This window comes from Pseudonocardia spirodelae (assembly GCF_037727765.1).
Taxonomy (GTDB): domain Bacteria; phylum Actinomycetota; class Actinomycetes; order Mycobacteriales; family Pseudonocardiaceae; genus Pseudonocardia; species Pseudonocardia spirodelae.
Map to the genome: position 1 here is coordinate 1 of NZ_JBBJUP010000002.1, position 115,343 is coordinate 115,343.

A 115,343-nucleotide genomic window follows, 5' to 3' on the forward strand; every position below is an offset into this window, starting at 1 on the left:
GCCGGAGCGGGCCGGCCGGGCCCGCCGGCGTCGCGCGACCGGGTGGCGCGTCGCGCGCCCCCACCTCGCCCCACCGCCTCCGACCTGCGGAAACTCCGGATGAACAGCGGAAGGTGGGCCCGTCTCGGGTTGACGGTGGGTGAGTGTGGGGTAGTGTGGTGATCGCTGGGGCGAACAGGGGTCCCAGGTGGAGGTGGGGTCGGTGTTCCTCGGCACCTACACCCCGAAGCTGGACGACAAGGGGCGGCTCACGCTGCCCGCGAAATTCCGCGACGAGTTGCGAGGCGGCTGCATGATCACGAAAGGGCAGGACCACTGCCTCTACGTGTTCACCCGTGACGCCTTCACCGAGATGGCGCGCAAGATCGCCGCGGCCCCGCTGACGAACGAGTCGGCGCGGGTGTTCCAGCGGAACCTCTTCTCGGGCACCGACGAGCAGAACCCCGACGGCCAGGGCCGGATCGCGATCACGTCCGAGCTGCGCCGGTACGCCGGACTGTCCAAGGACTGCGTGGTGATCGGCGCGTTCACGCGTGCCGAGATCTGGGACGCGCAGGCCTGGCAGGAGTACCAGGAGCGGCACGAGGACGAGTTCGCCAAGGCCCAGGAGGAGGTTCTGCCCGGGCTGTTCTGACCCCCGCTGGCGGGCGGGGCGACGGAGAGCGGCAGTACCCAGCGAGACAGCACGACCGACAACGGACGACACCACCGTCGCCGTCCCGACCCGGGTGCCGTGATCGAGGCGGCCCTGGCACACCTTCCCCGGTGCCAGGTCCCTCTCGGCACGGCCCCCGGGTGGGGGCGGCGCCGGCGCCCACCCCGACTGGGGAGTTCGGGTGGCGGGGTGACGACCGTGCGTCTTCGGGCGTGGGGCGTACCGGTTGTGGGAGCCGGCGCGCGACCCCCGTCCACGGACACCGACCGTCCGGTCCCGGCCCCCGCGGCCGGGACCGGGACGGACACGACACGGACCACACGGGGACGGACGGCGCACCGGGGGGTGGGACGTGGGCGGCACCGACAGCACTTCCGGCGACATCCCGGGAACCCCGGACGACGAGCGCGCGCCCGGTGACCGGCACACCCCGGTCATGCTCGACCGGGTCGCCGAGCTGCTCGACCCCGCGCTGCGCGACCGCGACGCGGTCTACGTCGACGCCACCCTCGGCATGGGCGGCCACGCGGCCGCCCTGCTCGCCGCGCACCCCCGGCTGACGGTCGTCGGCATGGACCGCGACCCGCAGGCCCTCGAGCTCGCGGGCCGCAGGCTCACCGCGTACGCCGACCGGCTGCACCGGGTCCACACCGTCTACGACGACGTCGCCGGCGCGCTGGAGCAGGCGGGCGTGCCCGCCGCCGACGGCATCCTGTTCGACCTCGGCGTCTCCTCGCTGCAGCTCGACGAGGACGCCCGCGGCTTCTCCTACTCCCGCGACGCCGACCTCGACATGCGGATGGACCCGACCACCGGGCCGACCGCCGCCGACGTCCTGAACAGCTACACCGCCCCCGAGCTGCGCCGGATCCTGCGCGAGTACGGCGAGGAGCGCTTCGCGGGCCCGATCGCCAACGCGATCGTCCGGACCCGTGACAAGCGCCCCTTCACCCGCAGCGGCGAGCTCGTCGAGCTGCTGTACGGGGTCGTGCCGGCGGCCTCGCGGCGCACCGGCGGACACCCGGCGAAGCGGACGTTCCAGGCGCTGCGCATCGAGGTCAACCGGGAGCTCGACGTCCTGCGCGACGCGCTGCCCGCCGCCCTGGACGCGCTCGCCCCCGGCGGGCGGATCGTCGTCCTGTCCTACCACTCGCTGGAGGACCGGATCACCAAACGCGTGCTGACCGACCGGGTGCGCTCGCGCACCCCGGTGGACCTGCCGGTCGAGCTGCCCGGGCACGGCCCGGAGTTCCGGCTGCTGGTCCGCGGCGCCGAGCAGGCCTCCGAGGAGGAGATCGCCCGCAACCCCCGCGCCGCCCCCGTGCGGCTGCGGGCGGCACAGCGGGTGGAGGAGGTCCCGTGAGCGGGACGGGCACGCAGGCAGTACCGGCACGGCGGAGAGGCAGGAACACCCGATGAGCACACCCGTCATCGAGCGCCCGGGCAGCACCCCGGGGACCCGTCCGACCCGTCGCACCGCGGCCCCGCCGCGGATCCCGGCCCAGCGCGGGCCCGGCGACGCCCGCCGCGTCGCCGACGCGCGGCGCCGGACCGCGGCCCGCGACAACACCGGCCGCGCGAAGTTCGTCCTGGTCGTCATGGTGCTGCTGGTGTCCGGCCTGGTCGCGACGCTGTGGCTGTCCACGGCCGCCGCCGCGGACTCCTACGCGCTGCAGGCGGCCCGGCAGCGGACCGCCGCGCTGACCGAGCAGTCCGAGGCCCTGCGCAAGGAGGTCTCGGTGCTGCAGAGCCCCGGCTCGCTCGCCGACCGCGCCGCGGCCCAGGGCATGGTGACCGTGACCGACCCGGCCCGCCTGGTCGTCGCCCCGGACGGGAGCGTCGCGGTCGTGGGCGAGCCGAGCGCCGCCGTCGCCGCGGCGCCGCCGGCCCCGGCCGCACCGCCCGCGGGTACCCCGGCCGCAGCGGGCGCCCCCGCCGCGCCGACGGCGGGCGACACCGCCGACCCGCGCGCGGAGGGCGGTGACGCGGCCGCGGCCGCCCCGGCCGCCGGCGCGGCGGAGGGGACGGAGCAGGAGGTCCCGGCCGGCACCGGGGCGGCGGGCGGCAACTGATGGTCTACGCACCGCCGCGCCCCCGGCCCCGCGGGCAGGGCCCGCGCGGCGGGCGGCGCCGGTCCCCGGCCGACGACCCGCGATTCCGGCTCCGGCTGGCGTGGGTCGCGCTGGCGGCGTTGCTGCTGGTGTCGGGGGCCAAGCTCGTCGTCGTGCAGACGGTGCAGGCGGGGTCGCTGACCGCCGACGCGGAGAAGCAGCGCGCCAGCCGGATCGTCATCCCGGCCGAGCGCGGGTCGATCACCGACCGCGACGGCACCGTGCTGGCGTTCTCCACCGAGTCCAAGGCGCTGGTCACCAACCCGCGGCTGATCAACAAGATCAAGGGCGACGCCGCCGCGGACTACAAGAACCGGATGGCCGACGCCGTCGCGGCGACGACCGGCGGTGACGCCGCCGAGCTGCGCCGCGCGCTGGCGAGCGACCGGGGCTACGTCGTGATGGCCACGGCCGTGGACCCCGGCCCGGCGCGCGCGCTGCGCGAGCAGTTCCCCGAGATCGCCGAGGAGGGCCGCGAGGCGCGCCAGTACCCCAACGGCACCCTCGCCTCCAACATCATCGGCGCCGCCACCTGGAGCGCCGACGCGCAGAAGCTGATCGGCCGGATCGGGCTGGAGTCCTCCGACGACGCCCTGCTCGCGGGCCGCGACGGCTTCCAGATCGCCGACACCGCCGAGGGCAGCGGCACCGTGATCCCCGGCAGCGTGCGGTCCGAGCAGGCCGCGGTCTCCGGCTCCGACGTGCAGCTCACCATCGACTCCGACCTGCAGTTCCAGGTGCAGCGGATGCTCGCCGACTTCGCGGGCCGCTCCGGGGCCCGCAGCGGCTCGGCCGTGGTCCTCGACCGCGCGAGCGGGGAGGTGCTCGCGCTCGCGGACAACACCTCCTTCGACCCGGCGCAGCTGCTGTCCGCGGACCCGAACTCGCTGGGCAACAAGGGCGTGACCACGCCGTTCGAGCCGGGCTCGGTGAACAAGGTCGTCACGATGGCCGCGGCGCTGGAGGCCGGGGTCGCCAAGCCCGACGACGTCCTGTCGGTGCCCGGCAGCATCGAGGTCGCCGACCGCACGATCAAGGACGCCTGGAGCCACGGCGTCGACCGCTACACCCTCACCGGGGTGCTCGCGAAGTCCTCCAACGTCGGCACCCTGATGACCGCGCAGAAGGTCGGCGAGGACCGCTTCTCCGACATGCTGGCGAAGCTGGGCATCGGGCAGAAGACCGGCATCGGGCTGCCCGGCGAGAGCGCCGGGCGGGTACCCCCGCGGGCCACCTGGTCGGGCTCGACCTTCGGCAACCTGCCGATCGGGCAGGGCCTGTCGATGACCGTGCTGCAGATGGCGGGCATGTACCAGGCCATCGCCAACGACGGCGTCCGGATCCCGCCGCGGATCGTGACCGCCACGACCGGCCCGGACGGCGTCCGGGTGCCCGCCGAGGCCGCCGAGCCGGTGCGGGCGATGTCCGAGCAGACCGCGCGGACGCTGCGCACGATGCTCACCGCCGTCACCCAGAGCGCGCGCGGCCAGGCCGGCACCGGCCCCGCGGCGGCCGTGCCCGGCTACGAGGTCGCGGGCAAGACCGGCACCGCGCAGCAGGTCGACCCGAACACCGGGGCGTACTCCCGCTCGCAGTACTGGATCACCTTCGCCGGGATGCTCCCGGCCCAGGACCCGCGGTTCGTGGTGGGGATCATGCTCGACGCCCCGCGCGGGGGCACCAGCGCGGCCCCGCTGTTCCACGACATCGCGTCCTACCTGGCCCAGCGCGACGCCGTGCCGGTGCAGACCGCGCCCGCGCCGGTCCAGACGCTGCAGATCAAGTGACGCCGGCCGCCCCCTGACGACGCGCGCCGCACGACCGCCGGGACCGGTCGCCGGGCCGTACGGCCGGGGACCCTCCGCCCGCGCCGGGCGGTCCGGCCCGCGGCTCACCCGTCCGGGTGGCCCGGACGCCGGTCACCGGCCCGTCCGCCGAGCCGCCCACCGGCCCGGAACCTGCGCCGGATGGCCGTATCCGGCTCGTCGGACGGCCGTACGGTGACCGCGGTCCCGCCGTCCGCCGCGACGGTCTCCGCGAGCGGTCGCGGGCACGGAGCCGGGAGGAGGGGCGGCCCGCCCCGGTCGGTAACCTCCCGCCCTGTGCCCGACCTCCACACCGCCGCCAGCGCCCGCCCCCGGAGCACCGGCGGATCCGTGCGCGGTGCCGCGGTGACCGGCGGCCCGGGCCCCGCCGACGGCGAGCCCCTGCCGGACCGGCCGTCCACGGTGCGCCCGGTCGACGTCGCCGTGCTCGGGCGCCTCGCCGGGGCCGAGCTGAACCCGCGGACCGCGGGCAGCGGTCCCGGGCCGCTGCTCGACGCCGCGGGCGGGCCGCACACCGTCACCGGCGCCACCCTGCGGGCCGCCTCGGTGCGTCCCGGCGACCTGTTCGCCGCGCTGCCCGGCGCCCGCGTGCACGGCGCGGACTTCGCCGCCCAGGCGATCTCCGCCGGTGCCGCCGCCATCCTCACCGACCCCGCGGGCGCCGACCGGCCCGAGATCCGCCGCTCCCGGCTGCCGGTGCTGGTGCACCCGCAGCCCCGCGAGGTCCTCGGCCCCGTCTCCGCCGCCGTCTACGGCGAGCCGACCGCCCGGCTGCGCGTGCTGGGCGTCACCGGCACCTCCGGCAAGACGACCGTCGGGCACCTGCTGGAGGCCGGGCTGACCGCCGCCGGGCGCGCGACGGGGCTGCTCGGCACCGTCCGCACCCGGGTGCAGGTGCCCGGCCGGGCGCCGCAGGCGCTGCCCAGCGCGTTCACCACCCCCGAGGCGCCGGACCTGCAGGCGCTGTTCGCGGTGATGGTCGAGGCCGGTGTGACCGACGTGGCGATGGAGGTCTCCAGCCACGCGCTCGCGCTCGGCCGGGTCGGCGGGTCGCGCTTCGCGGTCGGGGCGTTCACCAACCTGTCCCAGGACCACCTGGACTTCCACCCGACCATGACCGACTACTTCGAGGCCAAGGCCCGGCTGTTCGGCGGCGGCGGCGCCGGTGTGGAGGCCGCGCGGCACGGTGTCGTCTGCGTCGACGACGAGTGGGGCCGCCAGCTGGCCGCCCGCCGCCCGGACGCGGTCACCGTCTCCACCCGGCCCGGCGGCCCGCACGCCACCTGGACCGTGCGCGAGCTGCAGGCCCACCCCGACGGCACCCAGACCTTCACCGCGGTCGGCCCCGGCGGGCTCGCCGTGCCGGTCACGCTCAGCCTGCCGGGGCACTACAACGTGGCGAACGCGCTGGTCGCGCTGGCCGTCCTCGACGCCGACGGGATCGCCCCGGCCGACGCGGCGGCCGGGTTCGCCCGGGCCTCGGTACCCGGGCGGATGCAGCGCGTCGACGCCGGTCAGCCGTGGCTGGGCGTGGTGGACTACGCCCACAAGCCGGCCGCCGTCGCCGCCCTGCTCGACGCGCTGCGCCACCAGGTCCGCCCGCACGCGCGGGTCATCACCGTGCTGGGCTGCGGCGGCGACCGCGACACCGGTAAGCGCCCGCTGATGGGCGCCGCCGCCGCGATCCGCTCCGACGTGCTCGTGGTGACCGACGACAACCCGCGCAGCGAGGAGCCCGCCGCGATCCGCCGCGCGATGCTCGACGGCGCGCTCGGCGAGCCGGCCCGGGGTGACGTCATCGAGATCGGCGACCGGCGCAGCGCGATCGTCTACGCGGTCCGCTCCGCGCGCCCCGGCGACGCCGTGGTGGTCGCGGGCAAGGGCCACGAGACCGGCCAGGAGATCAACGGCGTCAAGTACCCGTTCGACGACACCGACGAGCTGGTGTCGGCGATCCGGGCGGCGACGTGACCGGACGCGACGTGCGGGACCGCCTGCGGCGGGACCCGGACGGGACACGGGCAGGAGGACGGATCGGACCGGTGGAGGCGAGCGGGCGATGATCGAGATGACCCCGGCGGAGATCGCCGCGGTGACCGGCGGCCGGCTGCACCGCATCGCGGACGACGCGGGCGGCGACCCGGTCACCGCGGTCGAGTTCGACTCGCGGCGGGTCGGCCCGGGCGGGCTGTTCCTGGCCCTGCCCGGCGCGCGTGCCGACGGCCACGACTTCGCCGCAGGCGCGGTCGCCCGCGGCGCGACCGCCGTGCTGGCGGGCCGCGAGGTGGACGCCCCGGCGGTCGTCGTCCCGCCGGTCGAGGTCCGCGACGCCCACACCTACCTCGGCGCGGTCGACCCGGACGGGACCGGCGCCGCCGTCCTGGCCGGGCTGGGCCGCCTCGCCCGGCACGTGCTGGGCGCGCTGCCCGGGCTGGCCGTCGTCGGCGTGACGGGCTCGGCGGGCAAGACCTCGACCAAGGACCTGCTGGCGGCGGTGCTCGCCCCGCTGGGGCCGACCGTCGCGCCGCCGGAGTCGTTCAACAACGAGCTCGGCACGCCCTACACCGCGCTGCGGGCCGACGCCTCGACCCGGCACCTGGTGCTGGAGTTCTCCGCCCGCGGCACCGGCCACATCGCCGCGCTGTGCGCGGTGGCGCCGCCGCGGATCGGGGTCGTGCTCAACGTCGGCTCCGCGCACCTGGGCGAGTTCGGGTCGCGCGCGGCGATCGCGCAGGCCAAGGGCGAGCTCGTCGAGGCGCTGCCGCCGGGTGACCTGCCCGGCGGGCGGGGCGGCGTCGCCGTCCTCAACGCCGACGACGAGCTGGTCGCCGCCATGCGCGGGCGCACCTCGGCCCGGGTGGTGACCTTCGGCCGCGGCGAGGGCGCCGACGTGCGCGCCGCCGACGTCGTCCTCGACGCGGGCCGCGCCCGGTTCACCCTGCTCACCCCGGCCGGGTCGGCCCCGGTCGCGCTGCGGCTGGTGGGGGAGCACCAGGTGTCCAACGCCCTGGCCGCCGCCGCCGTCGCGCTCGAGCTGGGGGCGACGCCGGACGGGATCGCCGAGGCGCTGTCCGCGGCCACGCCGGCGTCGCGCTGGCGGATGGAGGTCACCGACCGCGCCGACGGGCTGACCGTGGTCAACGACGCCTACAACGCCAACCCCGAGTCCGTGCGCGCGGCGCTGTCCGCGCTGTCCGCGCTCGCCGGCCCGGAGCGCCGCACCTGGGCGGTGCTGGGGCCGATGGCCGAGATCGGCGACGGGGCGCCGGCCGAGCACGCCGCCGTCGCGGAGCGGGCCCGGGCCGACGGGGCCCGGGTGCTCGCCGTCGGGGCCCCCGACTACGGGGCCGTCGCCGAGCACGTCGGCGACGTCGACGCCGCCCTGCAGCGGCTGCGCGCCGAGGCCCGCCCCGGCGACGTCGTGCTGGTCAAGGCCTCCCGCAGCGCGGGCCTGGAGCGGGTCGCGGCCGGCCTGCTCACCACGGAAGGACCGGTGAGCCGGTGAGGGGCCTGTTCCTGGCCGCAGGGCTCGCCCTCGCGGTGTCGATCCTGCTCACGCCCTACCTGATCCGCTTCTTCGCCCGGCAGGGCTTCGGGCAGGAGATCCGCGAGGAGGGCCCGCAGAGCCACCAGTCCAAGCGGGGCACGCCGACGATGGGCGGCGTCGCGATCCTGCTCGCCATCTGGGTCGGCTACCTGGGCTCGCACGCCTTCACCCGGGAGCCGATCACGGCGTCGGCGCTGCTGGTGCTGTTCCTGACCACCGCGCTGGGCGTCGTCGGGTTCCTCGACGACTTCCTCAAGATCCGCCGCCAGCGCAACCTGGGCCTGAACAAGACCTCCAAGATCGTCGGCCAGGTGCTGACCGCGACGGTCTTCGGCGTGCTCGCCGTGCGCTTCGCCAACGACCGCGCCCTGACCCCGGCCTCGGAGAGCCTGTCGTTCGTCCGCGACATCACCGTGCTCAGCTTCGGTGTCGTCGGGTTCGTGCTGCTGTGCAACCTGATCGTCGCGGCCTGGTCGAACGCGGTGAACCTCACCGACGGCCTCGACGGCCTCGCCGCCGGCACCGCCGCGATGGTGCTCGGCACCTACGTGATCATCGCGTTCTGGCAGTTCCGCAACAACTGCGCGATCGCCGCGACGGCCGGCTGCTACGAGGTCCGCGACCCGCTCGACGTCGGCCTGGTCGCCGCGGCCGCGATGGGCGGCTGCATCGGCTTCCTCTGGTGGAACGCCGCGCCCGCCCGCATCTTCATGGGCGACACCGGGTCGCTGGCCCTCGGCGGCCTGCTCGCGGGCCTGTCGATGGTGACCCGCACCGAGCTGCTGCTCGTGGTCATCGGCGGCGTGTTCGTCGTCGAGGCGCTGTCGGTGTCGCTGCAGATCCTGGTGTTCCGCACGTCGCGACGGCGGCTGTTCCGGATGGCGCCGTTCCACCACCACTTCGAGCTCGCCGGCTGGGCCGAGACCACGGTCATCATCCGGTTCTGGCTGCTCGCCGCGATCTGCGCGGCGATGGGCCTGGGCATCTTCTACAGCGAGTGGCTCTCGATGTCGGGCTCGGGATGACCGCCGGCGCCGATCGCTCGGACCTCACCGCCGCACCGGTCCTGGTGGCCGGGGCGGGGGTGTCCGGGCTCGCGTCCGCCGTCGCGCTGCGCGACGCCGGGGCGCGGGTCCTGCTCTCCGACGACCGTGACGAGGCGCTGGCCGCGCTGCCCGACGGCGTCGAGCCGTGGCGCGGCGGCGGCATCCCGGAGGGGGTGCGCACCGTCGTCACCTCGCCGGGGCGGCGCCCCGACCACCCGCTGGTCGCCGAGGCCGCGTCGTACGGCGTCGAGGTGATCGGCGAGCCCGAGCTGGCCTGGCGGCTCGGGGCGCTGCGCGACGACCCGCCGGCCTGGCTGGTCGTGACCGGCACCAACGGCAAGACCACCACCACCGAGATGCTCGCGGCGGTGCTCGCGCACGCCGGGCTGCGCTCCGCGGCCTGCGGCAACATCGGGTATCCCGTGGTCAGCGCCGTCACCGAGGGGCACGAGGTGCTCGCGGTGGAGCTGTCGAGCTTCCAGCTGCACTGGTCGCCGTCGGTGCGCCCGGCGGCCGGTGTGGTGCTCAACGTCGCCGAGGACCACCTCGACTGGCACGGCGGGCCCGACGCCTACGCCGCGGCGAAGGCGCGCGCCCTGACCGGCGACGTGGCCGTCGGCGGGGTCGACGACCCGGTCGCGGCGCGGCTGCTGGCCACCGCACCGGCACCGCGCCGGGTCGGGGTGACCCTCGGCGAGCCGGGGCCGGACCAGCTCGGGGTCGCCGCGGGGGTGCTGACCGACCGCGCGTTCGGCGGGGGCGACCTGATCGCCGCCGACGCCGTCGTCCCGCCCGGGCCGCCCGGGATCACCGACGCGCTGGCCGCCGCCGCCCTCGCCCGCGCCCACGGCGTCGACCCGCGTCACATCGGGGCGGCGCTGGCCGCGTTCACCCCCGGACCGCACCGCAGCGCACCCGTCGGTGAGCACGACGGCGTCACCTACCTCGACGACTCCAAGGCCACCAACCCGCACGCGGCCGCCGCCGCACTGGCCGCGATCGCGGCCCGCCGGCCCGGCGCGCGCGTCGTGTGGGTCGTCGGCGGCCTGCTCAAGGGTGTCGACCCGGCCGAGCTGGGCCGGCTCGCGGAGTCCGTCGGCGGCCTGCTCGCCGGGATCGTCGTGATCGGGACGGACCGGGCACCGATCGTCGACGCCGTCACGCGACACGCCCGCGACCTCCCGGTCGTCGAGGTCGCGCCGGGACACGATGGCCCGATGGCGCCCCCTGAGCAGGCCGATCCCATGCCCGCGGCGGTCCGCCGCGCAGCCGCGCTGGCCCGGCCCGGCGACGTCGTGCTGCTGGCCCCGGCCGCCGCGTCGATGGACCAGTTCCGCGACTACGCCCACCGCGGCGACGCGTTCGCCGGCGCCGTCGCCGCGCTGTCCCGCCCGTCCGGGGTGCCGCGGTGAGCCCGGCCGCGCCGGAGCGCACGCTGGGCCAGGCCGCGGTGACCGGTGCGCGCGGCGGCGTCCGCCGGCTGCGGCGCTGGCTGCGCCGCCCGCTCACCTCGCTGCACCTGATCCTCGGCGTGTTCGGGCTGCTGACGCTGTTCGGGCTGGTGATGGTGCTGTCGGCGTCGTCGGTGTCCGACGGCTCGTCGTACTCGGTCTTCACCCGCCAGCTCATGTTCTGCGCGGTCGGGCTCGTGCTGTTCTACGTGGGGCTGCGCGTCCCGCCGCGACGGCTGCGGGCGGCGGCACCGGTGCTGCTCATCATCGGGATGGTCGCTCTGGTCGCGGTGCTGATCCCCGGGATCGGCGCCGTGCGCGGCGGCGCCCGGTCCTGGTTCGCGCTCGGACCGGTGTCGCTGCAGCCGTCGGAGGCGGTGAAGATCGCCCTGACGCTGTGGGGCGCGCACGTGCTCGTCGCCCGGCGGGCGGTGATGCACCGTTGGAAGCACGCGCTGAACCCGGTCGTCCCGGTGACGCTGGTGGTGTTCACGCTGCTCGTGCTGCAGCCCGACCTCGGCATGACGATCTCGGTCGGGATCGTGATGCTGGCGCTGCTCTACTTCGGCGGGGCGCCGGTGAAGCTGCTCGTGCTGATCGCGGGCGGCGGGCTGGCCGGTGCGGTGCTGCTCGGCCTGACCGCGGGCTACCGGGCGAGCCGGATCACCGCGTTCCTGTCGCCGTCGGCCGCGGACCCGCTCGGCCCGGCCTACCAGGCCACGCAGGCCCTCTACGCGCTCGCCGACGGCGGGCTGTTCGGCGTCGGCCTCGGCCAGGGCCGCGCCAAGTGGGACTACCTGCCCAACGCCCACAACGACTTCATCTTCGCGATCATCGGCGAGGAGCTCGGCCTGGTCGGCGCGGGCGCCGTGCTCGCCCTGTTCGCGACCCTGGCCTATACCGGGATGCGCATCGCCGCCCGCAACACCGACCCGTGGCTGCGGATCGTCGTCGCGACGTCGACGGCGGGCCTGGTGGTGCAGGCGTCGATCAACATCGGATACGTCGTGGGACTGCTGCCGGTGACCGGGCTGCAGCTCCCGCTGATCTCCTCCGGCGGTACCTCGCTGGTGGTGACCATGTTCCTGTTCGGGCTGCTCACGAACGCGGCCCGGCACGAGCCGGAGGCGGTCGCCGCACTCCGGAAGGACGGGCAGGGGCGGCTGGCGAAGCTGCTGCGCCTGCCGCTGCCGCAGCCCTACCGCGCGCCCGGACCGGCGTCGCGGTGGGCGGCGCGCTGAGGCGTTCCCACGGCGTGGGAACGGAGACGACGACGGCAAGGGGCACGAGAGCGTGACGGGTACGGATCAGACCGGCGGGACCGACGGCACCGGCTCGGGCCGGGAGCCCGGCCGGCGTCCGACCATGGGCGGACGTTCCCCCGAGCCGCGTGACGTCCGGCCGGACGGCGTGGTGTTCGGCGGCCCGGACGGCGCGGCCGGCACGGGCGGACGGCCGTCCTGGCCGGGCGGTCCCGTGCCGCAGGAGGGTCCCGCCGCCGCGGGCGACGCCGGGCCGGGCGGCCCCGCGGGTACGGGTGCGGAGCCGGGTGGCGCGCAGGCGTCGCCGTCGGGGGCGGACCTCTTCGGGGGTCCCGCCGTCCCGCGGGGCCCGCAGCGCCTGCCCGGCACCGGGTGGGACCCGCACGCCCGGCGCAGCGGCACCGGGCCCGTCGCACGGCCCGCGGGGACCAACGGCGTCGCCCACGGCGAACGCTCCGCCCCCGGCCCGAACGGGCACACCAACGGCACCCCGCGCTCCGCCGACCCCGGCCCGGCCACCGACGGCGGGACCCGCAACGGTGCCCCGTCCGGCTCACCGTCCGGCACCGCGCCCGGCGGGCTGCCGCGGCGCCGCCCGGGCGGACCGGTGCCGCCCGGTGCGATGCCGTCGCGCCCGGCCTCGGCCGACGACCTGTTCACCCCCTCCGGCCCGGCGCCCCGCAACGGCACCCCGGCCCCGGAGGGTCCCGCGCGCGCCGCGGGCACCGGTCCCGCCGCGCCGACGCCGCCGCACGGGGCGCCGGGTGCCGGCGTGAACGGCGCGCCGTCGCCGGGTGCCGCGGGCGGTGCGCCGCAGCCCGCGACCCCGGGCGCGGCCACCCCGCCCGCCGCGGGCGTCGCGCCCGCCGGCCCCGGCGCGGTCGCGCCCGCCGGTCCCGGGACCGGCGCCGACGCCCCCACGGTGGCGCGACCCGCCGCCGGCCCCGCCGCCCCGTCGGCGAGCCCGGCCGCGGACGCGGGCGCCGCCGGTACCGGCACCGCCGATACGACCCCGGCCGACCCCGGTCGCGCCACGGACCCCGCCGACACGCCGTCCACGGGTGCGCCCGCCACCGGCGTCCCCGCGGCCACCGGCCCGGCCGGCGACGCCGCCGTGGCCGGTGACGGCGCCGCCGGTGACGCGCCCGGTGCGGGCTCCGGTCCCGCCGCGCCCGGTGCCGCGGCCGACGGCCCCGTCGCGGGCCGGACCGGCGTGCGGCCCGGGCAGGAGGACTCCGCCGCCCGCGCCGCGGGTGCGACGCCCGCCGGTGCCCCGGCCCCGCGTGCGGACGCGGTCCCCGGTGCGACCGGACCGCAGGCCCCGCCCGCCTCCCGCGACCCGCGTCCCGCGGGCCCGGGGGAGCGCGAGCACGCGGGCGTCTCCGCGACCGGCCCGCAGGCAGGCCCGGGCGCCGGCGCGAGCGGTCCCCGCGGCCCCGTGCCGCCCGGACGGTTCGCCGCAGGTCCGCACGGACCCGGACGCCCGGGCCCCGGCGGTGCACCGGGCCCGTGGGGTCCGCCGATGCCCGGCCGGCCCGGTCCCGGCGGCCCGCCCCCCGGCCCGCAGCAGTACGGCCGTCCGGGCCCCGGTGGGATGCCGCAGCCCGGGACGCCGGGTCCGAACGGCGCGCCGGGCCCGAACGGCACCGGCGGCGTCCGGCCGAACGGCGCCCCGGCGCCCACCGGCACGGGGCCGCATCCCGCCGCGGGGACCGGGGCGTTCCGCCCGGTCGGTCCCGGCGGTCCCGCGGCGCCGCCGCAGCCCGGTGGCCCGGGCGCCCCGCCGCAGCCGGGCGGCCCCGGCGCGACCGGCCCGTTCGCCGGCCGTCCGGGCCCCGGCCGGCAGGGTCCCGGTCAGCAGGGTCCCGGTCAGCAGGGTCCCGGTCAGCAGGGTCCCGGTCAGCACGGTCCCGGTCAGCAGGGTCCTGGCCCGCAGGGCTTCGGCGCGCCCGGCGCGCCCGGGGTTCCGGGTGCACCCGGTCCCCAGGGCCCCGGCTCCTACGCCGCCCCCGGCACCCCGGGAGCGCCGGGCCCCGCAGGCCCCGGAGCCGGGGACCCCGGTGCACCCGGCGCGGGCACGCCCGGACCCGGTGGACCCGGTGGCGCCCCGGGTGCCCCCGGTGGCCCGGTCCCGGGTGAGGCCACCCGCGCCTTCGGGCCCGCGACCACCCGTCCCGCGGGGGAGCAGGCCCCGGCGCCGGTACCGGGCGGGCTGTCGGTCGTCGTCGCCGGTGGCGGCTCGGCCGGGCACATCGAGCCGGCCCTCGCCGTCGCCGACGCCATCCGGCGCCTCGTCCCCGGGGCGCGGGTGACCGCGCTCGGCACCGAGAAGGGCCTCGACACCCAGCTCATCCCGGCCCGCGGCTACCCGCTGGAGCTGATCCCGCCGGTGCCGCTGCCCCGCAGGCCCACCGCCGACCTGCTGAAGCTGCCCGGCTCCGTCCGCGGCGCCGTGAAGCGGGTCCGCGAGGTGCTGGAGGCGGCCGAGGCCGACGTCGTCGTCGGGTTCGGCGGGTTCGTCTCGCTGCCCGCCTACCTCGGCGCCCGCAACCGGGTGCCGATCGTCGTCCACGAGGCCAACGCCCGGGCCGGGCTCGCGAACAAGGTCGGCGCGCGGTTCGCCGCGGCCGTCTGCACCGCCGTGCCCGGCACCGGCCTGGCGAACGAGGAGGTGGTCGGGATGCCGCTGCGCCGCTCGATCACCACGCTGGACCGGATGTCGCTGCGCCCGGAGGCCCGGACGTACTTCAACCTGCCGCCGCACGGCCCGGTGCTGCTCGTCTTCGGCGGGTCGCAGGGCGCGCGCACGCTCAACGACGCCGTCGCTGCCTCGTTGCCCGCCTTCACCGAGCGCGGCATCTCGGTGCTGCACGCGTACGGGAAGAACGGCACGCCCGCCGACCCGCGGCCCGGCTACGTCCCGGTGCCCTACATCGAGCGGATGGACCTCGCCTACGCGGCCGCGGACGTCGTCCTCGGCCGGTCGGGGATGACCACGGTCGCCGAGCTCACCGCCGTCGGGCTGCCCGCGGTGTACGTGCCGCTGCCGCACGGCAACGGCGAGCAGGCGCTCAACGCCCGCCCGGTCGTCCAGGCCGGCGGGGGCAAGCTCGTCCAGGACGAGGAGATGGACGGCGACCGCGCCGTCGACGAGCTGATGCCGATGCTCACCGACCCCGACCTGGCCCTGGCCATGGGCCGCCGGGCCCGTGCCGCCGGCCACGGCGAGGCCGACGAGAAGATCGCCCGCATCGTGCTGGAGGTGGCGGGCCGGTGAGCGGACTCTCCGACCACGTGCACCTGATCGGGATCGGCGGGGCCGGGATGAGCGGGATCGCCCGGATCCTGCTCGCCCGCGGCGCGACCGTGTCCGGGTCCGACGCACGCGAGTCCCGCACGGTGACCGCGCTGCGCGCACTCGGCGCCCGCGTCGAGACCGGGCACGACGCCGCGCACCTGCGCCACGACGGCGAGTCCGCGCCGACCGTCGTCGTCTCGACGGCGATCCGCGAGACCAACCCGGAGCTCGCCGCGGCCCGCGAGCGCGGCTACGACGTCGTGCACCGGGCCGTCGCCCTCGCCGCGCTGACCGAGGGGCGGCGCCTCGTCGCCGTCGCCGGCACCCACGGCAAGACCTCGACGACGTCGATGGTCACCGTCGCGCTGCAGCACGCCGGGGCCGACCCGTCCTTCGCCATCGGTGGGGACCTGTCGGTGTCGGGCAGCGGCGCGCACCACGGGTCCGGCGACGTGTTCGTCGTCGAGGCCGACGAGAGCGACGGCTCGTTCACCGCGTTCGCCCCGTCGGTCGCGATCGTCACCAACGTCGAGCCCGACCACCTCGACCACCACGGCGACGAGGCGACCTACCGGGCGGTGTTCGAACGCTTCCTGGACCGGCTGGTCCCGGGCGCGACCGTCGTGGCCTGCGCCGACGACCCCGGCTCCGAGCAGGTGGCGGTGCACGCCGAGGCGGCCGGGGTGACCGTGCTGCGCTACGGGCGCACCGCCGCCGGCCCGCGGGACGCGACGCTGCTGGAGTTCGTCCCCGACGGCACCGGCTGCCGCGCGCGGTTCCGCACCGGCGGCACCGAGCACGAGCTCGTCCTCGGCGTGCCGGGGGAGCACATGGCGCTCAACGCGCTCGGTGCCTTCCTGGCCGGTGTCGTCGTCGGGGCCGACCCGGCGGTGCTGCTGGAGGGTCTCGCCGGGTTCGGCGGGGTGCAGCGGCGGTTCGAGTTCAAGGGCCGCGCCCGCGGGGTGTCGGTCTACGACGACTACGCCCACCACCCCACCGAGGTCGCCGCCACGCTGCGCGCCGCCCGCGAGGCCGCACCGGTCGCGCACGGGCGCCGCGGCCGCGTCCTGGTCGCGTTCCAGCCGCACCTGTACTCCCGCACGCGGCTGTTCGCCGCCGAGTTCGGCGCGTCGCTGTCGCTGGCGGACGAGGTCATGGTCCTCGACGTCTACGGTGCCCGGGAGGATCCCGAACCCGGCGTCGGCCCGGCCCTGATCACCGACGCGGTGACGCTGCCGGCCGAGCGGGTGCACCGCGCCCCCTCGTGGGAGCGGACGCCCGCGGCGATCGCCGCGCTCGCGGCCGACGGCGACGTCGTCATCACCATGGGCGCCGGCGACGTCACCGCGCTGGGACCGGAGATCCTGCGGGAGCTCGCCGGCGAGGGGTGAGCGGGTGACACGGCGGGGGCGGCATGAGCAGCGACGAGCAGGACACCGGCCGGGCCCGTGACGGCGCCCGGTCCACGACCCGCCGCGACGCCGACCAGGAGCGGCGCGCGGCCGAGCGGGCGCGCCGCATCCGGGAGCGCCGCGCCGCCCAGCGGGCCGGACGGCCGGCGGCCGGGGACACCGGCGACGGCGGGACCGGCCCGGCGGACCCGGACCGCGACCCGGACCGCGACCCGGACGGCGACCCGGCCGGCCACACGGACGGCCCCGCCGGCGGGGACACCGGTACCGCGGACGGCGGCGGGGCCGGCGAGCGCCGCACCGGGGAGCGGGGGAGCCGCGGCGGCGCGGCCGCCGCCGTCCGGGAGCGCACCGCCGCGCAGCGGAGCCGCACCCACGACCCGCGCTACCGGCGGCGACGCGCCGTGGCGCTGCTGGCCACCCTCGCCGTCGTCGCGCTCGGGGTCTCGGCCGCGGGCTGGTGGGCGCTGGCCCGCTACGGCCCCACCGTCACCGCCGTGCAGGTCGAGGGGACCCGCCAGATCCCGGTCCGCGACGTCGAGGACGCCGCGGGCGACCAGTCCGGGCTGTCGCTGGCCGCGGTGGACACCGACGGTGTCGCCGCCCGCGTGTCGGCGATCCCCGGGGTCGCCGCGGTCGACGTCGGGCGGTCCTGGCCGAGCACGCTGACGGTCTCGGTGACCGAGCGGGTCCCGGCCGCGCTGCTCGACACCCCGGACGGGCCCCAGCTCGTCGACGTCACCGGGTTCGCCTACCGCGACGCCCCGCCCGACCTGCGCCTGCCCCGCCTGCAGCTGCCCCGCGTCGCCCCCGACGACCCCGCGACGCTGGCCGCCGTCGGTGTCCTGTCCGCGCTGCCGGTCCCGGTCCGCGACCAGGTGCAGACCCTGTCGCTCGGCGACGGCGGCACCACGTTCGAGCTCGCGCTCACCGAGAACCGCCGGGTGCTGTGGGGCCCGTGGTCCGACACCGCCGACACGGCCGCCCGGGCCCGCGTGCTCGGCCCGCTGCTGCAGCGCGAGGGGGCCGTGTACGACGTCTCCAGCCCCTCGCTCGTCACCGTCCGCCACCGCTGAGCCGGACGGGCGCGGGATGCTGCGCGGTGTGACGGCGCGGCGACCGTGCGCGTTTCCCACTGCAGTGGGGCCGAACCACCCGGGCGGGGTGTCGTCATCGCGCGGCGCGCCTGCTGGACCCGGGGCACGAAGTCCACTTAGCGTGCGCACCCGAAGGCCCGGGGCACCCGGAGCTTGACCCACCCGAACCCCGGACCCCGAGCGACTGGAAGGTGCCGCGCATGACGCCCCCGCACAACTACCTGGCAGTGATCAAGGTGGTCGGCATCGGTGGCGGCGGCGTCAACGCCGTCAACCGGATGATCGAGGTCGGCCTCAAGGGCGTCGAGTTCATCGCGGTGAACACCGACGCCCAGGCCCTCCTCATGTCCGACGCCGACGTCAAGCTCGACATCGGCCGCGAGCTCACCCGCGGTCTGGGTGCCGGCGCCAACCCCGAGGTCGGGGGCAAGGCCGCCGAGGACCACGCCGAGGAGATCGAGGAGGTCCTCAAGGGGGCCGACATGGTCTTCGTCACCGCCGGTGAGGGCGGCGGGACGGGCACCGGCGGCGCGCCCGTCGTCGCGTCCATCGCCCGCAAGCTCGGCGCGCTGACCATCGGTGTCGTGACCCGGCCGTTCACCTTCGAGGGGCGTCGCCGCGCCGGCCAGGCCGAGGAGGGCATCCAGGCCCTGCGCAACGAGTGCGACACCCTCATCGTCATCCCGAACGACCGGCTGCTGCAGCTCGGCGACGTCGGCGTCTCGCTGATGGACGCGTTCCGCTCGGCCGACGAGGTGCTGCTCTCCGGTGTCCAGGGCATCACCAACCTGATCACCACGCCCGGCCTGATCAACCTCGACTTCGCCGACGTCAAGTCGGTCATGTCCGGGGCGGGGTCGGCGCTGATGGGGATAGGGTCCGCCCGCGGCGAGGGTCGCGCGGTGCAGGCCGCCGAGAAGGCCATCAACTCGCCGCTGCTCGAGGCGTCGATGGACGGCGCGCAGGGCGTGCTGCTCTCGATCGCGGGCGGCTCGGACCTCGGCCTGTTCGAGATCCACGAGGCCGCGTCGCTGGTCCAGGAGGCCGCCCACCCCGAGGCCAACATCATCTTCGGCACGGTGATCGACGACTCGCTCGGCGACGAGGTCCGCATCACCGTGATCGCCGCCGGCTTCGAGGGCGGCACGCCCACCCACAAGAAGCTCGAGCCCGCGGTGTTCTCCCGGGGCACCGGCAGGCCCGCCGCGCCGGCCCCGCAGGCCGCGCCGCCGGCGCCGCCGCAGCAGGAGCAGACGCAGCCGGTCGAGCAGACCGCGCCGCAGCAGCAGGCCCCGCCCGCGCAGCAGGGCGGCCAGGCTCGCTGGGCCGCGCCCGCCCCGCAGCAGCCGCAGGCCGCCGCGCCGGAGCGCACCGGGGTGCTGCCCCCGGCCGCCCCGGCCCCGCGCCAGGAGATCCGCTCCGACGCCGCGCACCACGGCGGCGACGGCGCGGCCGTCCCGTCCGGGCCGATGTCCGCCCCGGCGTCGCCGACGTCGCACGGCACCTCGCACGGCACCTCGCACGGCACGGTGGGCGCCCGTCCGGCCGAGCCGGTCGAGGACGAGGTGGACGTCCCGCCGTTCATGCGGCGCTGACCCGCGTGCCGTCCGAACCCGTCGCGCCCACCGCGCCGGCCGGGCGCGCCGCCCGGATCCGGCGGGTGACCACCACCCGGGCGGGCGGCCGCTCGGAGGGCCCGTTCACCTCGTTCAACCTGTCCGCCGGGGTCGGCGACGACCCGGCGGCGGTCACCGCGAACCGGGCCCGGGTGGTGCGCGAGCTCGGCCTGTCCGGGCTGGTCTTCCTCCGTCAGGTGCACGGGCGCGACGTCGCCGTGCTGCGCGAGGTCCCGCGGGCCCGCGCCGGGACGGGCGGGGTCGCACCCGACCTCCCGGACGTCGACGCCGTCGTCACCGACGTCCCGCTGCTGGGCGTCGCGGTGCTCGCCGCCGACTGCGTCCCGGTGCTGCTCGGCGACCCGGTCGCCGGTGTGGTCGGGGCCGCGCACGCCGGGCGCGTCGGGGCCGCCGCCGGTGTCCTCGACGCCACCGTCGAGGCCATGACGGCACTCGGCGCCGAGCCGGGACGGCTGGAGGTCCTGCTCGGGCCGGCCGTCTGCGGCCGCTGCTACGAGGTGCCGCCCGCGATGCGGGCGGAGGTCGAGGCGGCGCTGCCCGGCAGCGCGTCACGGACCCGCACCGGCACCGCGGGCCTCGACCTGCGCGCCGGCCTGACCCGCCGCCTCGCCGCACTCGGGGTGACGAAGGTGGGCGCCGACCCGCGCTGCACCATCGAGGACCCCGACCTGTTCAGCCACCGCCGGGAGGGCCGCTGCGGCCGCCAGGCCGCGATCACCTGGCTCGACCCCCGCTAGGCCCCGGGGCTCGCGACGGCGCGCACGGGCGGGAACGATGGACGCCGTGTCCGACCTCTCCGCCCGCGCCACCGACCGCACCACCGACCGCGTCACCGAGCTGACCGGCCGCCTCGCCGCCGTCCGCGACCGGATCGCGGCGGCCTGCCGCGACGCCGGGCGCGACCCGTCGGAGGTGGCGCTGCTCGCCGTGACCAAGACCGTCCCCGCCACCGACGTGGCGGCCCTGCTCGACCTGGGGCTCGGCGCGTTCGCCGAGAACCGCGCCCAGGAGGCGGCGGCCAAGGTCGGGGCGGTGCACGAGCTGCGCCCGGACGCGGCACCGGACTGGTTCTTCGTCGGCGGTCTGCAGCGGAACAAGGTGCGCACGGTGCTCCCGTGGGTGACCCGCATCGACTCCGTCGACTCGCCGCGGCTGGCCCGCGCGATCGACAAGGAGGTGGCGAAGGCCCGCGACGCGGGGGAGCGGAGCGGCCCGCTGCCGGTGCTCGTGCAGTACAGCGTGGACGGTGACCCGGACCGCGGCGGCGTCGCGCCCGCCGACCTCGCCGCGCTGACGGACCTGGTGGGAGCGCTGCCGGGGCTCGAACTGGCCGGCCTGATGGCCGTCGCGCCGCTCGGGTGGGAGGCGGGCGCGGCCTTCGAGCAGGTCGCCGAGGCGGCCCGGCGGACCCGGGAGCGCCACCCCGGCGCCACCGTCCTGTCGGCCGGGATGAGCGGGGACCTCGAGTCCGCGATCGGTCACGGATCGACCGTGGTGCGTGTCGGTACGGCTCTTGTGGGGGATCGCCGGATAGCCTCCGAGTAATCGCTGGTCGGTGCGGGTAATGGCCCATCGGCGAGACCGTCGCCAGAACGCGGGTACGCGTGCGGTCAGGACGCGTACGGAGTCGAGCAGTACTGCGAGGGGACAGCGGATGAGCGCGATGTACCGGCTGAAGGCGTACTTCGGCATGGTCCCGGCCGACGAGATGGACTACGTGGACGAGCCGGACCACTACCGGGGCGGCCACGAGCAGCACGCCGGCCCGCGTGGCGACCGTTGGTCCGCCGGGAACGGTCGGTTCGCCGACCCGGTGTCCTACGAGGACGACCGTTACGACACGCCCGGCCGCTACGACGACGGCTGGGGCGCCCGCCCGGCGCGGGAGCCCCTCCGGTCGGCGCGCGCCGTGCGGCAGGATCCACGCGGTGAGCGGGAGTCCCTCGGGCTCGTGTCCGACCGCGGCGGCCTGCCCGCCCCGCTCGGCGGGGGCGCCGGGGCCGCCGTGCGCGGCTCCCTCGCGATGGACCCGGAGGCCCTGCGCGGCCCCGCCCGGGAGGAGCGCAGCGAGCCCGTCGCGGCCCCCGCGCCGGTGCCCGAGCAGCGCGACCGGAACGCCGTCGCACCGGCCTCGATCACCACGCTGCACCCCCGCAGCTACAACGAGGCGCGCACGATCGGCGAGCGCTACCGCGACGGTGTGCCCGTCATCATGAACCTCACGGATCTGGACGGTGCCGCCGCGAAACGCCTGGTGGACTTCGCCGCCGGCCTGGCGTTCGCGCTGCGCGGGAGCATCGACAAGGTCACCGACCGCGTGTTCCTGCTCACCCCGGCGGACGTCGAGGTGTCCGCGGACGACGCCCGGAGGCTCGCCGAGCGCGGAGCTTTCCGACAGGATTGAGTCGTGGCCGACCCGATCCTGACGTTGATCTACTACGTCCTGTTCTTCTTCTGGCTGCTGCTCGCGGCCCGGATCGTCGTCGAGATGGTCCGGTCCTTCGCGCGCCAGTGGCGACCCGCCGGAGCGCCCGCCGTGGCGCTCGAGGTCGTCTTCACCGTGACCGACCCTCCGGTCAAGTTGCTGCGGAGAGTGATCCCCGTGGTCCGTATCGGAGGCGTAGGACTGGACCTGTCGATTATGGTTCTGTTGCTGGTGGTGTTCATCTCGATGAGCACCGTCAGATCACAGCTCCTGGGATGAGCCCCAGTCACCCGGGAGTGCCGCCGAGGACCGCATGAGGTGATCCGATGCCGCTGACGCCCGCCGACGTTCATAACGTCGCGTTCAGCAAACCCCCGATCGGGAAGCGGGGTTACAACGAGGACGAGGTCGACGCCTTCCTCGATCTGGTCGAGGCCGAACTGGCCCGCCTGATCGGGGAGAACGACGACCTGCGCGACCAGGTCGCGCAGCTCGAGCAGCGCCTCGGCGACGCCGAGGCCGACCTGGACGAGGCCCGGAACCAGCCGGTCCAGACCCAGGCGCTCGCCGCCTCGCCGTCGCCGATGGGCCGTGGTGCGGGTGCTCCCGCGCCGCAGCTGGCCGGTGCCGCTCCCGCCGATGCCGACGGCGGGGACCACCACGTGCAGGCCGCCAAGGTCCTGGGCCTCGCCCAGGAGATGGCCGACCGCCTGACCGCGGAGGCCAAGAACGAGGCCGACACGATGCTGTCGGACGCCCGGAACAAGTCCGAGCAGCTGCTCTCGGACGCCCGGACGAAGGCCGACGGCCTGGTCAACGACGCGCGCTCGCGCGCCGAGACCATGCTCAACGACGCCCGCACCCGGGCCGAGACGCTCGAGCGGCAGTCGCGTGACAAGGCGTCCGGCCTGGTCAGCGACGCCGAGCGCAAGCAGAACGAGATCATGGGTGCGATCCAGCGCGACAAGTCCGTGCTGGAGAAGAAGATCGACGAGCTCCGGACCTTCGAGCGGGAGTACCGCACCCGCCTGAAGACCTACCTGGAGTCGCAGCTGCGCGACCTGGAGGGTCGTGGTTCGGCTGCCCCGTCGGACGGCTCCGGTGCCGGCAGGTCGGGCTCGAACGGCGGGTACGCCGCCTCCGGGTACGGCCAGCGGGCCGACACCGGGAGCTGACCCGCCCCGCGGCGCCCCCACCGGGGCGCCGGGGACGACCGACGACGACCGGGTAGCGGACAGGTGCCGCTGCCGACCGACGGAGTTCGCCGATGCTGGTGCTGGTCCTGATCCTCGTGGTCATCGCGCTGGTGCTGCTGCTCGCAGGATGGTTCCTGCACGTGGTGGCGCTGGCGTGGACATCGGTGGTCATCAGCCTGATCGCGGGCCTGGTGCTCGCCTACGACTGGTGGCAGACCCGGTCCGCGGTGAAGGCCGGTGACCGGGCCGAGGCCGAGGCGTCGGCCCGCGGCGGTGCCGCGGCGGGTGCGCCGTCGTCGTCGGACCGGGCCGAGATGGAGGCGCGCTACGGCGCCGACATGGAGCCCGCGACCCAGGTGCTGCCGGTCGTGAGACCGGACGGCGCGCGGTCCGCGGGGACCACGGCCGGGCCGGAGGCGGAGCCGAACGCGACCGACCAGACCATCCGGATGCCGGTGGTCCGGCCGTCCGGCTCTGCGGAGGGACCGTCCGGCGCTTCTCGATCGAGTGGTTCTTCGTCACGCACGGTGACCGAATCCGGGGCCGAGGCCGCCGCGACCGCGGCCACGGCGACCCCGGACGTGTCGGGACCGGAGGGGACGGACGGTGCGGGTCGTGGCGGCGACCCGGCAGGGTCCGGTTCCTCCGCCGCGCCCGGGGACGGCGCCTCGGCGTCCTCCGCGGGCGCGGACCCGTCCGGCGCCACCGGCGACCCCGCATCCGGCGGCTCCGGGACGGGCGGTGGCGCGGACACCACGAGCACGACGGCGGCCGGAGCCGCGGGCGTGACGGCCGGTGCGGCGGCCGCGCTCTCGACCCGGTCCGGACGTGGGACGCGCGACACGCAGGACGGGTCCCGCGCGGGTTCCGACGACCCGGGCTTCGGCGCCGGGTCCGGCGCCCCCGCCGCAACCGCGGCGGACACGGCCCCGGACGGCCCCCGCTCCGGCGGCCCCGGCACCCCCGGCGCACCCGGCGCGGCGGGAACGGCCGCGTCCGGCGAACGGACCACGGCGGTGCGCGCCACCGGGCAGGAGCCCGGCGCCCCCGCCGGCTCGACGCCCGCGGGCGCCACGGGCACGCCGCCCGGGGGCGACCCGGGCGACACGTCCGGCTCCACCGCCGATGCGGCCGCCGGAATCGCGGCGACCACCGCGACCGGCGCGGGCGCTTCCGGTGCCCCCGGCGGGGCGGGTGCGGAGACGTCCGGCGGCTCGGACGGCGCCGCGGCGCAGGAGCCCGCCGGTGACCCGGGCGGGCCCGGCGACGACTCCCCGGAGGAGCCCCGCGACCCGACGCTGGCCGCGCTTGCCGCCCGGCTTCCCGACGAGGTCCTGGTCATCGACGAGCACCCGCGCTACCACGTGCAGACCTGCCGGGCGCTCACCGGCCGGCCGGTGATCCCGCTGCCCGTCAGCGAGGCCGTCGAGCTCGGCGTCACCCCGGGCGGCTGGTGCGCACCCAACCGGACCCTCGGCGAGCGGCACCCCGCCGAGGCGCGCTGACGGCGCTCCGGCCGCGCTCCGGCGGCCCGCGGAATATCCGGGTGCGCCCGCGCGCTACCCTGGTTCCACAGGCACCGATCCGGCCATCACCGGGGAGCCTCCGGAAGAAACGGCCGCTCCGGCGGCCGGAGTAGAACCGGACGGGTGCGGCCCGTCAGCGCCGTCGAACGAGAGGCCCGCGCGCCCGTCGCGCGGGCAAGCGGGGTGGTACCGCGGCACGGCCGAGACGAGCGGCCGTCGTCGTCCCCGTGCGAGAGCGAGAGCATCCGCACGAGGAGCGACACGTGAGCGGCTACCCCGAGGTCCCGGCGCACCCGTCCTTCCCGACGCTCGAGCAGGACGTGCTCGCGTCGTGGGACGCCGACGACACCTTCCGCGCCTCGATCGACCAGCGCCCGGCCGGCGAGAACGGCGCCCGTGAGTACGTCTTCTACGACGGCCCGCCCTTCGCCAACGGCCTGCCGCACTACGGTCACCTGCTGACCGGCTACGTCAAGGACGTCGTCCCGCGCTACCGCACCATGCGCGGCCACCGCGTCGAGCGCCGCTTCGGCTGGGACACCCACGGCCTCCCCGCCGAGGTCGAGACCGAGAACCAGCTCGGCATCAAGCACAAGTCCGAGATCGACGAGATGGGCGTCGCCGCGTTCAACGAGGCGTGCCGTACCTCGGTGCTGCGCTACACCGGCGAGTGGCGCGACTACGTGACCCGCCAGGCCCGCTGGGTCGACTTCGACGACGACTACAAGACCCTCGACCTGGACTACATGGAGTCCGTCATGTGGGCCTTCAAGTCGTTGTGGGACAAGGGTCTCGTGTACTCCGGGTTCCGGGTGCTCTGGTACTGCTGGCGCTGCGAGACGCCGCTGTCGGCCACCGAGACCAAGATGGACGACGTCTACCTCGACCGGCAGGACCCGGCCGTCACCGTGGGCCTGCGGCTCTCGACCCCGGACCGTCCGGAGACCGACGGCGCGCTGGCCCTGGTCTGGACGACCACGCCGTGGACCCTGCCCTCCAACCTCGCCATGGCCGTGCACCCCGACGTCGACTACGTCGTGGTGGACGCGCACGGCGAGCGCTGGCTGCTCGCCGAGGCCCGCGTCGCGGCCTACGTCCGCGAGCTGGGGGAGGACCCGCCCGTCCTGGCCCGCGTCACCGGGCGCGACCTGCTCGGCGCGAGCTACACCCCGCCGTTCGACTTCTTCACCGGCCGCGCGAACGCCCACCGGGTGCTGTCGGCGGACTACGTCACCACCGAGGACGGCACCGGGCTCGTCCACATCGCGCCCGCCTTCGGTGAGGAGGACAAGGAGGTCACCGACGCGGCCGGCATCGAGGTCGTCAACCCGGTCGACTCCCGCGGCGAGTTCACCACCGAGGTCCCGCCCTACGCCGGCATGCAGGTGTTCGACGCGAACCCGCAGATCATCCGCGACCTCAAGGAGCGCGGCGCCCACACCCAGGGCGTCCTGCTGCGCCACGAGACCTACGACCACCCGTACCCGCACTGCTGGCGCTGCGGCAACGCGCTCATCCAGCGCGCCGTCGACTCCTGGTTCGTGCGGGTCACGCAGTTCCGCGACCGCATGGTCGAGCTGAACCAGCAGATCGACTGGACCCCGGCCCACGTGCGCGACGGCCAGTTCGGCAAGTGGCTCGAGGGCGCCCGCGACTGGGGCATCTCCCGCAACCGCTACTGGGGCAGCCCGATCCCGGTGTGGCAGTCCGACGACCCCCGCCACCCGAGGACCGACGTCTACGGCTCGCTCGACGAGATCGAGCGCGACTTCGGCGTGCGCCCGACCGACCTGCACCGCCCCTACGTCGACCAGCTCACCCGGCCCAACCCCGACGACCCGACGGGGCGCTCGACCATGCGCCGGGTCCCCGAGGTGCTCGACTGCTGGTTCGAGTCCGGGTCGATGCCGTTCGCGCAGGTCCACTACCCGTTCCAGAACGCCGACTGGTTCGAGCACCACTACCCGGGCGACTTCATCGTCGAGTACAACGGCCAGACCCGCGGCTGGTTCTACACGCTGCACGTGCTCGCGACCGCGCTGTTCGACCGGCCCGCGTTCCGCACCTGCGTCGCGCACGGCATCGTCCTGGGCGACGACGGCGCCAAGATGTCCAAGTCGCGCAAGAACTACCCCGACGTCAACGAGGTCTTCGACCGCGACGGCTCCGACGCCATGCGGTGGTTCCTCATGGCCAGCCCGATCCTGCGCGGCGGGAACCTCGTCGTCACCGAGCAGGGCATCCGCGAGGGCGTCCGCCAGGCGATCCTGCCGCTGTGGAACACCTGGTACTTCCTGTCGCTCTACGCCGGCGGCGAGCGGGGCACCTGGCGGACCGACAGCCCGCACGTGCTGGACCGCTACGTGCTGGCGAAGACCGCCGACCTCGTCGACGGCGTCACCGCGGCGATGGACGCCTACGACATCGCCGGCGCCTGCGAGCGGATCCGCGAGCACGCCGAGACGCTGACCAACTGGTACGTCCGGCGCTCCCGCGAGCGGTTCTGGTCCGAGGACCCGGCCGTGCGCCAGGACGCCGTCGACACCCTGCACACCGTGCTGGAGGTGACCTGCCGGATCGCGGCCCCGCTGCTGCCGCTGACGGCCGAGGCCGTCTGGCGCGGGCTGACCGGCGGGCGCTCGGTCCACCTGACCGACTGGCCCGCCGGGCACGACGCCTCGCTCGAGGGCCCCGCCGTCGCCGCGGCGCTCCCGCACGACGACGGCCTGGTCGCCGGGATGGACCGGATCCGCCAGGTCGCGAGCGCCGCGCTGTCGCTGCGCAAGTCCGCGAAGGTCCGGGTGCGCCAGCCGCTGCCGTCGCTGACGGTGGCCGCGGCCGACGCGAAGACCCTGGAGGACTTCACCGGGCTGCTCGCCGACGAGGTCAACGTCCGCGCGGTCGAGCTGACCGACGACGTCGCCGCGCACGGCCGGTTCGAGATCGCGGTCAACGCACGGGTCGCAGGCCCGCGCCTGGGCCGCGACGTGCAGACCTGCATCCGCGCGGTCAAGGCGGGGGAGTGGACCCAGGACGGGGACACCGTGGTCGCGGCCGGCATCGTGCTGCAGCCCGGCGAGTTCACCGAGAAGCTGGTCGCCGCCGATCCGGAGCGGACCCAGGCGCTGCCCGGGAACGCGGGGCTCGTCGTCCTCGACACCACGGTCACCCCGGAGCTGGCCGCGGAGGGCACCGCCCGCGACGTCGTCCGCGTCGTGCAGCAGGCCCGCCGCGACGCCGGCCTGGACGTGTCCGACCGGATCGCGCTGACCCTGGGCGGGCCGGACGCGGTGCTCGACGCCGTCCGCGCCCACGAGGCCTTCGTCCTCGGCGAGGTCCTCGCGACCTCGGTCGCCTACGGCGCGACGGCCACCGGCTCCACCGGGCAGGTCGTCGCCCCCGACGGCGCCACGGTGACGCTGGGCGCCGCGGTCGCCCGGGCCTGACCCGCGACGGCCGGGCCCGGGGGACCGCCGCGGGCCCGGCCGCGTCGCCCGGCCACGGACCGGCGCCGCTCGCCGACCCGTCGTGCACGACCGGTCGTGCGGCGACGGTCCGTTCCCTACGGTCGGCGGTGGCATCGCGGGGTGCGCATCCCGCGATGCCACGACACCGCCGTCGACCCGCAGGAGCACCCGTGGCCCAGCCCGCCCCGTCCCGGACCGTCACCGTCGGGGACATCGCGATCACCTACCTCCCCGACGGCGAGGGCCACTTCGACCCCGTCGGGATGTTCCCCGCCTCGGTCGACCAGCAGGCGTGGGAGCGGCACTCCCGCTGGCTCGACGGCGACGGCCGCGTCGTGGTCTCCATCGGCGGGTTCCTGATCCGCTCCGGCGACCGGACCGTCGTCGTCGACCTCGGGCTCGGCGTCGCCGAGGTCGAGATCCCCGGGTTCGCCACCGCGACCAGCGGAAAGCTGCTGGAGTCCCTCGCCGCCGCCGGGGTGTCCCCGGGCGAGGTCGACACCGTCCTCTACACCCACCTGCACTCCGACCACACCGGCTGGACCTCCGGCGACGGCGGCCTCACCTTCCCGAACGCGGTGCACCTCGTCGGCGACGAGGCCGAGGTCGCGTTCTGGCGGGACAACCCGGATGCCCCCTTCGCGCCGCCGGCGGACACCGTGCTCGACCCGATCTCCCCACGCCTGGAGTTCTGCGCCGACGGGCAGAGCGTCGCGCCCGGCGTCACCGTGCGCGCCACCCCCGGGCACACCCCCGGCCACCAGTCGGTCGTGGTGTCCTCCGGCGCCGAGCGCGCCGTCCTGCTCGGCGACGTGGCGCACTGCCCCGCGCAGCTGCCGGAGCCGGAGTGGTCGGTGCTGTTCGACGTCGACCCGGTCACCGCATCGGCCACCCGCGAGCGCCTGCTCGACGAGCTGGAGGGCACCGGCACCGTCGTCGGCTGCGGGCACTTCCCGGAGGCCGCGTTCGGCCGGATCGTGCGCGGGGAGGGGACCCGCTACTGGTCGGCGGGGTGATCCGGCACCCCCGCTAGGCTCCCCGCGTGGGTGACGCGGCACAGCGGTGGCGGGAGCGGCAGGCCGCGCGCGGGATCCCCGCCGCGATCCTGGCCGCCGCCCCCGCCGACCCGTGGGTCCACGACCCGGCCGCCTTCACCCCGCCCGCGGTCCCCGCGGACACGCCGTCGCACCGGGCCGCGCGTGCCCTCGCCGAGCGCTCCGCCGCGCTGAGCTGCTCCGGCGCCTCCGTGCTCGACGTCGGCTGCGGCGGCGGGGAGGCCGCGTTCGGCGCCGTGGGCACCGAGCCGTCGCCGGTCGCCCGCGTCGTCGGTGTCGACCGCCAGGCGGACATGCTCGCGGTGTTCGCCGCCGCCGCCGCCGAGCGCCGGCTCCCGCACGCCACCGTGCACGGCGACTGGCCGGAGGCGGCGCCGCGGGCCGGCCGGCACGACGTCGTCGTCTGCCACCACGTGCTGCACAACGTGGTGGACCTGCCGCCGTTCCTGGCCGCGCTGACCGCGGCCGTCCGGACCCGCGGCGGGGCCGGTGGCGTGGTGGTCGAGATGCTGCCCGAGCACCCGATGGCCTGGCTCGACCCGCTGTGGGGGCGGTTCCACGACCTGCACCGGCCCCCGTCGGCCACCGCCGAGGACGCCGTCGCCGTGCTCGTCGAGGAGCTCGGGACGACGCCGGAGGTGCGGACCTGGCAGCGCGACCGCCGCCTCCCGCACGACGCGCGCTGGGTCACCCGCCGGCTGTGCCTGCCCGCCGACCGCGAGCCCGAGGTCGCGCGGGAGCTCGCGGGGATCCCGCCGCGGCGCACCGACGCCGTCACCCTGACCTGGTCGCCCTGAGCGGGGGCCCGGGATGAGCCTGGAGCTGATGCTCGGCATCTCCGCGGGGGTGCTGCTGCTCGGCGTGCTCGCGGTCCGGGTCTCGGTCCGGGTCGGGCTGCCCTCGCTGCTGCTCTACCTGGGCATCGGGGTGCTGCTCGGCGAGTCGGTGCTGGGCATCCCCTTCGACGACACCGGCCTCACCGAGTCCCTCGGGCTGACCGCGCTGGTGCTGATCCTCACCGAGGGCGGCCTGACCACCCGCTGGTCGGCGGTGCGGCCCGCGCTCGGGCTGGGGCTGCTGCTGTCGACCCTGTCGGTGCTGGTGTCGATCGCCGTCGCCGGCGGGCTGCTGCACCTGCTGCTGGACCTGGAGTGGCGCACCGCGCTGCTGTGGGGCGCGGTGCTGTCCTCCACCGACGCCGCCGCGGTGTTCTCCGTGCTGCGCGGGGTCGCCGTGCCGCAGCGCCTGGCCGGGACCCTGGAGCTCGAGTCCGGCATGAACGACGCGCCGGTGGTGATCGCCGTCGTCGTGCTGGCCGGGACCGACCCGATCAGCTGGACGACGCCGCTGCTGGTCGTCTACGAGCTCGCCGCCGGGGCGGTGATCGGCGTCGTCCTCGGGCTGGGCTCGGCGTGGGCGCTGCGGCGCGCCGCGCTGCCCGCGACCGGCCTGTACCCGCTGGCGGCGATCGCGTCCTGCCTGCTCGCCTTCGCCGCCGGGCAGGGCGCGCACGCGTCGGGCCTGCTCGCCACGTACTGCGCCGCGCTGGTGCTGGGCAACTCCCGGCTGCCGCACCGCAGCGGCGTCGTCTCCTTCGCCGAGGGCACCGGCTGGATCGCCCAGATCGGGCTGTTCGTGCTGCTCGGCCTCTACGCCGTCCCCGAACGGCTGCCCGCCGCGGTCGGGCCCGCGCTGGTCGCGGCCGCGATCGTGCTGCTCGCCGCGCGGCCGCTGTCGGTGCTCGCCGCGGCGTGCCCGTTCCGCGTGCCGTGGCGCGAGCAGGCGTTCCTGTCCTGGGCGGGGCTGCGCGGCGCCGTGCCCATCGTGCTCGCCCTGATCGCGGTCACCGAGGGCGGCGGGCAGAACCAGCGGCTCGTCGACGTCGTGTTCGTGCTGGTCGTGGTGCTGACGCTGGTGCAGGGCACCACCCTGCCGTGGGTGGCGCGGCTGCTCGGGGTGGTGTCGCGCACCGACACCCGCGAGGTCGAGGTGGACGCCGCCCCGCTCGACGAGGTCGACGCCGAGCTGCTGCAGGTGCGGGTGCCGCCCGGGTCGCGGCTGCACGGGGTCTACCTGCGGGAGCTGCGGCTGCCCCGCGGCGCCACCGTCAGCCTGGTCGTGCGCGAGGCCGAGGCGTTCTCGCCGGGCGGGGACACCCGGCTGCGGGAGGGCGACCAGTTCCTCGTGGTCAGCACCCGCGACAACCGCGAGGCCACCGAGCAGCGCATCCGCGACGTCGACCGCGGCGGCAAGCTCGTCCGCTGGCACGAGGGCGGCGACCGGGGCGACGACGGGCGCACCCGGTGACCGCCCGGACGGACGCGGCGGCGCGACCCGCATAATCACAGGCGTGAGTGCCGATCCCCCTCCCCCCGCGACACCCGTCGACCCCGCCGTACGCCGGCGCGGGATCGCGCTGCTCGCCGGGATCGCGGCGGTCTGGCTCGCGCTCGACCTCGTCACCAAGATCGCCGCCGTCGCCGCCCTGGAGGGCGGGCCGCCGGTGACCGTCGTCGACGGCCTCTTCTACCTCACGCTGTTGCGCAACCCGGGTGCGGCGTGGTCGATGGCCACCGGCTACACCTGGGTGCTGACCCTCGTCGCCGTGGTCGTCGTCGGCGTGATCATCCGGATCGCGCGGCGGCTGGCGTCCACCGGCTGGGCGGTCGGGCTCGGACTGGTCCTGGGCGGGGCGCTGGGCAACCTGGTCGACCGGTTCTTCCGTGCGCCCGGCCCGATGCGCGGGCACGTGGTCGACATGCTGGCCTTCTTCTCCCCGGACGGCAGCGTGTTCCCGGTGTTCAACGTCGCCGACTCGGGGATCGTCTGCGGAGGGATCCTGCTGGTGCTGATGGCCGTGCGCGGCGTCGAGATCGACGGGAGCCGCGACCGTGGGTGAGCTGCGCAGCATGCCGGTGCCCGACGGGCTGGACGGCATGCGGATCGACGCCGGGCTGTCCCGGCTGCTGGGCCTGTCGCGCACCGTCGTGGCCGGGCTGGCCGAGGCCGGCCGGGTGTCGGTCGACGGCCGCGAGGCCGGCAAGTCCGACCGGCTGCCCGGCGGGTCCTGGCTGGAGGTGGAGCTGCCCGACGCCGAGGCGCCGGCGGTCATCGAGGGGCCGGCCGAGGTCGTCGCCGGGCTGACGGTGCTGCACTCCGACGACGACATCGTCGTCGTCGACAAGCCCGTCGGGGTCGCCGCGCACCCCTCGCCGGGCTGGACGGGGCCGACCGTCACCGGCGGGCTCGCCGCGCTCGGGTTCCGGCTGTCCACCTCCGGCGCCGCCGAGCGGCAGGGGATCGTGCACCGGCTCGACGTCGGCACCACCGGCGTCATGGTCGTCGCGACCTCCGAGCACGCCTACACCGTCCTGAAGCGGGCGTTCAAGGAACGCACCGTCGACAAGCGCTACCACGCCGTCGTGCAGGGCCATCCGGACCCGTCGTCGGGCACCGTCGACGCCCCCATCGACCGGCACCCGCGCCACGACCACCGCTTCGCGGTGATGCAGAGCGGCAAGCCCAGCGTCACCCACTACGACACCATCGAGGCGTTCCGCTCGGCGAGCCTGCTCGACGTGCACCTGGAGACCGGGCGCACCCACCAGATCCGGGTGCACTTCTCCGCGCTGCGCCACCCCTGCGTCGGCGACCTCACCTACGGCGCGGACCCGACGCTGGCCAAGCGGGTCGGGCTGACGCGGCAGTGGCTGCACGCCCGCACGCTCGGCTTCGAGCACCCCGCCGACGGCCGCCACGTCGAGTTCACCAGCCCCTACCCGGCCGACCTCGCGGCGGCGCTGGACGCCCTGACCGACCGGTGACCGGCCCGCGATGACCGGGCTGAGCACCCGCGGCCTGTGGGTCGCGGTCGCCGTGCTGGCCGTGGTGTTCCTCGGTGCGGTCTGGGCGGCCGGGTCCGGCCCGTCCGCCGGCCCGGCGACGGCGACCGGCTCGGTCCGGCTGGGCCCCGAGCCCGGCCAGGACGTCGCCGGCTACCTGGCCTCGCTGCCCGCGCAGCTCCCGCCGCCCGGGCCCGCGGTGCCCGCACTCGTGCAGCTCGCCCGCCCGCTGAGCACGACCGGCGCGGCCGCGGCGGCCGCCGGGACGCAGGTGCGGACCGCGGTGTTCCGGGTGCCGCTGGAGCGCGTGCAGACCGCGCTGCGCTTCGAGCAGGTCACCGGCACCGGGGACCCGGCCGCCGCGCTGGGCGTCGCGCTCGGGCGGGCCGCCTTCACCGCCGACGCGGATGCCGGCCGGGCCGCCCGCGACGCCGCGGGCGCGGCCACCCCGCAGGCCCGCGCCGCGTTCGAGCGGCGGGCCGCCGTCGCCGCCGCCGAGCACCGGGCGCTCACCGGCCCGGACTGCGCGTGCGTGATCGCGCTGGTCGTGACGGCCGACCGGGCCGGGCTCGACGCCGTCGCCGCCCGCGACGCGGTGCGCGCGGTGCAGGCCGCCCCGCCGGGCACCACCGTCGGGGAGCTGGCGCTCTCGCCGCTGCTGCCCGGGCAGACCGTCACCGCGAGCCCCCCGCCCGACGACGGCCCGGTGCCCTGAGCACCCCGTCGCCGGGCACGCCCCGCGGGCCGCGCGACACGCCACCGTCGCGGGTGGACGGGGCATGAGCAGGAGCGACGCCCCGGCCCGATCGTGGCCCGCCGCCGTCGCCGGGACTGTCGGACCCCACCGTTAGTCTGGAGCCCGCACCGACCGCCGGGGGCCTCCGGGCCCACGCAGGGTCCCGGTACCGGACGTGCGGGCCCCGCCAGGCCCCGCGGCCGTCACCGGCATCCCGCCGGCCGGCCGGTGCGGGAGCACGGCACGCCCGGTGGGCGTGCGGCACGCCGGAGAGGTCCGCGCCGTCCCAGCGGTGCGGGGGAGGAGCGCGGAACACACATGGCTGGTGCCGGAACCAAGGCGGGCTCCTTCGTCCATCTCCACACCCACACCGAGTTCTCGATGCTCGACGGGGCCGCCCGGCTCGACGACCTGTTCTCCGAGGCCGCCAAGCACGAGATGCCGGCCATCGCGATGACCGACCACGGCAACGTGTACGGCGCGTTCGAGTTCTGGCGCAAGGCCAAGGCCCACGACATCAAGCCGATCATCGGCATGGAGGGCTACCTGGCGCCCGGGTCGCGCCACGAGCGCAAGCGGACCGCGCTGGGCAACGGGTCGGAGAACAACCCCGACCTCATGTACACCCACATGACGCTGCTCGCCGAGACCACCGAGGGGATGCACAACCTCTTCCGGCTCTCCTCGCTGGCCAGCCTCGAGGGGTACTACTACAAGCCCCGCATGGACCGCGAGCTGCTCGAGAAGTACGGCAAGGGCCTGATCGCGACGACCGGCTGCCCGTCCGGCGAGGTCGCGCGGCTGCTGCAGCAGAACGACTTCGACGCCGCCTGCCAGGCCGCGAGCGACTACCGCGACATCTTCGGGAAGGACAACTTCTTCCTGGAGCTCATGGACCACGGCATCGAGATCGAGAAGCGGGTCCAGGAGGACCTGTTCCGGCTCAAGGACAAGCTCGGCCTGCCGGGGCTCGCGACCAACGACCTGCACTACACCTACCCGGACGACACCAAGGCGCACGAGGTGCTCCTGTGCGTGCAGACGGGCAAGACCCTCGCCGACCCGAACCGCTTCAAGTTCGACGCGCAGGACTTCTACCTCAAGTCCGCCGCCGAGATGCGTGACCTGTGGGACCCGATCCACCCCGAGGCCTGCGACAACACGCTGCTCGTCGCGGAGCGGTGCAACATCGAGTTCACCACCGGCCAGGACCTGCAGCCCAAGGCGCCGGTCCCCGAGGGCGAGACCGAGGAGTCCTGGCTGATCAAGGAGGTCGAGCGGGGGCTGCACGCCCGGTTCCCGAACGGCGTCACCGAGCGCTACCGCGAGCAGGCGAACTACGAGGTCGGCGTCATCATCAAGATGGGCTACCCCGGCTACTTCCTGGTGACCGCGGACCTCATCCAGCACGCCAAGTCGGTCGGCATCCGCTGCGGCCCCGGCCGCGGCTCGGCGGCCGGCTCGCTGGTCGCCTACGTCCTGGGCATCACCGACCTCGACCCGATCCGGCACAAGCTGATCTTCGAGCGGTTCCTGAACCCGGACCGCGTCTCCATGCCCGACATCGACATGGACTTCGACGACCGGCGCCGCGGCGAGATGATCCGCTACACCACCGAGAAGTACGGCGAGGACCGGATCGCCCAGATCATCACCTACTCCACGATCAAGGCGAAGGCCGCGATCAAGGACTCGGCGCGGGTGCTCTACGGCCAGCCCGGCTACTCCGTCGCCGACCGCATCTCCAAGGCGATGCCGCCCGCGGTGATGGGCAAGGACATCCCGCTGTCGGGGATCTTCGACCCGTCGCACAAGCGCTACTCCGAGGCCACCGAGGTCCGCGCCCTCTACGAGGCCGACCCGCAGGTCAAGGAGATCATCGACACCGCCCGCGGCCTGGAGGGCCTCAAGCGGCAGTGGGGCGTGCACGCCGCCGGCGTGATCATGTCCTCGACCCCGCTGATCGACGTCATCCCGATCCAGCGGCGCGAGTCCGACGGCGCGATCATCACCCAGTTCGACATGGGTGTGTGCGAGACCATCGGGCTGCTGAAGATGGACTTCCTGGGGCTGCGCAACCTCACCATCCTCGACGACGCCCTGGAGAACATCACCCTCAACGGCAAGCCCGAGGTCGACCTCGACCACCTCGAGCTCGACGACCGCAGGACCTACGAGCTGCTCTCGCGCGGCGACACGCTCGGGGTGTTCCAGCTCGACGGCGGCCCGATGCGCGACCTGCTGCGCCGCATGGCGCCCAGCGAGTTCGAGCACATCTCCGCGGTCGGCGCGCTGTACCGCCCGGGCCCGATGGGCGCGAACGCGCACAACGACTACGCCGACCGCAAGAACGGCCGCCAGGAGATCACGCCGATCCACCCCGAGCTCGCCGAGCCGCTGCGCGACGTCCTCGGCGAGACCTTCGGCCTGATCGTCTACCAGGAACAGGTCATGTCGATCGCGCAGGTGCTGGCGGGCTACTCGCTCGGCCAGGCGGACCTGCTCCGCCGCGCGATGGGCAAGAAGAAGAAGGAGATCCTGGACAAGGAGTACGCCGGCTTCGCCCAGGGCATGAAGGACAACGGCTACTCCGAGAACGCGATCACGACGCTCTGGGACATCCTGCTGCCGTTCTCCGACTACGCGTTCAACCGCGCGCACTCCGCGGCCTACGGCGTCGTCTCCTACTGGACGGCCTACCTCAAGGCGAACTACCCGGCCGAGTACATGGCCGCGGTGCTCACCAGCGTCCGCGACGACAAGGACAAGGCCGCGGTCTACCTGGCGGAGTGCCGCCGCATGGGCCTGAGCGTGCTGCCGCCCGACGTCAACGACTCGGTCCGCAACTTCGCCCCGGTCGGCGACGACATCCGCTTCGGCCTCGGCGGCATCCGCAACGTCGGCCACAACGTCGTCGACGCGATCGTCGCGGCCCGGCGGGAGAAGGGGAACTTCGTCGACTTCTCCGACTTCCTGCGCAAGGTCGACGCGGTCGTCTGCAACAAGAAGGTCGTCGAGTCGCTGATCAAGGCGGGTGCGTTCGACTCGCTCGGGCACTCCCGCAAGGGCCTGCTGCTGGTGCACGCCGACGCGATCGACGCGGTGATGAGCACCAAGAAGGCCGCGTCGATGGGCCAGTTCGACCTGTTCGGGTCGCTGGAGGGACCGGGCGAGGGCGACGGCGACGGCGGGCTCGGCGGGATCTTCGACGTGAAGGTCTCGGACGAGGAGTGGGACACCAAGCACAAGCTCGCCGTCGAGCGGGAGATGCTGGGCCTCTACGTCTCCGGGCACCCGCTGCAGGGCCTGGAGCAGGCCCTCGCCGCGAAGTCCGACACCTCGATCGCCGACATCGTCGAGGGCACCGTCGCCGAGGGGGCGCAGGTCACCGTCGGCGGCATCCTCGCCAACGTCAACCGCCGGGTGAACAAGAACGGCGAGCCGTGGGCCTCGGCGCAGATCGAGGACCTCGCGGGCGGGATCGAGGTGCTGTTCTTCCCGCGGGCCTACCAGGTCGTCGGCGTCGACGTCGCCGAGGACGCGATCGTGCTGGTCAAGGCCCGGGTCAACAAGCGCGACGACCGCGTCTCCCTGATCGCCAACGACCTCGCCGTCCCCGAGCTCGCCACCGGCGAGGCCGGGCTGCCGATCCGGGTCAGCCTGCGGACCGACCAGTGCACCCCCGAGCGCGTGGCGAAGCTCAAGGAGGTGCTGACCCACCACCCGGGGACCTCCGAGGTGCACCTGTCGCTGGTCTACGGCAGCAAGGTCACCGCGCTACGCCTCGACGACTCGCTCAAGGTCATGCACACCTCCGCGCTGATGGGCGACCTGAAGGCGCTGCTCGGCCCGGGCTGCCTGGGCGGCTGAGCGGGCGGGGCGTGCGGCCGGGCGGGCTCAGGGCCGCCCGGCCAGCTCCGCCCAGGCGGCGCGGGCGGGGGCGTCCCACCGCCCGTACAGGGTGGTGTACCGCTGCGCCGCCCGCGACCCGGCCCAGGCCGGCGGGAGCAGCTCGGCGGGCAGCTCCGGGTCGAGGAACGGGAAGCGCCGCCAGGCGTGGACCAGCCGGACCTGGCGGGCGAGCACCGCGTCGGCGGCCGGGGCGGCGGGGGCGTCGGCAGCGGGGGCGTCGGCGGTGAGGGCGGGGCCGAACTCGTCGAGGAACTCGGAGTAGGCGCGCTCGACGACGTCGAGATCCCACGCCTGCGCGACGACGTCGGCGGGGCGGCCGATGCCGCCGTAGTGCCCGACGAAGGAGTACCCGGCGGCGCCGAGGTCCAGCTCGTCGAGGACCGCGGCGACCCGGGACTCCTTGCCCGGGTCGGGGCTGACCCACACACCCGGGGCGGGGGAGCCGAGCCCGGCCCAGGCGAGCCGGGTGCGCAGCCGGTGCCGCAGCCGTCGCCGCGACTCGGGGACCGAGGCGAGCAGCACCAGCCAGCGGCCGTCCCACTCGGCGGCGGGGCGGCCGAAGCCGTAGATGCGGGCGGCGCCGTCGGACAGCAGCCGCGCCCCGTCGGGGGTGAGCGACCAGCGGACGCGGCGGCCGTCGCGGTCGGAGCTCAGCAGCCCCTCGGCGGCGGTGCGGGCCAGCGCCTGACGGGCCGACTTGGCCTCCACCCCGAGCGAGCCCAGCACGTCGAGCAGCGCGCGGGTCCACACCGGCTCCCCGGCCGGGAGCACGAACTCGCCGAGCACGGTGAGCAGCAGCGACCGCGCGGAGGTCTGCCCGAGCTCGCGGCGCCGCAGCGCCGACCCGTCGGGCCCCTCCGGCTCGTACACGGAGTCGGGCGTGGCCATGGTCGGGCCAGCCTAGAGGGTCGGCACTACGGTGGTGACCCGTGACCGCTGCCGGGACGGGCCCCCACGACCCCACGCGCCGCCCGCACGAGGCCCCGCGCGACACGGCGTCGCTGCTGGCCACCGACCGCGAGCACGTCTGGCACCCCTACGCGCCGATGCCGGCCGTGCAGACGCCGATCGTCGTCGAGTCGGCGCAGGGCGTGCGGCTGCGGCTGCCCGACGGGCGCGAGCTCGTCGACGGCATGTCCTCGTGGTGGTCGGCGATCCACGGCTACCGCCATCCCCGCCTGGACGCCGCGGTGACCGGCCAGCTGGGCCGGATGAGCCACGTGATGTTCGGCGGGCTGACCCACGGCCCCGCCGTCGACCTGGCCCGGCTGCTCGTCGAGATCTCGCCCGAGGGGCTGGAGCACGTGTTCCTCGCCGACTCCGGGTCGGTGTCGGTCGAGGTCGCCATCAAGATGTGCCTGCAGTACTGGCGCTCGCGCGGGCGCCCGGGCAAGCACCGGCTGATGACGTGGCGGCGCGGCTACCACGGCGACACCTTCGGCGCGATGAGCGTGTGCGACCCCGACGGCGGCATGCACTCGCTGTGGTCGGACGTGCTGCCCCGCCAGGTGTTCGCCGACGCCCCGCCGGAGGACTTCTCCCACGACTACGTCGCCCACCTCGCCGAGCTGGTCGAGACGCACGCGGACGAGCTGGCCGCCGTCGTCGTCGAGCCGGTGGTGCAGGGCGCCGGGGGCATGCGCTTCCACGACCCCCGCTACCTGCACGTGCTGCGCGAGCTCTGCCACGCCCACGACGTGCTGCTCGTCTTCGACGAGATCGCCACCGGCTTCGGCCGCACCGGGGAGCTGTTCGCCGCCGACCACGCCGGCGTCGCCCCGGACGTGATGTGCGTCGGCAAGGCGCTGACCGGGGGCTACCTGACGATGGCGGCGACCCTGTGCAGCGGGCGGGTCGCACGCGGCATCACCGAGGGCGAGGCCGGTGTGCTCATGCACGGGCCGACGTTCATGGGCAACCCGCTCGCGGCGGCCGTCGCGCACGCCTCGGTGTCGCTGCTGCTCGAGCGCGACTGGCGGCGCGAGGTGAAGGCCGTCGCCGCCGGCCTGCGCGCGGGCCTGGCGCCCGCCCGGTCGCTGCCCGGCGTCCGGGAGGTCCGCATCCTCGGTGCGATCGGTGTCGTCGAGACGACCGAGGAGATCGACCTCGGCGCGGCGACGGCGGCGGCGGTGCTCGCCGGGGTCTGGCTGCGGCCCTTCCGCAACCTCGTCTACGCGATGCCGCCGTTCGTCTGCACCCGCGACGACGTCGCGCTGATCACCGCGGGGATGCGCGCCGCGGTGCTCGCCGGCGCCCGCGGCCCGCGCTGACCCGGGGCCCGGCCGGGCGTCCGCGGTGACCCCGGCCACCGGGTCGGGCGAATTCCGCTGTGATCCACGACACGTTACGCAGGGGTGAACACCGCTGACCGGGCGTTTCGTCGCGGACGTCCGAGACGATGAGAAGTGCTCTCATCAAGATCCGTTTCCGTGGTCCTGGTGAAACGGCGTGGACCGGTCGCATTCGGCGGCCGGGCTCCCGCCCGCTCCGCGGTCGCCGTCGCGACCCGAACGCCCTGTCGACCGCACCGTCGCGGTCCGGCACCCCCACGGACCGAGTACGGAGGATCCGGTGCAGACGCACAGTCACTCCAGCAACAACAGCCCCGCCAACACCACCAGTCCCGTGAGCGCCACCGGCGAGCACGAGCACGCGCCCGCCGAGTCCGGCCGCGGGGAGCACTCGCCGCCCCCCGGCGGTCTCGTCGCCCGCCTGTTCCCGCACGCCAGGGCGGACCTGTCCGCCTCGATCGTCGTGTTCCTCGTCGCGGTGCCGCTCTCGCTCGGCATCGCCGTCGCGTCCGGCGCCCCGATCCTCGCCGGCCTGGTCGCCGCGGTCGTCGGCGCCGTCGTCGCCGGGCTGCTCGGTGGTTCGAAGCTGCAGGTCTCCGGCCCGGCCGCCGGTCTGACGGTGATCGTCGCCGAGCTCGTCAACACCTTCGGCTGGCAGGTCACCACGCTGATCACCGCCGGCGCCGGCGTGCTCCAGATCGTCTTCGGGCTCACGAAGCTCTCGCGCTTCGCCCAGGCGATCCCGCCCGCCGTCGTGCACGGCATGCTCGCCGGCATCGGCGCCACCATCGCGCTCGGCCAGCTGAACGTCGTGTTCGGCGGGCGGGCCCAGACCGGCGGCGTCAACTCGATCGCCGCGCTCCCGGGCGCGGTCGCGGCCGTGTCCTGGCCCGCGCTGCTGCTCGGCGGCATCGTCATCGCGATCATGCTGACCTGGTCGAAGCTGCCCGGGAAGGTGACCGTCGTCCCGGCCGCGCTGGTCGCCGTCGTCACCGCCACCGTCGTCTCGCTGGCCTTCGCCGACGTCACCCGGGTCGAGCTGGGGGGCTCGCTCCTGGACGCGCTGTCGCTGCCGTCGCTGCCGGAGTCGAACTGGGGCGGGGTGCTGGTCGGCATGCTGACCGTCGCGCTGATCGCCAGCGTCGAGTCGCTGCTGTCCGCCGTCGCCGTGGAGCGGATGCGCCCGGGCCTGCGCACCGACACCGACCGCGAGCTTCTCGGCCAGGGCGCCGCCAACACCGTCTCCGGCATGATCGGCGGCCTGCCGATCACCGGTGTCATCGTCCGCTCGGCCGCGAACGTCACCGCCGGCGCGCAGACCCGCGCCTCGGCCGTGCTGCACGGCGTGTGGATCGCCCTGTTCGCGATCGTGCTGATCGGCGTCATCGAGCTCATCCCGATGGCCGCACTGGCCGGGCTGCTGGTGATGATGGGTGTCGGGCTGGTCAAGCCCGCCGACGTGCGCACCGCCCGCGAGCACGGCGAGCTGCCGGTCTACGCCGCCACCCTCGCCGGTGTGGTGTTCCTGAACCTGCTCGAGGGCGTCGTCATCGGCCTCGTGCTGGCCGGGCTGCTGCTGCTCTGGCGCGCGGTGCGGTCCCGCCCGCACCTGGAGCAGGCCGACGACGGCTCCTGCGAGCTCGTCGTCGAGGGCTCGCTGAGCTTCCTCGCCGTCCCGCGCCTGTCCCGCGAGCTCGCCGCGGTGCCGCACGGCTGCGACGTGACCGTCCGGCTCGTCACCGACTACCTCGACCACGCCGCCTACGACCACCTGCTCGCCTGGAAGGCCCGCCACGAGGGCACCGGCGGCACCGTCACCGTCATCGAGCCCGACCAGGCACGGCGCAGCACCCCGCCGGGCGCCCGCTTCCTGGCCTGGGGCGAGTGGCAGCAGAAGGACGCCGACCGCGCGGCGGCCGGGCCGCTGATGGCCGGGGTCGCGGCGTACCACGAGAACACCTCCGAGGCGATCCGCCCGACCATGACCGGTCTGGCCGAGGGGCAGGCGCCGTCCGCGATGATGATCACCTGCGCGGACTCGCGGGTCGTGCCGCACGTCATCACCCACAGCGGCCCGGGCGACGTGTTCACCGTGCAGAACGTCGGCAACCTCGCCTGCGGCCCGGGTACCGCGGCCGCCGTCGAGTTCGCCACCGACTCGCTCGGGGTCCCGCTGGTCGCGGTCTGCGGCCACTCCGGCTGCGGCGCGATGAAGGGCCTGCTCGCCGGGGCCGCGGGCACCGACAGCGCGCTCGGCGCGTGGCTGCTGGAGGCCCGACCGGTGCTGCGCGCGTTCGAGTCCGGGCACCCGGTCGCCGCCGCCGCCGAGCGCGACGGCTTCGAGCGCTGCGACCAGCTGGCCATGGTCAACGTCGCGATGCAGCTCGACATGCTGCGCGCCCAGGAGTCCGGCGCCGAGGTGCTCGGGCTGTTCTACGACATCCGCACCGCCCGCGTGCTGGTGCTCGACGAGCAGGAGCAGCGTTTCGTGGAGCCGCGGCCCGACAGCGCCGTCGCCGGCTCCGGCCTGGACCGCATCGCCGCCGGTCACGGCCACGTCGCCGCGACGACGCCGGTCTGAGCCGGGCACCGGGAACAATCCGCGCCCACGACGTCGTTGGAGACCGTATGGCCACCGTGGAACTGACCACCGACAACTTCAACGACGTCGTGGGCGCGCCCGGGACGACCGTTCTCATCGACTTCTGGGCGTCCTGGTGCGGCCCCTGCACGCAGTTCGCGCCCGTCTACGACGCCGCGTCCGACAAGCACCAGGACATCACCTTCGGCAAGGTCGACACCGAGGCCCAGCAGGACCTGGCCGGAGCGTTCGGGATCTCCTCGATCCCGACCGTGATGGCCGTCCGCGACGGCGTGGTGCTCTACTCCGAGCCGGGCGCGCTGCCCGCCGAGGCGCTCGAGGACCTGATCGGCCAGGTGAAGGCCGTGGACATGGACGAGGTGCGCGCCGCCGTCGCCGAGCAGGAGAAGCAGCAGGGCGAGCAGGCCTGACGCACGGCGTCACCGCGACACCCACGGGCCCCGCACACCGCACGGTGTGCGGGGCCCGCCCGCGCCTAGGGTGTGGACGTGACCGCAGGCCCCCTGTCCTGGCTCGACGACCACGCGCAGCGCCGCACCGAGGCCGGGCTGCGGCGTCGGCTGCGCCCGCGCGGGCCCGGCGACGACCCGGTGCTCGACCTGGCCGGCAACGACTACCTCGGCCTCGCGACCGACCCGCGGGTCGTCGCCGGCGGTGTCGAGGCCCTGCGGGCCTGGGGCGCGGGCTCGACCGGGTCGCGCCTGGTCACCGGGTCGACGACGCTGCACCGCGAGCTGGAGACCGAGCTGGCCGGCTTCTGCGGCTTCGACGACGCGCTCGTGTTCTCCTCCGGCTACACCGCCAACCTCGGGGTGGTCACCGCGCTGAGCGGGCCCGGCGCGCTGGTCGTGTCCGACGCCGCGTCGCACGCCTCGCTGGTCGACGCCTGCCGGCTGTCGCGGGCCCGCGTCGTGGTCGTGCCGCACGCCGACCCGGACGCGGTCGCCACGGCGCTCGCCGCGCGGACCGAGGCCCGGGCCCTGGTCGTCACCGACTCGGTCGGGTCCGCCGACGGCGACCTCGCCCCGCTGACCGCGCTGCACCGGGCCTGCCGCGAGCACGGCGCCGTCCTGCTCGCCGACGAGGCGCACGGCCTCGGGGTCCGCGGGCCGGGCGGGCGCGGCCTGCTCGCCGAGACCGGGCTGGCCGGGGCCGACGACGTCGTCGCCACCGTCACCCTGTCCAAGGCGCTGGGCAGCCAGGGCGGTGCGGTGCTGGGGCCGGCCCCGGTGATCGCGCACCTGGTCGACACCGCCCGCAGCTTCATCTTCGACACCGGGCTGGCCCCGGCCCCCACCGGATCGGCGCTGGCCGCGCTGCGGGTGCTCGCGAGCGAGCCCGGGCGGGCCGCGGACGTGCTGCGGGTGGCCGGCGCGCTGGCCGGGGCCGCGGGTGCCGGGGTGCCGGTGTCAGCCGTCGTCCCGGTGGTGCTGGGCGAGCCGGCGCCCGCGCTCGCCGCGGCGGCCGCCTGCCTGGAGCGCGGGGTGCGGATCGGGTGCTTCCGGCCGCCGTCGGTGCCGGCGGGCACCTCGCGGCTGCGCCTGACCGCCCGCGCCGGGCTCACCGACGCCGAGCTGGACCACGCGGCGACCGTCCTGCGCGAGGTGCTGGCGCAGGTCCGGGACGGGGTGCGGGCGTGAGCGGGCGCTGCGTCGTCGTCAGCGGGACCGGGACCGAGGTCGGCAAGACCGTCGCCACCGCGGCGCTCGCCGCCGTCGCCGTCGCGGCGGGGGAGCGGGTCGCGGTGCTCAAGCCCGCGCAGACCGGTGTCGGCCCGGACGAGCCCGGCGACGCCGCCGCCGTCGCCGCGCTGGTGCCCGGCGTGACCACCGACGAGCTGGCCCGCTACCCCGACCCGCTGGCCCCGGCGACCGCGGCGCGACGGGCCGGGCTGGCCCCGGTGACGCCGGCCGCGGCCGCCCACCGGGCCACCGAGCTGGCCCGCGAGCACGACCTCGTGCTGGTCGAGGGCGCCGGCGGGCTGCTGGTCCACCTCGACGACGACGGCGGCACCGTCGCCGACGTCGCCCGCCTGCTCGGGGCGCCCGTGGTCGTCGTCGCCGCGGCCGGGCTCGGCACCCTCAACCACACCGCCCTGACCGTGGAGGCGCTGCGCGCGCGGGGGCTCGGCTGCGCCGGCGTCGTCGTCGGGGCCTGGCCGGACACGCCCGACCTCGCGGCGCGCTGCAACCTCGCCGACCTGCCCGCGACGAGCGGCGCCCCGCTGCTCGGTGCGCTGCCGGCGGGCCTCGGCGGCGCCGCTCCGGAGCGGTTCGCCTCCGTTGCGTGGCACACACTGGGTCCCGTACCGGTCGGACGCTGGCAGGATGCCGGATCATGACGACCGCCCGGACCGACGTCCTCACCGTCGCGCGCGACCAGGTCCTCGAGCAGGGACGCGGCCTCACCGTCGCGCAGGTGCGCGAGGTGCTCGACCTGCCCGACGACCGTCTCGACGACCTGCTCGAGCTGGCCCACGACGTGCGGATGCGCTGGTGCGGACCCGAGGTCGAGGTCGAGGGCATCATCTCGCTCAAGACCGGCGGGTGCCCCGAGGACTGCCATTTCTGCTCGCAGTCCGGGCTGTTCGCCTCGCCGGTGCGCTCGGCCTGGCTCGACATCCCGATGCTCGTCGAGGCGGCCAAGCAGACCGCGAAGACCGGCGCGACCGAGTTCTGCATCGTCGCCGCCGTCCGCGGCCCGGACGAGCGCCTGATGGCCCAGGTCGCCGCGGGCATCCAGGCGATCAAGGACGAGCTCGACATCAACATCGCCTGCTCGCTGGGGATGCTGACCGCCGAGCAGGTCGACGCGCTCGCCGCGATGGGCGTGCACCGCTACAACCACAACCTCGAGACCGCGCGCAGCCACTTCCCGAACGTCGTCACCACCCACACCTGGGAGGAGCGCTGGGAGACCCTGCGCATGGTGCGCGAGGCCGGGATGGAGGTGTGCTGCGGCGGGATCGTCGGGATGGGCGAGACGCTCGACCAGCGCGCCGAGTTCGCCGGGCAGCTGGCCGAGCTGGAGCCCGACGAGGTCCCGCTCAACTTCCTCAACCCGCGCCCGGGCACCCCGTTCGGCGAGCTGGAGCCGATGTCGGGCCCGGACGCGCTGCGCACCGTCGCCGCGTTCCGGCTCGCGCTGCCGCGCACGATCCTGCGCTTCGCGGGCGGGCGCGAGATCACCCTCGGGGACCTGGGCGCCCGCAAGGGCCTGCTCGGCGGGATCAACGCCGTCATCGTCGGGAACTACCTGACGACGCTGGGCCGCCCGGCCGAGTCCGACATCGACCTGCTCGGCGAGCTGCAGATGCCGATCAAGGCCCTGAACGACACGCTGTGAGCGCGGCGTTCTGCGACCAGTGCGGGGACCCGGCGGACGCGCCGGGCCACCCGCGCTGCGCCGCGCGCCGCGAGCTGGAGCCGCCCCGGTTCTGCCCGGACTGCGCGCGCCGGATGGTCGTGCAGGTGGACCCGGTCGGCTGGACGGCGCGCTGCAGCCGCCACGGCGAGCTCACCTCGTCCTGACCGGCCGGGGCCGCGGGCGGCTCCCGGTCAGGGTGCGATCAGGACCTTGAGCGCCTCGCGGTCGTTCATGGCGCGGTAGCCGTCGGGGACCTCGTCCAGGCCGATGGTGCGGTCGAACACCCGGCCCGGCCGGACCCGCCCCTCCAGCACGTCGGGCAGCAGCTCCTCGATGTAGGCGCGCGCCGGGGCGACGCCGCCGTGCACGCCGACGTTGCGCATGAACGAGCCGACGCCCAGCGGGATGTCGGTGTACTGGGAGACCCCGACCCGGCCGACGAGCCTGCCGTCCCTGGTCACCTCGATCGCGGTGCGGATCGCCTCGGCGTACCCGACGCACTCCAGCGCGGCGTCGACGCCGTCGCCGCCGGTCAGCTCGCGTACCCGCTCGACCGCCTCGTCGCCGCGTTCGGGCACGACGTCGGTCGCGCCGAACTCGCGGCCCAGGTCGGTGCGGGCGGTGTGCCGGCCGAGCAGGATGATGCGCTCGGCGCCGAGGCGCTTCGCGGCGAGCACCGCGCACAGACCGACCGCGCCGTCGCCGACGACGGCCACGGTGTCCCCGCGCCGCACCCGCGCGGAGACCGCGGCGTGGTGACCGGTGGGGAACACGTCGGACAGCGTGAGCATCGAGGCGAGCAGCGCGTCGTCGGGCTCGCCCGGCATCGGGACGAGCGTGCCGTCGGCGAACGGGACGCGGACGGCCTCGCCCTGGCCCCCGTCGGTGCCGTCGGACCCCCAGCCGCCGCCGTGCCGGCAGGAGGTCTGCAGCCCCTGCGCACAGAGGTCGCAGGTGTTGTCGGCCCACACGAACGGCGCGACGACCAGCTGGCCGACCCGGCGCTCGCGCACCCCGGACCCGACCTCCTCGACCACGCCGAGGAACTCGTGGCCGATGCGGTTGCCCTCCGCGGAGTCCTCCGCGGCGTTGTAGGGCCACAGGTCGCTGCCGCAGATGCACGAGCGGAGCACGCGCACGACGGCGTCGGTGTCGTCGCGCAGCCGCGGGTCGGGGACGTCGGACGAGACCCGGACGTCGTGCCTGCCGTGGATCAGGGTGGCCTTCATGGCGGGCGGTTTCCCGGATGCGCACCCGTTCATGCGTGCCCGGTCGCGGTGACGTGCCGCACGTGCGGCAGGCTGGGCGCCATGGCGATCAACTGGGGCTCGGTGCTGCGCAAGGCGGCGGACCTGGCGATGCAGGTGCTGAAGGACTCGCAGAAGCAGGGCGGGCAGCAGGGGGACGGGCAGCGTGGCGCGGCGTCCGGCCCGCGTCCCGGACCGCCCGCGACGGCCGGCCGGGTGCGCACCGCGCCCACCGCGGAGCGGGCCCGCGAGATCGCCTACGCCCCGGAGCCGGACGGCGCCGCGGACCCCGGCGAGATCGTCTGGACCTGGGTGCCCTACGAGGAGGACGCGAGCCAGGGCAAGGACCGGCCGCTGCTGGTCGTCGGGCGGTCGGGGTCCGAGCTGCTCGGGCTGATGCTGTCCAGCCAGGACAAGCGTGCGCACGACCCGGACTGGGTCGGCATCGGCTCGGGCGCCTGGGACCGCGAGGGCCGCGACTCCTTCATCCGGCTCGACCGGGTGCTGGAGGTGGCCGAGCACGGCATCCGCCGCGAGGGAGCGGTGCTGGACCGGGCGCGCTTCGACCGGGTCGCGGGCGAGCTGCGGTCGCGCTACGGCTGGCGCTGAATCCCGGTGGCGGTCGCGGCGCCGCGCGGTGTAGCGTCGCGATCATCATGAGGCACTGACGACGTCACCGACCGCCGGCGCGGCACCGGCCCCCGCGGTCCCACTCCGTCCACCGGAGCCGTCGTCGTGCATCCCGACAGCCGTCCTGTCGATCTCGCAGCCGTGTCCGCCCGCGGCCTCGTGCGTTCCTACGCCACCCGAGCCGGCCGCCCGCCGGTGCTCGACGGCGTCGACCTCGTCGCCGCCCCGGGCACCCGGGTCGGCCTGATCGGGGAGAACGGGTCGGGCAAGTCCACGCTGCTGCGGCTGCTGGCCGGCGTCGACGTGCCCGACTCCGGGGTCGTCGAGCTGCCCGCCGACGTCGTGTACCTGCCCCAGGAACCCGCCGTGGACGACGGCGGCACCGTCGGGGACCTGCTCGACGCGGCGCTGCGCCCGCTGCACGACGCCGTCGCCGAGCTGGAACGCCTGGCCGCCGTCCTGGCCGCCGACCCGGACGCCGCCGCCGCGTACGACCGGGTCCTGGCCTGGGCCGTCGCCCACGACGCCTGGGACGCCGACCGGCGCGCCGAGGTCACCGCGGGCACCCTCGGCGTCGCCGACCTGGCGCGCGACCGCCCCGTGCCGACCCTGTCCGGCGGGCAGCGCACCCGGCTCGCGATGGCCGCGGCGCTGGTCCGACGCCCCGCGGTGCTGCTGCTCGACGAGCCCACCAACCACCTCGACGACGCCGCGCTCGACCTGCTCGAACGTTCCCTGGTCGAGCTGCCCGGGGTGGTCGTGGCGGCCAGCCACGACCGGACCTTCCTCGACCGGGTGTGCACCGAGCTGCTCGACCTCGACGCCGGCGCGCTGGGCACCGACGGCCACGGCGGGCGCCGCTTCGGCGGCTCGTTCAGCGCCTACCTCGACGCCGCCGCCGCGAGCCGGCGTCGCTGGGAGGAGCGCTTCGCCGCCGAGCAGGAGGAGATCGCGGCGCTGCGGGAGAAGACGCGCACCGGCCTGGCGGCGATCGCCCCCGGGCGCGGGCCGCGCGACAACGACAAGTTCATCCACGCGTTCAAGGGCGCCGGCGTCGAGCGGACCCGGGCGCGGCGGGTCAACGACGCCCAGCGCCGGCTGGAGGTCGCCGAGCGCGAGGCGGTGCGCCGCCCGCCCCGGCCGCTGGAGTTCTCCGGGCGGCTCACCGGCACCCGCGACACCGGCGGCACGGCCGTCTCGGTGCGCGACCTGCGCGTCGACGGCCGGCTGCACCTTCCGCGGCTCGACCTGGCCGTGGGGGAGACGCTGCTGGTCACCGGCCCGAACGGGTCGGGGAAGTCCACGCTGCTCGCGGTCCTGCACGGCGACCTGGCGCCCACCGCGGGGACGGTGCGGGTGCGGGCCCGCCGGACCGGTCTGCTCGCCCAGGACCCCGACGTCGGGCCGGGGGAGCGGAGCGCCGCGCAGGCCTACGCCGACGCCGTCGGGCCCGACCTCGCCGAGCGGGTGCCGCTGCGCGAGCTGGGGCTGCTGCACCCGCGCGAGCACGGCACCGCCGTCGCCGAGCTGAGCCTCGGTCAGCGCCGCCGGCTCGCGCTGGCGGTCGCGGTCGCCGACGCCCCGGACCTGCTGCTGCTCGACGAGCCGACCAACCACGTGTCGCTGCGGCTGGCCGGGGAGCTGGAGGCCGCGCTCGGGACGGCGCCGGGAACCGTCGTCGTCACCTCGCACGACCGGTGGTTGCGGGAGCGCTGGACGGGACCGCGGCTCGCGGTCGGGCCCTCGTGAGGTCGGCGACGGCGAGGGTGCCCGCGTCGCGGGTCGCCTTCTCCGTCGCCGTGCCGAGCTCGGCGAGCGTGGTGTAGCGCAGCGCGCGGCGGTCGAGCCCGAGGTCACGGGCGTCGCCGTCGTCGAGCCGTTCCACGAGCACCTTCGACACCAGCGTCCGCCCGCCCCGGGCGACCTGCTCGATCCGGGCGCACTCGTTGACCTCGTCGCCGAGCGCGGTGACCTCCAGTCGCCCGCCGGAGGTGATCTGCCCGATGTAGAGGTTGGGGCCCCAGTGGGCGCCGACGTTGAGCCGCACGTCGTGCCCGGTCGCGGCCACCCGCTCGGCCAGGTCCAGCGCCGTCGTGACCGCGGCCCGGGCCGCGGCGGCCTCGGAGTCGTGGTGCCCGGCCACGAAGAACGCGACGGCGCCGTCGCCGGCGTGGGTGCCGGTGATCCCGCCCCGCGCGACGACGAGGTCGTCGGCGGTGGTGGTGACGTCGCGGATCAGCTCGAAGTACAGCTCGGTCGGCATGGAGCGGGCCAGCGGCCCGGAGGCGTCGATGTCGGCGAAGAGCACCGCGGCCGCGCGGCGGCGGGGCTCGGCCAGGTCGGCGAGGCGCGCGTGCAGGCCGGCGTCGCCCTCGACGAGCAGCGCGAGCACCCGCGCGGGCAGCTTCGGCGCGTAGACCAGCGCGGTGCCGCAGCGGGTGCCGTCCCCGCCGCGCAGCTCGATGCCGAACACCCCGATGTCGAGCCGGCTGCCGGGGCGGCGCACCACGAGCGGCGCGACCCAGACCGGCGGGCCGTCCCCGGCCCCGGGGCCCACCCGCGGTGCGAGCTCGGCGGCCAGCGCGTCCAGCGACCCGGCCTCCAGGGAGCGCCGCCACACCGGCATCGCCGTGCCCTCGGCCAGGGTGCGGCCGATCCCGATGTCGTCGTCGGGGCCCACGTCCATCATCGCGAGCATCTCGCCGGAGGCCCAGTGCAGCCGGCCCGCCGCGTCGAACACCTGCGCGGCGGTCCCGGTCGCGGTGAGCGCCTCGACGACGGCGTGCAGCGGACCCGTCATCAGTTGGGGCTGTGCTCGTCGGGGAACGAGCCGAGCGGGGCCGGGACGGCGCGCAGCCGGCCCAGCAGGCCGCGCTCGCGGGCGAGCAGGCGGCGGATCTCGCGCAGCCGCTGCACGGCGCTGGTCTGCTCCAGCAGCTCCTGGCGGTCGGTCAGCGGCAGCAGGCAGTCCCCGGCGAGCAGGTGCGCCAGGTCCGCGGTGGGGGTGTCGTCGGCGGGCTCGGACCAGTCGTCCGAGCGCCACGCGGTGGTGCAGTAGCCGCGGTGCGCCTCGCGGGCCGACCGTTCCAGCATCGCCACCAGCCGCGGGTCCGCGACGTCGGACGGGTCGTCGTCGGGCAGGAACTCGACCTGGCCGCACAGGTACGAGCGCGACCCGGCGTCGAGGTCGAGCAGGCGGAAGCGGCGGGCGCCGCGGGTCACGACGTCGTAGCGCCCGTCGGGCAGCCGGCGGGCGTCGATCAGCACCGCGGAGCAGCCGACCGCGTGCATCCCGGCCATCCCGGACCGGTCGGGGGAGTGCCCCTCGCGTACCGCGACGACGCCGAACTCGCGGTCGGGGACCGCGCCGGTCAGCAGGTCGACGGTGAGCTGCCGGTAGCGGGGCTCGAAGATGTGGAGGGGGAGCGCCGCACCCGGCATCAGCACCGTCCCCAGTGGGAACAGCGGGAGCATGGCGGACACCGGTTCACGGTAGTACGCCGTCGCGGGGCCCGCCGGGTCGCGCGGGTGGCCGGAGCACGGCGAACGCGTCGGTGACCCGCAGGGAGCGGTCGGTGAAGCGGAACAGCGCGGCCGGGCGCCCGCCCGCACGCCCCGGAGCGGCGGTCTCCCCGGTGGGGACCAGCAGGTCGCGCCGGGTGAGCACGCGCTGCAGGTTGGTGGCCGACACCGCGTGCCCGAGCGCGGCGACGTAGAGCTCGCGCAGCGCCGAGATCGTGAACTCCGCGGGGGCGAGCGCGAAGCCCAGGTTGGTGTAGGAGAGCTTGGCGCGCAGCCGGTCCCGCGCGGAGCCGACGATCGCGGCGTGGTCGAACGCGGTCGGGGGCAGGTCGTCGACCTCGTGCCAGGCGGTGTCCTCGGGCAGCGCCGGGTCGGCGTCGGAGGGGACGAGCCCGAGGAAGGCGGTGGCGATCCGGCGCTTGCCGGGCGAGCGGGCCGGGTCGGAGAACACCGACAGCTGCTCGACGTGGGCGACCTCGCGGACGTCGACCTTCTCGGCGAGCTGGCGGCGCACCGAGGACTCGACGTCCTCCTCGGGGCCCAGGGTGCCGCCGGGCAGTGCCCACCGCCCGGCGTCGGGGTCCAACGCCCGCTGCCACAGCAGCACGCGCAGCCGGCCGTCCCGGATGCCGAGCACGGCGGCGAGGACCTCGTGCAGGGCGGGAGGGGCGCTCACGGCCGCCAGCCTAGGGCGGGCGGTGCCCGGCACCGGCACATGACGGCGGGGTGTCCTGCGGGTGAGGTCCCGGTCACCGGGCAGGTGCCGGTGGCGCGCCACCGGTGCTACGATCCCCCTAGTTTCCGCTCACTAGGCGAAAACCTGATCGGCCCGGGAGGGCGAGATGACCGGAACGCTGACGGCACCCGGCACCACGGGGACCGACCCCGGCTGGGCCGACGAGGTGCGGGCCCTGGCGCGCGAGCGGGACGCGGTCCTGCTGGCGCACAACTACCAGCTGCCCGAGATCCAGGACGTCGCCGACCACGTGGGGGACTCGCTGGCCCTGTCGCGGATCGCGGCCGAGTCCGAGGCCTCGACGATCGTGTTCTGCGGCGTCCACTTCATGGCCGAGACGGCGAAGATCCTCAGCCCGGACAAGACCGTCCTGATCCCCGACGCCCGCGCCGGCTGTTCGCTGGCCGACTCCATCACCGCCGACCAGCTGCGGGAGTGGAAGGCCGGGCACCCCGGCGCCGTCGTCGTCTCCTACGTCAACACCACGGCCGCGGTGAAGGCCGAGACCGACGTCTGCTGCACCTCCTCCAACGCCGTCGAGGTCGTGGACTCGATCCCGCGCGACCGCGAGGTGCTCTTCCTGCCCGACCAGTTCCTCGGCGCGCACGTGCGGCGCACGCTGGAGCGGGAGGACATGCACGTCTGGGCCGGGGAGTGCCACGTGCACGCCGGCATCAACGGCAAGCAGCTCACCGACCAGGCCGCCGCCCACCCCGGCGCCGACCTGTTCGTGCACCCCGAGTGCGGCTGCGCGACCTCCGCGCTCTACCTCGCCGGCACCGGCGCCGTGCCCGCCGAGCAGGTGAAGATCCTCTCCACCGGCGGCATGATCGAGGCCGCCCGGGCGACGGGGGCGAGCGAGGTGCTGGTCGCGACCGAGGTCGGGATGCTGCACCAGCTGCGCCGGGCCGCCCCGGAGATCGAGTTCCGCGCGGTCAACGAGCGGGCCTCCTGCCCGTACATGAAGATGATCACCGCCGAGGCCCTGCTGCGGTCGGTCCGCGAGGGCACCGACGAGGTCCACGTCGACCCCGACCTCGCCGCCCGCGGCCGGGCCGCGGTCCAGCGGATGATCGAGATCGGGCAGCCCGGCGGTGGGGAGTGACCGGCTGGGAGGCCGGCGCCGACCTCGTCGTCGTCGGGTCGGGGGTGGCCGGGCTGACCGCCGCGCTCGACGCGGCCGCGGCCGGGCTGCGCGTGGTCGTGGTGACCAAGGACGGCATCACCGAGGGCTCCACCCGCTGGGCCCAGGGCGGGGTGGCGGTGGTGCTCGGTGACGTCGCCGGGGACTCGCTCGACGCCCATGTCGCCGACACCCTGGCCGCCGGCGGCGGGCTGAACGACGCCGCCGCCGTGGGGACGGTCGTGCGCGCCGGGCCGGGTGCGGTGCGCCGGCTGCGTGAGCGCGGCGCCCTGTTCGACGCGCGCGGCTCCCGCCTGGACCGCACCCGCGAGGGCGGCCACTCGGCCTACCGCGTCGTGCACGCGGGCGGCGACGCCACCGGCGCCGAGGTCGAGCGGGCGCTGGTCGCCGCCACCCGCGACGCCGGGATCACCGTGCTCGACGGGCACGTCGCCGTCGACGCGCTGCGCGACGTCACCGGCCGGGTCGTCGGGCTGGCCGCGCTCGCCGACGACGGCACGGCCGGCGTGCTGCGCGCCCCGGCCGTGCTGCTCGCGACCGGGGGCTACGGCCAGCTCTACGCCTCCACCACCAACCCGCCGACCTCCACCGGCGACGGCGTCGCGCTCGCCCTGCGCGCCGGCGCGGTCGCCGCCGACCTGGAGTTCGTGCAGTTCCACCCGACGGTGCTGTGGACCGGCCCGGCGGTCGGGCGCCGCCCGCTGGTCACCGAGGCCGTCCGCGGGGAGGGCGCGATCCTGCGCGACCGCGCCGGGACCGCGTTCATGGCCGGGGTGCACCCGCGGGCCGACCTCGCCCCGCGCGACGTCGTCGCCGCGGCGATCACCCGCCGGATGGCCGAGACCGGCAGCGACTGCGCCTTCCTCGACGCGACCGCGCTGGAGGGCTTCGCCGCCCGCTTCCCGACCGTGTACGCCTCCTGCCGCGAGGCCGGGATCGACCCGCTCACCGAGCCGATCCCGGTGACCCCGGCCGCGCACTACGCCTGCGGCGGCGTCGTCACCGACACCTGGGGGCGTACCGGGGTGCCCGGGCTCTACGCCGCGGGCGAGGTCGCCCGCACCGGGCTGCACGGGGCGAACCGGCTGGCGTCGAACTCGCTGCTGGAGGGCCTGGTCGTGGGGGAGCGGGTGGTCCGCGCGGTGCTGGCCGACGGCGGCCCCGCGGTCCTCTCGGCACCGGTCGAGCCGGCGCCCGCGGTGCCGGTCGCCGCACGTGCGGTCGTGCAGCGCGCCATGTCGGCGAGCGCCGCGATCGGGCGCGACGCCTCCGGGCTCGCGGGCGCCTCGGACGCGATCGAGGCCGCCACCGTCACCGCCGCCCCGGTGGACCGCACCGGGGTGGAGGACGCCGCGCTGACCCTGCTCGCGCAGGCCGTGCTGGCCGCGGCCGGCACGCGCCGGGAGAGCCGGGGCTGCCACGTGCGCACCGACTTCCCGGGCCGCGACGACGTGCACCAGAACGCGTCGCTGCGGGTCCGGGTCGACGGCGCCGGCCGCCCCGTCGTGCTGTCCGACGCGCTGGTCGGTGCCGCGTGACGCGGGTGGCCGCCGGCGTCGGCGGCGTCAGCGGGATCGGCGTCCCGGAGCCCGAGGACCTGCTGCGCGTGGTCCGCACCGCGCTGCAGGAGGACCTGCGCTACGGCCCCGACGCGACGACGGCGGCGACCGTCCCGGCCGACGCGGTCGCGGTGGGTGCGTTCACCCCCCGCGCCGACGGCGTCGCGGCCGGTCTCCCGGCGGCGCGCGCCGTGCTGGACGAGGTCCTCGGCGCGGACGGCTACGCGGTGCTGGGCGCGGTGTCCGACGGCGACCGGCTCACCGCGGGCACGCCGGCGCTGACCGTCCGCGCCCCGGTCCGCGGCCTGCTGACCGCCGAGCGGACCGCGCTCAACCTGCTCACCCACCTGTCCGGGATCGCGACGGCGACCCGGGCCTGGGTGGACGCCGTCGCCGGTACCGGGGCCGGCATCCGCGACACCCGCAAGACCCTGCCCGGGCTGCGGCTGCTGGAGAAGTACGCGGTCCGCTGCGGTGGCGGGGTGAACCACCGCCTCGGCCTCGGCGACGCCGTCCTGATCAAGGACAACCACGTCGCGGCCGCCGGGTCGGTGTCCGCGGCGCTCGCGGCGGCCCGCGCGCTCGCCCCGGACCTGCCGTGCGAGGTGGAGGTCGACTCGCTCGACCAGCTCGACGAGGTGCTCGCGCTGGGCGCCGAGCTGGTGCTGCTCGACAACTTCTCCGTGGCCGGGACCGCCGAGGCGGTACGGCGGCGGGGCACGCGCGCGACCCTGCTGGAGTCCTCCGGCGGGCTGGTCCTGGCGAACGCGCGCGACTACGCGGCGACCGGGGTGGACTTCCTCGCGGTCGGCGGGCTGACGCACTCGGTGACGGCGCTGGACCTGGGCCTGGACCTGAGCACCGGCGCGCACTGAGCCGGCGGCCGGGGGTGCTCAGCCCCCGGCCAGCAGCTCGGCCTGCACCGGGGCGGGGAAGCGCGCCCGGAACCGCACGTCGCCGAGCAGCGCGCGCAGCCGCTCGGCGGCGGCGTCGACCTCGCGGCGGGCGGCGGCGTCGAGCCGGGTGAACAGCCGGGTCGCGAGCGTGCCGTCGGGGCGCTGCACCCAGGTCCCGGCGACCGCGCCGTCCACCCAGATCGCGGGGCCGCCGTTGCCGTTGCGGTCGAACAGCTGCGGTGCGTGAACGGGGTCGAGGTACCAGTCGCGCGCCTTCCAGCCCATCGTCGTCGGGTCCAGGCTCGGGAGCAGCGCCACCGAGCGCCCGGGGTCGGGCACCGGCTCCAGGTCGTCGGGCAGCAGGTACCCGGTGGCGCCGCCGTCGAGGGTGACCGGCACGGCACCGACGTCGTCCAGCGCGGTCCGCGTGACGGCGACCGTCCAGCCCGCCCACCACCGCAGGTCGTCGCGGGTGACCGGGCCGAACGCGTGCAGGTGGGCACGGGCGAGCCCGGCCGCCGCGGTCCGCCGCGGCTCCGGCCCGCCGACGTCGGCGATCCCGCCGGGCACCCAGTCGTGCGCTGCCGCCCACCGGTACTGGCCGTTGATCCAGGTCCCGAGCGGGCGGGCGCGCAGGACCCTGCCCTCGAACCCGAGCACCAGCAGCACCCGGGTGTGCGCGGGCTGCGGCCCGCCGCCGGGCAGCACGAGCTGCTGCGCGGCGAGATCGGGCAGCGCGGTGCCGACGTCGCGGGCTGCGGTCGGGCCCTGCGCGGCCAGGAGGCCGAGGACGCGGTCGGCGGCCCCGGCGTACCAGGCCACGGGGTCGCCCAGGCCGGCCGCCGCGGCCTGGCGCAGCAGGTCCCGGCGCTGCACGGCGGCGACGTCGACGGTCGCGGCGTGGTGGACGAGCGACGCGTGCTCGCGGCCGACCACCCACAGCGTGCGGCGCATCGCGTGGTGGCGCAGGAGGGTCCGGTCGTCGTGCAGCGCCGCGTCGACCGCGCCCAGCGCGGGCGTGGCCATCCGCGCGGCCACCGACAGGTACACGGTGACCGGGTCGGTGGAGTGCAGGGCGACCAGGTCGTCGGCGACGGTGACGACGTCGTCGGTCCGGACCGCCGGGGCGAGCCGGTGGCGGGTGACGAGCCGGGCCCGCCGCTCGGCGTCGGTGACGTGGCGGTGCGCGGGGGGCGCGGGACGGGACGCGGGGCTCGGCACGGGGCGGAGCCTGCCACGCCGCACCGACGGCCGAGTCCGGTCTCACGCACCGCGGGACCCTCCGGGCCGCGATCACGCCGGGTGCCCGCCGTACCCTGGACCCATGCTCCGCCGCCTCGACCTGCGAGCCGAACCGCTGCCCCGTCCCGCCGTGCTGCGCGGCATGATGCCCCGCGCCGAGCTCGACATCGACGCCGCGCTCGAGCGCGCCCGGCCGCTGGTCGAGGACGTGCGTCAGCGGGGCGCGCAGGCCGCGCTGGACGCGACCGAGCGCTTCGACCGGGTGCGCCCGGAGACGGTGCGCGTCCCCGCGGCCGCGATCGCCGGGGCGCTGCGCGACCTCGACCCGGACGTGCGCGCGGCGCTGGAGACCTCCATCGAGCGCGCCCGGATGGTGCACGCCGAGCAGCGCCGGTCCGACGTCGTCACCCGGGTCGTGCCCGGCGGCACGGTGACCGAGCGGTTCGTGCCGGTGCGCCGGGTCGGGCTCTACGCCCCCGGCGGGCTCGCGGTCTACCCGTCGAGCGTGGTCATGAACGTCGTCCCGGCGCAGGCCGCGGGCGTCGAGTCGCTGGTCGTCGCCTCGCCCGCGCAGGCCGAGTTCGGCGGGCGCCCGCACCCGACGATCCTCGCCGCCGCCGCGCTGCTCGGTGTCGACGAGGTGTGGGCGGTCGGCGGCGCGCAGTGCGTCGCGCTGCTGGCCTACGGCGGCACCGACACCGACGGCGCCGAGCTGGAGCCGGTCGACATGGTCACCGGCCCGGGCAACGTCTACGTCACCGCCGCCAAGCGCATGCTGCGCGGCCTGGTCGGGATCGACGCCGAGGCCGGCACCACCGAGATCGCGATCCTGGCCGACGACACCGCCGACCCCGCGCACGTCGCCGCCGACCTGATCTCCCAGGCCGAGCACGACCCGAACGCCGCGTCGGTGCTGGTCACCACGTCCGACGCGCTGGTGGAGCGGGTCGAGGCCGAGCTGGAGACCCGGGTCGGCGCGACCAAGCACTCCGAGCGCGTCCGCACCGCGCTCACCGGGCCGCAGTCCGGGGTGATCCTGGTGTCCTCCACCGCCGACGGCGTCGCCGTCGTCGACGCCTACGCCGCGGAGCACCTGGAGATCCAGACCGCGGACTCCGCGGGCGACGCCGCGAGGGTCCGCAACGCCGGCGCGATCTTCGTCGGCGCGTACGCGCCGGTGTCGCTGGGCGACTACTGCGCCGGGTCGAACCACGTGCTGCCCACCGGCGGCTGCGCGCGGCACTCCGGCGGGCTGTCGACGGCGACGTTCCTGCGCGGTGTCCACGTCGTCGACTACTCCGAGGAGGCGCTGCGCGAGGTCGCCGACCGGGTCGTCACCCTGGCCGCCGCCGAGGACCTGCCCGCGCACGGCGAGGCCGTCACCGCCCGGTTCGGGGCGGGCTCGTGACCGCGGGGGAGGGCGTGCGGCTGTCGGACCTGCCGCTGCGCGAGGACCTGCGGGGGAAGAGCCCGTACGGCGCGCCGCAGCTCGACGTCGCGGTCCGGCTCAACACCAACGAGAACCCGTACCCGCCGCCGCCCGAGCTGGTCGCCGACGTCGCCGCGGCCGTCGAGGAGGCGGCCCGGGAGCTGCACCGCTACCCCGACCGCGACGCCGTCGCGCTGCGCGAGGACCTCGCCGCGTACCTGACGCGGCAGACCGGCGTCGCGCTGGGCCACGCCAACCTGTGGGCGGCCAACGGCTCCAACGAGATCCTCCAGCAGCTGCTGCAGGCCTTCGGCGGGCCCGGCCGCACCGCGCTCGGGTTCGTCCCCAGCTACTCGATGCACCCGATCATCTCCTCGGGCACGCAGACCGAGTTCGTGGCGGTGCCGCGCCGTGACGACTTCACCCTCGACGTGGACGCCGCCGTCGCGGTGCTCGCCGAGCGGGCCCCGGACGTCACGTTCGTGACCAGCCCGAATAACCCCACCGGCCAGTCGATCGACCCGGCCGACCTGGCCCGGCTGGTCGACGCCGCGCCCGGCGTGGTCGTCGTCGACGAGGCCTACGCCGAGTTCGCCGAGGCCACCGGGCGGCCCAGCGCCACCACGCTGCTCGCGACGCACGGGCACAAGCTCGTCGTGTCCCGCACCATGTCCAAGGCGTTCGCGTTCGCCGGCGGGCGGCTGGGCTACCTCGCCGCCGCCCCCGCCGTGGTCGACGCGCTGCAGCTGGTGCGGCTGCCCTACCACCTGTCGGTGCTCGCCCAGGCGTCCGCGCGGGCGGCGCTGCGGCACGCCGACGCCACCCTCGGCTCGGTCGCGCTGCTCGCGGCCGAGCGGGCCCGGGTGTCCGACGAGCTCGCCGCCGCCGGGTACGACGTCGTGCCCTCCGACGCCAACTTCGTGCTCTTCGGCCGGTTCGCCGACGCCGGCCGCGCCTGGAAGGGCTTCCTCGACCAGGGCGTCCTCATCCGGGACGTCGGCATCCCCGAGCGGCTGCGCGTCACCATCGGCACCCCCGAGGAGAACGACGCCTTCCTCGCCGCCGCCACCGACCTCGCCACCCAGGAGCTCGCATGACCAACCGCGTGGGACGCGTCGAGCGCGTCACCAAGGAGACCCGGATCGTCGTCGAGATCGACCTCGACGGCACCGGGCGCACCGACATCGCGACGAGGGTCCCGTTCTTCGACCACATGCTCGACGCGTTCGGCAAGCACGGCAGCTTCGACCTGTCCGTGCACGCCGAGGGCGACATCGAGATCGACTCCCACCACACCGTCGAGGACGTCGCGATCGTGCTCGGCCAGGCGATCCGCCAGGCGCTGGGGGACAAGAAGGGCATCCGCCGCTTCGGCGACGCCTGGATCCCGATGGACGAGGCGCTCGCCCAGGCCGTCGTCGACGTCTCCGGCCGGCCGTACACGGTCTGCACCGGCGAGCCGGAGATGATGCGCGGCTTCGTCGTCGGCGGGCACTACCCGACCGTGCTGAACAGGCACGTGTTCGAGTCGCTGGCCTTCCACGGCCACCTCGCGCTGCACGTCCGGGTGCTCGACGGCCGCGACCCGCACCACATCACCGAGGCCGAGTTCAAGGCCGTCGCCCGGGCGCTGCGGGCCGCGACCGAGCCCGACCCGCGGGTCACCGGGGTGCCGTCCACCAAGGGCGCCCTCTGAGGGAATGTTGAGCCCTCAACTTCTGTTGGAGAGGGCATGACGAAGATCGGGTTCCTGTCGTTCGGGCACCACGGGGAGGTCCCCGGGTCCCGGACCCCCACCGCAGCCGACGCGCTGCGCCAGACCGTGGAGCTGGCGCGCGCTGCGGAGGACATCGGCATCGACGGCGCCTTCGTGCGCGTGCACCACTTCGAGCGTCAGCTGGCCGCGCCGTTCCCGCTGCTCGCGGCGATCGCGGCGACCACCAGCCGGATCGAGATGGGCACCGGCGTGATCGACATGCGCTACGAGAACCCGCTCTACATGGCCGAGGAGGCCGCCGCGACCGACCTGCTCTCCGGCGGGCGGCTGCAGCTCGGCGTGAGCCGGGGATCGCCCGAGATCGCGCTGAACGGCGCCGAGGCCTTCGGGTACCGGCCCGCCGACGGGCAGACCCACGCCGACGCCGCCCGCGCCAAGGCCGAGGTGTTCCTCGCCGCGATCCGCGGTGCCGGGGTGGCGCCCGCCGACCCGTCCCGCACCCGCGGGCGGCACGTCGCGCTGCCGGTGCAGCCGCAGTCGCCGGGCCTCGGCGACCGCATCTGGTGGGGCGCGGGCACCCGGGCCACCGCCGAGTGGGCCGCGGCCCAGGGCATGAACCTGCAGAGCTCGACGCTGCTCACCGAGGACACCGGCGAGTCGTTCGACCGGCTGCAGGCCGAGCAGATCCTGCGCTACCGCGAGGCCTGGGCCGCCGCCGGGCACGAGCGCACCCCGCTGGTGTCGGTGTCGCGCAGCGTCATCCCGGTCACGACCGACCTCGACCGCCGCTACTTCGGGGAGCGGGGCGAGGACGACCAGGTCGGGTTCCTCGACGGCGCCCGCTCGCGGTTCGGGCGCAGCTACGTCGGCGACCCGGACCGGATCGCCGACGAACTGGCCGAGGACGCCGCGGTGCGCGAAGCGGACTACGTGCTGTTCACCGTCCCGAACCAGCTCGGGGTGGAGTACAACGCGCACCTGCTGCGCTCGATCGCCGAGCGGGTCGCCCCGGCGATCGGGTGGGCTCCGGCCGGTCACCAGGTCGCGGCGGCGGTCCCCAGCAGCTGAGGCGGGCCGGGCAGCGGCGCGGGCCGGCCGTCGAACTCCAGCCCGAGCACGGGTTCGACGAGCCGGCCCATCGGCCCGTCGACGGCGTGCGTGGCGATGGTCGCCGCGCCGGGCCGGGGGAGGTCCGCGACCTCCGCTGCGGTGAACATCCCGAGCTCCCGGACCCAGGTGCAGACCCCGGCGAGGGTGACCCGCACCCGCCACGAGCCACCCTCGACGGCGCGCCGGCGCAGGGCCGCGAGCACCCCGGCGGCACCGAGCCAGGCGGCGAGGTAGTCGTTGAGCAGGTGCGTCGGCGGCAGCGACGGCGTGCCGTCCCGGCCCTCCTCGAGGGCGAAGCCGGTCGCGGAGCAGGCCAGCTGGTCGAACCCGCCGCGCGCGGCCCACGGCCCGTCGGCGCCCCAGCAGTGCAGGTCCAGCGCGACGATCCCGGGCCGCAGCGCCGCCAGGCCGGCGGGGCCGAAGCCGCGGGCGGCGGTGCCCCGGTAGGCGTTGACGAACACGTCCGCGCCGCCCACCAGCTCCCGCATCCGCCCGGCCTGCGCGGGGTCGCGCAGGTCCAGCCAGGTGTTGCGCTTCCCGCCGCCGGTCAGCGCGACCATCGCGAGCGGGTCGGGCAGGTCCGGGCGGGACACGTGCAGGACGTCCGCGCCGAAGGTGCCGAGCAGCTTCGCGGCGACCGGCCCGGCGATCACGTGGGTGTCGTCGAGGACGCGCAGCCGGTCCGGCACGGGCAGGGGCGCGGCGTCGCCGATCCGCTCGATCTCGACGACGGGGCGCCCGGCGAGGTGCCTCCCGGCGGGGTGGGCCGCCCACTGCTCCCCGGTCCGGACGGCGGCGGCGACCCCACCCGCGTCGCACACGGCGTCCTCCAGGTCGACCGCGCGCCACCGGGTCGCCTCCTCGGCGATGCGCCCGCGCAGCGGCGGGCAGTCCAGCACCCGGCACACCGCGTCGCGCTGGTGCGGGTAGGTGGTGATCAGGAAGATCCAGCCGTCGGCGGTGCGGTGGAAGCCGTTGTTGGCCAGCGCCGTCGGGTCCTCGGCCACGGTCTGCACGTCGACCCCGCCGAGGGTGGTGAGGAACGGCGCGCGCAGCGTGTCGATCGCGTCGGTCGCGCGCACCCCGATCGCGCACGGCCCGCGGCCACGGTCCTCGGCGAGCCCCGCCGTCTGCAGCCCGAACGCCCCGATCGCCGCGGACATCGCGTCGGCGATCCGGTGCACCGACGGTACGAGCGGGTCGGACCCGATCACCCGCAGCGTCGAGCGCACCGGGGGAGCGTCCGGGAGCAGGGTCGCCGCCGTGTCGGCGGCGGAGGGGAACCGTGCGGACGGGGTCGTCGTGGTCATGGCCCCAGCCTGCGACGGGGCGGCGGCGCCCTCCACCTCCTCCGTATATCCGTAGTACCCGTAGGGTCGGCCGCATGTCGGGAAGCGTCGCCTCCGCCCGCGCGGTCGGCCGGGCCGACCGCATCCTGGAGCTGGTCGCGACCGCCGGGACGCCCCCGTCGGTGACGGCGGTCGCCCGGGCGCTCGACCTGCCGCTGAGCTCCACCGCGGACCTGCTGCGCGAGCTGCGGGCTACCGGCTGGGTACGGCTGCGCGGGCGCGGCCACGTCCTGGGCCACCGGCCGTACGTGCTGGGGCTGCTCGCCGGGGTGGGCCCGCCGACCGCGCTCACGCACACCGATCTCGACGCACTCAGCCGCGCCGCCCGCGCCCCCGTGGCGCTCGCGGTGCTGGTCGGCGGGCAGGTCCGCTACGTCGACCACGCCGGCCCCCGCGCCCCCGGCCGGCTGCAGCGGGTGACCGACGACCACCGGCCCCGGCCGCCGCTGCGCACCGCGGCGGGACGGCTGCTGCTCGCCCTGGGCGACCCCGAGGAGTCCGCCCGGGCGCTGGCCGGCGTCGATGACCCGCCGGCGGTCACGGCCTACCTCGCCGAGCGGCCGGAGATCGTCCGCACCCGGCTGGCCCGCAGCGACGGGCTGGCGGACCCGGCGATCCGCGCCGTCGCCGTCCCGGTGGAGCAGGACGGCGAGACGGTCGCGGCGGCGGTGCTCACCGGGACCCGGCGGGGCCCGGCCGACCGCAGCGTCACCCTGGACCGGGCCGCCGCCCGGCTGGTCGCCGCCCTCGCGGCCCGTCCATGATCATCAGCACCGCGGTGCCGTCGCCGCAGGCCCGCGCAGCCCTCGGGTACCGGTGACCGTGCGCGACCGCGGGGGCGGGCCCGGGCCAGGGGGAGCCGCGCGGGGTGCCGACTACGCTGGCCGCGTGGCACGCATCGTCGTCCTCGACTACGGCTCCGGGAACCTGCGCTCGGCCGAGCGCGCCCTGCAACGCGTCGGCGCGGACGTCACCGTCACGTCCGACTTCGACGCGGCGACCGAGGCCGACGGCCTGGTGGTGCCCGGCGTCGGCGCCTTCGCCGCCTGCATGAAGGGCCTGCACGCCGTCCGCGGCCCGCAGATCATCGGCCGCCGCCTCGCGGGCGGACGCCCGGTGCTCGGCATCTGCGTCGGCATGCAGGTCATGTTCGAGCGCGGCGTCGAGTTCGGCGAGGACACCGAGGGCTGCGGCGAGTGGCCCGGCCTGGTCGAGAAGATCCAGGCGGACGTGCTGCCGCACATGGGCTGGAACACCGTGCGCGTGCCCGCGGGCAGCACCCTGTTCGCCGGGCTCGACGCCGGCACCCGCTTCTACTTCGTGCACTCCTTCGGCGTGCGGCGCTGGACCCTGGAGCCCTCGCACGCGATCGCCCCGCCGAAGGTGACCTGGACCCACCACGGGGAGGACGTCGTCGCCGCGGTGGAGAACGGGCCGCTCTCGGCGACCCAGTTCCACCCGGAGAAGTCCGGCGACGCCGGCGCCACCGTCCTGGAGAACTGGCTGCGCTCGGTCACGGGCTGACACCCACCACGACGCCGCCGCCGTCGGGCCGGGCCTCCAGTTCGCCGATGCGGCCGTCGCGGCCGACGCAGGTGACCCGGACGGCGGGACCGCTGCCGAGGTCGGCGACGAACAGGCGGGTGGTCTCCGCTGCGGGCACACCGACGGTGCCGGGGGCCCGTGCGACCACGTCCGCGACCGGTCCCGGCGCGAGGTCGTCGAGGTCGACGGTGCGCTGTGCCGGGTCCCGGGCGAGCGGTCGATCGGTCGTGACCACGCCCAACCCGTCGTCGGAGTCCCAGACGTAGGTACGGGTGCGGGTGGGCCGGCCGGGTTCGGCCGTCTGCACGGTCACCCGGTCCGCGCCGTACACCGCGACCCGGTCGACGACCGTGCTCCCGGTCGCGCGGCGGACGTCGTCGACGAGGCGGGTCAGCCCCTCCTCCGTACGGAGGTCGGTGGCCGGGGCGGCCGGGGCGGCCGGGGCGGCCGGCGCGGAGACGGCCGGAGCCGGGTCGCGGACCGGCCCGAAGTCGATCTGCTGGGCCTGGACGTGCAGCCAGACCTGTCCGACGACGAGGACCACCGCGAGGGAGATCAGCCTGCCGAGCCACGAGACCGGTCCGTACCGACGCCTCCGGTACTCGGCGATCTCGCGCCGGTCCGGGGCCGACGGCAGGAACGGCGGTTCGGCGCGGGGCGCGGTCCGGTCGGCGCGCCTGCGAGCGCGGAGGAAGGCCACGGCGGGGAGTCTGGCCGTGCTCGCGCGCCGCCACGGGCGTTCTGCGGAACGCGCGCTCAGCCCAGCGCGTACTCCCCGGAGCGCAGGTCGAAGGTCACCGTCCGCCTGTCCGAGCGCAGCGCCTCGAGCACCTGCCCGACGAGCGTCGCGACGTCGGAGCCCGCCGCGATCCCCGACGGCACCGTCCCGGCGACGGCGCGCTCGGCCAGCCCGGTCTCGATGTGCGGCGGCCGGACGTCGAGCACCCGCACGCCCTGCGTGCGCACGCCACCGCGGGTCGCGGTCAGCCACGCCGACAGCGCCGCCTTCGACGCCGAGTACGCCGCCATCCCCGGCGTCGGCACGTCGGCCAGGATCGCCGAGATCATCGCGAGCGTCCCACCGGCCCGGCCGTCGGAGGAGGACCTCGGCGGGAAGCGGCGCAGCGCGGCCCGGCCGACGGCCATCGGGGCCTGCGCGTTCACCGTGAGCAGATGCTCGGTGACGATGTCGTTCTCCGACTCCTCCCCGAACCCGGCCACCCCGATCGCGACGAGCACCAGGTCCAGCCCGCCGAGCGCGTCGGCGGCCTCGTCGACGACGGCGGCGCAGCGCTCCAGGTCGAGCGCGTCGAAGGTGAACGTGGGCTCCCCGCCGGCCCCGGAGGGCTCGGTGCGGCCCGCCAGCGCGAGCGTCGCGCCCTCGTCGCGCAACGCGTCGGCGAGTGCGCCGCCCAGCACACCCGTCGCCCCGACCACCAGCGTCCGTGCCCCGGAGAGTTCCATGATCCGACGGTAGGGCGGACCGGCGCGGGCCGCGCGTTCACCGCTGGCAGCGCGGGCACCACCAGGTCTCGCGGCCGTGCGGGGTGCTCCCGGGCGGCGCGAACGCCACCGCGGTGCCGCACCGCAGGCAGGGCCGCCGGTAGCGGCCGTGGACGAAGTGCCGCGGCCGGACCCGACCGGTGGTGTTCTGCGCCGGGTTCCGCTCGACGGCGTCGCGCAGCAGCGCGCGGCCGCGCTCCAGCAGCGCGGCGGGGTTGGGGACGGTGCCGCAGGCCCGCCACGGGGAGACCCGCTCCAGGAACAGCAGCTCCTGGGCCCACATGTTCCCCAGCCCGGCGACGACGCGCTGGTCCAGCAGCGCCGCCAGCACCGCCCGGCCGGGGTCGGCGCGCAGCCGGGCGAGGGCGGTGCCGCCGTCGAAGGTGTCGCCCAGCAGGTCCGGGCCCAGGTGCCCGACGACGGTGTGCTCGTCGCGGGTCGGGAGCACCGCCAGCACCGGCAGCCCGATCCCGGCCAGGGTGCGGCCGTCGACGAGGTGCAGCGCGATGCGCAGGTCCGCCGCGACGGAGCGGGGGAGCCGCTTCCCGGGGCGCAGCACCGACCACCGCCCGGACATCCGCAGGTGCGAGTGCACCGTCCAGCCGCCCGCGGTGCGCGCCAGCAGGTGCTTGCCGCGCGGCACCCAGGCGGTGATGCGCTGCCCGGCGAGGTCGGCGCCGGCGAAGCGGGGGTGGCGCACGTCCGAGCGCGCGACGACCGCACCCGCGGTGGCGGCGTGCAGCCGGGCCGCGAGCCGGAAGATGCTGTCCCCCTCGGCCACCCGGTCGAGGCTAGGTGCGGCGCGGATACCCTGGCGCGGTGAGCTTCACGTTGCTTCCCGCGGTGGACGTGGTCGACGGGCAGGCCGTCCGGCTGGTACAGGGCGAGGCCGGCACCGAGACCGGCTACGGCTCCCCGCTGGACGCCGCCCTGACCTGGCAGACCGGCGGCGCCGAGTGGGTGCACCTGGTCGACCTCGACGCCGCGTTCGGCCGCGGCTCCAACGCCGAGCTGCTCGCCGAGGTCGTCGGCACGCTGGACGTGGCGGTGGAGCTGTCCGGCGGCATCCGCGACGACGAGTCCCTGGCCCGCGCGCTGTCCACCGGGGCGGCCCGGCTGAACCTCGGAACCGCCGCACTGGAGCAGCCGCAGTGGTGCCGCAGGGTCCTCGCCGAGCACGGCGAGAAGATCGCCATCGGCCTCGACGTCAAGATGATCGACGGCCGGCGCCGCGTCGCCGGGCGCGGCTGGACCTCCGACGGCGGCGACCTCTGGGAGATCCTCGCCCGCCTCGACGCCGACGGCGCGACCCGCTACGTCGTCACCGACGTCTCCAAGGACGGCACGCTGCAGGGCCCGAACGTCGAGCTGCTCACCGAGGTCGCGCGGGCCACGACCGCCCCGGTGATCGCCTCCGGCGGGATCTCCGAGGTCGCCGACCTCACCCGGCTCGCCGAGGTCGCCGCGACCGGCGTGAACATCGAGGGCTCGATCATCGGCAAGGCGCTCTACGCCGGCCGGTTCACGCTGCCCGAGGCGCTGGCGGCCGTGCGGGCGGTGAGCGCCTGATGGGCGTCGCCGTCCGTGTGATCCCCTGTCTGGACGTCGACGCCGGGCGCGTGGTGAAGGGCGTCAACTTCCAGGAGCTGCGCGACGCGGGCGACCCGGTGGAGATGGCCCGCGTCTACGACGCGGAGGGCGCCGACGAGCTGACCTTCCTCGACGTCACCGCGTCGTCGTCGGAGCGGGGCACCATGATCGACGTGGTGCGCCGCACCGCGGAGCAGGTGTTCATCCCGCTGACCGTCGGCGGCGGGATCCGCACCCCCGACGACGTCGACCGGATGCTGCGCGCGGGCGCGGACAAGGTCTCGGTGAACACCGCCGCGATCGCCCGCCCCGACCTGCTGCACGAGATGTCGCGCCGGTTCGGCAGCCAGTGCATCGTGCTGTCGGTCGACGCCCGCCGCGTCCCCGACGGCGGTGCGCCGCAGCCCTCGGGCTGGGAGGTCACCACGCACGGCGGCCGCCGCTCGGCCGGGATCGACGCGGTCGAGTGGGCCGAGCGCGGCCAGGCGCTCGGGGTGGGGGAGATCCTGCTCAACTCGATGGACGCCGACGGCACCCGCGCCGGGTTCGACCTGGAGATGCTCACCGCGGTGCGCAAGGTCGTCGACGTCCCGGTGATCGCCTCCGGCGGTGCCGGCGCGGTCGGGGACTTCGCCCCGGCCGTCCGCGCCGGTGCCGACGCCGTGCTGGCCGCGAGCGTGTTCCACTTCGGGCAGCTGCGGATCGGCGAGGTGAAGGACGCGCTGCGCGCCGAGGGGGTCGAGGTCCGATGACGACGCGGAGCACCCGGCTCACGGCGGCCGAGTCCGCACTGGACCCGGGCGTCGCCGCCCGCCTCAAGCGCGACGCCGACGGGCTGGTCTGCGCCGTCGTGCAGTCCCGCGCCGGTGAGGTGCTGATGGTCGGCTGGATGGACGACGAGGCGCTGCACCGCACGCTGACCACCGGCCGCGGCACCTACTGGTCGCGCTCGCGCCAGGAGTACTGGGTCAAGGGCGGCACGTCGGGACACGTCCAGCACGTGCACGAGGTCCGGCTGGACTGCGACGGGGACGCGGTGCTCGTCGTCGTCGACCAGGAGGGGCCCGCCTGTCACACCGGGACCCGGACCTGCTTCGACACCGACGTCCTGCTCGCCGGGGACTGAGCGCACGCCCGGTCAGGGGTGCACCGGGGGCATCGGCGGGGGAGCGGGCCGTGGCGTGCTCGTCACCCACCGGATACCCGCGGTGATCGCGTGCCCGCCCGCCCGCACGACGGTCCGCTCGGCCACCGGCAGCCACGGCAGCCGCAGCGGCAGCCGGGTCCAGCGCGGCATCAGCCCCACCGAGGCGGCGGCCAGCACGCCGTAGGGCAGCCGGGCCGACAGCGGCAGCGGCGGCTCCCACAGCAGGAACCGGGCCGCGTCGCGGGCCTCCGGGGTCCCGGCCAGCTCCGGGCGGTACGCCGCGAGCTGCGCCGCCAGCTCCGCGGTGGACTCCGGCGGGTCGGGCACGCCCAGCTCGCGGGCGACGCGCGCGGTGTCGGCGACGTAGGCGTCGCGGCCCGCGGCGTCGAGCGGGGTGCTGCCGTAGCGGTCGTGCGCGGTGAGGAAGCTGTCGATCTCGGCGACGTGCACCCAGCGCAGCAGGTGCGGGTCCGAGGCGGAGTACGGGCGCCCGTCGGGCGCGGTGCCGTGCACGAACGAGTGCGCCCGCCGGATCGTCGCGATCACCCGCTCGGCCTCCTCGGCCGGGCCGAACGTGGTCGCGGCCAGGAAGTACGACGTGCGCTGCAGCCGCCCCCACGGGTCGCCGCGGAACCCCGAGTGTCCCGCCACCCCGGCCATCGCCAGCGGGTGCAGCGACTGCAGCAGCAGCGCCCGCAGCCCGCCCACGAACATCGACGCGTCGCCGTGCACGGTGCGGATCGCGGCGCCGTCGTCGAACCAGCGCGGCCCCTCGGCGCCCAGGATGCGGGCCCGGCGGCCGGAGCCCTCGTCGCCGGCGACCCGGCTGAACACCGCCGACCCGACCCGCGAGCGCAGGGCCGCGAGCCGGTCGGTGACGGCGCCGGGCAGCCGGGCGGAGAGATCGACCATCACCCCAGTGTGCGGGCGGCGGCGGGCGGCGGCCAGGTGACGGCGACCAGCGCCGCCGCGGCGAGCGCGAACCCGGAGAGCAGGCCCGCCAGGTTCCCCAGCCCGTACGCCGGGGCCCCCGCGGCCGACAGCGGTGAGCCGCCCATCGTCGTGACGGCGGCCCAGAGCCCGTCGGCGAACGGGACGGCGCTGCCGGTCCACGCGGCGAGGACCGCGAGCGGCCCGCCCGTGCCGCGGACCAGCGCGGCGACGCCCGCGATCCCGGCCACGGCGACGGCGGCGGCCACCACGCCCTGCACCAGCAGCGGCACCGACCCGGACAGGACGCCGTACGCGACGCCGAGCCCGGCGCCGAGCACACCGGTCACGGCACCGCCGCCGAGCAGCACCCGTCCCAGCTCCGGGGCCGGCCCGGCCGGCCGCGGCCCGCAGCCCCACCGCTCGCGGGCCGACAGGGCGAACGCGGCCAGCAGGAACACCCCCTGCCAGGCGAACCCGCCGTAGACCGCCGGCCGCACCCACGGCTCCATGCCCGTACCCGCGGTGTCGGGGAACAACAGCGTCAGCGGGAACGAGACGAGCGCGATGGGCGCCAGCAGCCCGGTCGCGACCCAGGCCGGGAGCAGCACCACCACCGCCGGGGCGCGCAGCGGGTAGCGCGACCCGAGCGTCACGGCCAGCGCGACCAGGCACAGGTCCATGCCGACGGTGACCGCGTTGAGCGCGGCCATGGACCCGCCCGCGACCAGGGCGGGGTCGTCCAGCCCGACCGGGTGCCCGGTCAGCCAGGCGGTCTTGAGGGCGAGGTAGGGCAGGGTCCCGGCGACGGCGGCGGCGCCCAGGGCGCGGCGCGGGCGGCGGGTGTCCGGCGGGGCCGGGAGGTCGGTGGTCGTCATGGCGTCCACGGTCCGGCGCGGGGGCCCGCGGCGGATCCCGCAGGCGAGGGGGACCGGCTCCCCCGCGCGAGGGAGCCGGGCACCCGCCCCGGTCTGCGACGATCGGCGGGTGGAGGTCGCCGTCGCCGCGCGCCGCGCCGTGCACTGCCTGCTCGGGGCGGTCGTCGGGTTGCCCTACGCCGCGGTGGCCCGGCTCGTGGCGGGCACCGGCGCGGCGGCCGGACCCGCGGTGGCGCTCGCGCTGGGCGTGCCGGCCGCCGTCGTGGGGGCGGGGGTGCTGGTGCTGCCGGGCGTGCGGGAGCTGGCGACGACGGCCGCCCGCACGCTGCTCGACGCCGACCTGCCCGACCCGCGCGGCGGCGGACGCCTGCGGGCCGCGGCCTGGATCCTGCTCGCGGTCCTCGCGGGCGCGGTGGGTGCCGCCGCCGTCCTGTGGCTGGTCCCGACCGCGGTCGCGCTGCTGCAGGCGCCCTGGGTGCTGCGGTCGCCGCTGCCGACCGGGGCGGCCGCCTGGTGGTGCCCGCCCGCGGCGGTGGCGGCGGTGCTGCTCGCCGCGGCCGTCCCGGCGGGGCTGGGCGCGGTGCAGGCCCGGTTCGCGGCCCGCGTCCTCGGCCCGACGCCCGCCGAGCGCCTGGCCGCCGAGCTCGAGCGGGAACGGCGCCGGGCCGGGCACCGCGCCGCGCGGGACCGGCTCGCCGGGGAGCTGCACGACTCGGTGGGCCACGCCCTGACCGTCACGACGCTGCAGGCCGGCGCGGCGGCGGAGCTGCTGGAACGCGACCCGGAGTTCGTCCGGCGGGCGCTGGCCGCGATCGCCGACACCGGCCGGGCCGCCCTCGACGACCTCGACCACGTGCTCGGGCTGCTGGCACGCGACCCCGACGCGGTCCCGGCCGACCCGCCCGGCCCCACCACCCACCGCGCACCGGACGGCCCGCCCGGCCCCGCCGGTCCCCCGGGGCCGGCCGGGACCGACCGGCCGGCCGGGGACCTCGACGACCTCGGCACCCTGCTCGCGGGCGTCCGCGCCGCCGGGGCCGACCTGAGCGCCACCGTCGACGACGGGCCGCCGGTCCCCGGCACGGTGTCGCGCGAGGCGTACCGGCTGGCCCGCGAGGCGCTGACCAACGCGCTGCGCCACGCCGGCCCGGGCCCGGTCGCGCTCGTCCTGCGCCGCGACGGGGGCGGGCTGACCCTGACCGTCACCAGCCCGCTCGGCCCGCCCGCCCCGACCCGCGACGGCGGCGGGCGCGGCCTGGCCGGTGCCGCCCACCGCGTCGCGCTGCTCGGGGGCGGGCTCGACGCCGGCCCGCGCGGGGACTCCTGGGTGCTGCACGCCCGGCTGCCCGGCGCCGGGGCACACACCGGGACCGGCGACCGGCGCGGCGGGGCGCGCACCGCGGGACCGTCGCGGTAGGACGGACCGGCACGGTCCGGTGGCGGGGGAAGGGGAGCGATGACGAGCGGCGAGACCGTCGGGGTCCTGCTGGTCGACGACGAGGAGCTGATCCGCACCGGGCTGCGGGCCGTGCTCGACGCCGACCCCGGCCTGCGGGTGCTGGGCGAGGCCGCCGACGGCGCCGAGGTGCCCGGCCTCGTCGCGCGGCTGCGCCCCGACGTGGTGCTGATGGACGTGCGGATGCCCGCCGTCGACGGCCTCACCGCCACCCGCGCGCTGCTGCGCGCCCCCGACGCGCCCCGGGTGCTGGTGCTCACCACGTTCGGCCACGACCGGTACGTCCTCGACGCGATGCAGGCGGGCGCGAGCGGGTTCCTGCTCAAGCGCACCCCGCCGCGCGAGATCGTCCGTGCGGTGCACACCGTCGCGGCGGGGGAGTCGGTGCTGTTCCCGGCGGCGCTGCGCGAGCTCGTCGCGGGCTTCGCCGGCGACCGCGGCGACCGGCTCGCCGGGGCCGGGCTCACCACCCGGGAGGGCGAGGTGCTGACGCTGATGGCCCGCGGGCTGTCCAACGCCGAGATCGCCGCGGACCTGTACCTGGGCGTGGAGACGGTGAAGACCCACGTCGCGGGGGTGCTCGCCAAGACCGGCTCGCGCGACCGCACCCAGGCCGTCGTCGCCGCCTACACCTCGGGTTTCGTCGACCCCAGGTTCCCGGTGAGGTAGCGCTGCACGGTCGGCGCGACGGTCGCGACGACCTCCTCGCGCGACGCCGAGGCCAGCGGCTCGAGCCGCACGACGTAGCGCATCATGCCCAGCCCGATCAGCTGCGAGGCCACCAGCGCGCCGCGCTCGTCGGGCCGGTCGGGGGACCAGCGGCCGGTCACCGGGCGCAGGATCGCGCCGACGACGAACTCGCGCAGCATCCGGGCCGCGACGTCGTGCCCGGCCACGCTGCGCAGCAGCGCCGCCATCGCGGTGCCGCCCCCCGTGTCCCACACGGTGAGGAACCCGCGCACGATCCGCTCCCCGACGCCGTCGCCGGGCCCGGTGAGGACCAGCTCGCGGACCGTGCCGGGGTCGACGGGCAGGTCCAGTGCCGACAGGAACAGCTTCTCCTTGCCGCCGAACCAGTGGTTGACCATCGCCGGGTCCACCCCGGCGCGCTCGGCGATCCGGCGGACCGTGGCGCCGTCGAAGCCCCGCTCGGCGAACTCGGCGCGGGCGGCGGCGAGCAGTCCGGCCCGGGTGTCCGCGCCGCCGGAGCGGCGGCCGCGACGGCGGGGCGGCGCACCGCCGGGCGGCGGCGCGGGGGCGCTCGGTTCGGTCATCGGCCCATCTTCACCCGCGCGAGGGCGGCCGTCACGACTCGGGGACAATGCCCCGCATGACCGAGCGGACGCAGCACGCCCCCGCCCCCGCGGTCCCCGCGGCCGCCGCCCTGGGCGCGGTGAGCCCGACCCGCGAGGAGTTCCGTGAGCTGGCCCGGGCGCACCGGGTCATCCCGGTGACCCGCCGCCTGCTCGCCGACGACGAGACCCCGGTCGGGGTGTACCGCAAGCTCGCGGGCGAGCGCACCGGCACGTTCCTGCTGGAGTCCGCGGAGAACGGCCGGTCCTGGTCGCGGTGGTCGTTCGTCGGCGCCCGCAGCGCCGCCGCGCTGACCGCGGTCGACGGCGAGCTCGTCTGGACCGGTGAGGTGCCCGAGGGGCTGCCCACCACCGGCGACCCGCTCGACGCGCTGCGCACCGTGGTCACCGAGCTGCACTCCGAGCCGCTGCCCGGCCTGCCCCCGCTGACCGGCGGCATGGTCGGCTACCTGGGCTACGACGTGGTCCGCCGGGTCGAGCGCATCGCCGACCCGGACGACCCGGCCGTCGACGACCTGGCCCTGCCCGAGCTCGTCATGCTGCTCGCGACCGACCTGGCCGCGCTCGACCACCACGAGGGCACCGTCACCCTGATCGCGAACGCGATCAACTGGGACGCCAGCGACGCCCGCGTCGACCAGGCCTACGACGACGCCGTCGCCCGGCTGGACCGGATGACCCGCGAGCTGGCCGCCGGGTCGCCGAGCTCGGTCGCGGTCTACACCCCGACCCGCCCGGAGTTCCTGCGCCGGCGCACCCCCGAGCAGCACCACGCCGCGATCGAGGACGCCAAGGAGCAGATCCGCGCGGGCGAGGCCTTCCAGATCGTGCTCTCGCAGCGCTTCGAGATGGAGTGCACGGCCGACCCGCTCGAGGTCTACCGGATCCTGCGCACCACCAACCCGAGCCCGTACATGTACCTGCTGCGCCTCGACGACGCCGCGGGCGGCGCGCCGTTCTCCATCGTCGGGTCCAGCCCGGAGGCGCTGGTCAGCGTGCTCGACGGGCGCGCCACCACGCACCCGATCGCGGGGACCCGCTGGCGCGGCGCCACCGACGAGGAGGACCAGCTCCTGGAGAAGGAGCTGCGCGGCGACGAGAAGGAGCGCGCCGAGCACCTGATGCTCGTCGACCTCGGCCGCAACGACCTCGGCCGGGTGTGCGAGCCGGGCACGGTGACCGTGCGGAACTTCTTCGAGATCGAGCGCTACAGCCACGTCATGCACCTGGTCTCGACGGTCACCGGGCTGCTGCGCGGCGACCGCACCGCCTTCGACGCGGTGCTGGCCTGCTTCCCGGCCGGGACCCTGTCCGGCGCGCCGAAGGTGCGCGCCATGCAGGTCATCGACCGGCTGGAGCCGACCCGGCGCGGCCAGTACGGCGGCATCGTCGGCTACCTGGACTTCGCGGGCAACGCCGACACCGCCATCGCCATCCGCACCGCGATGATCCGGAGCGGCACCGCCTACGTGCAGGCGGGCGGCGGCATCGTCGCCGACTCCGACCCGGCGGCGGAGGACCTGGAGTGCCTCAACAAGGCCCGCGCGGTGCTGTCCGCGGTGGCGGCCGCCGGGTCGCTGAGCGCCCCCGTGACCGGGTCCCCGACACCGCCGGAGCGCGCGTGACGGCCCCGGGGGGCGCCCGCACCGACCGGCGGGCGATGGGCCTGGTCGTGCTCGGGCTGCTGCTCGGTGCCGGGGCCCTGTGGGGCGCCGGCTCGGCGGACTGGTTCGTGCTGACGGTGCCGACCGCGACGCGCGGCACCGTGGAGCTGGGCGCCACCGGGGCCCGGCTGCAGCCGGTCGTCACCGCCGTCGCGGCCCTGCTGGTGGCGGCGGTCGCGGCCCTGGTCGCGCTGTCCGGGGTCGCCCGGCGCGTGCTCGGGGTGCTGGTCGGCGTGGCCGCGCTGGCCGCCGTCGGCCTGACGCTGCGGCTGGTCGCGGTGCCGCCGTCGGCGGTGGAGCTGGCCTCGGCCCGCGCCGGGCTGAACGCGCCGAACGCCCCGGCGGGCGCCGGCGCGGTGACGGCGACGGCCTGGCCGTGGCTCGCCGTCACCGGCGGGGTGGTCGCGCTGGCCGCGGCCGTGCTGCTGGTGGTCCGCGAGCCGCGGCTGCCGCGGCTGGGGGCGCGCTACGCCGCGCCGGGGACGCGGGCGGCGACGACGCCGTCGGACCCGGACCGGGCCGCCTGGGAGCGGCTGGACGCCGGCGGCGACCCGACCGTCGGCCCGCGCGAGGGGGAGAACTAGCATGGCCGCGACGTCCGGGCGACGCGCGAGCGGAGGAGGAGTCGGCCCTGTGAGCACTACGGGTCCTGCGGGACGGAACGGGACGGGGCGTGCACCCACCGTCCTCGAGTCCATCGTGGACGGCGTCCGGGAGGACCTCGCGGAGCGCGAGCGGGCCGTCGACCTGGCCGAGATCAAGCGCCGCGCCGCGGCCGCGCCGCCGCCGCGCGACGCGATGGCCGCGCTGCGCGAGCCGGGGGTCGGCGTGATCGCCGAGGTCAAGCGGGCCAGCCCGTCGAAGGGCTCGCTCGCCGACATCCCCGACCCGGCCGAGCTGGCCGAGGCCTACGCCGCCAACGGCGCACGGGTGATCAGCGTGCTGACCGAGCAGCGCCGCTTCGGCGGGTCGCTCGCCGACCTCGACGCGGTCCGCGCCCGGGTCGACGTGCCGGTCCTGCGCAAGGACTTCGTGGTCACCCCGTACCAGGTGCACGAGGCCCGCGCGCACGGCGCCGACGTCGTGCTGCTGATCGTCGCCGCGCTGGAGCAGCCGGTCCTGGCCTCGCTGCTCGACCGCATCGAGTCGCTCGGGATGACCCCGCTGGTCGAGGTGCACACCGAGGAGGAGTGCGACCGCGCCCTGGAGGCCGGCGCCTCCCTGATCGGGGTCAACGCGCGCAACCTGCACACCCTCGAGGTGAACCGGTCGGTGTTCGGCGAGATCGCCCCCGGGCTGCCGTCGAACGTCATCAAGGTCGCCGAGTCCGGTGTCCGCGGCCCGGGTGACCTGCTCACCTACGCCGGCTGGGGCGCCGACGCGGTCCTCGTCGGCGAGGGCCTGGTCACCAGCGGCGACCCGGCCGCGGCGGTCCGCGGGCTGGTCGCGGCCGGGTTCCACCCGTCCTGCAGCCGCACCGGCGCCTGAGCCGTGCTCACCGCGCAGCTCGTCCCGGCCTTCATCCCGAGCCCGGACCGCGGGGTCTGGCACCTCGGGCCGATCCCGATCCGCGCCTACGCCCTGTGCATCATCGCGGGCATCGCGGTCGCGCTCTGGTGGGGCGAGCGGCGCCTGCAGGCCCGCGGCGGCAACCCCGGCACGGTGCTCGACGTCGCCGTCTGGGCGGTGCCGTTCGGCCTGCTCGGCGGGCGGCTCTACCACGTGGCCACGGACTGGCGGACCTACTTCGGGCCCGGCGGGAACCCGTGGGGCGCGCTGGAGATCTGGAACGGCGGCCTCGGCATCTGGGGCGCCATCGCCCTCGGCGGGGTCGGTGCCTGGATCGGCTGCCGCCGTCACGGCGTCCCGCTGCCGCTGTTCGCCGACGCCGTCGCGCCCGGGATCATCGTCGCGCAGGCCGTCGGCCGGCTCGGGAACTGGTTCAACCAGGAGCTCTACGGCGGCCCGACCACGCTGCCGTGGGGTCTGGAGATCTACCGGCGGGTCGACCCGGGCACCGGGCTGGAGGACCCGCTCGGCGGCGTCGCGCTCGACCCGACGCCGATCGCGGTCGTGCACCCCACGTTCCTCTACGAGCTGCTGTGGAACCTCGCCGTCGCCGCGCTGATCGTGCTGGCCGACCGGCGGTTCCGGCTCGGCCACGGCCGCGTGTTCGGGCTCTACGTCGCGGGCTACACGCTCGGCCGGTTCTTCATCGAGCTCATGCGCACCGACCCGGCCACCCGGGTGTTCGGCGACGTGCGGATCAACGTCGTCGTCTCCGCGGTCGTGTTCCTCGGCGCGGTGCTCTACGTGGCGTTCGCGCGCCGCGGCCGCGAGGAGTGGACCGCACCCGAACCCGAGCCCGAGGCGTCGGCACCGGAGCGCGAGGACGCGTGAGCGCCTTCGCCGGGTTCGGCGACGGCGCCGTCGAGTTCTACGACGGTCTGCTGGCCGACAACTCCAAGGCGTACTGGACCGACCACCGCGCGACCTACGACGCCGACGTCCGCGCCCCGATGGAGGCGCTGCTCGCCGACCTCGAACCGGAGTTCGGCGCCGGGAAGGTGTTCCGCCCGTACCGCGACGTGCGCTTCGCCGCGGACAAGACGCCGTACAAGACCCACTGCGGCGGCTTCGCGGCGCCGTTCTACGTCGAGGTCTCCGCCGAGGGCCTGCTCGCCGCCGGCGGCTACTACGTCATGGCCCCCGACCAGCTCACCCGCTACCGCCACGCCGTCGACGACGAGCGCCGCGGCGAGGACCTGCGCGCCCGGCTGGAGACGGCCCGCGCGGCCGGCCTGACGGTCGACGGCGAGACGCTGCGGACCCGCCCGCGCGGCACCGACCCCGCACACCCGCGGCTGGAGCTGCTGCGGCACAAGGGCCTGTACGTGTCGCGGCGCTGGGCACCGGACGACGTGCTGCACGGGCCCCGCGCCCGCGACCGGGTCCGCACGACCTGGCGGGCGGCCCGCCCGGTCACCGAGTGGCTCACCGACCACGTGGGCCCGAGCGAGCTGCCGCGGCGCTGAGCGCGGTTTCCCGGGCCGGCCGGCGGGGAAGCCGAACCGGAGCCCCGGCGGTGCCCGAACGCCGCACGGGACCACGACAGGGGGAGCTGCCGGTGCGGCCATCACGAGCCCGGAACGCGGTCGCGGCGCTGGTCGCGGCCTCCGCCGTCGTCGCGGGGTGCACCGCGGCCGCGCCCGCCGTCGCCCCGCCACCGGACGGGGCGCTGTCGCGTCAGGTGACCACCACCGCCACCGGCGCCGCCGCGGCACCGCACCTCGCGGCGCTGGAACGCATCGCCGACGCCCACGGCGGCAACCGCGCCGCGGGCACCCCCGGCTACGAGGCGACCGTCGACTACGTCGCCGGGGTGCTGCGGACGGCCGGGTTCGACGTCGCCACCCCCGTCTACGACGCCGGCGACGGCCGCGAGCTGCGCAACGTCGTCGCCCGCACGCGCGGGACCGACCCCGCGCGGGTCGTCCTCGCCGGGGCGCACCTGGACTCGGTGCGCGCCGGCCCCGGCATCAACGACGACGGCACCGGCATCGCCGGGCTGCTCGCGGCCGCCGCCGCGATCGGTCCGCAGCCGGGCACCCGCAACACCGTCGCGTTCGGGTTCTGGGGCTCGGAGGAGGATGAGCTGCAGGGCTCCACCGGCTACGTGCGCGACCTGTCCGGCGACGAGCGCGACGCGCTGCTGCTCTACCTCAACGCCGACATGCTGGGCTCACCCAACGGCGGCTACTTCGTGCAGGGCGGCCACGGCGACGACTCCGAGGAGCGTGGGCCGTCCGGCTCCGGCGTCGTCGCCTCCGTGCTGGCCGACGAGCTCGCCGCGGCCGGCGCCCCGCAGCCGCGCACCATCGGCTTCTACGGCGACGACGAGTCCCCCTTCGCCGAGGTCGGCGTCCCGGTGGCGGGCGCGGTCACCGGCGACGAGGACACCAAGTCCGGCGGCGAGGCCCGGCTCTGGGGCGGCACCGCGGGGCAGGCCTACGACAGCTGCTACCACTCCGCGTGCGACCGCGGCGGCAACGTCGACGCCGAGAAGCTCGACCGCTACACCCGCGCGATCGCCGCGACCCTGGCCCGCTTCGCGGCCGCCGAGCAGCGGCCGTCCGGCTGAGCGGTCCCGGGCCGTCCGTGGGGCCCCCGGCCGTCGCGGGCGGTGCCGCTCAGTCCAGCCGCGAGCGGCCGGTCCGGGAGGGCGTGCGGCCGCCGCGGGCGAGCCGGGCGTGCAGCAGCGTCCCGAGCGCCGCGCCGGCCACGTCGACCAGCGCGTCGAGCACGTCGCCGCTGCGCCCGATCGGCAGCAGCGCCTGCGCGACCTCCGACGCGGCGGCGTACACCGCGAGGCCGGCCAGCAGTGACCAGGTCCGGATGCCGGCCGCGCGCCCCGTCCACGCCAGAAGCGCGAACACCAGCAGGTGCACGAGCTTGTCCGTGCCGGGCGGCGCCGTCGGCACCCCGGACGCCGGGGTGAACAGCACCACCAGGCTCAGCAGGACCGCGAGGACGAACGGCTGGACGCGCACGACCCCCAGTCTCCTCCACCGGCCGCACCGGTCGTGAACGCCGGGGGACCGGACGCCGACGGGCCGGGTTCCGATCCTCCTGATCGTTCCAGTCGGCGCTACGCTGGGCCGCGTGACACGTCGAACCAAGATCGTCTGCACCATCGGACCGGCGACTGCGACCCCGGACCGGATCCGCGACCTCGTCGACGCCGGGATGGACGTGGCCCGGCTCAACTTCAGTCACGGCGACCGCGCGGACCACAAGCGGGTCTACGACATGGTCCGCGACGCCGCCGACTCCTCCGGCCGGGCCGTCGGCATCCTCGCCGACCTGCAGGGCCCGAAGATCCGGCTCGGCCGCTTCGCCGACGGTCCCACCGAGTGGAGGACCGGCGAGGAGGTGCGCATCACCGTCGAGGACTGCGCCGGCTCCCACGACCGGGTGTCGACCACCTACAAGGGCCTCGCCCAGGACGCGCGGGTCGACGACCGGATGCTCGTCGACGACGGCAAGGTCGGGCTGCGGGTCGTCGCCGTCGAGGGCGACGACGTCGTCTGCCGGGTCACCGAGGGCGGCCCGGTCTCGGACAACAAGGGCCTGTCGCTGCCGGGCATGAACATCTCGGTGCCCGCGCTGTCGGAGAAGGACATCGCCGACCTCGAGTTCGCGATGTCGCTGCGGGTCGACGTCGTCGCGCTGTCGTTCGTGCGCAGCCCCGCCGACATCGACCTCGTCCACAAGATCATGGACAACACCGGCGCCGGTCGTGTCCCGGTGATCGCGAAGCTGGAGAAGCCCGAGGCCGTCGACAACCTCGAGGCCGTCGTGCTGGCCTTCGACGGCATCATGGTCGCCCGCGGCGATCTGGGCGTGGAGCTGCCGCTGCAGAACGTGCCGCTGGTGCAGAAGCGCGCGGTGCAGATCGCGCGGGAGAACGCCAAGCCCGTCATCGTCGCGACCCAGATGCTCGACTCGATGATCACGAGCTCGCGCCCGACCCGCGCCGAGGCCTCCGACGTCGCCAACGCCGTGCTCGACGGCACCGACGCGGTCATGCTCTCCGGCGAGACGAGCGTCGGCCGCTACCCGATCAAGACCGTCCGCACGATGGCCGAGATCGTCGAGGCCGTCGAGGCCGGCCCGGCCGACGTGCCGCCGCTCAACCACGTGCCCCGCACCAAGCGCGGTGTGCTGTCCTACGCCGCCCGCGACATCGGCGAGCGGCTCTCGGCGCGCGCGCTGGTCGCGTTCTCCCAGTCCGGCGACACCGTGCGCCGGCTGGCCCGGCTGCACACCCGGCTCCCGCTGCTGGCGTTCACCCCGGAGCCCGCGGTCCGCAGCCAGCTCGCGATGACCTGGGGCGTCGAGACCTTCCTGGTCGACAAGGTCGACTCGACCGACGCGATGATCCGCCAGGTCGACAACGCGATCCTGTCGATCGGCCGGTTCAAGCCGGGCGACCTCGTGGTCGTCGTCGCCGGGTCGCCGCCCTCCACCGTCGGCTCCACGAACCTGATCCGGGTGCACCGCCTGGGCGAGGACGACCACGCCTGATCCGGACGTTGGCATACTCACCGACCGTGAGTGCCGATCCCGTACCCGCGCCCGAGCTGGCCGCCGACGGCGAACCGCGTGGCCAGGCCGTCCTCGACGACCTGGTCGCGCTGCTCGACCTCGAACGGCTGGAGGACAACCTCTTCCGCGGCGTGAGCCCGCCGGTGTCGCTGCCCCGGGTGTTCGGCGGCCAGGTCGCCGGGCAGGCCCTGGTCGCGGCGGGGCGCACCGTGCCCGCCGACCGGCACGTGCACTCGCTGCACGCCTACTTCATCCGGCCCGGTGACCCGAGCATCCCGATCGTCTACGAGACCGAGCGGGTCCGCGACGGGCGCTCGTTCACCACGCGGCGGGTGCTGGCCATCCAGCGCGGCGAGGCGATCTTCTCGCTGTCGGCGTCGTTCCAGCTGCCGCAGGCCGGGCTGGAGCACGCCGAGCCGATGCCGGCCGGCGTCCCCGACCCGCAGCGCGTCGACGACCTCGGCACCCGCGCCGCCCGCGGCGACGGCGGCTGGATGGCCGGGCTGCCCCGCCCGCTCGACATCCGGCTGATCGACGAGCCGTCCTGGTCGCAGGACCACGCCGGTCCCTCCGACGAGCCGATGCGGCTGTGGCTGCGTGCCGACGGCGCCCTGCCCGACGACCCGCTGCTGCACGTCTGCCTGCTCACCTACGCCAGCGACCTGACCCTGCTCGGCTCGGTCGTCGCCCGGCACGACGTGCCGCGCACCGGCCTGCAGATGGCGAGCCTGGACCACGCCATGTGGTTCCACGGCCCGTTCCGCGCCGACGAGTGGCTGCTCTACTCCTGCTTCTCGCCGGCCGCGTCCGGCGGGCGCGGGCTGGGGGCGGGCAAGTTCTTCACCGCCGACGGCCGCCACGTCGTCACCACCATGCAGGAGGGGCTCGTGCGCGTACCCGGGGGCCGCTCGTGACCGCCGAGGCCGACGTCGCGCTGCCCAGCGTGAACGGCGGGACGCTGCCCGGGTTCCTCGTCCGCCCCGACGGCGGCGACACCCCCGGCCCCGCGCTGGTGATGATCTACGAGGCGTTCGGGATGACGCCGGAGATGCGCCGCGTCGCCCGCGGGCTCGCCCGCGACGGCTACACCGTGCTGATCCCGGACCTGTTCGCCCGCGGCCGGGTGAAGCCGCTGTGCGTCGCCGCCACGATGACGACGATGGCCACCGGCCGCGGCGCCGCGCTCGGCGACTGCGAGTCCGCGCGGCGCTGGCTGGCCGCGCAGCCCACCGTGGACAGCGACCGGATCGGCGTCATCGGGTTCTGCATGGGCGGCGGGTTCGCGATGCTGCTGTCGCAGACCGGGCTCTACCGGGTGGCCGTCCCGTTCTACGGCCGGGCCGGCGTGGCGGTCGAGCCGGCCTGCCCGGTCGTCGCCAGCTTCGGCGCGCGCGACGCCCAGTTCGCCGACGGCTACCCGGCCCGGCTGGAGGCCGACCTCGCCGCGCGGGGCGTCCCGCACGACGTCGTCGTCTACCCCGACGCCGGGCACTCGTTCATGACCCGCACCGAGGGCGTGACGGGCGCGATCGCCCGGCGGACGCCGTTGCACGCGGAGTACCACGAGCCGTCGGCGACCGATGCGACCGAGCGGGTGCGGGCCTTCCTGCGCGAGCACCTCTGACCGGGGCAGGATGTCGGGGTGAGCAACGAGCAGCAGGACCGGGCCTGGGGATTCCGCACCCGCGCCGTGCACGCCGGGACGGTGCCCGACGCCGCGACCGGCTCCCGTGCCGTGCCGATCCACCAGACGACCAGCTACGTCTTCCGTGACACCGACGACGCCGCCGCGCTGTTCGCGCTGCAGAAGTACGGGCTGATCTACTCCCGGATCGCGAACCCGACGGTGTCCGCGCTGGAGGAGCGCCTCGCCAGCCTCGACGGCGGCATCGGCGCGGTCTGCACCGCCAGCGGCCAGTCCGCGGAGTTCCTGACCTTCGCCGCGCTGGCCGGGGCGGGGGACCACGCCGTCGCCGCGGCCGGGCTCTACGGCGGCACGATCACCCAGCTCGACGTGACGCTGCGCCGCTTCGGTGTCGACACCACGTTCGTCCCCGGCACCGACCCGGCCGACTACGCCGCCGCGATCCGGGACGACACCAAGTTCGTCTTCGCCGAGGTCGTCTCCAACCCCGGCGGCGAGGTCGCCGACATCGCCGGGCTCGCCGAGGTCGCGCACGCGGCCGGGATCCCGCTGATCGTCGACGCCACGCTGTCGACGCCGTACCTGTGCCGGCCCCTGGAGCACGGCGCGGACATCGTCATCCACTCCGTCACCAAGTTCCTCGGCGGCCACGGCACCACGCTGGGCGGTGTCGTCATCGAGTCCGGGCGCTTCGACTGGGGCAACGGGAAGTTCCCGACGATGACCGAGCCCGTCCCGTCCTACGGCGGGCTGACCTGGTGGGGCAACTTCCAGGAGCTCGGCTTCCTCACCAAGCTGCGCGCCGAGCAGCTGCGCGACGTCGGCGCCACGCTGTCCGCGCACTCGGCGTTCCTGCTGATGCAGGGCGTGGAGACGCTGCCGCAGCGGATGGAGGCGCACGTGGCAGGAGCCCAGCGGGTCGCGGAATGGCTGGAGGCCGACCCGCGGGTGGAGTACGTGACCTACCCCGGTCTGCCGTCGCACCGCCACCACGAGCGGGCGCGGCACTACCTGCCCGGCGGTCCCGGCGCGGTGTTCGCGTTCGGGGTGCGGGGCGGGCGTGCCGCGGGCGCCCGGTTCATCGAGTCGGTGCAGCTGTGCAGCCACCTGGCCAACGTCGGCGACGCCCGCACGCTCGTCCTGCACCCCGGGTCGACGACCCACCAGCAACTGACCGCCGAGCAGCTGGAGCACGCCGGGGTCCCGGAGGACATGATCCGCATCTCGGTCGGCCTGGAGGACCCCGACGACATCGTCTGGGACCTCGACCAGGCGCTGACCGCCTCGCAGAAGGAGAGCGCGTGACCTGGGAGAACCCGCCGGCGTGGCGGCGGCAGCAGATCCTGCGCGACACCCGCACCGTGGCGGTCGTCGGGGCCAGCGCCAACCCGGCCCGGGCCAGCAACTTCGTCGCGACCTACCTGCTGGCGTCGACGTCGTTCGAGGTGTACTTCGTCAACCCGAACACCTCGCAGATCCTCGGGCGGCCGGTGTACACGTCGCTGGCGGCGCTGCCCGTGGTGCCCGACCTGGTCGACGTGTTCCGCCGGCCGGAGGACCTCGGCGGCGTGCTCGACGAGGTGCTGGCCCTGGACCCGCACCCGTCGACGTTCTGGCTGCAGTTCGGCCTGTTCGACGAGGCCCTGGCCGCGCGGGCCGAGGGCGCCGGGCTGACGGTGGTCATGGACCGCTGCCTGAAGGTGGAGCACGCGCGGTTCGCCGGCGGCCTGCACCTGGCCGGGTTCGACACCGGCGTGATCACCTCGCGCCGGCGCGAGTAGATCGGCTCGGGCTAGATCGGCTCGGGCGCCTGTTCGTGGGCCTCCTCGACCGCCCGCCCGTGCGCGGTCGGGGGGCCCGCCTCCGCGCGGGCCCGCTCGGCGGCCTCGTCGGCATCCTCGCGGGCGGCGTACTCGGTGTAGACACCGCACCCGCAGTCGCACCGCACGACCCACTTGTCGGCGACGTCGGCCATCGGCAGCACCTGGGGGTCGTGCTCGCCGGGACGGTCCATGACGGTCTCCTCTCCGGATGATCGGATGCGCATCATTGCGTGGCGGAGTCGCGCTGCGCCAACCGGAGCAGGGCGCGCGTGGGCGCAACGGCGCAGGCGGGCGCCGCGGATGTCTTGTCGCCCACGGGCGAGTCCCCAACGGTGACGATTCCGCGGCCCGCCCCTGGCCCTGGAGTGTGTCCGGGGCCACAGTGGCCGCCGTCCCGTCCCGTCCCGCCGGAGGTCCGTGATGACCGCCACCGTCGACCACTCCGCCGCGCTGCGGCCCCTGATGCGCGGGGCCGTCGTCGGCCCGTCCGACCCCGGCTACGACGACGGGCGCAGGGTCTGGAACGGCGCGGTCGACCACCACCCGGCGCTGCTGGCGCGCTGCGCCGACGTCGAGGACGTCGTCGCGGCGGTCGGGTACGCCCGGGCCGCCCGCCTGGAGATCGCCGTGCGCGGCGGCGCGCACAACTCGGCCGGGCTCAGCGCGGGGGACGGCACCCTCGTCGTCGACCTGGGCGCGCTGTCCGCGGTGCACGTCGACCCGGCCACACGACGGGTGCGGGTCGGCGGCGGCGCGCTGCTGCGCGACATGGACGCCGCCACCCAGGAGCACGGCCTCGCCGTCCCGGCGGGGGAGATCGGGCACACCGGCGTCGGCGGGCTCACCCTCGGCGGCGGGATGGGCTGGCTGACGCGCCGGGCCGGGCTGACCGTCGACCGGCTCCGCTGCGCACAGGTCGTGACGGCCGACGGCCGCGTGCTCCGCGCGAGCGCCGAGGAGCACCCCGACCTGTTCTGGGCGCTGCGCGGGGGCGGCGGCAACTTCGGCGTCGTCACCGAGTTCGAGTTCGACGCGGTCGAGACGGGCCCGGTGGTCTCGTTCGGCATGTTCTTCTGCGGCCTCGACGAGGGTCCCGCGCTGCTGCGGGCGGCCGCCGGGATCATCGACCGGCTGCCCCCGACGGTCGGGTTCCAGATCGTGGCGGTCACCGCGCCGCCCGCGCCGTTCGTGCCGGCCGAGCACCACCTGCGCCCCGGCTGGGCGGTCCTGGTCGTCGGCACGACCACCGACCCGGACCCCGAGGCGGAGGCCGTCCACGACCTGCTCCGCGCGGAGCTGCCGCAGCGCCTGTTCGAGTTCTGCACCCCGATGCCGTGGACCGCGGTGCAGCAGATGTTCGACGAGGCCAACGCCTGGGGCGTGCACTGCTACGAGAAGGGCTGCTTCCTGCCCGGGCTGACCGAGGAGTCGATCGCGGTGCTCGCCGGGCACGTCGCCGGCATGCGGTCACCGATGTCGGTCGTGCACCTCTACACGCTGGACGGGGCGTTCTCCGCCGTCGCCGACGACGCGACCGCGTTCGGCGGCGGTCGCAGCCCGCGGATCGGGGTGTTCGCGATCGGGCTGACCCCCGACGCCGACGGCCTGCCCGCCGAACGGGACCGGGTCCGCGGCCTGGCCGCGGCGCTGGCCCCGCACGCGCTGGGCGACGGCGTCTACGTCAACTCGATGATGGCCGACGACGCCGGTCGCGTCGCCGCCACCTACGGCGCCAACCTCGCGCGGCTGGCCGCGGTCAAGGCCGCGTACGACCCGGACAACATGTTCCGCCGCAACGCCAACATCGCCCCGGCCCGCTGAGCCGGGCGGCCCGGCCGGGTCACCAGCCGAGCAGGCCGACCAGCAGGGCGTGCACCAGCCAGAACGGCGCGAACGCCAGCGCCACGAGCGCGCCCGGACCGGCCCCGTGGCGGGCCGGGAACACCAGCGCGGCCGCGGCGACCGCCCACGGCACCAGCAGCGCCACCGCCCGCAGCGGCCACGACGGCACCCCGGCGACCAGGGCGAGCAGCAGCGCGACCGCCGCCCAGCCGGCCGCCGCGGCCACGCAGCGGGACAGGACGGCCGTCGCGGCGGGGGCGGCCGGGCCCGGCCCGGACACCGCGGCCGGCTCGGGCCCGGTCCCCGGCGGGTAGGGCGGCGCACCCGGCAGCGGGGCGTGCGGCGGGACCGAGGCGGGGTCCACGCCGGACCAGCCCGGCGCGCCCTGCCAGGCCGGGGGCGGCCCGCCGGGCGCGTCCCGCCCGCGCACGGTGCCGTCGCCGGTGCCGTCGCCGGTGCCGCTGCCGTCGCTCATCGGCCCGAGGGTAGCCGGGCCGGCCGGGTGCGGGGACGCCTCAGCCCGTCGCGGCCGGGGCGCGTCCGTAGGTCAGCCGGCGCAGCAGCACCTCGGCCGGCCCGCGCCGTCCGTGCCGCTGCGCGAGGACGGCCGCGGCCACCGTCGCCGCCCAGACCCCCGCGCCCGCCGCCGTCGCCGCCCACAGCGGCAGGCCCGCACCCAGCCCCAGCGTCCAGGCCGGGAACAGCGCCACGAACACCACCGACTGCGCCAGATACCCGCTCAGGGAGCGCCGCCCGAGCGCGACCAGCGCCCCGGTGACGCGTCCGTCGGGCGCGGCGCGGGCCACGACCAGCGCGGCGAACGCCGCGTAGCCCGCGCCCGCGGCGTAGCCGGACACCGCGTGCAGCACCCCGGCCACGAGCGCGGCCGGCACCGACGGCGTCCACACCCCGGCCGCGACCAGGCCCAGGGGCAGCCCGCCCGCGACGCCGGCCCCGACGCCCAGCGCCGCGGTCCACCGCAGGGCGCGGCGGTGCCGGGCCGGGTCGTCGAGCCACCCCGCCCGCGCGAGGAGGACGCCCGCGAGCGCCGCGCCGGCCAGGCCGACGGCGCTGACGAGCAGGTTCCCGAACAGCCACTCGCCGAACCGGTCGACGGCCGCGGACCACGGGTCCGGCGCCAGCAGCGAGGGCGACGCCGACGCCGTCGTCTCGCGGGTCAGCGCGACGGGGGAGTAGAGCAGCGCGAGGACCGTGGTCGCGGCGGTCCCGGTCGCGACCAGCGCCGCGGCGGACCCGCGCACCAGCAGCGGCGCGAGTGCCACCGCCAGCAGGCCGTAGGCGGCCACGAAGTCGCCGTGCCAGAGCAGGACGGCGTGCGCCGTGCCCACCGCCAGCAGCGCCCCGCCCCGGCGGCGGACCAGGGCGAGCACGGCGTCCGGTCCGGCACCGGCCGCCGCGGCGCGGCGGGCCAGGCGGGCGACGCCGTAGCCGAAGAGCAGCGCGAACAGCGGGTAGGCCCGGCCGTCGACCAGGGTGAGCTGCGCGGCGGCGAGCACCGCGTCCACGCCGGTGAGGTCCAGCGGGTAGGTGCGCACGCCGATCCCGCGGTGGGTGATGAAGGTGTGCGCGTTCGCGACGGCGATGAGCAGCAGCGCCGCACCGCGCGCCAGGTCCGGGGCCGGTGCACGACCGGCCACCGGGACGTCACGCACGACCGGCGACGCTACCGCGGTGTGGTTCCTGCCACGCGGGGCGGTGGGTGTGCTCCCCGTCGCGGTACGCGGGCGCCGACAGGGCTAGGGTCCGGGGCGTGTCTGCTACCCCCGTCACCGTCACTGTCACCGGAGCCGCTGGCCAGATCGGTTACGCGCTGCTCTTCCGGATCGCCTCCGGGCAGCTGCTGGGGTCCGACACCCCGGTCAAGCTGAACCTGCTGGAGATCCCGCAGGCCGTCAAGGCCGCCGAGGGCACCGCGATGGAGCTCGACGACTGCGCGTTCCCGCTGCTGCGCGGCATCGACATCTTCGACGACGCGAACGCCGCGTTCTCCGGCACCAACGTCGCCCTGCTCGTCGGCGCCCGCCCGCGTACCAAGGGCATGGAGCGCGGCGACCTGCTCGAGGCCAACGGCGGCATCTTCGGCCCCCAGGGCAAGGCGATCAACGCCGGTGCCGCCGACGACGTCCGCGTGCTGGTCGTCGGCAACCCGGCCAACACCAACGCCCTGATCGCCCAGGCCTCCGCGCCGGACGTCCCGGCCGAGCGCTTCACCGCGATGACCCGCCTCGACCACAACCGTGCGCTCGCGCAGCTGTCGAAGAAGCTCGACGTGCAGCTCGACGACATCGCCAAGCTCACGATCTGGGGCAACCACTCCGCCACCCAGTACCCCGACCTGTTCCACGCCGAGGTCGGCGGCAAGATCGCCGCCGAGCAGGTCGAGCGCGACTGGCTGGAGAACGACTTCATCCCGACCGTCGCCAAGCGCGGCGCGGCGATCATCGAGGCCCGGGGCGCGTCCTCGGCCGCGTCGGCCGCCAACGCCGCGATCGACCACGTGTACGACTGGGTCAACGGCACCCCGGCCGGCGACTGGACCTCCGCCGCGATCCCGTCGGACGGCTCCTACGGCGTCCCCGAGGGCATCATCTCCTCGTTCCCGGTGACCTCGGAGAACGGCGAGTGGAAGATCGTCCAGGGCCTGGAGATCGACGAGTTCTCCCGCGGGCGGATCGACGCCAGCGTCGCGGAGCTCGTCGAGGAGCGCGACACCGTCGCCAAGCTCGGCCTCATCTGAGCCGGCCACCGGCGCCGCCGCGGCCCCGCACCCGTCACGGGTGCGGGGCCGCGGTGCGTACGGGGCCGGTCCGGCCGGGCCCGCCGGGTCAGGACAGGCGGGCGCCGGTGTCGCCGTCGAAGACGTGGGTGCGCTCGGGGTCGGGCACCAGGCGCAGCCGGGTGCCGCGCTCGGGCGGGGTCCGGGCGTCGACCCGGGCGATGAGCGAGGTGCCCTCCCCGTGGGGGTCGCCGGCGTCGGCGAGGGTGCCGTAGACGTAGGCGTCGGCGCCCAGCTCCTCGACGACGTCGACGGTCACCTCCAGCCCCTCCCCGGCCCCGGCGGGGCGCAGGTCCTCGGGCCGGATCCCGACCGTCACCGTGCCCGACGACGGCGTGCCGGGCACCGCCACGTCCACCCCGCCCAGCGAGACCCGCCCGGGCCCGTCGACCGGCACCGTCACCAGGTTCATCGCGGGCGAGCCGACGAACCCGGCGACGAAGGCGTTCACCGGCCGGTCGTAGAGCTCGCGCGGGGTGGCGCACTGCTGCAGCACCCCGCCCGACAGCACCGCGACGCGGTCGCCCATCGTCATGGCCTCGACCTGGTCGTGGGTGACGTAGACGGTGGTGACGCCGAGCCGGCGCTGCAGCGAGGCGATCTGGGTGCGGGTGGACACCCGCAGCTTCGCGTCCAGGTTCGACAGCGGCTCGTCCATGCAGAACACGGCGGGCTCGCGCACGATCGCGCGGCCCATCGCGACCCGCTGGCGCTGCCCGCCCGACAGCGCGCGGGGCTTGCGGTCGAGCAGCGCCTCCAGGTCGAGGATCTTCGCCGCCTCGGCGACCCTGCGGGCGATCTCGTCCTTGGGCCGGCCCGCGTTGGTCAGCGCGAAGCCCATGTTCGCGGCGACCGTCATGTGCGGGTAGAGGGCGTAGTTCTGGAAGACCATCGCGATGTCGCGGTCCTTGGGCCGGACGTCGGTGACGTCGCGGTCGCCGATCCGGATGGCGCCGGCGTCGACGTCCTCCAGACCGGCGAGCATCCGCAGCGACGTCGACTTCCCGCAGCCGGACGGGCCGACGAGGACGAGGAACTCGCCGTCGGCGATCTCCAGGTCCAGCCCGTCGACGGCGGGGGTGTCGGACCCGGGGTAGATCCGGGTCGCGGAGTCGTAGGTGACCGTTGCCATGGGTGTCAGCGTCCCTGCCGTCAGATGTTGGGCTTCACGTCGGTGTCGAAGATCTGCGTGAGTGTGCCCTTCAGCGTGGTCAGCTCGCTCTGCACGTCCGCCCGCTGGGTGAGGATGTTGGCGCACGTCCGCGCGATCTCCTGGTCGGCGCCGGGGAAGAACGCGCGCGCCCGGTCCTGGGTGCGGGTGCGGTCGAGCTGGTCGATGGCGATCTTGCGCAGCGGCGTCTCGGCCAGCAGCGACGTGGTGTCCGCCGAGGTGCGGATCGGCAGGTAGCCGGTGGCCTGGGAGAACAGCACGGTGTTCTCCGGGCTGGTCAGGAACTTGGCGAAGTTCGCCGCGGCGAGCTGGCGCTCCGGCGGGATCCCGGCCGGGATGCCGACGCCCGCGCCGCCGGTCGGGCAGACCGGGCCCGCGACGGGGCCCGCGGGCAGGAAGCCCGCGCCGACGTCGAAGCGGGCCGCGTCCAGCACGGTGACCAGCGAGCCGGTGGACCCGACCGTCGCCGACACCGACCCGGCGGACAGGTCGGTGGTGCCGTCGACGGCGGCGACGCCGGCCCAGCCGGAGGTCACGGCGTTCTGCAGCGCCGCGACCGCCCGGACGGCCTCGGGGGAGTCGCAGGTGACGTCCCACTCGTTCGACCAGGCGCCGCCCTCGCCCCACAGGTTGTTCTGGAACGACCAGCCGGCGTAGTCGGCCAGCGCCGGGAGCTGGTACGCCTTCTGCGCGCCGGTGCCGGCGGCCTGCAGGCGCGGGCCCCACTCGGCCATCTCCGCCCAGGTGGCGGGGGAGCGGTCGGGCAGCCCGGCCTTCGCCCAGTGCGCCTTGTTGTAGTAGAAGATCGGCGTCGAGCGGGCCCACGGCAGCGCCCAGAGCTTGCCGTCGTAGCGGTAGTCCTCGAGGAGCTGCGTGCGGTAGTCGCCGGTCTCGATGCCGGTCGCGGCGATCAGCGGGTCCATCGGGACGATGGAGCGCTGCATGTAGTACCGGAACCACCAGACGTCGGACAGGACGACCAGGTCGGGCAGCTGCGAGCCGCCGCCGGCCTGCGCGGTCTGGAAGCGCTGCGCGATCTCCTCGTAGTTCGCGCCCGCCGTGACCAGGTTGACCGTCGTGCCCGGGTTGGCCTTCTGGTACGCGGCGATGATCTGCCGGGAGACGGCCTCGGAGCTACCGGGGTTGTTCGTCCACCAGGTGACCTCCTTCGCCGGCTGTACGCCGGTGTAGTCCACGTCGGCGGCCTGGGCCGGCCCGCCGCCGGAGGTCGACGGCCCGCCGCACGCGGCGAGCGCGGCCGCGGCGCCGGCGATGCCGGCGACCTTCAGGAAACCGCGACGGTCGAGGTGGTGCAGGTTCACGGGAGAGGTTCCTTCCACGTCAGTCCTTGACCGCGCCCTGGGTGAGGCCGGCGATGATGTGGCGCTGCAGCGCGACGAAGACGATCAGCACGGGCACGATCACCGCGACCGAGCCGGCCATGAGCTGGCCGTAGGCGGCGGCGCGGTTGTCGACGTTGGCGAGCAGGGTCAGGCCCACCGGGAGCGTCATCATGTCCGGCTGCGAGATGATCACCAGCGGCCAGAGGTAGTCGTTCCACTCGTAGACGATGGTGATCAGCGCGACGGTGGCGACGGTCGGCGCGGACACCGGCAGCACGACCCGGGTCAGCCGCCGCCAGTGCCCGGCGCCGTCGAGCTCCGCGGCCTCGAGCAGGCTCGGCGGCAGGGTGCGGAAGTGCTGGCGCAGCAGGAACGTGCCGAACGCCGTGCCCAGGCCGGGCAGGATGATGCCCCAGTAGGTGTCGGCCCCGCCGAGCGCGGTGATCAGCGTGTAGTTCGGCAGCAGGGCGACCTGCGGCGGCACCATCAGCGTCACCAGCAGGGCGGCGAAGATCCAGTTCTTGAGCGGGAACCGGACGAACACCAGGCCGTAGGCGGTGAACACCGCGAGCGCGACCTTGATCGCGGCACCGACCGCGGTGACCAGCACCGAGTTGGCGAAGACCCGTGCGAAGGGCAGGCGCTCGGCGACCGTCGCGTAGTTCTCCGTGGTCGGCGCCTGCGGCAGCAGCGCCGGGGTCTGGGTGATGATCTCGGTCAGCGGCTTGAACGACGACAGCGTCATCCACAGCAGCGGGAACAGCACGACCAGCACGGCCACCAGCAGCGGGACGTAGGCGCTGGTGACGGCGTCGAGCAGGGAGCGCGCCGACAGGGCGCGGCGCGGGGGAGCGGGCAGGTCGACCGTGCTCATGCGTAGTGCACCCGCCGCTCCATCCACCGCAGCTGCACGAGGGTGAACACCACGAGCAGCGCGAACAGGATCGTCGAGACCGCGGCGGAGTAGCCCGCCCGGTTGCTGGCGCCGAACGCCTGCAGGTAGGCCTCGTAGATCAGTGTCGTCGTGCCCCGGCCGAGCGGGGTCATGATCCGGATCAGGTCGAACGCCTGCAGCGAGTTCAGCGCGCTCGTCACGATCAGGAAGAACGTGACCGGCGACAGCAGCGGCAGCACGACCTTGAAGAACGTCCGCGACGCCGACGCCCCGTCCAGCGCCGAGGCCTCCAGCAGGTCGCGCGGGATGGACTGCAGGCCGGCCAGGTAGATGACCGCCGCGTAGCCCATGTTCTTCCAGACGTAGACCACGCAGATCATGACCAGCGACAGCGTGGGGTCGTTGAAGAAGTCCGGGGTGCTCGCGCCGACCGCGCGCAGCACCGCGCCGAGCACGCCGATCGAGGGGTCGAACACGAACAGCCACACCAGGCCGACGCCGACGCCGGAGAGCACGTAGGGGGAGAACACCGCGGCGCGGGCGACGCCGGTGCCGGGCACCCGCCGGTTCAGCGCCAGCGCGATGAGCAGGCCCAGCACCATCGAGCCGCCGACCGTGACCACGGTGAACACCAGCGTCGTCCAGAGGATCTCCGCCGACGACGACGAGGTGAAGAACGTGACGTAGTTGCCGAGGCCGACGAACGTGGCGTTGGGCGAGCCCAGCGTCCAGTTCAGCAGCGAGTACCGGATGTTCTCGATCACCGGCCGGTAGGCGAAGGCGACGATCAGCGCGGCGTTGGGCAGGACCAGGGCCAGGAACACCCAGAAGTCGTGCCGGTCGCGGGCGGTGAAGCGCCGCCGTCGGCGCGGTGGGGGCGTGCCCGCGTCCGACGCCGGTGGCGTCGGCGCGGACCGGGTGGGAGTGGACGTCACGTGACCAGGGACCTCACGGCTGTCGGACGGGCGAAGGCGGGATCGCTCCGTCGCGACCCCGCAGACCCTCGCAGTCTCGTGTGGCCCGGCCGTGGCCGATGCCCGGCGAACAGGTGAACGGGGTAGCTCGAAAGGGTGACCCGGACCTGCTTCCGCCTACTCCGCCACGCGGCAGATGGCGAACGCCTCCGCCGGGACGGTGAACGACGCGCCGTCGCTGCGGGTGGGCTCGGAGGCCAGCAGGATGCGGGTGATCTCCGAGCCCAGCGACAGGGTGACCGGCTCCGTGCCCAGGTTGACCACCACCCGCATCGCGCCGCGGGCGACGACCAGGGTGCGGGCCTGCTCGTGGACGTCGACGCCGACCCGGTCCAGCCACGGGTCCGACAGCTCCGGCCACGTCCGGCGCAGCGCGATCAGCTCGCGGTGCATCCGCAGCAGCGTCGCGTGCGGCTCCTGCTCGGGCTCGGACCAGTCCAGCCGGGAGCCGGTGAACGTCGACTCCGCGTTGGGGTCGGGCACCTCGGCACCCTCGTCCCAGCCGTGGTCGGCGAACTCCGCGCGGCGCCCGTCGCGCACGGCCTCCTGCAGGCCGGGGTCGCCGAAGCGGGAGAAGAACTGCCACGGGGTGCGGGCGCCCCACTCCTCGCCCATGAACAGCATCGGGGTGAAGCCGGAGGTGAACAGCAGCGCCGCACCGCAGGCGAGCAGCCCGGGCGACAGCGTGTGGGTGAGCCGGTCGCCGGTGGCGCGGTTGCCGATCTGGTCGTGGTTCTGCAGGTAGGTGACCAGCCGCGAGCCGGGGATCCGGCCGGTGTCGATCGGGGCGCCGTGGCTGCGCCCGCGGAACGACGACCACGTCCCCTCGTGCAGGAACCCGCGGGTGAGCACGTGCGCGAGCCCGTCCAGGCCCGCCTCGGCGAAGTCGCCGTAGTAGCCCTGGCCCTCGCCGGTGAGCACCGCGTGCAGGCAGTGGTGGACGTCGTCGGCCCACTGCGCGTCCAGGCCGTACCCGCCGCCCTCGCGCGCGGTGATCATCCGCGGGTCGTTGAGGTCGGACTCGGCGATCAGCGACAGCGGACGGCCGACGTGCGCCTCCAGCGCGGTGACCTCGACGGCCAGCTGCTCCAGCACGTGCTGGGCGCGGGTGTCGCGCAGCGCGTGCACGGCGTCGATGCGCAGCCCGTCGACGTGGAAGTCGCGCAGCCAGGTCAGCGCGTTGTCGATCATGTAGCGGCGGACCTCGTCGGACCCGGAGCCGTCCAGGTTCAGCGACGGGCCCCAGATGTTGGACCCGGCGAAGTACGGGCCGAACCGGTCGAGGTAGGCCCCGGACGGGCCGAGGTGGTTGTAGACGACGTCGAGCACGACACCCAGGCCGCGGGCGTGGCAGGCGTCGACGAAGCGCTTGAACGCGTCCGGGCCGCCGTAGTTCTCGGTGACGGCGTACCAGCCGACGCCGTCGTAGCCCCAGTTCACCGGGCCGTCGACCGCGTTGACCGGCAGCACCTCGACCAGGTCGACGCCGAGCGACACGAGATGGTCGAGCCGGCCGATCGCGGTGTCGAACGTGCCGCCGTCGGTGAAGGTGCCGATGTGGCACTCGTAGAGCACCGAGCCGGCCAGGGCGCGCCCGGTCCAGTTCTCGTCGGTCCACCAGAACGACTCGTGGTCGTAGACCCGCGAGCGCTCGTGCACGCCGCTCGGCTGCCAGCGCGAGCGCGGGTCGGGCAGCGGCTGCGGGTCGTCGTCGAGCAGGAACGCGTAGTCGGTCCCGTGCCCGCGGTCGGGCTGCTCGGTGCGCCACCAGCCACCCGGCGCGGGGTCCAGCGGGATCCGCTGGTCTCCCACCAGCACGCTGACGCGGTTCCTGTCGGGGGCCCACACGGCGAACTCCGTCACGGGCGCCGATCCTTCCGTACCGGACGGGTGCCGCGCGCGCCCGGCGCGGGGTGGGGCGGCTCACGCGCCGCTACCCTTCCCCGATGAGCGACCCCGACGACGGCGACGACCTCGACTCCGACGCGCAGCTGCAGCCCGAGGACACCCTGGAGTACGGCGGCGTGACCGACGTGCTCGACGAGGGCTACTCCCCGCCCGAGCGGCCGTGGAACGACCGCGACGACGAGACCCTCGACGAGCGCCTCGCCGACGAGGAGCCCGACACCTGGGCCGCCGAGCTCGAGGCGACCGCCGACGCCGAGGACCGCGACGACGCCCGCGCCGCGCGCGTGGTCGGCGACCCCGACGCCCGGGAGGACTTCTCCGACCTCGACGACGCCACCGGTGACCTGCTCGGCGACACCCCCGGGTCCGACGGCGAGCTGCTCGCCGACGACGAGGTCGGCGACCGGCGTGCCGGTCGGCTCACGATCGACGACGCGAGCTTCGACGGCAGCGACGGCGGCGGGACGCAGATGGTCGCCGGGGACGCGGGCATCGACGGCGCCGGCGCGTCGGCCGAGGAGGCCGCCGTGCACGTGATCCCCGACGGGTCCTGACTCCCTCCCCACCGCCCCCCGTGTGCTCCCAGGGGCACTCTCGTGGCTTAGAGCGCTACGAGGGTGCCCCTGGGAGCAGGGCGGGGCGCGGGGGATGAGGCGGGGAGGGGCGGGGTCAGGCGGGGCGGACGAGCAGGGCGACGGGGTAGCGGTCCAGCAGCCCCGCGAGGCCCGGGGCCGGGCCGTCGACGGGACGGTTCGCGATCACGTCGTGCCAGTCGTCGAACCCGCCGGGCAGCGGGAGCCGGGTGTCGCCCCAGCCGCCGCGGGCGGCGAGCCCGTCGGGCAGCCGGGTCGCGACGGCGACGAGCGCGCCCCCGCCCCGGGAGAACGCCACCGCGTGGGCGGCGGCCGGGCCCTGGGCGTCGACGCGGCCGTAGCCGGAGAACAGCCCCGGCCGGTCCCGCCGCAGCCGCGCCGTCGCCGCCGTGACCAGCAGCTTCGCGGCCCCCGACGCGTCGACGGGCGGCAGCTCGCCGGCGTCGAGCCGTTCCAGGATCTCCCGGCGCGCGGCCCAGTCGACCGGGCGCCGGTTGTCCGGGTCGACCAGGGAGTACTCGAAGAGCTCGGTGCCCTGGTAGACGTCCGGGACGCCCGGCCCGGCCAGCTGCAGCAGCTTCTGGGCGAGCGAGTTCGACCGGCCCGGCCCGGCGATCCCGGACACGAACGCCTCGATGTCGGCGACCAGCTCGGTGTCGGCGAGGACCGCGCCCGGCCAGGCCGCGATCGCCTCGTCGACCTCGGGCACCGCGTCGGTGTGCGAGGTGACGAGCTTGGCCTCCTTGGCGGCCTTGCCCAGGTAGCCCGCCAGCCGGTCGGCCGGGATCGGCCACGCCCCGACCACGGACTGCCAGGCCAGCAGCTCCAGCGACCGGTCCGGCAGCGGGTGGCGCACCGACCACTCGCGGACCTTCTCCGCCCACGCCGCCGGACGCTCGGCGAGCACGGCGAGGCGGGCCCGCACGTCCTCGGAGCGCTTGGTGTCGTGGGTGGACAGGGTGGTCATGGTGCGCGAGCGGCCGGCCTCGCGGCGGGCGAGCCCGGTGTGGAACTCGTCGGGGGTGACCCCGAACCGGGCCGGGTCGCCGCCGACCTCGTTGAGCGCGACCAGCCGGTTGTACCGGTAGAACGCGGTGTCCTCGACGCCCTTGGCCGTCACCATGCCCGAGGTCTGCTGCAGCCGGGTCGCGTACTCCGAGCCGGGCTCGCCGACGAGCCCGGCGTGCAGCGCGGTGAGCACGGCCGCCAGGTCGGGGCGGCGGGTGCGGGCCACGGCGACCGCGGTGTCGGCGGCCGCACGGCCCTCGGCGATCGCCGGCGTCAGGTAGGAGCGGTACACCGGGAAGCCGCACAGCAGCTCGGCGACGGCGTCGTGCAGGTCCTGTGCGGCCACGTCGGCCAGGTCGAGCCCGGTCGCGACGGCGTCCGCACCCGGCCCGGCGCGGAAGGCGTCGGCGATGCGCCGGACCTCCGCGACCAGGATGCGGTCCGCGACGAGGTGGCGGCCGTCGTCCTCGACGGCGTGCGCGGAACGCTTCTGCCCGGTGTGCTCGGCCGCGAACTGGGTGAGCAGCCCGGCGCCGTCGGGGTCGACGAGTACGCCGCAGACCTCCCGCAGGGCCTCGTAGCCGGTGGTGCCGTCGACCGGCCAGGACACCGGGAGCTCCTCGTCGACGCCGAGGATCTTCTCGACGAGCAGCCACTTGTCCGGGCCCAGCTCGGCGCGCAGCCGCCGGACGTAGCCGCCCGGGTCGGACAGGCCGTCGGGATGGTCCACCCGCAGCCCGACGACGGTGGCGTCGGAACGCACCAGCTCCAGGACCGTGCGGTGGGTGTCGGCGAAGACCTCCGGGTCCTCGACCCGTACGGCGGCGAGGTCGCTGACGTCGAAGAAGCGCCGGTAGGTCAGCTCGGCGGCGCCGCGGCGCCAGGACACGAGCCGGTAGTGCTGGCGCTCGTGCACCTCGCGGGCGGTGCCCTCACCGGTGCCGGGGGCGAGCGGGAAGCGGTGCTCGAAGTAGCGCAGCTCCCCGTCGGTCACCGACAGCTCGTCGAGCGCCTTCTCCTCGTCGGCGTCGAGGACGGGCAGCAGCAGCGGCCCGGCGCCCCAGTCGATGTCGAAGTGCCCGGCCCGTCGTGCGGCGGGGCCGTGCGTCAGCACGTCCCACCACCACGGGTTCTCGGCAGGCTTCGCGACGCCGACGTGGTTGGGCACGATGTCGATGAGCAGGGTGAGGCCGTGTTCGCGCAGCGTCGCGAGCAGCGCCCGCAGCCCCTGCTCGCCGCCCCGCTCACCGGAGATCCGGGTGGGGTCGGTGACGTCGTAGCCGTGGTTCGAGCCGGCCGTGGACTCCAGCAGGGGCGAGGCGTAGAGCGCCCCGACGCCCAGCCGGGCCAGGTAGCCGGTCAGCGCCGCGGCGTCGGCGAAGGTCTGCTCGGCGGACAGCTGCAGACGGTAGGTCGATCCCGGAAGGCGGGTCACACCTCAGCCCTTCGATCGCAGGACGAGCAGGGAACGGGCGGGCAGCGTGAGCACCGACCCGGCGGACACCGGGTCCAGGTCGGCCCCGGTCATCCCGGCGCCGGCCGGCGGGTGCACCTCGCCGGAGTGGGTGTCGACGACGACCTCCCACGCCTGGCCGAACTCGGCCGGCGGCAGCGTGGTGTCGATGTCCTCCCACCAGGAGTTGAAGCACAGCAGGAACGAGTCGTCGACGATGCGCTGGCCGCGCTGGTCGACGTCGGCGATCTGGGCGCCGTTGAGGAACACCACGACCGAGCGCCCCAGGTCGTTGTCCCAGTCCTCCTCGGTCATCTCGCGCCCGGCCGGGGTGAACCAGCCGATGTCGGCGATCTCCTCGCTGGTGGAGGACCGGCCGATCGGGCGCCCGGCGAAGAACCGGCGGCGGCGGAACACCGGGTGCGCGTGGCGCAGCGCCGTCACCCCGGAGACGAACGTCGTGAGCGCGTCGTGCTTGCCGGCGATCTCCCAGTCCTGCCAGGCGATCTCGTTGTCCTGGCAGTAGACGTTGTTGTTGCCCCCCTGGGTGCGGCCGGCCTCGTCGCCGTGCAGCAGCATCGGGGTGCCCTGGGAGAGCAGCAGCGTGGCCAGGAAGTTGCGCTGCTGGCGGGCGCGCAGGTCCAGCACGGCCTCGTCGTCGGTGGGGCCCTCGACGCCGCAGTTCCAGGAGCGGTTGTGGCTCTCGCCGTCGTTGCCGTCCTCGCCGTTGGCCTCGTTGTGCTTGTCGTTGTAGGAGACGAGGTCGGCCAGGGTGAAGCCGTCGTGCGCGGTCACGAAGTTGATCGAGGCGAACGGGCGGCGGCCGTCGGCCTGGTAGAGGTCGGAGCTGCCGGTGATCCGCGACGCGAACTCGCCCAGCGTGCCGGCCTCGCCGCGCCAGAAGTCGCGCACGGTGTCGCGGTACTTGCCGTTCCACTCCGTCCACAGCGGCGGGAAGTTGCCGACCTGGTAGCCGCCGGGGCCGACGTCCCACGGCTCGGCGATCAGCTTGACCTGCGAGATCACCGGGTCCTGCTGGACGAGGTCGAAGAAGGTGGACAGCCGGTCGACGTCGTAGAACTCGCGGGCCAGGGTCGAGGCGAGGTCGAAGCGGAAGCCGTCGACGTGCATCTCGGTCACCCAGTACCGCAGCGAGTCCATGATCAGCTGCAGGGTGTGCGGGTTGCGGACGTTGAGCGAGTTCCCGGTGCCCGTGTAGTCCATGTAGTAGCGGGCGTCGTCGTCGACCAGGCGGTAGTAGGCGTGGTTGTCGATGCCGCGCATGGACAGCGTCGGGCCCATGTCCGAGCCCTCGGCGGTGTGGTTGTAGACGACGTCGAGGATGACCTCGATGCCCGCGTCGTGCAGGTCGCGCACCATCGCCTTGAACTCCGCGACCTGGGTGCCGGCCCGGACCGAGCCGGAGGAGTACGCGTGGTGCGGGGCCAGGAAGCCGATGGTGTTGTAGCCCCAGTAGTTCGACAGGCCCTTCTCGGTGAGGTGGTGGTCCTGCACGAACTCGTGCACCGGCATGAGCTCGACCGCGGTGATCCCCAGCCGCTTGTAGTGCTCGATCATCGCCGGGTGCGCGACGCCGGAGTAGGTCCCGCGCAGCTCGTCCTCGACGTCGGGGTGCTGGATCGTCAGCCCCCGCACGTGGGCCTCGTAGACGACGGTCTCGTTGTAGGGGATCTTCGGCGGACGGTCGGAGCCCCAGTCGAAGAACGGGTTCACCACGACCGACTTCGGCACGTGCGGCGCGGAGTCGGTGTCGTTGCGCGAGTCCGGGTCGCCGAAGTTGTAGCCGAACACCGCCTCGTCCCAGTCGACCGGGCCGTCGAGGGCCTTGGCGTAGGGGTCGATGACCAGCTTGTTCGGGTTGCAGCGCAGCCCCTGCGACGGGTCGTAGGGCCCGTGCACCCGGTAGCCGTAGCGCCGGCCGGGCTCGATGCCGGGCAGGTAGCCGTGCCAGACGAAGCCGTCGACCTCGGTCAGCGCCACCCGCGTCTCGGCGAGCCCGCCGGGGGCGTCCGGGTCGGGGTCGAACAGGCACAGCTCCACGGCCTCGGCGACCTCGGAGAACAGTGCGAAGTTGGTGCCGGTGCCGTCGTAGCTGGCACCCAGCGGGTAGGCGTGCCCGGGCCAGGCCTGCATGGTCTGCGTCCTCTCGTCACGCGCCCCGGCCGTCGGCCGGGCGCGCGCTCACACTGTGGGGGGCGGGCACCGTTGCCGCAGGGTGGCGTGACCAGCGGGTCCACGCCGCAGCGCTCCCCACCCGCACGGGGGAGGGGAGCGCTCGATCGTCCCAGGAGGGGTCAGGCGTCGGCGAGGCGGGCGGGGAACCCGCCGGTCGCGACGGGGCCCCAGCGAGTCGGGGTGATCCGGACGAGGGCCTTGCCCTGGTCGGCCATGGCCTGCCGGTACTCGTCCCAGTCGGGGTGCTCGCCGGAGATCGCCCGGAAGTAGTCGACCAGCGGCTCCAGCGCGTCGGGCAGCGTGATGAGCTCGGCGTCGCCCTCGACCTGCACCCAGGCGCCGTCGAACTCCTCGCTCAGCACGACCACGGCGGCCCGGCCCGCCCGGGCGACGTTCGCCGACTTCGCGCGCTCGGGGTAGGTCGCGATCACGATCCGGCCCTCGTCGTCGACACCGCCGGTCACCGGCGAGGCCTGGACCCCGCCGTCGGACCGGGTCGTCATGAGCACCATGTGGTGGCGGGGACGGACGAAGTCCAGCAGCTCGTCGAGCTCGACGCGGTTGTTCGTGGCGATGGTGCGGGGCATGCGACGAGCCTAGGGCGGTCGCGGGGTCCCCGCCCGTCCTGCGCGGCCACTAGGGTCCACGGGCGTGAGCACCGTCTTCACCAAGATCATCGACGGCGAGATCCCCGGCCGGTTCGTCTGGGCCGACGAGCACTGCGTCGGCTTCCTCTCCATCAACCCGCTCGGCCCGGGCCACACCCTGGTCGTGCCGCGCGCCGAGGTCGACCAGTGGGTCGACGCCGACGCCGGGCTCGTCGCCCACCTCACGACCGTCGCGCGGACCGTGGGCCTCGCGGTGCGCGAGATCTGGTCGCCGCCGCGGGTCGGCCTGCTCGTCGCCGGGTTCGAGGTGCCCCACCTGCACGTGCACGTCTTCCCGGCCTGGGACATGCGGGCGTTCGACTTCGCGAACGCCGCCGCCTCGGTCGACGGCGCCGAGCAGGACGGCCACGCGGACGCCCTGCGCACCGCGCTGCGCGCCGCCGGCCACGGCGAGCACGTCCCGGACGGGCCCGCGTGCACCTGATCCTCGTCCGGCACGCGCTGCCGGAGGCCGCCGACCACGCCGACGGCTCGCACGCCGACCCGGGCCTCGCCCCCGAGGGCCACGCGCAGGCCGCCCGCCTGGTGGACGCGCTGGCCGGGTCCGGCGTCGACGCGCTCTACACCAGCACCATGCTGCGCGCGGTGCAGACCGCGGCGCCGCTGGCGGCGGCCCGCGGGGTCGCCCCGGTGACCCGCGAGGACCTGCGCGAGTACGACGCCGAGCGCTCCACCTACGTCCCGGTCGCGCAGATGGCGGCGGCGGACCCGGCGGCCTGGGAGCGGATGCGGGCCGGGCACCTGCCCGACCACGTCGACGGCGCCGCGTTCCGTGCGCGGGTGTGCGGGGCGGTCGAGGAGATCGTCGCGGCCCACCCCGGGCGGGCGACGGTCGTGGTCGTCGCGCACGCCGGTGTGGTCAACGCCTACCTCGCCTCGACGCTCGGGATCGGGGCCGGGCTGCCGTTCCCGCTCGACTACGTCGGCGTGTCACGGGTGGTGTGCGCGCGCGACGGGATGCGCAAGGTCCGCACGGTCAACGAGGTCTCCCACGTCGCGGACCTGCTGTGACCGGCGGGTCACCCTCCGGTCACGTCGGGGTCGGCACCCGGCGGAACCCGTGACGTCGAGCGCTTGCCGTCGACCGCTGGACGGACCTCGGGGTCACGGTGTCGCGGTTCGGCCGCCGTTCACCGCCGTCGGCCTGCCGTCCGGCTTCACGGGCGCCGACCCACGCGCCCGGCGGTCGACGTATACATAGGCTCGACGAGAAATCCTCCGGTCGCCGACGCCGTGGCGGCCGTGGTCGCAGCACGGTCGCGGGGTGCGACGCCCCCGGGCCGCGACGTCGGACGTCGAAGGGAAGGCCCACGTCGATGGCAGCACCGGGCGGTGCCGGAGCCGGGGACGACGACCGTCGTACCCCCGGGGCTCCCGCCGTCGGCCCCGCCCCGCGGGGCCCGCTCGCCGTCGCCGACTTCCGCGCGCTGTTCTCGGCCGAGATCCTCTCCACCGCCGGTGACCAGGTCGCCCGGGTCGCACTGACCGTCCTCGTCCTCGATCGCACCGGGTCGGTCGCCTGGTCGGCCGGGATCTACGCGCTGACCTTCCTGCCCGCGCTGCTCGGCGGGCTGCTGCTCGGGCACCTCGCCGACCGCGTCCCGCGGCGCCGGCTGCTGGTGCTCACCGACCTGGCCCGTGCCGCGCTGGTCGCGGTCATGGCGACGCCCGGGCTGGACCTGACCGTGCTCGCCGCGCTGCTCGTGGTCGTCGTGCTGCTCGGCGGGCCGCACTCCGCGGCCCGCTCGGCACTGCTGCCCGATCTGCTGCCCGGGGTCCTGCTGGCCCGCGGGCTCGCGCTGCGCCAGGTGTCGGTGCAGGTCGCGCAGGTCGCCGGGTTCGGCGGTGGCGGGCTGCTGGTCGCGACGCTGAGCGCGAGCGGGGCCCTGCTGGTGGACGCCACGACGTTCCTGCTCTCGGCCGTCGTCGTGGCCGCGGGGCTGCGCGACCGGCACGCCGTGGACCCCGCGGCCGGGGGGAACGGGGCGTGGTGGCGCTCGACGCTGTCCGGGCTGCCCGTGGTGTTCGGCCACCGGCGCCGCCGGGCACTCGTGCTGGTGGCCTGCCTCGTGGGGATCTTCGTGCTGCCCGAGGCGCTGGCCGCCGCGCACGCCGACGCACTGGGTGCGGGCGCGGCGGCGACCGGTGTCCTCATGGCCGCCGATCCCGCGGGCAGCGCGGTCGGTGCGCTGCTGGCCGCCTACCTGCTCCCGGAGCGGCTGCGGGAGCGTGCCATCGCGCCGCTGGCCACCGCGGCGGCGCTCGCGCTGGCCCTGACCCCGTTCACGACGGGCGTCGGGCAGGCGGTCGCGGCGTGGGTGCTGTCGGGTGCCTGCGCGACGGCCTGCCTCGTGCAGGCACAGGCCGGATTCGCGCGGGCCACGCCCAGCGCGGTCCGTGGCAGCGCCACCGGGGTGGCGGTGGCCGGGCTCGTCGCGAGCCAGGGGGTGGCGGTGCTCGCGGGCGGTCTGCTGGCCGAGCGGACCGACCCCGCGACGGCGCTCGGGATCGTCGGCGCGGTCGGGGTCGTCCTCGCACTGGCCACCGTCCCGCTGCTGGGACGGTCGGTGTCGGTCACGGGGGCTCCGGGATGACCGGAACGGATGTCTCGTGGGGGTCTCACCAGCCTCGGTTGCGCACGACGTCACCCCCCGTCGGTCCGGCGATCCACTCAGTCACTGTTCGTGACTATCGAAAGGTCAGTGTACCCGTTCGGGTGACACGAACGGGGTCGTCCGACTCCGACGCCGCCGGGCGCCCCCTTCTTTCGGACAGGTCGTCGTGACGGCCGTTCGCAGCAGTGACGGTGCCTCCGCACGGTGGCCGGTCCGCGATCTCCCGGTGCGCGTGCTCGTGCTGCTCGTCGTGGTCGAGCTGGCGGCGACGGCGCTGGTCGTCGGCGACCTCGTGCAGCTGCCCCGCGACCGGGCGACCGGGACGGCGGCGCTCGGCGCGCTCGGCATCGCCGCGCTCGGAGCGGTGCACACCGAGCTGGCCACCGGCATCGAGCGGGTCCGGCGGCGGGTGGCGCACGCCTCGTACTTCGACCTGTCGAGCGTGTGGACCTTCGCCGCGGCGCTGCTGCTGCCGCCCGGGCTCGCGGGGCTGGTCGTCGCCGCGGTGTACGGGCACCTGTGGTGGCGGGTGTGGCGCCCTGCGGGCGCGCCGCTGCACCGGCACGTCTACACCACCGCGACCGTGGTGCTGGCCGCGCTCGCGGCGTCGGTGGTGGTCTCGCCCGAGTCGCTGACGACGGCCGCGGGCGTCGGCACCGGCAGCCCGGTCGCCGGCTACGCCCTGCTCGTGCTGGCCATGGTGCTCTACGTCGTGGTCAACCAGACCCTGGTGGCGGCGGCGCTGGCGCTGTCGGCGGGGCGCTCACCGGCCTGGCGCGGCCTGGTGGGGGACTGGGACGACCACGTGCTGGAGGGCGCGACGCTGTGCCTGGCGGTGCTGGCCGCGCTGGCCGTGCAGCGCCAGGTGCTGCTCGTGCTGCTGGTGCTGCCGCCGCTGCTCGTGCTGCACCGGGCGGTGCTGATCCGCCAGCTGGAGGAGCGCGCCAACACCGACGCCAAGACCGGGCTGCTGACCGCGGCGGCCTGGCGCGGACGCGCGCACCGGGCGCTCGCCCGGGCCCGCCGCCAGCGCGGCGCCGCCGCCGTGCTGATCCTGGACCTGGACCACTTCAAGTCGGTCAACGACGGCTACGGCCACCTCGCCGGGGACGAGGTGCTCTCCGCCGTCGCCCGCTCGCTGACCTCGCAGGTGCGCGAGGTGGACCCGGTGGGCCGCTTCGGCGGCGAGGAGTTCGTGGTGCTGCTCGCCGGGCTGCCCGCCGGCCCCGAGGGCCGCGACCTGGCCCACAGTGCGGCCGAGCGGATCCGGCGGACCGTGCGCGGGCTGACGGTGCAGGTCGACGGCCCGGGCGACGGCCTCACCATCTGCGACCTGTCGGTGTCGGTCGGGGTCGCGGTCGCCGGCGGCGACGGCGAGTCCCTCGACGAGCTCCTGCAGGTCGCCGACCACGCGCTGTACGCGGCCAAGCGGGCCGGGCGCAACCGGGTCCGGACCGGCCGCGACGGGACCGCGCCGGCGGGCTGACGACCGCGCCGCCGGCCCCGGCACGGCCTGCCCGTGCGGTGCGCGCCGTCCCGCGGCGGCCCGCCCCCTCGCGCGGCCCGGGTGCCGCTCAGGCGTGCTCGGAGGCGGCGGGGAAGGTGTGGCGCCCGATCCGCACCGCGTCGCGACCGGCGCGCTTGGCCGCGTACAGCGCGGAGTCGGCGACCTCGAGCAGCCCGGTGAGGTCGTGCCCGTCGTCGGGGAACAGCGCGCCCCCGATGGAGACGGTGATCCCCACGCCCGCGGCCCGCCCGGCCCCGGCCGGGACGCCGTTCCCGGAGTGCGGCACCCGCTGGGCCGGCACGCCGTCCGGCGGCGCGACGGGGCGGCCCTCGCCGGAGACGCGCCGGCGCAGCCGCTCGGCGATCTGGCGGACCTCGTCGCGCCCGTCGTGGCCGGAGAGACGGGGGAGCAGCACCACGAACTCCTCGCCGCCGAAGCGGCCCACGAGGTCGACCTCCCGCAGCTCCTCCCGCAGCACCTGGGCGGTGGCGGCCAGGACCTGGTCGCCGACGAGGTGGCCGTGCGTGTCGTTGATCTCCTTGAAGTGGTCCAGGTCCAGGATCAGCACGGCCGCGGGCCGCCGTTCGCGCTCGGCCATCGTCAGGGCGTGCCCGCCGCGCAGGTGCCACGCCGCGTGGTTGAGCAGGCCGGTCTTGGCGTCGGTGTCGGCGCGCTCGCGCAGCTGGCGGACCAGGATCGTGCGGTGCAGGGCCAGGATCGGCGGCACCGCCAGGAGCGCGACGAACGGCCCCGTCGCCGTCAGGGCCCCGGCCGTCAGCGCCCCGAGACACAGCGTGGCGAGCTCGAGGGTGAGCTCGTCGCCCCCGAACAGGATCCGCACGACGCGGGTGTCGGGACTCGCCATCGCGACCACGCCGAGGACCAGGCAGGTGTTCACCACGGTGTAGGTGAGCAGCGCCAGCAGCAGGGCCACCGTCCCGGGGACGCTGCCGTAGAGCTCGCCCGGCCGGGTCGCGGCCAGCACCCCGGCCGCGGCGTGCACGGCGAGGATCACCGTCGCCGCGCTGTAGACCTCGCGGTAGACCGGGCGGCGGTCCGGCGGCGGGACCGGGCGCAGCACCCGCACGTAGAGGTGGGTGTAGACGACCGCGACGACGAGCGCGCCCAGCGCGGGCGGCAGCAGCAGCGCCGAGGCGAAGGTCCACACCGAGGTCAGGTTCACGTGGTGGGTCTCGGCGGTGTAGCGCCGGATCCGTTCCACGCCCGCGACGACCTCGGTGTGCAGGACGCCGGCGACGGCGAGCGTCGCGAGCAGCACGAGCGTGGGCCGGTCGAGCCGGGGCGGCGCGAGCAGGCCGGCGACCACCAGGCACAGCGCGAGCAGCTCGACGGCGAGGACGGGCCCGAGCAGGCGGGTCGGCATCGACCAGAGCGGCCAGCGGGTGACGCGGAACCACGGGACCGGAGCCGGGGCCATGTCGTCCTCCCCTCCCGCGGCCTGCGTACGCACTCGATCCTGCCCGGCCCGCGGGCACCACGACCGATCCGTCCGCGTGATCCTAACCGCACACGGTCGCGCGGAGTGATCGATGCGGGTTCGTGACCGCGTTGTGCCTGCTCGGACGAGTGAGTCGGTCACGCTGGGTGTGCGGACTCGGCGCACCGGGTGATTGTTGCCTCCGCAATGGTGCCCGCCGGTTTGTTTTCCGCGGAGTGCCGGGCGACCCTTTCCGGCGGTGCGCGCGAAATGGTCCGACGGTCATCTCGTGCCGATCCGGCCCGCGGACTCGAATGTCGCGGGCCGGATCCGCGTTCCGGTCAGTACGTGCGGATCTTCAGGGAGGAAGGGGTGATCCGGGTGCGTAACTGGGGTTGGTGAACGACATCCGGCGGTCCCGCCGGAATGAATCGATCAACACACGTCGGAAAGCGCGGAAGGGGGTACTCGAATGCGTAACTGGGGTTGGTGACACCGCACCGTCCGCGCCTCGCGCCACGGGCCGCGGCGGCACCACCGACCGGGTGACCGGACGGTGCCGCCGCGCCCGGCGGCGCCGCCGGGTCGTCACGGCTACCGGTCCGTAGAGTGGGACCACGAGTCGATGCCGGCCGTGGTGGCGGAGGCCGCCCGCACGGGGCCGGCGGCGAGGAGGCAGCACGTGACGACGAACCGGTGGCTCTCGGCGATCCGGCGCCCGGCGGACCTGCGCGGTCTGGACCGGGACGAGCTGGCGTCGCTGGCGTCGGAGATCCGCGCGTTCCTGATCAGCGCGGTCTCGCGGACCGGCGGGCACCTGGGGCCCAACCTGGGTGTCGTCGAGCTGAGCATCGCGCTCCACCGGGTCTTCGAGTCCCCGCAGGACACGCTGATCTGGGACACCGGCCACCAGGCCTACGTCCACAAGCTGCTGACCGGCCGCCACGAGGGCTGGGACCGGCTGAAGAAGACCGGCGGGCTGTCGGGCTACCCGAGCCGCGCCGAGTCCGAGCACGACCACGTGGAGTCCAGCCACGCGTCGTCGTCGCTGTCGTGGGCCGACGGGATCGCCCGCGCGCACGCGCTGACCGGTGTCGACCGCCACGTCGTCGCCGTGATCGGCGACGGCGCGCTGACCGGCGGCATGGCCTGGGAGGCGCTGAACAACATCGCCGCGGGCGACGACCGCAACGTCGTGATCGTCGTCAACGACAACGGCCGCTCCTACTCGCCCACGATCGGCGGGCTGGCCGACCGGCTCGCGTCGCTGCGGCTGCAGCCGGGCTACGAGCGCGTGCTCGAGGCGGGCAAGCGCACCGTGCGGGGGACCCCCGTCGTCGGGCCGGTGCTCTACGCCGGGCTGCACGCGTTCAAGGCCGGGGTGAAGGACGCGCTGTCCCCGCAGGAGCTGTTCTCCGACCTGGGGCTCAAGTACTTCGGCCCCGTCGACGGGCACGACATCGGCCAGCTGGAGTCCGCGCTGCGCCGCGCCAGGCGCTTCGGCGGGCCGGTCATCGTGCACGCGGTCACCCGCAAGGGCAACGGCTACCCGCCCGCCGAGAACGACGAGGCCGAGCAGATGCACAGCCCGGCCGCGTTCGACCCGGAGACCGGTCTGCCGACCGGCACCCCGGTCACCGGCTGGACCGACGTGTTCGCCGAGGAGATCGTCGAGCTGGGCGCCCGGCGCACCGACGTCGTCGCGATCACCGCGGCCATGCTCGGCCCGACCGGGCTCGCGCCGTTCGCCGCGGCCTACCCGGACCGGATCGTCGACGTCGGCATCGCCGAGCAGCACGCGCTGACCACCGCCGCGGGGCTCGCCCGGGCCGGGCGGCACCCGGTCGTCGCGCTGTACTCGACGTTCCTCAACCGGGGCTTCGACCAGCTGCTGATGGACGTCGGCCTGCACCGCGAGCGGGTCACTCTGGTGCTGGACCGCTCCGGGGTCACCGGCAGCGACGGACCGTCGCACAACGGCATGTGGGACCTCTCGCTGCTCGGCATCGTGCCCGGCATGCGGGTCGCCGCCCCGCGCGACGAGGGCACCCTGCGCGAGGAGTTCCGGGAGGCCACCGCCGTCACCGACGGCCCGACCGCGCTGCGCTACCCCAAGGGCTCGGTGATCGACGGGGTCCCGGCGCTGCGCCGGATCGACGGCCCGGCCGGCGTCGACGTGCTGCACGAACCCGCCGACGGCCGCTCGCAGGTGCTGCTCGTCTGCGTCGGCGCCTTCGCCAGGACCGGTGTCGCGGTGGCACGGCGGCTCGCCGACCAGGGCGTCGACGTCACCGTCGTCGACCCGCGCTGGGTGCTGCCGGTGCCGCGCGAGCTGCTCACCCTCGCCGCCGACCACCAGCTCGTGGTCACCCTGTCCGACTGCGGCACCCACGGCGGCTTCGGCTCGGCCCTGTCGGACGCGCTGCGCGGCGCCGAGCTCGACGTCCGCCAGCGCGACCTCGCGCTGCCGCAGGAGTACCTGGAGCACGGCAGCCGCGACGACGTGCTGGCCGCGACCGGGCTCACCGAGCAGGACATGGCCCGCCGGATCACCGAGTGGGCCGCCGCCGCGGTCCCCTCGACGCCCGAGGGCGCCGTCCCCGGCCGGGAGCGCGCCCGCTGATGCGCGTGATCGTCGTCGAGGACGAGCCGGCGATGGCCGACGCGGTGGCGCGCGGCCTGCGCCGCGACGGCATGGCCGTCGACGTCGCCTACGACGGCGACGAGGGCTCGGAGAAGCTCTCGGTCACCCGCTACGACGTCGCCGTCCTCGACCGGGACCTGCCCGGGCGCAGCGGGGACGACCTCTGCGACGAGGTCGTCGCCGCCGGCGGGCTGACCCGGGTGCTGATGCTCACCGCGTCCGGCACGCTGGCCGACAAGGTCGACGGGCTGTCCCGCGGCGCCGACGACTACCTGGCCAAGCCCTTCGACTTCCCCGAGCTGGTGGCCCGGGTGCGGGCACTCGGCCGCCGCGCCACCCCGGCGGTGCCGCCGACCCTGCGCGCCGGCGACGTCGTGCTGGACCCGGCGCGGCGCACCGTGCTGCGTGACGGGCGCCCGGTCGAGCTGACCCGCAAGGAGTTCGGCGTGCTGGAGGTGCTGCTCGCGGCGGGGGGCGCCGTGGTGTCGTCGGAGGAGCTGCTCGAACGCGTGTGGGACGAGAACGCCGACCCGTTCACCACCACCGTCCGGGTCACCGTCATGACCCTGCGCAAGAAGCTGGGCGCGCCGGGGCTGATCGACACCGTCGTCGGGGCCGGGTACCGGGTGCCCGCCGACGGGGTCCCCGCGGCGTGACGCCGTGGGGAACCTGCGGCCGCGGCTGACGCTCCTCGCGACCGCGCTGGTCGCGGTGGTCGCGGCGCTGCTGCTGTGGCTGGGCTGGATGCTGGTCGGCGCGGCCGTCGCCGGGACGCCGGTGCTGCCCGGCACCGTCGTCGTCGGCGGGGTGGCGGTGCCCGCGCAGACCGCGCGCGACGCGATCGCCGCGTCGGCGCGGGCCGAGGTGCTCCGTGCCGGGCTGATCGCGTTCCCGCTGGTCGTCGCGGCCGGGGCGGTGACCTCGTGGGTCCTGGTCGGACGGGTCCTGCACCCGCTGCGGCGGGTGGTGGACACCGCGTCGCGGCTGTCGGCGAGCTCGCTGGACGAGCGGGTCGCGCTGGCCGGTGCGCGCGGGGAGGTCGCGGAGCTGGCCGGGGCGGTCGACGCCATGCTCGACCGGCTGCAGGGCGCCTTCGACGCCCAGTCCCGGTTCGTCGCCAACGCCGGGCACGAGCTGCGCACCCCGCTGGCGGTGCTGCGGACCGAGATCGACGTGACCCTCGCCGATCCCGACGCCGACGCGGCCGAGCTGCGCCGGATGGCCGAGGTCGTGCGCGACGCCGGCCGCCGCTGCGACGAGCTCGTCTCCGGCCTGCTGCTGCTCGCCCGCACCGAGGCCGGGGGAGCGCTGCAGGGCTCCGACCGGGTGCCCGTCGACCTCGCGGCGCTGGTGGCCGCGGAGCTGACGGCGGTCGGTGCGGACGCGGTGGCCCGTGGCCTGGTCGTGCGCACCGACCCGCGCCCGGCGACGGCACGCGGGAACGAGCCGCTGCTGCGGCGCATGGTGGCGAACCTGCTGGAGAACGCGGTGCGCCACAACCACGACGGCGGCTGGATCGAGGTCGGCTGCGGCACCGGCGGCGACGTGGTGCTGCGGGTGGCCTCGTCGGGGCCGGAGCTGGCGCCGGACCGGGTGTCGGAGCTGTTCGAGCCGTTCCGGCGCGGGCCGGTGGCCCGGACCGCGCACACCCGGGGGTCCGGGCTGGGACTGTCGATCGTGCGGGCCGTCGCCGCCGCGCACGGGGGCCGGGTCACCGCGACGGCGGTGCCCGGAGGTGGGCTGGAGGTGCGCGTGGAGCTGCCGGGGACCGCGGACGAGCGCGTCGCCCCGGCCGGGGAGCCGCTGCGGGCGCGCTGACCGGCACCGGCCGACGGCTGGTCCGGAGCGTGCGCGCGCCGGTTCCGGGTTCGCGCGCGGCGTCGGAGGTCGCGCGTGCCGCAGCATGCGCGAGGGCGGGATCAGCGCGCGGCGGGGACGGCGCCGTCCGCGGGGCGGTCAGGCCCGGGTCGCGAGCGCCGGCTCCAGCAGCGGGGCGAGCAGCTCGACCTGCCACGGCCGGGCACCGCCGGCGACGAGGGCGGCCGCGACGTCGCCGTCGGCGGGCGGGGTCCAGCACAGCCGGCGCAGCAGGTCGGGCTGCAACAGGTTCTCCACCGGCACGTCGTGCCGCTCGGAGACGCCGGTCAGCGCGGAGCGGGCGGCGGCGAGGCGGGCGGCGGCGTCGGGGTCGCGGTCGGCCCAGCGCGAGACCGGCGGGGGGCCGTCGGTCGGTGCCGAACCCCGGGGCAGCTCGGAGTCGGGCAGCTCCGCGGCACGGCGCAGCGCGTCGAACCAGTAGCGGGCCAGCCGTCGCTGGGAGCGGCCCCGGAACACCGGCAGCCCCGCGAGGGCCGCGGCGGAGTCGGGGTTGCGCACGGCGGCGTCGACGATGGCGGCGTCGGGCAGGACCCGGCCGGGCGCGATGTCGCGTTCCGCGGCGAGCGAGTCGCGGGCCTGCCACAGCTCGCGGACCGCCGCCAGCGGTCGCGGACGGCGGACCTTGTGGATGCCGGAGGTACGGCGCCAGGGCTCCGCCCGCGGCGGCGACGGCGGCGCGGTGCGCACGGCCTCGAACTCCTGGCGGGCCCACTCGAGCTTGCCCTGCTCGTCGAGCATGCGGGTCAGGACGTCGCGCAGGTCGGTGAGGACCTCGACATCGAGGGCGGCGTAGACCAGCCAGTCCTCGGGCAGCGGGCGGCGTGACCAGTCGGCGGCGCCGTGGCCCTTCTCCAGCCCCAGCCCGAGCAGGTTCTCCACCATCGGGCCGAGACCGACCCGGGGGAGCCCCGCCAGCCGTCCGGCGAGCTCGGTGTCGAACAGCGACGCCGGACGCAGGTCCAGCTCCGCGAGGCAGGGCAGGTCCTGCGACGCGGCGTGCAGCACCCACTCCGGGCCGTCGAGCGCCTCGGCCAGCGGGCCGAGCGCGCCCCGCAGCGGGATCGGGTCGACCAGGGCCGACCCGGCGCCGGCCCGGCGCAGCTGCACCAGGTAGGCCCGCTGGGAGTACCGGAACCCCGAGGCCCGCTCCGCGTCGACGGCGACCGGCCCGCTGCCCCCGGCGAACGCCGCTGCCACACGGGCGAGCTCGTCGGGGGTCGCGGTGACCGGCGGAAGACCGTCGGCGGGGTGGAGCAGGGGTACCGGATCGGGTGAACCGTCCGGGGACGCCGAGGCGGGCGACGCGGTGATGTCCGTGCCGCCGGCCGCGCCGGTCCCGGGAGTCAGCGAATGACCCCCGCACGCATGGCGAGCGCGACCATCTGGGCGCGGTCGCCGGTGCCGAGCTTGCGGCCGATCCGGGAGAGGTGGCTCTTCACCGTGAGCGCGGAGAGGTTCAGGGCCTCGCCGATCTCCTTGTTGGACTGGCCGTCCGCGACGAGCTGCAGCACCTCGACCTCGCGCGCCGACAGCTCGCGCGGGGTGTTGTCGGTGCCCGGCACGCGGGATCCGGTGGCGAGCAGCGGGGCGACCGTCGGGTCGGCGTAGACGCCGCCGTCGAGGACCCGCTTCACGCCGTCGGTCACGACCGACGGCGAGGCCGACTTCAGCAGGTACGCCTGCGCGCCGGCCTGGAACGCCGAACGGACCGCGTACGGGTCGTCGGAGGAGGCGAGCACGACCAGCCGGTTCCAGCCGAGCGAGCGGAGCTCGCTGACCAGGTCCAGCCCGCTGCCGTCGGGCAGCGTGAGGTCGAGGATCGCGAGGTCGCACGGTCCGGCGGCGTGCGCGCGGGCCCGGGCCTCGGTCACCGAGGCGGCCTCGTGGACGGTGCCGGCGCCCATCGAGCGGAGCCGCCCGGCGATCGCCTCACGGAGCAGCGGGTGGTCGTCCACGACGAGGACCGTGAACAACTCCTCCCGCGGCTGCGGGACGATCCCCGGCGAGAGCACGGCTCCACCGATGGGAGCGCCACCCGCGGTGGTGCTGCCGGAGCTCTGCGCCGGCACTTGCTGGCCAAGTACAGCCACGTCGTCAACCTTCCTGGAGTCGGTCGTACGCCCCCGACCAACACCGGAACCCGAGGGACGGAGAGTGGCGCTCGGCCGCCCGGGTGGGTGCCATGGAAGAGATGGTATCCCTCCATGCGGCCTAACGTCGCGTGTGCATTCGAACTTCCGGCCCGGAAAGTTACATGCATGTGGGCGCGGTCCCACCCCTCCGGGTGAACTTTTTGCCACGCGTGCCGCTGACCTGCGGCGATCAGCCCGGTGACCGGCTCAACGGTACTGCGCCGACCGGAGGCAGGCCCGCTGCGGTCGCCACCAACGAGGCGAACGCGGCGGCGTGTCGGCCGAGATCGGCGTCGCTCTCCGTAGGCGACCAGGAGGCGCGCAGCTCGACGTCGTCCTCCCGGGGCGGGGTCGCGCCGGGGCCGTCGCCGCCGCCGCTCAGCCCGCCGAAGCGGACCGACGACGTCTGGGTGACGGTGCCGCCCAGTGCGGTGAAACCGGCTCCGGCGTGCTCGAGCGCGTCGGTCAGCCAGGACCATCCGATCCGCGGGAGCATGTCGTCGCCGAGCTGCCCGGGCTCGAGCCGGGCCTGGACGAAGCAGACGAGCCGGAAGGTGCCCTCCCAGCGTTCCTGGCCGTCCGGGTCGTGCAGCAGGATCAGCCGGCCCGAGGTGTCCGGCTCGTCGAGGTCGTCGGTGCCGTCGCCCCGGTGCCCGATGTCGGCCTCCACGCTGGTCGCCCAGCTGTACGGCGCGAGCCTGGGCGGGGCCTCGAGCGGCCGCACGACGAGCTCGGGGCGCGGCCGGAGCGACGCGAGCGAGCGGACCGCGTCGCGGAACGCTGGTGGTGGTGAGTTCGGGTCCGGCACGGCGTCGGACTCTAGGCGGCGACACCCGCGGTACCGGGCAGGCGCGCCGGGGCGCTCGCGCGTGCGGACCAGCCGCGTGGGACCATGCGGACGTCATGACTGCAGGCACCGTCTCCGCCCCGTCCGCCCGCCGCGACCTGGCCGGGTCCCCGTTCCTGGACGCCGCACGCGGCCGGACGCCCTCGCGGCTGCCGGTCTGGTTCATGCGCCAGGCCGGGCGCTCGCTGCCGGAGTACCGGGCCCTGCGCCAGGACAACGGGATGCTCGAGGCCTGTCTGACCCCGGACCTGACCTGCGAGATCACCCTGCAGCCGATCCGGCGGCACGGGATGGACGCGGCGATCCTGTTCTCCGACATCGTCGTGCCGCTGTACCTGGCCGGGATCGGTGTCGACATCGTCCCGGGCACCGGCCCGGTCGTCGACTCGCCGGTGCGCACCGCCGCCGACGTCGCCGCGCTGCCCGAGCTGGCCCCCGAGCAGGTCGCCCGGGTCACCGAGGCGATCGGCCTGCTGCTGCCCGAGCTGGGCGACACCCCGCTGATCGGCTTCGCCGGGGCGCCCTTCACCCTCGCCTCCTACCTCATCGAGGGCGGCCCGAGCCGCAACCACGAGCGCACCAAGGCCCTCATGCGCTCCCAGCCGCAGGTGTGGCACGCCCTGCTGGGCCGGCTCGCGACCCTGACCGGCACGTTCCTGCAGCAGCAGGTCGCGGCCGGGGTCGACGCGGTCCAGCTGTTCGACTCCTGGGCGGGCGCGCTGTCCGAGCGCGACTACCGCGAGTTCGTCCTGCCGCACTCGGCCGCCGTCCTGGGCGCGCTCGCCGGGGCCGGGGTGCCGCGCATCCACTTCGGGGTCGGCACCGCCGAGCTGCTCGGCGCGATGACCGAGGCCGGCGCCGACGTGATCGGCGTCGACTGGCGCACCCCGCTCGACGTCGCGGCCCGGCGCGCCGGGGGAGCGGTGCCCGTGCAGGGCAACCTCGACCCGGCGGTGCTGTTCGCCGGGCAGGACGCCGTCGACGGCGAGGTCGCGCGCATCGCCGCGGAGGGCACCCGCACCCCGGGGCACGTGTTCAACCTGGGCCACGGCGTGCTGCCGCCCACCGACCCGGACGTGATCACCCGGACCGTCGAGACGATCCACGCCCAGCCGGTGCGATGACCCGCGTCGCCGTCGTCGGCGGCGGGATCTCCGGGCTGGCCGCCGCACACCGGCTCCGCACGCTGCTGGGGCCCTCGGCCGAGGTCGTCGTGCTCGAGCAGCGCGACCGGCTCGGCGGCGTCCTGCGCACCGTCGACCTGGCCGGGTCCCCGTTCGACGTCGGCGCCGAGGCGTTCCTCGTCCGGCGTCCCGAGGTGCCCGCCCTGCTCACCGAGCTCGGCCTGCGCGACGCCCTCACCCGTCCCACCGCCGCGACCGCCACGATCCGCGCCGGCGGGCGCACGGTGGGCCTGCCCCGCGGGACGCTCATGGGCGTCCCCGGCCGCGACGCCGTCCTGGACGGGGTGCTCTCGCCCGCCGGTCTGGC

The 115,343-nt window shown here is 75.9% G+C and carries 102 protein-coding genes (1 of these 102 running past the window's edge); 73 read left to right on the forward strand and 29 right to left on the reverse strand.

Annotated elements, in window-relative coordinates; translation table 11 throughout:
* Nucleotides 1-202: 202 nt before the first annotated feature.
* The 27 genes from mraZ to dnaE all read left to right on the forward strand — a co-directional run bounded on the left by mraZ (nt 203) and on the right by dnaE (nt 37,459).
* Nucleotides 203-634 carry a division/cell wall cluster transcriptional repressor MraZ gene (gene mraZ, locus WJX68_RS02340; protein ID WP_340285887.1) on the forward strand — a complete coding sequence of 144 codons (432 nt, stop codon included), beginning with the start codon at nt 203-205 and terminating at the stop codon, nt 632-634.
* A gap of 403 nt (nt 635-1,037) precedes the next feature.
* Nucleotides 1,038-2,018, forward strand: coding sequence for a 16S rRNA (cytosine(1402)-N(4))-methyltransferase RsmH (gene rsmH, locus WJX68_RS02345; protein WP_340286200.1), 981 nt, complete (start codon nt 1,038-1,040; stop codon nt 2,016-2,018).
* Nucleotides 2,019-2,070: 52 nt separating this feature from the next.
* Nucleotides 2,071-2,727 (forward strand): cell division protein FtsL, encoded by a 657-nt coding sequence (gene ftsL / locus WJX68_RS02350; RefSeq protein ID WP_340285888.1) that lies wholly within the window; start codon nt 2,071-2,073, stop codon nt 2,725-2,727.
* Nucleotides 2,727-4,553 (forward strand): peptidoglycan D,D-transpeptidase FtsI family protein, encoded by a 1,827-nt coding sequence (locus tag WJX68_RS02355; RefSeq protein ID WP_340285889.1) that lies wholly within the window; start codon nt 2,727-2,729, stop codon nt 4,551-4,553. The genes ftsL and WJX68_RS02355 overlap by 1 nt, the downstream gene beginning before the upstream one ends.
* Before the next feature lie 384 nt (nt 4,554-4,937).
* Nucleotides 4,938-6,563 (forward strand): UDP-N-acetylmuramoyl-L-alanyl-D-glutamate--2,6-diaminopimelate ligase, encoded by a 1,626-nt coding sequence (locus WJX68_RS02360; protein WP_340285890.1) that lies wholly within the window; start codon nt 4,938-4,940, stop codon nt 6,561-6,563.
* An 88-nt stretch (nt 6,564-6,651) separates the two neighbouring features.
* Nucleotides 6,652-8,097, forward strand: coding sequence for a UDP-N-acetylmuramoyl-tripeptide--D-alanyl-D-alanine ligase (locus WJX68_RS02365; protein ID WP_340285891.1), 1,446 nt, complete (start codon nt 6,652-6,654; stop codon nt 8,095-8,097).
* The gene (mraY, locus tag WJX68_RS02370) at nt 8,094-9,164 is read left to right on the forward strand and encodes a phospho-N-acetylmuramoyl-pentapeptide-transferase (protein WP_340285892.1); all 1,071 of its coding nucleotides are present in this window, start codon (nt 8,094-8,096) and stop codon (nt 9,162-9,164) included. Before WJX68_RS02365 ends, mraY begins: the two co-directional genes overlap by 4 nt.
* Nucleotides 9,137-10,597 carry a UDP-N-acetylmuramoyl-L-alanine--D-glutamate ligase gene (gene murD, locus WJX68_RS02375; RefSeq protein WP_340285893.1) on the forward strand — a complete coding sequence of 487 codons (1,461 nt, stop codon included), beginning with the start codon at nt 9,137-9,139 and terminating at the stop codon, nt 10,595-10,597. Before mraY ends, murD begins: the two co-directional genes overlap by 28 nt.
* The gene (gene ftsW / locus WJX68_RS02380) at nt 10,594-11,877 is read left to right on the forward strand and encodes a putative lipid II flippase FtsW (protein WP_340285894.1); all 1,284 of its coding nucleotides are present in this window, start codon (nt 10,594-10,596) and stop codon (nt 11,875-11,877) included. Before murD ends, ftsW begins: the two co-directional genes overlap by 4 nt.
* Nucleotides 11,878-14,110: 2,233 nt before the next feature.
* The gene (locus WJX68_RS02385) at nt 14,111-15,175 is read left to right on the forward strand and encodes a UDP-N-acetylglucosamine--N-acetylmuramyl-(pentapeptide) pyrophosphoryl-undecaprenol N-acetylglucosamine transferase (protein WP_340286201.1); all 1,065 of its coding nucleotides are present in this window, start codon (nt 14,111-14,113) and stop codon (nt 15,173-15,175) included.
* 47 nt (nt 15,176-15,222) lie between these two features.
* Complete coding sequence (gene murC, locus WJX68_RS02390; protein ID WP_422785647.1) at nt 15,223-16,587, forward strand: UDP-N-acetylmuramate--L-alanine ligase; 1,365 nt, start codon at nt 15,223-15,225, stop codon at nt 16,585-16,587.
* 23 nt (nt 16,588-16,610) lie between these two features.
* Complete coding sequence (locus WJX68_RS02395) at nt 16,611-17,684, forward strand: cell division protein FtsQ/DivIB (protein WP_340285896.1); 1,074 nt, start codon at nt 16,611-16,613, stop codon at nt 17,682-17,684.
* A 221-nt stretch (nt 17,685-17,905) separates the two neighbouring features.
* Nucleotides 17,906-19,300 carry a cell division protein FtsZ gene (ftsZ, locus tag WJX68_RS02400; RefSeq protein WP_340285897.1) on the forward strand — a complete coding sequence of 465 codons (1,395 nt, stop codon included), beginning with the start codon at nt 17,906-17,908 and terminating at the stop codon, nt 19,298-19,300.
* A 5-nt stretch (nt 19,301-19,305) separates the two neighbouring features.
* Complete coding sequence (gene pgeF / locus WJX68_RS02405; protein WP_340285898.1) at nt 19,306-20,079, forward strand: peptidoglycan editing factor PgeF; 774 nt, start codon at nt 19,306-19,308, stop codon at nt 20,077-20,079.
* Between the two features lie 37 nt (nt 20,080-20,116).
* Nucleotides 20,117-20,887 carry a YggS family pyridoxal phosphate-dependent enzyme gene (locus WJX68_RS02410; protein ID WP_422785638.1) on the forward strand — a complete coding sequence of 257 codons (771 nt, stop codon included), beginning with the start codon at nt 20,117-20,119 and terminating at the stop codon, nt 20,885-20,887.
* 109 nt (nt 20,888-20,996) lie between these two features.
* On the forward strand, nt 20,997-21,746 hold the full coding sequence (locus WJX68_RS02415) for a cell division protein SepF (RefSeq protein ID WP_340285899.1): 750 nt from the start codon (nt 20,997-20,999) through the stop codon (nt 21,744-21,746).
* Between the two features lie 3 nt (nt 21,747-21,749).
* On the forward strand, nt 21,750-22,046 hold the full coding sequence (locus tag WJX68_RS02420; protein WP_422785639.1) for a YggT family protein: 297 nt from the start codon (nt 21,750-21,752) through the stop codon (nt 22,044-22,046).
* Nucleotides 22,047-22,093: 47 nt separating this feature from the next.
* Entirely contained in the window at nt 22,094-22,942 is an 849-nt protein-coding gene (wag31, locus tag WJX68_RS02425; protein ID WP_340285900.1) for a DivIVA-like cell division protein Wag31, read from the forward strand.
* Between the two features lie 92 nt (nt 22,943-23,034).
* Nucleotides 23,035-24,468 carry a hypothetical protein gene (locus WJX68_RS02430; RefSeq protein ID WP_340285901.1) on the forward strand — a complete coding sequence of 478 codons (1,434 nt, stop codon included), beginning with the start codon at nt 23,035-23,037 and terminating at the stop codon, nt 24,466-24,468.
* Nucleotides 24,469-24,752: 284 nt separating this feature from the next.
* The gene (ileS, locus tag WJX68_RS02435) at nt 24,753-27,935 is read left to right on the forward strand and encodes an isoleucine--tRNA ligase (RefSeq protein ID WP_340285902.1); all 3,183 of its coding nucleotides are present in this window, start codon (nt 24,753-24,755) and stop codon (nt 27,933-27,935) included.
* Between the two features lie 191 nt (nt 27,936-28,126).
* Nucleotides 28,127-28,972, forward strand: coding sequence for an MBL fold metallo-hydrolase (locus WJX68_RS02440; RefSeq protein ID WP_340285903.1), 846 nt, complete (start codon nt 28,127-28,129; stop codon nt 28,970-28,972).
* A gap of 26 nt (nt 28,973-28,998) precedes the next feature.
* Nucleotides 28,999-29,808: a class I SAM-dependent methyltransferase gene (locus WJX68_RS02445; protein ID WP_340285904.1), complete on the forward strand. Its 810-nt coding sequence runs from the start codon at nt 28,999-29,001 to the stop codon at nt 29,806-29,808.
* A gap of 13 nt (nt 29,809-29,821) precedes the next feature.
* Nucleotides 29,822-31,318 carry a potassium/proton antiporter gene (locus WJX68_RS02450; protein WP_340285905.1) on the forward strand — a complete coding sequence of 499 codons (1,497 nt, stop codon included), beginning with the start codon at nt 29,822-29,824 and terminating at the stop codon, nt 31,316-31,318.
* A gap of 43 nt (nt 31,319-31,361) precedes the next feature.
* Complete coding sequence (gene lspA, locus WJX68_RS02455; protein ID WP_340285906.1) at nt 31,362-31,910, forward strand: signal peptidase II; 549 nt, start codon at nt 31,362-31,364, stop codon at nt 31,908-31,910.
* Nucleotides 31,911-31,920: 10 nt separating this feature from the next.
* Nucleotides 31,921-32,835: an RluA family pseudouridine synthase gene (locus tag WJX68_RS02460; protein WP_340286204.1), complete on the forward strand. Its 915-nt coding sequence runs from the start codon at nt 31,921-31,923 to the stop codon at nt 32,833-32,835.
* 10 nt (nt 32,836-32,845) lie between these two features.
* Complete coding sequence (locus tag WJX68_RS02465; protein WP_340285907.1) at nt 32,846-33,568, forward strand: hypothetical protein; 723 nt, start codon at nt 32,846-32,848, stop codon at nt 33,566-33,568.
* A gap of 339 nt (nt 33,569-33,907) precedes the next feature.
* Nucleotides 33,908-37,459 carry a DNA polymerase III subunit alpha gene (gene dnaE, locus WJX68_RS02470; RefSeq protein ID WP_340285908.1) on the forward strand — a complete coding sequence of 1,184 codons (3,552 nt, stop codon included), beginning with the start codon at nt 33,908-33,910 and terminating at the stop codon, nt 37,457-37,459.
* A gap of 27 nt (nt 37,460-37,486) precedes the next feature.
* Here the strand turns inward: dnaE and WJX68_RS02475 are convergent, their stop codons facing one another.
* Entirely contained in the window at nt 37,487-38,389 is a 903-nt protein-coding gene (locus tag WJX68_RS02475) for a PaaX family transcriptional regulator (protein WP_340285909.1), read from the reverse strand.
* A gap of 41 nt (nt 38,390-38,430) precedes the next feature.
* Here WJX68_RS02475 and WJX68_RS02480 point away from each other — a divergent pair, with 41 nt between their 5' ends.
* The 7 genes from WJX68_RS02480 to bsaP all read left to right on the forward strand — a co-directional run bounded on the left by WJX68_RS02480 (nt 38,431) and on the right by bsaP (nt 45,924).
* Nucleotides 38,431-39,771 carry an adenosylmethionine--8-amino-7-oxononanoate transaminase gene (locus tag WJX68_RS02480; protein WP_422785640.1) on the forward strand — a complete coding sequence of 447 codons (1,341 nt, stop codon included), beginning with the start codon at nt 38,431-38,433 and terminating at the stop codon, nt 39,769-39,771.
* 301 nt (nt 39,772-40,072) lie between these two features.
* Nucleotides 40,073-42,373, forward strand: coding sequence for a SulP family inorganic anion transporter (locus tag WJX68_RS02485; RefSeq protein WP_340285910.1), 2,301 nt, complete (start codon nt 40,073-40,075; stop codon nt 42,371-42,373).
* Between the two features lie 47 nt (nt 42,374-42,420).
* Nucleotides 42,421-42,804, forward strand: coding sequence for a thioredoxin family protein (locus WJX68_RS02490; RefSeq protein ID WP_340285911.1), 384 nt, complete (start codon nt 42,421-42,423; stop codon nt 42,802-42,804).
* Between the two features lie 78 nt (nt 42,805-42,882).
* The gene (locus tag WJX68_RS02495; RefSeq protein ID WP_340285912.1) at nt 42,883-44,034 is read left to right on the forward strand and encodes an 8-amino-7-oxononanoate synthase; all 1,152 of its coding nucleotides are present in this window, start codon (nt 42,883-42,885) and stop codon (nt 44,032-44,034) included.
* Entirely contained in the window at nt 44,031-44,735 is a 705-nt protein-coding gene (bioD, locus tag WJX68_RS02500; protein ID WP_340285913.1) for a dethiobiotin synthase, read from the forward strand. Before WJX68_RS02495 ends, bioD begins: the two co-directional genes overlap by 4 nt.
* Nucleotides 44,732-45,739, forward strand: coding sequence for a biotin synthase BioB (gene bioB, locus WJX68_RS02505; RefSeq protein WP_340285914.1), 1,008 nt, complete (start codon nt 44,732-44,734; stop codon nt 45,737-45,739). The genes bioD and bioB overlap by 4 nt, the downstream gene beginning before the upstream one ends.
* A complete protein-coding gene (gene bsaP, locus WJX68_RS02510; RefSeq protein ID WP_340285915.1) occupies nt 45,736-45,924 on the forward strand; it encodes a biotin synthase auxiliary protein BsaP in 189 nt (62 codons plus the stop codon). Before bioB ends, bsaP begins: the two co-directional genes overlap by 4 nt.
* 27 nt (nt 45,925-45,951) lie before the next feature.
* Here the strand turns inward: bsaP and WJX68_RS02515 are convergent, their stop codons facing one another.
* Entirely contained in the window at nt 45,952-46,989 is a 1,038-nt protein-coding gene (locus WJX68_RS02515; RefSeq protein ID WP_340285916.1) for a zinc-dependent alcohol dehydrogenase family protein, read from the reverse strand.
* Between the two features lie 81 nt (nt 46,990-47,070).
* Here WJX68_RS02515 and WJX68_RS02520 point away from each other — a divergent pair, with 81 nt between their 5' ends.
* Both WJX68_RS02520 and WJX68_RS02525 read left to right on the forward strand, forming a co-directional pair.
* Nucleotides 47,071-47,616, forward strand: a complete 546-nt coding sequence (locus WJX68_RS02520) for a type II toxin-antitoxin system PemK/MazF family toxin (protein ID WP_340285917.1) — start codon at nt 47,071-47,073, stop codon at nt 47,614-47,616.
* 162 nt (nt 47,617-47,778) lie between these two features.
* Complete coding sequence (locus WJX68_RS02525; RefSeq protein ID WP_340285918.1) at nt 47,779-49,386, forward strand: ABC-F family ATP-binding cassette domain-containing protein; 1,608 nt, start codon at nt 47,779-47,781, stop codon at nt 49,384-49,386.
* On the opposite strand, the gene WJX68_RS02530 is transcribed toward WJX68_RS02525, so the two are convergent.
* The 3 genes from WJX68_RS02530 to WJX68_RS02540 are packed head-to-tail and all read right to left on the reverse strand — an operon-like array spanning nt 49,319 to nt 51,835.
* Nucleotides 49,319-50,437, reverse strand: a complete 1,119-nt coding sequence (locus WJX68_RS02530) for an adenylate/guanylate cyclase domain-containing protein (RefSeq protein ID WP_340285919.1) — start codon at nt 50,435-50,437, stop codon at nt 49,319-49,321. The genes WJX68_RS02525 and WJX68_RS02530 overlap by 68 nt on opposite strands.
* On the reverse strand, nt 50,437-51,111 hold the full coding sequence (locus WJX68_RS02535) for an LON peptidase substrate-binding domain-containing protein (RefSeq protein ID WP_340286206.1): 675 nt from the start codon (nt 51,109-51,111) through the stop codon (nt 50,437-50,439). The genes WJX68_RS02530 and WJX68_RS02535 overlap by 1 nt, the downstream gene beginning before the upstream one ends.
* 13 nt (nt 51,112-51,124) lie before the next feature.
* A complete protein-coding gene (locus WJX68_RS02540; protein ID WP_340285920.1) occupies nt 51,125-51,835 on the reverse strand; it encodes an NUDIX hydrolase in 711 nt (236 codons plus the stop codon).
* Nucleotides 51,836-52,001: 166 nt separating this feature from the next.
* On the opposite strand from WJX68_RS02540, the gene nadA reads away from it, so the two are divergent.
* Genes nadA through nadC form a run of 3 tightly spaced genes read left to right on the forward strand, consistent with a single transcriptional unit; the run spans nt 52,002 to nt 55,473 of the window.
* Nucleotides 52,002-53,000, forward strand: a complete 999-nt coding sequence (nadA, locus tag WJX68_RS02545) for a quinolinate synthase NadA (protein ID WP_340285921.1) — start codon at nt 52,002-52,004, stop codon at nt 52,998-53,000.
* Complete coding sequence (locus WJX68_RS02550) at nt 52,997-54,577, forward strand: L-aspartate oxidase (RefSeq protein ID WP_340285922.1); 1,581 nt, start codon at nt 52,997-52,999, stop codon at nt 54,575-54,577. Before nadA ends, WJX68_RS02550 begins: the two co-directional genes overlap by 4 nt.
* A complete protein-coding gene (nadC, locus tag WJX68_RS02555) occupies nt 54,574-55,473 on the forward strand; it encodes a carboxylating nicotinate-nucleotide diphosphorylase (RefSeq protein ID WP_340285923.1) in 900 nt (299 codons plus the stop codon). Before WJX68_RS02550 ends, nadC begins: the two co-directional genes overlap by 4 nt.
* A gap of 18 nt (nt 55,474-55,491) precedes the next feature.
* Here the strand turns inward: nadC and WJX68_RS02560 are convergent, their stop codons facing one another.
* Nucleotides 55,492-56,715, reverse strand: a complete 1,224-nt coding sequence (locus WJX68_RS02560) for a winged helix DNA-binding domain-containing protein (RefSeq protein WP_340285924.1) — start codon at nt 56,713-56,715, stop codon at nt 55,492-55,494.
* A gap of 103 nt (nt 56,716-56,818) precedes the next feature.
* Here WJX68_RS02560 and hisD point away from each other — a divergent pair, with 103 nt between their 5' ends.
* From hisD to WJX68_RS02580, 4 genes are read left to right on the forward strand one after another with little or no spacing between them, the layout of a single operon-like run.
* The gene (hisD, locus tag WJX68_RS02565) at nt 56,819-58,144 is read left to right on the forward strand and encodes a histidinol dehydrogenase (RefSeq protein ID WP_340285925.1); all 1,326 of its coding nucleotides are present in this window, start codon (nt 56,819-56,821) and stop codon (nt 58,142-58,144) included.
* On the forward strand, nt 58,141-59,262 hold the full coding sequence (locus tag WJX68_RS02570; RefSeq protein WP_340285926.1) for a histidinol-phosphate transaminase: 1,122 nt from the start codon (nt 58,141-58,143) through the stop codon (nt 59,260-59,262). Before hisD ends, WJX68_RS02570 begins: the two co-directional genes overlap by 4 nt.
* Entirely contained in the window at nt 59,259-59,861 is a 603-nt protein-coding gene (gene hisB, locus WJX68_RS02575; RefSeq protein WP_340285927.1) for an imidazoleglycerol-phosphate dehydratase HisB, read from the forward strand. Before WJX68_RS02570 ends, hisB begins: the two co-directional genes overlap by 4 nt.
* Nucleotides 59,862-59,897: 36 nt before the next feature.
* Nucleotides 59,898-60,950 carry an LLM class flavin-dependent oxidoreductase gene (locus tag WJX68_RS02580; protein WP_340285928.1) on the forward strand — a complete coding sequence of 351 codons (1,053 nt, stop codon included), beginning with the start codon at nt 59,898-59,900 and terminating at the stop codon, nt 60,948-60,950.
* On the opposite strand, the gene WJX68_RS02585 is transcribed toward WJX68_RS02580, so the two are convergent.
* Nucleotides 60,917-62,302, reverse strand: a complete 1,386-nt coding sequence (locus tag WJX68_RS02585; RefSeq protein ID WP_340285929.1) for a CoA transferase — start codon at nt 62,300-62,302, stop codon at nt 60,917-60,919. The two genes, WJX68_RS02580 and WJX68_RS02585, sit on opposite strands and share 34 nt — an antisense overlap.
* Before the next feature lie 74 nt (nt 62,303-62,376).
* On the opposite strand from WJX68_RS02585, the gene WJX68_RS02590 reads away from it, so the two are divergent.
* A complete protein-coding gene (locus WJX68_RS02590; RefSeq protein WP_340285930.1) occupies nt 62,377-63,105 on the forward strand; it encodes a helix-turn-helix domain-containing protein in 729 nt (242 codons plus the stop codon).
* 124 nt (nt 63,106-63,229) lie between these two features.
* Complete coding sequence (gene hisH / locus WJX68_RS02595) at nt 63,230-63,865, forward strand: imidazole glycerol phosphate synthase subunit HisH (protein ID WP_340285931.1); 636 nt, start codon at nt 63,230-63,232, stop codon at nt 63,863-63,865.
* On the opposite strand, the gene WJX68_RS02600 is transcribed toward hisH, so the two are convergent.
* From WJX68_RS02600 to WJX68_RS02610, 3 genes are read right to left on the reverse strand one after another with little or no spacing between them, the layout of a single operon-like run.
* Nucleotides 63,855-64,586: a hypothetical protein gene (locus WJX68_RS02600; protein WP_340285932.1), complete on the reverse strand. Its 732-nt coding sequence runs from the start codon at nt 64,584-64,586 to the stop codon at nt 63,855-63,857. The two genes, hisH and WJX68_RS02600, sit on opposite strands and share 11 nt — an antisense overlap.
* Nucleotides 64,587-64,642: 56 nt before the next feature.
* The gene (locus WJX68_RS02605; protein WP_340285933.1) at nt 64,643-65,350 is read right to left on the reverse strand and encodes an SDR family NAD(P)-dependent oxidoreductase; all 708 of its coding nucleotides are present in this window, start codon (nt 65,348-65,350) and stop codon (nt 64,643-64,645) included.
* 37 nt (nt 65,351-65,387) lie between these two features.
* Entirely contained in the window at nt 65,388-66,170 is a 783-nt protein-coding gene (locus WJX68_RS02610) for a DNA-formamidopyrimidine glycosylase family protein (protein ID WP_340285934.1), read from the reverse strand.
* 38 nt (nt 66,171-66,208) lie between these two features.
* Here WJX68_RS02610 and priA point away from each other — a divergent pair, with 38 nt between their 5' ends.
* The 3 genes from priA to hisI are packed head-to-tail and all read left to right on the forward strand — an operon-like array spanning nt 66,209 to nt 68,105.
* A complete protein-coding gene (priA, locus tag WJX68_RS02615) occupies nt 66,209-66,958 on the forward strand; it encodes a bifunctional 1-(5-phosphoribosyl)-5-((5-phosphoribosylamino)methylideneamino)imidazole-4-carboxamide isomerase/phosphoribosylanthranilate isomerase PriA (protein WP_340285935.1) in 750 nt (249 codons plus the stop codon).
* A complete protein-coding gene (hisF, locus tag WJX68_RS02620; protein ID WP_340285936.1) occupies nt 66,958-67,731 on the forward strand; it encodes an imidazole glycerol phosphate synthase subunit HisF in 774 nt (257 codons plus the stop codon). The genes priA and hisF overlap by 1 nt, the downstream gene beginning before the upstream one ends.
* Complete coding sequence (hisI, locus tag WJX68_RS02625; protein ID WP_340285937.1) at nt 67,728-68,105, forward strand: phosphoribosyl-AMP cyclohydrolase; 378 nt, start codon at nt 67,728-67,730, stop codon at nt 68,103-68,105. The genes hisF and hisI overlap by 4 nt, the downstream gene beginning before the upstream one ends.
* Nucleotides 68,106-68,117: 12 nt before the next feature.
* Here hisI and WJX68_RS02630 read toward each other — a convergent pair whose 3' ends face one another.
* Together WJX68_RS02630 and WJX68_RS02635 are read right to left on the reverse strand one after the other, a co-directional pair.
* On the reverse strand, nt 68,118-69,038 hold the full coding sequence (locus tag WJX68_RS02630) for an oxygenase MpaB family protein (protein WP_340285938.1): 921 nt from the start codon (nt 69,036-69,038) through the stop codon (nt 68,118-68,120).
* Nucleotides 69,038-69,934 carry a hypothetical protein gene (locus WJX68_RS02635; protein WP_340285939.1) on the reverse strand — a complete coding sequence of 299 codons (897 nt, stop codon included), beginning with the start codon at nt 69,932-69,934 and terminating at the stop codon, nt 69,038-69,040. The genes WJX68_RS02630 and WJX68_RS02635 overlap by 1 nt, the downstream gene beginning before the upstream one ends.
* Before the next feature lie 109 nt (nt 69,935-70,043).
* Here WJX68_RS02635 and WJX68_RS02640 point away from each other — a divergent pair, with 109 nt between their 5' ends.
* On the forward strand, nt 70,044-71,351 hold the full coding sequence (locus WJX68_RS02640) for a sensor histidine kinase (protein WP_340285940.1): 1,308 nt from the start codon (nt 70,044-70,046) through the stop codon (nt 71,349-71,351).
* 39 nt (nt 71,352-71,390) lie between these two features.
* Nucleotides 71,391-72,059, forward strand: coding sequence for a response regulator (locus tag WJX68_RS02645; RefSeq protein ID WP_340285941.1), 669 nt, complete (start codon nt 71,391-71,393; stop codon nt 72,057-72,059).
* On the opposite strand, the gene WJX68_RS02650 is transcribed toward WJX68_RS02645, so the two are convergent.
* Entirely contained in the window at nt 72,017-72,664 is a 648-nt protein-coding gene (locus tag WJX68_RS02650) for a TetR/AcrR family transcriptional regulator (protein ID WP_340285942.1), read from the reverse strand. The two genes, WJX68_RS02645 and WJX68_RS02650, sit on opposite strands and share 43 nt — an antisense overlap.
* Before the next feature lie 56 nt (nt 72,665-72,720).
* Here WJX68_RS02650 and WJX68_RS02655 point away from each other — a divergent pair, with 56 nt between their 5' ends.
* From WJX68_RS02655 to WJX68_RS02680, 6 genes are all read left to right on the forward strand, one after another.
* Nucleotides 72,721-74,328, forward strand: coding sequence for an anthranilate synthase component I (locus WJX68_RS02655; protein WP_340285943.1), 1,608 nt, complete (start codon nt 72,721-72,723; stop codon nt 74,326-74,328).
* Nucleotides 74,325-74,951 carry a Trp biosynthesis-associated membrane protein gene (locus WJX68_RS02660; RefSeq protein ID WP_340285944.1) on the forward strand — a complete coding sequence of 209 codons (627 nt, stop codon included), beginning with the start codon at nt 74,325-74,327 and terminating at the stop codon, nt 74,949-74,951. The genes WJX68_RS02655 and WJX68_RS02660 overlap by 4 nt, the downstream gene beginning before the upstream one ends.
* A gap of 49 nt (nt 74,952-75,000) precedes the next feature.
* Nucleotides 75,001-75,855 carry an indole-3-glycerol phosphate synthase TrpC gene (gene trpC, locus WJX68_RS02665; RefSeq protein WP_340285945.1) on the forward strand — a complete coding sequence of 285 codons (855 nt, stop codon included), beginning with the start codon at nt 75,001-75,003 and terminating at the stop codon, nt 75,853-75,855.
* A 3-nt stretch (nt 75,856-75,858) separates the two neighbouring features.
* Nucleotides 75,859-76,767 (forward strand): prolipoprotein diacylglyceryl transferase, encoded by a 909-nt coding sequence (gene lgt, locus WJX68_RS02670; protein ID WP_340285946.1) that lies wholly within the window; start codon nt 75,859-75,861, stop codon nt 76,765-76,767.
* Nucleotides 76,764-77,402, forward strand: coding sequence for a DUF2461 domain-containing protein (locus tag WJX68_RS02675; protein ID WP_340285947.1), 639 nt, complete (start codon nt 76,764-76,766; stop codon nt 77,400-77,402). Before lgt ends, WJX68_RS02675 begins: the two co-directional genes overlap by 4 nt.
* A 92-nt stretch (nt 77,403-77,494) precedes the next feature.
* Nucleotides 77,495-78,508 carry a M28 family peptidase gene (locus WJX68_RS02680; protein WP_340285948.1) on the forward strand — a complete coding sequence of 338 codons (1,014 nt, stop codon included), beginning with the start codon at nt 77,495-77,497 and terminating at the stop codon, nt 78,506-78,508.
* A gap of 49 nt (nt 78,509-78,557) precedes the next feature.
* On the opposite strand, the gene WJX68_RS02685 is transcribed toward WJX68_RS02680, so the two are convergent.
* Nucleotides 78,558-78,917 (reverse strand): VanZ family protein, encoded by a 360-nt coding sequence (locus WJX68_RS02685; RefSeq protein WP_340285949.1) that lies wholly within the window; start codon nt 78,915-78,917, stop codon nt 78,558-78,560.
* A 112-nt stretch (nt 78,918-79,029) separates the two neighbouring features.
* Here WJX68_RS02685 and pyk point away from each other — a divergent pair, with 112 nt between their 5' ends.
* The 5 genes from pyk to WJX68_RS02710 are packed head-to-tail and all read left to right on the forward strand — an operon-like array spanning nt 79,030 to nt 83,901.
* Complete coding sequence (gene pyk / locus WJX68_RS02690) at nt 79,030-80,454, forward strand: pyruvate kinase (protein ID WP_340285950.1); 1,425 nt, start codon at nt 79,030-79,032, stop codon at nt 80,452-80,454.
* Between the two features lie 26 nt (nt 80,455-80,480).
* Nucleotides 80,481-81,389: an acyl-CoA thioesterase gene (locus tag WJX68_RS02695; RefSeq protein ID WP_340285951.1), complete on the forward strand. Its 909-nt coding sequence runs from the start codon at nt 80,481-80,483 to the stop codon at nt 81,387-81,389.
* The gene (locus tag WJX68_RS02700) at nt 81,386-82,099 is read left to right on the forward strand and encodes a dienelactone hydrolase family protein (protein ID WP_340285952.1); all 714 of its coding nucleotides are present in this window, start codon (nt 81,386-81,388) and stop codon (nt 82,097-82,099) included. The genes WJX68_RS02695 and WJX68_RS02700 overlap by 4 nt, the downstream gene beginning before the upstream one ends.
* Nucleotides 82,100-82,117: 18 nt before the next feature.
* Nucleotides 82,118-83,425, forward strand: coding sequence for an O-acetylhomoserine aminocarboxypropyltransferase/cysteine synthase family protein (locus WJX68_RS02705; RefSeq protein ID WP_340285953.1), 1,308 nt, complete (start codon nt 82,118-82,120; stop codon nt 83,423-83,425).
* Nucleotides 83,422-83,901, forward strand: a complete 480-nt coding sequence (locus WJX68_RS02710; RefSeq protein WP_340285954.1) for a CoA-binding protein — start codon at nt 83,422-83,424, stop codon at nt 83,899-83,901. Before WJX68_RS02705 ends, WJX68_RS02710 begins: the two co-directional genes overlap by 4 nt.
* 11 nt (nt 83,902-83,912) lie before the next feature.
* On the opposite strand, the gene WJX68_RS02715 is transcribed toward WJX68_RS02710, so the two are convergent.
* Nucleotides 83,913-84,134, reverse strand: coding sequence for a hypothetical protein (locus WJX68_RS02715; protein ID WP_340285955.1), 222 nt, complete (start codon nt 84,132-84,134; stop codon nt 83,913-83,915).
* 229 nt (nt 84,135-84,363) lie between these two features.
* Here WJX68_RS02715 and WJX68_RS02720 point away from each other — a divergent pair, with 229 nt between their 5' ends.
* Nucleotides 84,364-85,764 carry an FAD-binding oxidoreductase gene (locus WJX68_RS02720; protein WP_340285956.1) on the forward strand — a complete coding sequence of 467 codons (1,401 nt, stop codon included), beginning with the start codon at nt 84,364-84,366 and terminating at the stop codon, nt 85,762-85,764.
* Nucleotides 85,765-85,783: 19 nt separating this feature from the next.
* Here WJX68_RS02720 and WJX68_RS02725 read toward each other — a convergent pair whose 3' ends face one another.
* Together WJX68_RS02725 and WJX68_RS02730 are read right to left on the reverse strand one after the other, a co-directional pair.
* The gene (locus tag WJX68_RS02725; protein WP_340285957.1) at nt 85,784-86,260 is read right to left on the reverse strand and encodes a hypothetical protein; all 477 of its coding nucleotides are present in this window, start codon (nt 86,258-86,260) and stop codon (nt 85,784-85,786) included.
* A 40-nt stretch (nt 86,261-86,300) separates the two neighbouring features.
* Entirely contained in the window at nt 86,301-87,458 is a 1,158-nt protein-coding gene (locus WJX68_RS02730; RefSeq protein WP_340285958.1) for a DUF418 domain-containing protein, read from the reverse strand.
* A gap of 98 nt (nt 87,459-87,556) precedes the next feature.
* On the opposite strand from WJX68_RS02730, the gene WJX68_RS02735 reads away from it, so the two are divergent.
* On the forward strand, nt 87,557-88,543 hold the full coding sequence (locus tag WJX68_RS02735) for a malate dehydrogenase (protein ID WP_340285959.1): 987 nt from the start codon (nt 87,557-87,559) through the stop codon (nt 88,541-88,543).
* 88 nt (nt 88,544-88,631) lie between these two features.
* On the opposite strand, the gene WJX68_RS02740 is transcribed toward WJX68_RS02735, so the two are convergent.
* The 5 genes from WJX68_RS02740 to treZ form a co-directional block, all read right to left on the reverse strand.
* On the reverse strand, nt 88,632-89,714 hold the full coding sequence (locus WJX68_RS02740; protein WP_340285960.1) for an ABC transporter ATP-binding protein: 1,083 nt from the start codon (nt 89,712-89,714) through the stop codon (nt 88,632-88,634).
* Nucleotides 89,715-89,734: 20 nt separating this feature from the next.
* Nucleotides 89,735-91,075: an ABC transporter substrate-binding protein gene (locus WJX68_RS02745; protein WP_340285961.1), complete on the reverse strand. Its 1,341-nt coding sequence runs from the start codon at nt 91,073-91,075 to the stop codon at nt 89,735-89,737.
* A gap of 19 nt (nt 91,076-91,094) precedes the next feature.
* Nucleotides 91,095-91,970 carry a carbohydrate ABC transporter permease gene (locus tag WJX68_RS02750; RefSeq protein WP_340285962.1) on the reverse strand — a complete coding sequence of 292 codons (876 nt, stop codon included), beginning with the start codon at nt 91,968-91,970 and terminating at the stop codon, nt 91,095-91,097.
* On the reverse strand, nt 91,967-92,926 hold the full coding sequence (locus WJX68_RS02755; protein WP_340285963.1) for a carbohydrate ABC transporter permease: 960 nt from the start codon (nt 92,924-92,926) through the stop codon (nt 91,967-91,969). The genes WJX68_RS02750 and WJX68_RS02755 overlap by 4 nt, the downstream gene beginning before the upstream one ends.
* 156 nt (nt 92,927-93,082) lie before the next feature.
* Entirely contained in the window at nt 93,083-94,828 is a 1,746-nt protein-coding gene (gene treZ, locus WJX68_RS02760; RefSeq protein WP_340285964.1) for a malto-oligosyltrehalose trehalohydrolase, read from the reverse strand.
* A gap of 83 nt (nt 94,829-94,911) precedes the next feature.
* Between treZ and WJX68_RS02765 the strand changes: the two genes are divergently transcribed.
* Nucleotides 94,912-95,427 (forward strand): DUF5709 domain-containing protein, encoded by a 516-nt coding sequence (locus WJX68_RS02765; protein ID WP_340285965.1) that lies wholly within the window; start codon nt 94,912-94,914, stop codon nt 95,425-95,427.
* A 115-nt stretch (nt 95,428-95,542) separates the two neighbouring features.
* On the opposite strand, the gene treY is transcribed toward WJX68_RS02765, so the two are convergent.
* The 3 genes from treY to WJX68_RS02780 form a co-directional block, all read right to left on the reverse strand.
* A complete protein-coding gene (gene treY, locus WJX68_RS02770; protein WP_340285966.1) occupies nt 95,543-97,909 on the reverse strand; it encodes a malto-oligosyltrehalose synthase in 2,367 nt (788 codons plus the stop codon).
* Between the two features lie 3 nt (nt 97,910-97,912).
* Entirely contained in the window at nt 97,913-100,081 is a 2,169-nt protein-coding gene (gene glgX / locus WJX68_RS02775; RefSeq protein WP_340285967.1) for a glycogen debranching protein GlgX, read from the reverse strand.
* Nucleotides 100,082-100,242: 161 nt separating this feature from the next.
* Nucleotides 100,243-100,710: a PPOX class F420-dependent oxidoreductase gene (locus WJX68_RS02780; RefSeq protein ID WP_340285968.1), complete on the reverse strand. Its 468-nt coding sequence runs from the start codon at nt 100,708-100,710 to the stop codon at nt 100,243-100,245.
* Between the two features lie 64 nt (nt 100,711-100,774).
* Between WJX68_RS02780 and WJX68_RS02785 the strand changes: the two genes are divergently transcribed.
* The 4 genes from WJX68_RS02785 (at nt 100,775) to WJX68_RS02800 (ending at nt 104,892) form a co-directional block, all read left to right on the forward strand.
* Nucleotides 100,775-101,215: an HIT family protein gene (locus tag WJX68_RS02785; protein ID WP_340285969.1), complete on the forward strand. Its 441-nt coding sequence runs from the start codon at nt 100,775-100,777 to the stop codon at nt 101,213-101,215.
* On the forward strand, nt 101,206-101,802 hold the full coding sequence (locus WJX68_RS02790; RefSeq protein ID WP_340285970.1) for a histidine phosphatase family protein: 597 nt from the start codon (nt 101,206-101,208) through the stop codon (nt 101,800-101,802). Before WJX68_RS02785 ends, WJX68_RS02790 begins: the two co-directional genes overlap by 10 nt.
* Nucleotides 101,803-102,107: 305 nt before the next feature.
* On the forward strand, nt 102,108-103,385 hold the full coding sequence (locus tag WJX68_RS02795; RefSeq protein ID WP_340285971.1) for an MFS transporter: 1,278 nt from the start codon (nt 102,108-102,110) through the stop codon (nt 103,383-103,385).
* Between the two features lie 247 nt (nt 103,386-103,632).
* Nucleotides 103,633-104,892, forward strand: a complete 1,260-nt coding sequence (locus WJX68_RS02800; RefSeq protein ID WP_340285972.1) for a GGDEF domain-containing protein — start codon at nt 103,633-103,635, stop codon at nt 104,890-104,892.
* 88 nt (nt 104,893-104,980) lie between these two features.
* On the opposite strand, the gene WJX68_RS02805 is transcribed toward WJX68_RS02800, so the two are convergent.
* A complete protein-coding gene (locus WJX68_RS02805; protein WP_340285973.1) occupies nt 104,981-106,351 on the reverse strand; it encodes a GGDEF domain-containing protein in 1,371 nt (456 codons plus the stop codon).
* Nucleotides 106,352-107,033: 682 nt separating this feature from the next.
* On the opposite strand from WJX68_RS02805, the gene dxs reads away from it, so the two are divergent.
* The 3 genes from dxs to WJX68_RS02820 are packed head-to-tail and all read left to right on the forward strand — an operon-like array spanning nt 107,034 to nt 110,813.
* Nucleotides 107,034-108,974: a 1-deoxy-D-xylulose-5-phosphate synthase gene (gene dxs, locus WJX68_RS02810; protein WP_340285974.1), complete on the forward strand. Its 1,941-nt coding sequence runs from the start codon at nt 107,034-107,036 to the stop codon at nt 108,972-108,974.
* Nucleotides 108,974-109,651: a response regulator transcription factor gene (locus tag WJX68_RS02815; protein WP_340285975.1), complete on the forward strand. Its 678-nt coding sequence runs from the start codon at nt 108,974-108,976 to the stop codon at nt 109,649-109,651. Before dxs ends, WJX68_RS02815 begins: the two co-directional genes overlap by 1 nt.
* 4 nt (nt 109,652-109,655) lie before the next feature.
* Nucleotides 109,656-110,813: a sensor histidine kinase gene (locus WJX68_RS02820; protein ID WP_340285976.1), complete on the forward strand. Its 1,158-nt coding sequence runs from the start codon at nt 109,656-109,658 to the stop codon at nt 110,811-110,813.
* A gap of 138 nt (nt 110,814-110,951) precedes the next feature.
* On the opposite strand, the gene WJX68_RS02825 is transcribed toward WJX68_RS02820, so the two are convergent.
* The 3 genes from WJX68_RS02825 to WJX68_RS02835 form a co-directional block, all read right to left on the reverse strand.
* A complete protein-coding gene (locus WJX68_RS02825) occupies nt 110,952-112,184 on the reverse strand; it encodes an HRDC domain-containing protein (protein ID WP_340286207.1) in 1,233 nt (410 codons plus the stop codon).
* Nucleotides 112,185-112,216: 32 nt separating this feature from the next.
* Nucleotides 112,217-112,885: a LuxR C-terminal-related transcriptional regulator gene (locus WJX68_RS02830; protein ID WP_010233729.1), complete on the reverse strand. Its 669-nt coding sequence runs from the start codon at nt 112,883-112,885 to the stop codon at nt 112,217-112,219.
* A 310-nt stretch (nt 112,886-113,195) separates the two neighbouring features.
* A complete protein-coding gene (locus WJX68_RS02835) occupies nt 113,196-113,813 on the reverse strand; it encodes a DUF3000 domain-containing protein (RefSeq protein WP_340285977.1) in 618 nt (205 codons plus the stop codon).
* 95 nt (nt 113,814-113,908) lie between these two features.
* Between WJX68_RS02835 and hemE the strand changes: the two genes are divergently transcribed.
* Nucleotides 113,909-114,976, forward strand: a complete 1,068-nt coding sequence (gene hemE / locus WJX68_RS02840) for a uroporphyrinogen decarboxylase (RefSeq protein ID WP_340285978.1) — start codon at nt 113,909-113,911, stop codon at nt 114,974-114,976.
* Nucleotides 114,973-115,343, forward strand: the 5' portion of a protein-coding gene (gene hemG, locus WJX68_RS02845; protein ID WP_340285979.1) for a protoporphyrinogen oxidase. 1,093 nt of this gene lie beyond the right edge of the window; the window shows 371 of its 1,464 coding nt (coding positions 1-371); the start codon lies at nt 114,973-114,975; the stop codon falls past the right edge of the window. Before hemE ends, hemG begins: the two co-directional genes overlap by 4 nt.

What these genes read in the sequence shown, in the direction of transcription:
- WJX68_RS02475 (WP_340285909.1), bottom strand. Translation starts at nt 38,389, where the DNA reads ATGGCCACGCCCGACTCCGTGTACGAGCCGGAGGGGCCCGACGGGTCG.
- WJX68_RS02430 (WP_340285901.1), top strand. Translation starts at nt 23,035, where the DNA reads ATGCTGGTGCTGGTCCTGATCCTCGTGGTCATCGCGCTGGTGCTGCTG.
- WJX68_RS02450 (WP_340285905.1), top strand. Translation starts at nt 29,822, where the DNA reads ATGAGCCTGGAGCTGATGCTCGGCATCTCCGCGGGGGTGCTGCTGCTC.
- hisD (WP_340285925.1), top strand. Translation starts at nt 56,819, where the DNA reads ATGCTCCGCCGCCTCGACCTGCGAGCCGAACCGCTGCCCCGTCCCGCC.
- WJX68_RS02355 (WP_340285889.1), top strand. Translation starts at nt 2,727, where the DNA reads ATGGTCTACGCACCGCCGCGCCCCCGGCCCCGCGGGCAGGGCCCGCGC.
- WJX68_RS02365 (WP_340285891.1), top strand. Translation starts at nt 6,652, where the DNA reads ATGATCGAGATGACCCCGGCGGAGATCGCCGCGGTGACCGGCGGCCGG.
- murC (WP_422785647.1), top strand. Translation starts at nt 15,223, where the DNA reads ATGAGCGGGATCGCCCGGATCCTGCTCGCCCGCGGCGCGACCGTGTCC.
- ftsZ (WP_340285897.1), top strand. Translation starts at nt 17,906, where the DNA reads ATGACGCCCCCGCACAACTACCTGGCAGTGATCAAGGTGGTCGGCATC.
- WJX68_RS02415 (WP_340285899.1), top strand. Translation starts at nt 20,997, where the DNA reads ATGAGCGCGATGTACCGGCTGAAGGCGTACTTCGGCATGGTCCCGGCC.
- WJX68_RS02655 (WP_340285943.1), top strand. Translation starts at nt 72,721, where the DNA reads ATGACCGAGCGGACGCAGCACGCCCCCGCCCCCGCGGTCCCCGCGGCC.
- hisI (WP_340285937.1), top strand. Translation starts at nt 67,728, where the DNA reads ATGACGACGCGGAGCACCCGGCTCACGGCGGCCGAGTCCGCACTGGAC.
- WJX68_RS02645 (WP_340285941.1), top strand. Translation starts at nt 71,391, where the DNA reads ATGACGAGCGGCGAGACCGTCGGGGTCCTGCTGGTCGACGACGAGGAG.
- wag31 (WP_340285900.1), top strand. Translation starts at nt 22,094, where the DNA reads ATGCCGCTGACGCCCGCCGACGTTCATAACGTCGCGTTCAGCAAACCC.
- hemE (WP_340285978.1), top strand. Translation starts at nt 113,909, where the DNA reads ATGACTGCAGGCACCGTCTCCGCCCCGTCCGCCCGCCGCGACCTGGCC.
- WJX68_RS02780 (WP_340285968.1), bottom strand. Translation starts at nt 100,710, where the DNA reads ATGCCCCGCACCATCGCCACGAACAACCGCGTCGAGCTCGACGAGCTG.
- WJX68_RS02765 (WP_340285965.1), top strand. Translation starts at nt 94,912, where the DNA reads ATGAGCGACCCCGACGACGGCGACGACCTCGACTCCGACGCGCAGCTG.
- ftsL (WP_340285888.1), top strand. Translation starts at nt 2,071, where the DNA reads ATGAGCACACCCGTCATCGAGCGCCCGGGCAGCACCCCGGGGACCCGT.
- WJX68_RS02805 (WP_340285973.1), bottom strand. Translation starts at nt 106,351, where the DNA reads ATGGCCCCGGCTCCGGTCCCGTGGTTCCGCGTCACCCGCTGGCCGCTC.
- WJX68_RS02715 (WP_340285955.1), bottom strand. Translation starts at nt 84,134, where the DNA reads ATGGACCGTCCCGGCGAGCACGACCCCCAGGTGCTGCCGATGGCCGAC.
- WJX68_RS02635 (WP_340285939.1), bottom strand. Translation starts at nt 69,934, where the DNA reads ATGACGACCACCGACCTCCCGGCCCCGCCGGACACCCGCCGCCCGCGC.
- WJX68_RS02815 (WP_340285975.1), top strand. Translation starts at nt 108,974, where the DNA reads ATGCGCGTGATCGTCGTCGAGGACGAGCCGGCGATGGCCGACGCGGTG.
- WJX68_RS02535 (WP_340286206.1), bottom strand. Translation starts at nt 51,111, where the DNA reads ATGCTCCCGCTGTTCCCACTGGGGACGGTGCTGATGCCGGGTGCGGCG.
- hisF (WP_340285936.1), top strand. Translation starts at nt 66,958, where the DNA reads ATGGGCGTCGCCGTCCGTGTGATCCCCTGTCTGGACGTCGACGCCGGG.
- WJX68_RS02530 (WP_340285919.1), bottom strand. Translation starts at nt 50,437, where the DNA reads ATGACGGGTCCGCTGCACGCCGTCGTCGAGGCGCTCACCGCGACCGGG.
- WJX68_RS02395 (WP_340285896.1), top strand. Translation starts at nt 16,611, where the DNA reads ATGAGCAGCGACGAGCAGGACACCGGCCGGGCCCGTGACGGCGCCCGG.
- WJX68_RS02590 (WP_340285930.1), top strand. Translation starts at nt 62,377, where the DNA reads ATGTCGGGAAGCGTCGCCTCCGCCCGCGCGGTCGGCCGGGCCGACCGC.
- hisB (WP_340285927.1), top strand. Translation starts at nt 59,259, where the DNA reads ATGACCAACCGCGTGGGACGCGTCGAGCGCGTCACCAAGGAGACCCGG.
- WJX68_RS02740 (WP_340285960.1), bottom strand. Translation starts at nt 89,714, where the DNA reads ATGGCAACGGTCACCTACGACTCCGCGACCCGGATCTACCCCGGGTCC.
- WJX68_RS02515 (WP_340285916.1), bottom strand. Translation starts at nt 46,989, where the DNA reads ATGAAGGCCACCCTGATCCACGGCAGGCACGACGTCCGGGTCTCGTCC.
- WJX68_RS02520 (WP_340285917.1), top strand. Translation starts at nt 47,071, where the DNA reads ATGGCGATCAACTGGGGCTCGGTGCTGCGCAAGGCGGCGGACCTGGCG.
- WJX68_RS02725 (WP_340285957.1), bottom strand. Translation starts at nt 86,260, where the DNA reads ATGAGCGACGGCAGCGGCACCGGCGACGGCACCGGCGACGGCACCGTG.
- dnaE (WP_340285908.1), top strand. Translation starts at nt 33,908, where the DNA reads ATGGCTGGTGCCGGAACCAAGGCGGGCTCCTTCGTCCATCTCCACACC.
- WJX68_RS02460 (WP_340286204.1), top strand. Translation starts at nt 31,921, where the DNA reads ATGCCGGTGCCCGACGGGCTGGACGGCATGCGGATCGACGCCGGGCTG.
- bioB (WP_340285914.1), top strand. Translation starts at nt 44,732, where the DNA reads ATGACGACCGCCCGGACCGACGTCCTCACCGTCGCGCGCGACCAGGTC.
- glgX (WP_340285967.1), bottom strand. Translation starts at nt 100,081, where the DNA reads ATGCAGGCCTGGCCCGGGCACGCCTACCCGCTGGGTGCCAGCTACGAC.
- WJX68_RS02580 (WP_340285928.1), top strand. Translation starts at nt 59,898, where the DNA reads ATGACGAAGATCGGGTTCCTGTCGTTCGGGCACCACGGGGAGGTCCCC.
- WJX68_RS02720 (WP_340285956.1), top strand. Translation starts at nt 84,364, where the DNA reads ATGACCGCCACCGTCGACCACTCCGCCGCGCTGCGGCCCCTGATGCGC.
- WJX68_RS02465 (WP_340285907.1), top strand. Translation starts at nt 32,846, where the DNA reads ATGACCGGGCTGAGCACCCGCGGCCTGTGGGTCGCGGTCGCCGTGCTG.
- WJX68_RS02410 (WP_422785638.1), top strand. Translation starts at nt 20,117, where the DNA reads ATGGACGCCGTGTCCGACCTCTCCGCCCGCGCCACCGACCGCACCACC.
- WJX68_RS02630 (WP_340285938.1), bottom strand. Translation starts at nt 69,038, where the DNA reads ATGGTCGATCTCTCCGCCCGGCTGCCCGGCGCCGTCACCGACCGGCTC.
- WJX68_RS02650 (WP_340285942.1), bottom strand. Translation starts at nt 72,664, where the DNA reads ATGACCGAACCGAGCGCCCCCGCGCCGCCGCCCGGCGGTGCGCCGCCC.
- WJX68_RS02795 (WP_340285971.1), top strand. Translation starts at nt 102,108, where the DNA reads ATGGCAGCACCGGGCGGTGCCGGAGCCGGGGACGACGACCGTCGTACC.
- WJX68_RS02585 (WP_340285929.1), bottom strand. Translation starts at nt 62,302, where the DNA reads ATGACCACGACGACCCCGTCCGCACGGTTCCCCTCCGCCGCCGACACG.
- WJX68_RS02750 (WP_340285962.1), bottom strand. Translation starts at nt 91,970, where the DNA reads ATGAGCACGGTCGACCTGCCCGCTCCCCCGCGCCGCGCCCTGTCGGCG.
- nadA (WP_340285921.1), top strand. Translation starts at nt 52,002, where the DNA reads ATGACCGGAACGCTGACGGCACCCGGCACCACGGGGACCGACCCCGGC.
- WJX68_RS02490 (WP_340285911.1), top strand. Translation starts at nt 42,421, where the DNA reads ATGGCCACCGTGGAACTGACCACCGACAACTTCAACGACGTCGTGGGC.
- WJX68_RS02605 (WP_340285933.1), bottom strand. Translation starts at nt 65,350, where the DNA reads ATGGAACTCTCCGGGGCACGGACGCTGGTGGTCGGGGCGACGGGTGTG.